The organism is Variovorax sp. GW458-11-26-14-LB1 (genome assembly GCF_059423965.1).
Genome location: NZ_JBWKYW010000005.1, coordinates 1 through 111057, shown reverse-complemented (window position 1 = coordinate 111057; position 111057 = coordinate 1). Strand labels below are relative to the sequence as shown.

Genomic DNA, 111057 nt, shown 5'->3' with positions numbered 1-111057 from the left:
GGGTGCGCCCGAGGCGTCGGTCTCGGCATACAGGTTCTCGCCCTGGCTCTGCAGGCCGGTCGGGTTGACGAAGGTCGCGAGCTGCAGCTGGCCGACCTGCACGGTGTTGGTGCCGCCCGCCTGCACCACCGACACGATGCCGTCGCGGCCCACGGTGATGCTGGTGGCGTTGGCCGGGATGGTGATGGCCGGCTGCACCGGGAAGCCGCTGGCCGTGACCAGCTGGCCGTCGCGGTCGGTCTGGAACGAGCCGTCGCGCGTGTACGAGGTGGTGCCGTCGGGCATCAGCACCTGGAAGAAGCCGCTGCCGCTGATGGCCACGTCGGTCGGCTTGTCGGTCTTGGTGAGGTTGCCCTGCGAGTGGATGCGCTCGGTGGCCACCACGTGCACGCCGGTGCCCACCTGCAGGCCCGAAGGCAGGCGCGTCTGGTCGGAGCTCTGGCCGCCGACCTGGCGCAGGTTCTGGTAGACCAGGTCTTCGAACACGGCGCGGCTGCGCTTGAAGCCGGTGGTGCCGACGTTGGCCAGGTTGTTGGAGACCACGTCGAGCTGCGTCTGTTGCGCGTCCAGGCCGGTCTTGGCGATGTAGAGGGAGCGGATCATTGAAAAGAGTTCCTGGAAGAGGGTCAGCCGTAGGCCAGCAGCTTGTTGGCGGTCTGCGCGTTGATGTCGGCGGTCTGCAGCGACTTCATCTGCATCTCGAAGCTGCGCGCGTTGGCGATCATGGCCACCATGGCATCGACCGGCTGCACGTTGCTGCCCTCGATGGCGCCGGAGATGAGCGTGACGGCCTCGTCGGCCTCGGCCGGCGGCAGGTCGGCGCGCATACGAAACAGGCCGTCGTCGCCGCGCACGAGGTCGGTCACGGGCGGGTTGACGAGCTTGAGCCGGCCCACCTCGGCGATGCCGGTGAGCGTGGTCGAGGCCGCGTCGCGCGAGCCCACGAGGCCGTTGGACGCGATGCTCACGGCCGAACCCGGCGGCACGGTGAGCGCGCCGTTGTCGCCCACCACGGGGCGCCCGCCCATCGTCGTGAGCTGGCCGTCGGCGCCGATCTGCAGGTTGCCGACGCGCGTGTAGGCCTCGCTGCCGTCGGCCGCCTGCACCACCAGCCAGCCCTGGCCGCCCACGGCCACGTCGAGCGCGCGGCCAGTCTGCGTGAGCGGGCCGTGGGTGAAGTCGGCGCCGGGCGTGGTGGCGGCCACGAAGGCGCGCGTGGGAGCTTCCTCGCCGACCACGGGCACGGCGCGGAAGGTCGCGATCTGCGCACGGAAACCCGGCGTCGAGACGTTCGCCATGTTGTTGGCGACCACGGCCTGCTGCTCCATGGCCTGCTTGGCGCCGCTCATGGCGACATACAGCATTCGATCCACGCAATGCTCCCGATCAGCGGATGTTCATGAGCGTCTGCATGACCTGGTCCTGCGTCTTCACGGTCTGCGCATTGGCCTGGTAGTTGCGCTGCGCGACGATGAGGTTCACCAGCTCGGAGGTCAGGCCGACGTTGGATGACTCCAGCGCGCCCGAGGCCAGCGAACCGGCCTTGGTGCCTTCGCCCGGCGTGCCGGTGAGCGCGTTGCCCGAGGCCTGCGTCTCGGCCCACACGTTGTTGCCCTTGGGCTCCAGGCCGTTCGGGTTGGCGAACGACGACAGCACGACCTGGCCCAGCAGGCGCGTCTGCTCGTTGGAGAACTTGCCGGTGATGGTGCCGTCGGGGTTGATCGAGAACGCGGTGAGCTCGCCCGACTTGTAGCCGTCCTGGCCCAGCTTGCTCATGCCGTTGGCGCTGCCGAACTGCGTGGTGCCCGTGAGGTCGACCGAGGCGGTGAGCGGCGAGGCGCCGTTGGTGAAGGTGAGCGGCCCGATGTTGAACGCGCCCGAGGCCGGTGCGGTCATGACGCCCTTGGCATCGAAGGTCACGTTGGACAGCGCGGCGCCGCCGTTCAGCGGTGCGCCGTCGGAGGTGCCGTACACGCTCCAGGTGTTGGCCGCCGCCTTCACGAAGTACACGGCCACGTCATGCGGGTTGCCCAGCGAGTCGTAGATGGGGCCGATGGCGTTCGGATAGTTGTAGGTCGCGGCGTCGGTGGGGTTGAACGGCGTCTTGGCGGGCACCGTGCTGCGCGCGTCGAGGTTGAACTGCGCGTCGATGTTGGCCGTGGGCTTGGGCGGCATCATGCCGCCCTGCACCTGGATCGGGCCCGGCGTGCCGCCGCTGATACCGCCGCTGGCGTTGGCGCCGTAGCCGGTGAGCTGCAGGCCCTGCGCGTTGACGATGTAGCCGTCCTTGTCGCGCGTGAACTGGCCGTTGCGCGAGTAGAAGACCTCGCCGCTGGGGCTGGCCAGGCGAAAGAAGCCGTCGCCGTTGAGGATGGCCACGTCCAGCGGGCGCGTGCTCGACTGCGTCACGCCCTGCGTGAAGTTCTGCGTCACGCCCGACACCGAGGCGCCCAGGCCCACGCGCGAGCCGGCGTACACGTCCTGGAAGGTGGCGGCGGCCGACTTGTAGCCCACCGTGCCCGAGTTGGCGATGTTGTTGCCGATGACGTCGAGGTTGGCCGCGGCCACGCCGAGTCCGCTGATGCCTTGGGAGAAACTCATGAGGGGGTCCTTGTTCGGTGCGAGGAAGAAGAGTGCGAAGGGCGCGGCCCGCACGGGCCATGCCGAAGACGAAGACGAAAGCTCAGAGGAACAGGCGCACGTCGCCCAGCCCGATGCTGGCGCCCGAGGCCAGCTCCAGCGTGACGCCGCCGGCGCCCTGCTTCACGGCGGCCACCTGCGAGAAGGTGAGCGCGGTGGCCTTCACCGTCGTGCCGTTGTTGCTGGCATCGACCGTGAAGCGGTAGGCGCCCGGCGGCACGGCCACGCCCAGGTCGTCCTTGCCGTCCCAGGTGACGGCGTTGACGCCTTCCTTCATGGCGCCCGCGTCGAGCGTGCGGATCACCTTGCCGGTGCTGTCGACGATCTTGATCTCGACATCGGCGGCGGTGCCCGGCAGCTGCACGGCGAAGGCCTGCGTGGCGGGGTCCTTGCCGTCTTCGGGCTTCTTGGTGGTGAGCACGTCGCCGGGCGACAGCACGTTGTAGCCGATGAGCGAGGTGGCCTGCAGCAGCTGGTTGGCGCCGGTCTGGTTGACCAGGCCCGAGAGCGTGGCGTTGAGCTTCTCGATGCCGCTCACGGTGCTCATCTGCGCGAGCTGCGAAGTGAGCTCGGCGTTCTGCATCGGGTTGAGCGGGTCCTGGTTGTTCAGCTGCGTGACCAGCAGCTTGAGAAAGCGCTGCTCGCTGTCGGCACTGGAGACGTTGTTGTTGCTGTTCGCCGCCGTGGGCGCGTTCAGCCCGCTGATGGACGAGGTGTCGGAGAGGGCCATGGGGTCGGTGTTCTTCCTGCGGGAGGCGCGTGTGCGTGCGGGGGTTACTGGCCGATGGTCAGCGTCTTGACCATCAGCGTCTTGGCGGTGTTGAGCACCTCGACGTTGGCCTGGTAGCTGCGCGAGGCCGAGATCATGTTGGTCATCTCCTCGACCACGTTGACGTTGGGCATCGCCACGTAGCCTTCGGCGTTGGCGTGCGGGCTCTTGGGGTCGAACACCAGCTTGGCGGGCGACGGGTCTTCGATGACACCCGCCACCTTGACGCCGCCGATGTCGCGCCGCCCCGATGCCGCCACCTCGAACACCACCTGCTTGGCGCGGTAGGGCTGGCCGTCGGGGCCGGCCACGCTCTCGGCGTTGGCGAGGTTGCTCGCGGTCACGTTCATGCGCTGCGATTGCGCGGTCATGGCGGAGCCCGCCACGTCGAAGATGTTCATGGCTGTACCGCCGACAGGAGCGACTTGATCTTGGCGTTGATGAGGGTCAGGTTCGACTCGTAGCGCAGCGCGTTGTCGGCGAAGGCCACGCGCTCGACGTCCATCTCGACCGTGTTGCCGTCGAGGCTGGACTGGTGCGGCACGCGGTACAGCAGGTCGTCGCCGGTCGTGGCCTGTGCCTGGCCCGCGAGATGGCGCGACGAGGTGGTGGCCATCGACACCAACGAGGCGGCGCGGCCGCGCTCGACGGCGTCGCTCAGGCGCGCGCCGAAGTCGAAGTCGCGCGCCTTGTAGTTCGGCGTGTCGGCATGGGCGATGTTGGCCGCGAGCACCTCCTGGCGCTGGGCCCGGAGATGGAGCGCTTCGCGGTGGAAGCGAAACGCCGCATCCAGCTTGTCGATCATCTTTGTTCCATCTGTTGAGGCGTCGCCAGTGCACGGGGCGCAGCGACCGATGGAAAGCAAGTCTATGCATGCGGCGCGTTGGCAATCGCCCGAACAAAGGGGGGTTTCGCCTGCTGCTCGCACCTTCGCCGGCGGGGCGAATTCATAAGAATCCAGGGGCGCCGGTTGCGGCTTTCATGCATCGGCGTCCTCATTTTTCTGGCCCTCTTCTTTCGCTTTCGATGACCCTCTCGCCGCTTTGCCAACGCCTGCTGCGCACCGCCTGCGCGGTGGGGCTGTCGTGCGCGATGTCGACCGGTGCGATCGCAGGCGACACGGCTGCGAAGGCCGTCGAGACCTACCTCCAGGTGCAGAGCGCCGGCCTGCCGGGCCAGGTGACGGTCAGCCTCGAAGGACGCGGCACCGAGGCCCTGCCCCCGTGCGAAGCGCCTGAGGTGTTCCTGCCGCCGGGCGTCACGCCGTGGGGCCGCCTCTCGGTGGGCGTGCGTTGCCATGCCGAACGGCCGTGGACGCGCTTCGTGCAGGCGCGTGTCGCGGTGGAAGGCCGCTACCTGGTGGCGGCGCGCGCCATCGACGCGGGCCGCGCGCTGGGCGCCGGCGACGTGGTCGAGCGCACCGGCGACCTCACGCGGCTGCCGCGCTCGGCGGTCACCAGCGCGGCCGAACTGGTCGGCGTGGTGAGCGCCAACCGCGTCGCGCCCGGCGCCCCGATCCGCAAGGAGCTGCTGCGCGGCGTCGCCGTGATCCAGCAGGGCCAGGCCGTGAAGGTGGTGGCGCAGGGGCCGGGCTTTGTCGTCAGCACCGAAGCCAAGGCCCTGAGCGGCGCCGCGGTGGGCGCGGTGGTGCAGGCCAGGACGCTGGACGGCCGGGTGATTCGCGGCGTGGCCGACGAGGAAGGACAGGTCCGGCTGGTGCAGTAGCGGCCGCCGCGTTGGCGCAGGCTTCACTTCATGCACGCCCTTCCTAAAGTTCTTGCACCGGCTGCCGATATACGGGTCAGCCCCTGAGGAATCACCTTGAAAATCGATCCCACCGCCCCTTCGGCCACGCCCCTGCACCGCACGCCCGCACCGGGCGCGCCGGCTCCGTCGACGCCCGCCGAGGCCGTGCAACGCCCGAAGGAAGCGCCCCCCGTCTCCGCGCTCGTCCATGCGATGCCCGCCGCCGTGGGCGGCAGCGATTTCGACGCCGCGCGCGTGGCCGCGATCCGCGAGGACATCCGCGCCGGCCGCTACGAGATCCGCCCCGAGCGCATCGCCGACGGCCTGCTGGCCAGCGTGCGCGAGCTGCTCGCACCGAAGGGCCAGGCATGAGCACCTTGCTGGCGCACCTGCGCGCGGAAGCGGGCTGCATCGGGGAGTTTCTCGTGGCGCTGGACCAGGAGGCGCAGGCCATGTCCGCCAGCGACTTCGACGCGCTGAACGCCATCGCCGGCCACAAGACCGCGCTGCTGGACCGCATGGCAGAGCTCGACCAACAGCGCGAATCGCTGCAGGCGGCGCTGGGCTTCGCGCCCGGCCGCGCGGGTGCGGACGCCGCCGCGGCAGCGGGCGGTGCGCCGACGCGCCAGGCCTGGAACGAACTGCTCGCGCTCGCCGAAGACGCGCGCAACCGCAACCTGCACAACGGCACGCTCGTGTACGCGCACCTCGACTTCACGCAGCAGGCGCTGCACTTCCTGCAGGCCCGCGCCCAACCCTTCTACGGCCCCGACGGCGTGCGCAAGACGCAGGCCGGCGCGGGCACCCGGCTGGCCGCCGGCTGAAACAGCAGCCGTGAACGCGTCCGCACGTTTCGCCCCTCGACGCACCGCGATCCTGCGGGTGCTGATGCTGTGGCTCGCGTGCGCCGGCGCCCATGCCTTCGAACTGGCGCCCGCCGTGCGCCCGGACGACGCCATCAACCTGGGCCAGCTGCACCCGGTGCGCGCGGCCGTCGGCGAGACGGCGCGCATCGCCTACTCGGGCGCGGCCATGGCCATTGCCATGTCGGCCGCCTACGTGCCGACGTACCGGCCGGGCGAACAGGCGATCGGCCTGGCCTTCGGCAGCTACCGGGGCTATTCGGCCGCAGCGCTGGGCTTCAAGCGCAGCTCGGACGACGGCGACATGGCCTGGGGCATGGGCATGTCCAGCACGGGCCGGGACTGGGGCTTCAACGCGGGCATCGGCTGGAAGCTGCCGCGCAGCACGGCCGCCGCCCGCCCCTGAGCCCACGCCATCGCCCCGGGACGCCCTTCACCACCTTCGCATGGATGCCACCGACATGAAGACCTCTCCTGCCACGCCAACGCCCCGCCACGAGAAGGTCGCACGCCGGGGAGCCCGCGCGTGATGGCCGCGCAGCAGGGCGCGCGCCGCATCGCGATGGTGGGCTGCGACGAAGCGCAGCAGGCCGGCTGGGGCAACCGCCTGCGCCTGATGGGCTGCGATCCCGTGTGCTTCGACGACAGCACGGACTTCCTGCTGGCCATCACCCAGGGCCTGCAGTTCGGCCTGCTGCTGGTGGTGCTGAAGGACGAAGGCGCCTGGCCGATCCTCACGGCGATGTGCCGCGCGCTGCGCATTCCCATCTTCCTGGTGGCGCGCGCCTCGCAGCGCGACCTGCTGGTCGACGTGCTGTCGGCCGCGGGCGGCGAAACGCAGGGCGCGAGCATCGACTTCGCGGTGCTGCCCGTCGACGAGTTCGAGGTGGAGCTGCGCGTGCGCGAATCGCTGCGGCGCAACCGCACGCTGCTGCAGCCGCACGCCACGGCCGCGTGCTTCGGCGACTACCAGTTCCTGGGCGAGCGCCGCGTGGTGGTGTGCCACGGCACCGAGGTACGCCTGAAGCCACGCGAGTTCGAACTGGCGCTGCTGCTGTTTCGCAACGCCGGCCGGCTGCTGGAGCGCGACTGGCTGCTGGCCTCGCTGTGGGTGGATGCGCGCATCGAACGCACGAGCCGCACGCTGGACTGCTGCGTCGCCAGCATCCGCCGCAAGCTGTCGCTGCACAAGGGCGGCGAGTTCGTGCTGGTCTCGGTGTATGGGCGCGGCTACGAGCTGCGGCACATGGCGCCGGCCGCGCGGCGCGCGTCGGACGTCGACGAGGCGCCGCTGATCGACACCGCGGACTTCCCGGACACCTCGAACGAGCCCGTGTGGCTCGGCGAAAGCGCGCGAGCCTGAGCATGCGCCCGCGCGACAAGAAAACCGTGACGACCTCCGGCCTCGAGGAACCACCCCGAAGGGCGGGTGCCGAAGCGTCCTCTACCAACGCCAGAAGACCGTCGCCGCCAGTATCCGCGCCTTAGCTGAAGACAGGCTGAAGCCCCGCATAAAACCCTTCTGCTTCCGCACTCAGCCGCCAGTCAGTGAACGCACGTTCAATGGCGGGCACATCGTGAGGGGGAGATTCATTGCAGGACACCATGAGACTACTCGCAGAGGCATCGCTGATTCTTGCCCTGGCCATCGTCCTCGGCGGGTTGGTGCTCGGGCTGCTGGCGGGCCCACAGGATTCCGACGACTAGTGGGATGTCCGGGGTCGTGAAGGGTTAGCAGGTCAGTTCGCCCGGAAATAGATCCGCACGTCCGTGCAGATCGACATGCGCCATGTGTGTCGAGGTACCTCTTCCGCCCCACTGCGGGAGGGCATGACTCCGGCCGATTGCGACGTCGCACACATGCCAAATCGCCTCAAAAAGCGCATCATCGTCACTGACGAACCCATGGTGCGGACTGTTCGCGAGGCAGAGCATGACTTGGTTCAAGAAGCTTTTCTGGATCGGCGCGGGACTCGCCGTGGGAGGCGGGTTTGCCCTGTTCGTGCTGGACGAATTGAAGACGTCCCGGCTGCAATCGGCCCTGTGGCGCGACTTGGCCGAGGGCGCCCGTTTCAGCGTCGAAGACGGCGCCAGCGATGCCATCCGCTTTCCTCGGACCGGGCCCTACGACGAGCGGCTGGGCTACCACCAGCTGCCGGGCTACGTCGAACGCCTGGCGCCGCAGGGCTATGTCGTCACCCGCCAGGCCCGCATGTCGCCGCGGCTGCTCGAACTGCAGGACTACGGGCTCTTCGCGCCCTACCGTGAAAAAAACCAGGCCGGCCTGACCGTGCGCGACTGCCGGGACACGGCGCTGCTGCACACCCGCGTGCCCCAGCGCGCCTACGAGCGCTTCGAGGAGGTGCCGCCGCTGCTGGTGAGCGCCCTACTCTTCGTCGAAGACCGCCACCTGCTGGACGCGCAGCCGCTGCAGCGCAACCCCGCGATCGATCCGGAACGCTTCGCCAAGGCGACGCTCGAGCAGGCGCTGCGCGCGGTCGGCCTGGGCCAGACGGCGACGGGCGGCAGCACGCTGGCCACCCAGCTCGAGAAGTACCGCCATTCGCCGCAAGGCCGCACCGGGTCGGTCGGCGACAAGCTGCGCCAGATGGCGTCAGCCTCGCTGCGCGCCTACCAGGACGGCGACGACACGCAGGCGCGGCGCCGCCAGATCGTCGTCGACTACCTCGACACCGTGCCGCTGGCCGCGCGCCCGGGCATGGGCGAGGTGCACGGGCTGGGCGACGGCCTGTGGGTCTGGTACGGGCGCGACTTCGGTGAAATCAACCGCCTGCTCGCCGACCAAGCGGAAGAGGCGGCGGCGCCCTCGGACGAGGCGCTGCGGCAGCAGGCCGAGGCCTTCAAGCAGGCGCTGTCGCTGATGATCGCGCAGCGCCGTCCGTCGCAGCACCTGCTCGGCGACGGCGCCGGCCTGACGCGGCTGACCGACAGCTACCTGCGGCTGATGGCCGAGGCCGGCCTGATCTCGCCCACGCTGCGCGACGCGGCGCTGCCGCTGTCCTTGCACCTGCAGCCACCTTTGCCGCCGACGCCCCGGCCCGACTTCGTGCAGCGCAAGGCCGCGACCGCGCTGCGCACCCACATCGGCACGCTGCTCGACGTGCCACGGGCTTACGACCTGGAGCGCCTGGACCTCGAGGCCGAAACCAGCCTGGACGGCGAAGCGCAGGCGCTGGTGGCGCGCGTGCTGGCCGGCCTGCGCACGCCCGCCGCGACGAAGGCCGCGGGGCTGGTCGGCTCCCACATGCTCGACCCGGGCGCCGACCCCAGCCCGCTGATCTACAGCTTCACGCTGTTCGAGCGCAGCGCCGGGACCAACCTGCTGCGCATCCAGGCCGACAACATCGACCAGCCGTTCGACGTGAACCAGGGCGCGCGGCTGGACCTGGGCTCGACCGCCAAGCTGCGCACCCTGGTGAGCTACCTGGAGCTCGTGGCCGAGCTGCACGCGGGCTGGGTCGACCTGAGCCCGGCCCAGCTGTCGGCGCTGGCGCCGAACCCGCGCGACCCGCTGGGTATGTGGGCACGGCAGTACCTCCTGCGCGCCAAGGATCGGCGTCTTGCGCCGATGCTGGAGGCGGCGATGGAGCGCAAGTACTCGGCGAACCCGGGCGAGGCCTTCTTCACCGGCGGCGGCCTGCACCAGTTCGAGAACTTCGAGCGCTCGCGCAACAGCAGCTCGATGACGGTGCGCGAAGGCTTCAAGCATTCGGTCAACCTGGTGTTCATCCGCCTGATGCGCGACCTGGTGCGCCACCGCATGTTCGGTGGCGCGTCGGGCGCCGAGCGCCTGCTGAAGGACCCTGCCGACCCGGGCCGGCGCGAGCTGCTCGCGCGCTTTGCCGACCGCGAAGGCTCGGCCTTCCTCACCCGCTTCCATCGCAAGTACCAGCACCTGCCGGCCGCGGACGCCGAAGCGCTGCTGCTGCGCGGCCTGAGGCCATCGGCACCGCGCCTGGCGAGCGTGCTCTTCACCATCGAGCCCGAGGCCGACGACGCACGGCTCGACGCGCTCCTGGTGCAGCGGCTGGGCCGCGGCGCCGATTCGCCGCGCGCACTGGGGGCGCTGCGCCGCACCTACGCCGGCCTGTCGCTGGCCGATCGCGGGTATGTCGCGCGCGTGCATCCGCTGGAGCTTTGGCTGGTCGGCTACCTGCGGCGCCACCCCGGCGCCTCGCTGACCGAGGTGCTGGACGCGAGCGTGCGCGAACGCCAGGAGGTCTACGCCTGGCTCTTCAAGACGCGCCACAAGAGCGCGCAGGACAGGCGCCTGCGCGAGCTGATCGAGCTCGACGCCTTTGCACAGATCCATCGCTCATGGCAGCGCGTGGGTTACCCCTTCGCGTCGCTGACGCCGTCTTACGCCAGCGCGATCGGCGCGTCGGGCGACCGGCCGGCCGCCCTGGCGGAGCTGATGGGCATCCTCGCGAACGACGGCGTGCGGCTGCCCACGCAACGGGTCGGCGCCTTGCACTTCGCGCGCGACACGCCCTACGAGACACGGCTGGAGCCTCGCCATGCGAGCGCACAGCAGGTGCTGCCCGCCGAGGTGGCCGCCACGGTACGCCGTGCCTTGGTCGAGGTGGTGAACGACGGCACCGCGCGGCGGCTGAAGGGCGCGCTGGTGGACGAGAGCGGCCGCGCCCTCGAGATCGGCGGCAAGACCGGCACCGGCGACCACCGCTACGAACAGACCGGCCGCGGCGGACGGGTGATTTCGCAGCGCAAGATCGACCGCTCGGCCACCTTCGTGTTCATGATCGGCGACCGCTACTTCGGCACGATCCTGGCCTACGTGCACGAGCCCCATGCCGCGCGCCACCGGTTCACGAGCGCGCTGCCGACGCAGCTGCTGAAGTCGCTGGGGCCGCAGTTGCTGCCCGTGCTGCAACGCAGGGGGTGCGGGGAGCCGCAGCGGGCGCCATGAGGCGACATGGGCGGCCCAAAGACAAAGCCCCTGTAGCAGGGCTGCTACAGGGGCTTGAATCTGGAGGAGAGGGAGTCTGCCTTTGCGACGTCCCAAGCAGTCCTAAGTCGACCGATTTTCATGCTCCTTCATTGGGGAAACGCCTCAACAGCATTCCTGACCGATCCTTTCCGATCCGCTTCAATCCTAAAATCTATGGTAGAAAGGATGGTAGGTCAATATCTAAGGATGCAGGACTGTCATGGCGCGCAAGGCAAAGGAATTATCAGCACTCCAAGTGGGTCGATTGACCTCCCCAGGCAACCACGCCGTTGGTGGTGTGTCCGGTCTTTACCTGTACGTCAATGACGCAGGTGCTCGCTCATGGGTGCTTCGCACCATGGTCGGCACCAAGCGCCGGCACATGGGGCTCGGCGGCTTTCCCGATGTCCCTCTTGCTCGAGCCAGAGAAAAGGCAAGAGCAGCTCGCGACGAGATCGATCAAGGTATTGATCCCATTGCGCAACGTAAAGCGGCGGCCAGCCTACTGCGCGCCCAGCAAGCGACCGAAAAAACGTTCCAACAAGCGGCCGAAGGGTTCCTGGAGGCGCATGGGGACACCTGGAAGAACCCTAAGCACCGCACTCAATGGGCCAGCACCCTGAAAACCTACGCCTATCCAGTCATGGGCAACCTGCTCGTTCGTGACGTAGGCCAAGAGCATGTCCTCGCGGCGCTGGAGCCCATCTGGAAAACCAAGAACGAAACCGCATCACGATTACGAGGCCGAATCGAGAACGTGCTCGACTGGGCCACTGTCCGCAAATACCGTACAGGAGAGAACCCGGCACGATGGAAAGGTCACCTGGACATGTTGCTGCCGGCGCCCGGGAAAATCCAGAAGGTCGAGCATCACCGCGCGCTGCCAATCGATGCCACTACGGCTTTCATGGCCGACCTGCGGCAGCGAGAAGGAACTGCGGCCAGAGCGTTGGAATTCACCGTGCTGTGCGCAGCACGCAGCGGCGAAGCGCGCGGCGCGGTCTGGCCGGAGTTCGACCTAGACGCTGGGGTCTGGACCATCCCGCCAGAGCGAATGAAGGCAACCAAGGAGCATCGCGTTCCGTTGTCCGAATCAGCGCTTCGGATCCTTCGTGCCCAGCCCCATCTCAAAGACAACGAACTGGTCTTCCCTTCTGCTCGAGGCAAGCAGCTTTCCGACATGTCGATGACCGCCGTCATGCGACGCATGGAAGTGGATGCCGTACCCCATGGGTTTCGCTCCACATTTCGCGATTGGGCCAGGGAGCGCACGAACTACCCACGAGATTTGGCCGAACAGGCGCTCGCCCACGCTCTGGACAACAAGGTCGAGGCCGCCTACCGGCGCGGAGATGCGCTGGAGAAACGGCGCGTGATGATGCAGGAGTGGGATGACTTCTGCAGCGACGTGAGGCGCGGGGCAGAAAGATCAGCCAGCTGACACAGGCGGTCCGTGTCACGGTCGGGGCCGATACATTTAGGACAAGGGCGTGTTCAGCGCACTGCCCGCGCTAACGGATTTAGCCAACACCGAAATTCTTAAGAAGGTTGCGCGTGCAGATGATCGACATCCAGCTTCCACCCGATGACCTGATCGATATGTGGGATTTCACCCGGCTCATCGCCAAATCCATCTGTCCCAGTCTGCGAGAAGCTGAAGGCCACGCCTGGCTTCAGAAAAAACTTGAGAAGCTGCCTGGCTCGGATTTCGAAACTGCCTCTGAGATGACGGCAGATGAAAGAGCTTCGCTGCTTCGCCTGTTGCCCGAACTTCCCTCGCACGCAGGCATGTCCAAGAACGATCGCCAAGTGTTCATGGATGCCTATCTGAGGCATCCCGATCGTCTCCCCTGGAGCCCGGTGTTCGTGACCGAAGAAGAAGTCACCGCCAATAGCTTCAAGATTCTCCAGATTCAGGAAAAACATCTTCTCGAGCTTCAACAAGAAATCGCGTCCGGCAAAATCACAGCGCTCGACCAGCACCACGTCACCGAAACCCGTGCAGGAAAGAACATCCTCATCCGTCGCGAAGATGCGTTGAACTACCTCAAGGCACATCGGTTTCGCACGGTTGATGATCCGGGCTCTCGCTCCATCCACTCGGTGTCGAAACCGAAAGCCTCGGCTGCAAGAACGGCAACATCATCCAAAGCACTTGAAGCCGATCACCAAAGTGATTCGGTGAAAGCAGACTCGACCAACGCCCCCGAAGGGACGACAGCACTCGCTGACCTCGCTGCTCCCGTAACGACGCCAATCTCGGCATCCCCGCGGCCAAAAATGAAGCCGCCATCCTCCCAACAGGACGGCAAGCTTCACCGATTACCGAGGGAAAGCACAGAAATTTCGGTTGCCCCCACGCAGCACAGCACTGCCACAGTGATCTTGCGCCGGCGCCAAGTCGAGGCCCGAACCTCGTTGTCGCGCTCGGCCATCTACGACCGGCTCGACGCAAACTCCCCGCGCTATGACCCCACCTTTCCCAAGCAGGTAAAGCTCGGCAGTTCCAGCGTTGGCTGGCTGGAAAGCGAAATTGAAAACTGGCTCGCAGCGAGGACACACGTGTCGCGCCAATGACCAGACGGTGACCAACCCGAGGTAGCCCCTTGATCGACATGACAGGTAACTCTGTCGAACAATATCTGTCCGATTACGGACTGCGGGAACGCGACTTCACCGTCCAAGAACAGCCCCTCCACCACGGGCCTCATCCAAGCAAGCCAAGTCTGTCCTTTATGAACAATGCAAGACCTTCGTTTTCGCGCTTCTTCATCTAGCCCCGCCAGCACTCGGCCTCTCCGGCACTTGCTGCCATCTTTGACGCTTATTGACTCATGCTGCCAGAAGCCGAATATCCAATCACCAGCCTTCCCCCACTTATTCACGATGCCGTTCACGCCATCGCAGAAGAAGCCCAAGCTCCGATACCGCTTGTTGCTGCGGCAGCACTAAGCGCCGTATCCCTTGTGTGCCAAGATTTGATCGATGTAGATCTATATCCAGGCCGCAGCGTTCCATGCAGCCTGTTCTTCTTGACCGTTGCCGAATCGGGGGAAAGGAAAAGTGGTGTTTCGCGTCGCTTTACAAAATCCATTCACTCCTTTCAAAGCAAATCGATCGAAAAGCATAACGATTTAATCGCAAGATATTCGGCAGAACTTGATATACACAAGGCAATAGAAAAAATCTTAATCAAAGAGGCCGCAACTCGAGCAAGAGCCTCAAGGCCAACAGACGATTTAGTCAATGAACTCGAACAACTGAAGAAAAACGCTCCGATACCACCCAAATACGCAAAGCTTCTTTACGAAAATGCCACCCCCGAATCGCTGCGCGAGAATTTAGCCAACAGCTGGAACTCTGCTGGAATTATTTCGGATGAAGCTGAAATTGTCTTCAACTCCCGAACTTTCAGCAATCTCCAAGATTACAACAAACTATGGGATGGAGATGCCCTCACTGTTGACAGAAAAGGTACTGGCACGCAGATCATCGAAGATGCCAGACTGACAATTTCATTAATGACCCAGCGATCTACATTGCAAAACTTTCTTGGCAAAAGAGGGGCAAATTCCCGAGGAAACGGATTCTTGGCGCGAGTTCTTTTTTCTGCCCCCCAATCCAAAGGACCCAAATGGGATATACCCGTATATCAATCCCATGCACCCCACTCTTTCAACAATAGAATTGCATCGTTATTTGAAACTTGCACGGTGCGAAGAAGCACCAAATCGAAGAGATCAAATGTTGAGGTTTCGACAGAAGCGGGTCAAATCCGCGCACTGGTATCCGACGCCATGGCAAAGCATTCTCAATTTGGACATGCATTTTTTGGCGCACAAGATGTAACGGCAAAGCTTCGGGAAAATATGACTCGACTTGCGGCGTTACTGACCTATTTTCCAGATGGAAAAACAGAGATCAGCGCAACAGCCATGGAGCATGCCGGAAGAATCTGCCATTGGCATCTAAACCAATTCATTGCCTTTTTCCCGCCGCACTCCAGCATCGATAGTGCAGTTGCCGATGCATCCTTGCTAACGGGCTATCTGGCAAAAATGGGGCCAGCCCCTTGGAAGAAAAATGATGTTCTTCACAATGGGGGACTTCGGCCAGTCAGCCGCTTGGATGCGGCCATCAAAGTCTTGCTAGACAGCCAACAGTTAGAGCTCATCGAGATCGATGGTGCCTCGCACCTGAGGCCTTGCAATCCATTCGGGAAAATCTGATCCTCTGTGGGTGCGACCGTGCGATTCCATGCGAATCGCATGCGATTCGCATAGTTGCACTAAAGTAAAAATGATTATTCGAGTCTTGCTGCCGAGCGAGGGCTTGACCGCATCGTGGGCAACTTAGGCTATTAGCCCTCCCTGCCTGAGCTCCAGCAGCATGTCCAGCCGGGCCACCAGCGCCTGCAAAGAGCGCACACCAACAGATGGCGCCTCACACACCAGTGGCTGTCATTGCAAACAACCGCGCCTCCGGCTTCATGAATGGCTTGACCTGCCGCGGCTTCACAACTGAGACCACAATCGTGTGATCGTGCAGGAAAAGCGCCTAGGTGCCAGGCCTTCGTGGTATGTGCCCGTGTCTTTCATGCACATATGACATTGGCCTTGCCGTTTGGCAGATGAAAACCCCGCCATTGCAGTCCGCGAAGCCGCTCACGTTATTGAGAAACACCTTGCAGCGGTACACCAGCACAGGGCAGACGACGCCCAAGACATCGTTCGAGCTGCGGCGTCGAATCCGTTCGAGCACCCAGTCTAATTGCCGTCTATTCGACCCAAGGAAAAGATCGGAGCCCACCGAAGGCGCGCCATTCAGCGCGATATCGGAAAGAGGCGAAACTCCCTTGAAAAAAATACTGCAGCCACCTCATCCTTTGCGAAAGATGGCAAGTGCATCGCGTCCTGTGTCGCGGCTGGAGCGTTCCTCTATAGCCCTGCTACGGCATAACTTTGTACCACCCTCAACGCCAGAAAACGCAGACGGTCAATCGCATGAGCGACCTCTTTCGCAATCGAAATCACGATGCCTCTGAACCTTGAATATTGGAAAAGGATGAGATTGATAGAGACAGCCAAGATACCAGCATAGTCAACGAGGAAGCCTCTCCTCTTTCCTCCTTCCAAAAGGAAAGATAAAGACAGATGCCTACAGCATCTGTCGACTTCTCCCATGTACAGAGCCTTGATGTTCCATTGAGTGCATCTGGCACTCACGGGGGATCAGCGCTATTAAAGAAACTGATCTCCATGAAGAAATCATCTCCATCCCAAAAGCCGACGCTCAGTCGGCCTCTTTTCGACAATCCGATTTATGAAGGCCTCCTCCTCAATGAGGCTGCCTTCATGGGCGAAGATGGCGTGATCGTCATCACTGAGGCGTTTGACTCTGTCCGCCCTTTGATTGACCAATACGTGCTGGATATTTGCTCCAGTACGGCCGTCGCTTGGCAGTTGCAGGAAGGAAAAACGGGACGCCCCGTCCTGAAAAACTTGTGCTTGTCCCGGTATTCGGGCTTGCTGCAGGCGTTCATGGAGCGCGTGTACCTCGATCATCGCGATTCTGGGTTCACTCCGAGCCTTTGCAGCACCATTCTTTACGAGGCGATGGATGCGCTTCACTTTCAATCGACGCACTCCCCGAACCTGCAAGCGATGTCGAGCCACCCGTGGATGCGCAACTGGGAGTTGGAGAACTGGCTGATTTCGACAGTACGCAGCAAGGCCGAGGGCCGAGGCTTCAAGCGAAGTGAATACGAGAAGAAACGGAGCTGCGATCGAAATTACGAAACTGGTCGCGCATTTCTGGAGGCTGTGTTCAAGAAGTACTCCCGGGTGGAGGTAGCGCGGTTGGACTTGAAGTATCAAAAGCCTTTCAAGGCGGAATTGACGCTCTCACAGGTGCGCGAGGACTTCCGGCGCCTCTGGAATGGTCGGCGCAAGAACCGACGATTCAAGGACCTAGTGGGCTACATGTGGAGCCTGGAGTACACGGACTTGGAGCGCTTTCACTATCACCTCATCTTGCTTTTCGATGGATCGCAAGTAAAGGACCCGTACTACCGCGGCCTGAAGGTGGGGCAGCGCTGGGTGGAGCGTGCCACGAAGGGGCGCGGTGACGTCCACTATTGCCGTGAAAGCGACTACCGTTACCCATACTTGGGGAGAATCGACGCGATTGACGTGGAGAAGCGCGAGTGCCTGCTCAGGCGGGGCGTGGAGTATCTGACCAAGTGCGATCAGTTACTGCTGATCGATTTGGAGCGCGTGCAGACCTTCGGCACATCGGCGTTTCCGCAGAAGACCTCAAATGCGGGCAAGCCGCGCAAACCGATGGGGTTGCGTACGCCTCGCAGGAGCAACAAGCCCGTCAAGGCCAGGAAAAACCACGTTTTGTTTGACACCGCGGGACTCTGGCCCCAATAGCCCAGTCTGGTGGGGCCTCGCCAATCACCATGTGATTGGTCTGTCGCGCGCAGTATTCGCCGTCATTTCGCTGTGCGTGGCCGACCGCTTGGCGTTCGTCCCATGGAAGATCAAGGCATCCGTCCGGCCAAGTCATCTGGGGGTGGACTGAGCCGGGAACACCGGGAACGCGCAGCAGCCACACCATGTGCTGCGAAGTCATCACTCGCCGCCTGCCTCAGGCCGGATCGCCGGCAGTGCAGGCAGGCGGCCCATCGCGTCACGCAAATGGACAACAGGGCACGCTGTAAAGCTCCGGCCTCTTCGAGCCAAGAAGCAGAACCTCGCTCATCCAAAGTTAAAGTTCCCTGGATTTATTCCATGATTCAATTATTATTGAATTATGGAAGAAAAAAATGTCATCCAAGCCCTGGCGGCTCTGGCCCAACCTGTGCGGCTGCAGGTCTTTCGGGCGCTTGTCGTTGCCGGTCCTGCTGGACTCACGCCAGGCGTACTGGCGGAGCAGCTTGGCGTGCCATCGACCAGTCTCTCGTTCCATCTCAAGGAGCTGACGCACGCCAACCTGGTCAGTCAGGAGCGCGACGGCCGAAACCTGATCTATCGCGCGGTGTTCGAGCAGATGAATGCGCTGCTCGGCTACCTCACGGAGAACTGCTGTCAGGGCGAGGCTTGCCTCGTCGACGGCGCCACTGCCTGCGACTGCTGAAGGAGAAACCCATGAAGCGCTTCCACGTCCACCTGCACGTCGACGACCTCGCCAAGAGCATCGACTTCTATTCCAACCTGTTCGCATCGCCGCCAGCACGCGTCGAGGCCGACTATGCGAAATGGATGCTCGACGATCCGCGCGTCAACTTCGCGATCTCCACGGTCGGGCATGGCAAGGGCATCGACCATCTCGGCATTCAGGCTGACGATGACGCGGAACTGGCCGAGCTGAAGGCGCGCGGCCAAGCCGCCGACCGCACCCTGCTCGACGAGGGTGAGACCGTGTGCTGCTACGCGCGCAGCGAAAAGCACTGGGTCACCGATCCGCAGGGGATCGCATGGGAGCATTTCCAGACCTTGGACGGCGCCGTGCCGGTCTATGGCCAATCCAAGTCCACAGCCAAGGCCGAGTCCGCTTGCTGCGCGCCTGGTGCGGCCCGGGGCATCCCGGTCAACGTGTCGGTCAGAGCCACGGGCGCCTGCTGCTGAGGGCTGCGCCATGCCCAAAGCACTTTCCGATTCGCTGGTCAGATCGCTGTTTGTCCGTGCAGAGGCCGCGTCTCTCGCGCCGGTGCAGTCCCTTCTTCGGGATGCCGGCCTTCCCGAAACCGATCTTCGAGAAGAGCACATGGAGGCCTTCTTCGTGAGCCGCGCGGGAGACGAAGGGATTCTTGCCTGTGTCGGTCTGGAACGGTTCGGCGACACCGCCTTGCTTCGCTCTCTTGCAGTTCGCGCTGATGCGCGCGGCCATGGCGTGGGCGATCAGGCCCTGAAGACCATGGAAGCCTTCGCCGCGTCGAAGGGGGTGAATCACCTCTGCATCCTCACCACCACGGCAGAACCTTTCTTCGCAGCCAGAGGCTTCGAGCGATGCGACCGCACGGCGCTGCCGGCTTCCGTGCAGGCCAGCAGCGAATTCAAGAGCCTGTGCCCAGCCTCGGCCGTGTGCATGTTCAAAGAGATCAACCCCACTTCCTCTACCGAGAAACATCGTCATGGCTGACAAGACCTACAACGTGCTGTTCATCTGCACTGGAAACTCTGCACGCTCCATCCTGGCCGAGGGCCTGCTGAACCACCTGGGCGAAGGGCGATTCAAGGCCTACTCGGCCGGCAGCCATCCCACGGGCAAGGTCAACGCCTATGCGTTGCTCACGCTGGAAAAGATGCACCTCCCGACCACTGGATATCGCAGCAAGAACTGGGACGAGTTCGCGAAGTCGGATGCACCGGCGATGGATTTCGTTCTGACCGTTTGCGACAAGGCTGCGGGCGAGGTGTGCCCGGTGTGGCCGGGTCAACCGATGACGGCGCACTGGGGCGTTGCCGACCCCGCGGCCTTTGAGGTGTCGGACGAAGCCACCGAGCGTCAGTTCATGGACACGGCTCTCACGCTGAAGCGCCGGATCGAGTTGATGCTGGCTTTGCCTCTGGCTCGGCTCGACTCGATGGCCATCCAGCGCGAGATCCGCGACATCGGCAAGGTTCAAAAGGCCACGCAATGACGCTCAACGTACTCATCCTCTGCACCCACAACTCGGCCCGCAGCGTGCTGGCCGAAGGCATGCTCAACCACTGGGCCCAGAAGCTCGGCAAGGACGTGAAAGCGTACAGCGCCGGCAGCGCACCCAGCGGAAGAATCAACCCGTTCGCCATTGAGGTGCTGCAGGCTGCCGGCGTGAACACCGAAGGTTTTCGCAGCAAGAGCTGGGACGAGTTCGTCACGCCGGTTATGCATGTGGTCATCACGGTCTGTGACAGCGCGGCGCAGGAGGCCTGCCCCTACTGGCCCGGCACGCGCGTCAAGATTCATTGGGGCTATCCAGACCCGTCCAACACCGAAGGGGGCGATGCCGCCAAGCGCCAGGCCTTCGAGCTGACGCGCCAGGCGATCTCCTATCGCATGCTGCAACTGCTCGCACTGGACAACCCGGAAGCGATGAGCGACGCCGAGCTGCAAGAGCGGCTGAAGCGCATCTCGGCGAACTGACACCATGAGCGCAGTCATCGAAAGCCCGCGCACCAGCGCGGCCCCCATGAGCGTGTTCGAGCGCTACCTGACGGTGTGGGTGTTCCTTTGCATCGTCGTCGGCATTGCGCTGGGGCAACTGTTCCCGGCGGCATTCCAGGCGGTGGGCCGCCTCGAGGTCGCCAAGGTCAACATCCCCGTGGGCGTGCTGATCTGGGTAATGATCATCCCGATGCTGCTGCGGGTCGACTTCGCGGCCCTCGCGCAGGTAAAAAACCACTGGCGCGGCATCGGTGTGACGCTGTTCATCAACTGGGCCGTGAAGCCGTTCTCCATGGCCTTCCTCGCCTGGTTCTTTGTGCGCCAGGTGTTCGCCGGCTCGCTGCCGGTCGACCAGCTCGACAGCTACGTGGCCGGCCTGATCCTTCTGGCCGCCGCGCCCTGCACGGCGATGGTCTTCGTCTGGAGCCGCCTGACTGGCGGAGACCCGGTCTTCACGCTGTCGCAGGTCGCATTGAACGACGCCATCATGGTGTTCGCCTTCGCCCCCATCGTCGGCCTGTTGCTGGGCCTGTCGGCGATCACGGTGCCGTGGGACACGCTCATCACGTCGGTGGCGCTCTACATCGTACTGCCGGTGATCTTCGCGCAGGTGCTGCGCAAGCAACTGTTGAAGGCCGGGGCGGCTGCGTTCGAGCGCGCCATGCATCGCATCGGCCCGTGGTCGATTGCCGCGCTCCTGCTGACGCTCGTGCTCCTGTTCGCGTTCCAGGGCGAGGCCATCATCAAACAGCCGCTGGTGATCGCCATGCTCGCGGTGCCGATCCTGATCCAGGTGGTGCTGAACTCCGGCCTGGCCTACTGGCTCAATCGAAAGCTCGGCGAGAAGCACAGCATCGCTTGCCCGTCGGCGTTGATCGGTGCGTCCAACTTTTTCGAGCTGGCGGTGGCCGCTGCCATCAGCCTGTTCGGCTTCCACTCGGGTGCAGCGCTGGCCACCGTGGTCGGCGTGCTGATCGAGGTGCCGATCATGTTGGCAGTGGTGAAGGTGGTGAATTCGTCGCGAGGCTGGTATGAGTCGTGAGCTGCCGAACGTCGACCCCGAACTTTTCGAGAAACCCGATGTGGATCTGCTGCTATCGGCACGGCGCTCCACGCATGCACCGCGCATCCTGTTGCTGTACGGCTCCGCTCGCGAGCGCTCTTACAGCCGATTGCTCACGGAAGAAGCGGCGCGGCTGCTTCGGGCACTGGGTGCGGAGACGCGGGTTTTCGACCCGCGCGGATTGCCGCTCCCGGACGCCGAACCCGACGACCACCCCAAGGTGCAGGAACTGCGCGACCTCGCGCAATGGGCCGAGGGCATGGTGTGGACGTCGCCCGAACGCCACGGCGCCATGACCGGCATCATGAAGGCGCAGATCGACTGGATACCGCTGGCCGTCGGTTCGGTGCGGCCCACGCAAGGCAAGACACTCGCGGTGATGGAAGTGTCGGGCGGCTCGCAGTCCTTCAACGCGGTGAACCAGTTGCGCGTGCTGGGCCGCTGGATGCGCATGCTCACCATTCCCAACCAGTCGTCGGTGGCCAAGGCCTTCCTCGAGTTCGACGACGAAGGCCGCATGAAGCCCTCGCCCTACTACGAGCGCGTGGTCGACGTGATGGAAGAGCTGGTGAAGTTCACGCTGCTCACGCGCGACTGTGCGGCCTACCTGGTCGATCGCTACAGCGAGCGGCGCGAGAGTGCGGAGACCCTCTCAAAGCGGGTCAACCTGCGCAGCATCTGAGCGAGGCGAAGCCAGGGTGCAAAGCAAGACCACGACGACGGTGATGCTGGGCGTGGCCCAGACTTTGTCGTGGGCCTCGTCGTACTACCTTCCGGCTGTCTTGGCCGGCGCCATCAGCAAGGACATCGGCGTCAGCACGTCTACGGTTTTCGGCGCCTTCTCGGTGGCGCTGCTTGTCGCGGCTGGCATCGGGCCTGTCGCAGGCCGACGCATCGACCGCATGGGCGGGCGCTCGGTGCTCATCGCCAGCAACCTAGTGTTTGCCGCAGGGCTGGCTGCACTGAGCCAGGCCACGCATGCCAGCCATGTGTTCGCTGCCTGGGCGCTGATGGGGCTGGCCATGGGCAGTGGCCTCTACGAAGCGGCGTTTGCCACCGTGGTGCGGCTGCACGGCCAAGAGGCGCGACGAGCCATTACCGGCATCACACTGTTCGCGGGTTTTGCTAGCACTGTGGGGTGGCCGTTGTCGGCCTATCTGGAAAGCACCGTCGGGTGGCGAGGCGCGTGTCTCACATGGGCGGCATTGCATCTGGTGATTGGTCTGCCACTCAACGCGCTGCTCCCACGAGCTTCTCATGCCCTCCCCGCACCGAAGTCCACCACCGCCGCGCAGGATGTAGGTGCCGGTCCTTCGTCAGCACACCAGCGTCGCGCCGCTATCCTGATGGCGTATGTCTTCGCCGTGACTTGGTTCATCAGCACAGCGATGGCGGCGCATTTGCCGGAGCTTCTGTTGGCCAGCGGTGCCACACTGGCCGCAGCCGTGGGCATTGCTTCCCTGGTCGGTCCCGCACAAGTGGCCGGTCGGGTGATCGAGTTCACCTTTCTCAAGCGTGCGCACCCGTTGCTTTCGGCACGCTTGGCCACGCTGGCGCATCCGCTGGGTGCACTGTGCCTCGGCTTGTTCGGTACGTCGGCTGCCGCCGCCTTCGCGGTGCTGCATGGCTTGGGCAATGGCATTCTGACCATCGCAATCGGAACTCTTCCGCTCCTGATCTTCGGTGCCAAGGGCTACGGACAACGCCAAGGATTCCTCATGGTGCCAGCACGCATCGTTCAGGCCGGGGCACCGTTTCTTTTCGGCATCGCGGTGGAGCGATGGGGCGACGGGGCACTGTGGTTCTCCGCTCTACTTGGTCTGTCCGCTTGTCTTGCGCTGGTGATCATGACTGCCGATATACAAAGGCCCGCTCTCGCGCCCGAATCTAGCTGAAACCAACTTCCCGAAATCGGAGTGTCCCGTTCATGGCACTGCTATCAGAACCAGCTCGGATTCGCCACTCGCCTATTTGCGATGACGCGTCAGCCCTGCGAGCGCCACCGCGCAAAAGGCCGCCCCTGCATAGAACCTGACGGATGCTCCGAGTCGGTCCCACAACAGGCCGGCGATCATGCTAGCGGCCAGCATGGCAAGGCCGCTGACCAGGCGAAGAATCCGAAGGCGGTGCCGCGTAGGTCCGCAGGCGCAGTGTCCGCGCCATGGCGGCCTGCAGGCTATTCCTGCAGCGCAGCAATCAGCGGGCAACACACACTGCCGCGGCTTGTGCTGCAGTCGTCAACCAAGGTCGCCAAGGCTGACTCGATGCGATGTAAGTCCATCAGCTTGGTGCGCACGTCGGCAAGTCTTTGCTCTCCGAGTTGGCGAGCGTCACCGCAATGGGTGCCATCTTCCAGTGCCAGCAATCCGGCCACCTCGTCGAGGCTGAAACCCAGGCACTGCGCAGACTTCACGAATCGAACTCTCGCCACATCTTTCTGGCCGTATCGACGGATGCTGCCGCAAGGCCGGGCGGGCTGCGGCAGCAGCCCCTTGCGTTGATAGAACCGGATGGTCTCCACGTTGACCCCCGCGGCCTGCGCGAATACGCCGATGCTGAACTGGTCCATGGCGCTTGACTCCGTACTTGACTACGGAAGTATTGTGGGCTTTTCGAAAGACATGGAGACAGTCAATGGAATGGATCGCACGGTTTGCCGACAAAGCCGGAGCCCTGGGCAGCATCGTCTCGGCCGCAGCGTGTCCAGCATGCTTTCCGGCCTTAGCGAGTCTTGGCGCTGCGGCGGGCCTTGGCATCTTCAGTGGCTACGAAGGCCTGTTTCTCACCACGCTGCTGCCACTGTTTGCAGGCATTGCACTGGTCGCCAATGCCGTCGGCTGGTATCGCCATCGGCAGTGGTATCGCGGCTTGGTGGGCATGATCGGCCCAGTGATTGTGCTCGTGGCCATGCTGCTTTTCTTCGGCCGGTGGCGGACTGCAGAATTGCTGTATGCCGGGTTGGCCTTGATGGTCGGCGTGTCGCTGTGGGACCTTCTTTCGCCAGCGCACAAGCGATGCAGTGGAGATGGTTGTGAGAGTGGGAGAGTGCGCCAATGACGCAAGGACAAGGCAAGCACGGCGCAGTCGTTTTCGACTCCGTGCTGACATGCCCCCACTGCGGCCACGCAAAGCGCGAGGCAATGCCTGTGGATGCCTGCCAGTTTTTCTACGAATGCGAGAACTGCACGATCTTGCTGCGCCCGAAATCCGGCGACTGCTGCGTGTTCTGCTCCTTCGGCTCGGTGAAGTGCCCGCCGGTCCAGGCGCAACAACAATGCTGCAGTTCGTAGCCTAGCGGCGCGCTCGTCGCGACCCTTGCCCGGATCGCGGCACCGGCACCGAAGTCCTCTGCGCCCGGAAGACGCAGATGTCTTCCGGGCGCGCGCGGGCACTACGACGGCACATTCTTGCACGCCCTCAACTGGGCTTCATGGCGGGCTCGGCGCTGGCGGTTTTCGCCCGGCGTGGTCAGCGCTCGTGGGCCATGGTCCAGCGGCAGCACGAGTGGCGGTGGCGGACAGTTCGGCGAACCCTTGCCGGCCAGGGTGTCAGCTCGGCGTTCAGCGGCCGCGACCCGTGCGGCCTTGCGCCCTTGCTCGATGACCTGGAAATCCGGCCCTGCCAGAGCGGGCAAGACAACGCCCAAGGTCAGGGACCCGATGAGAGTGACGAGTAGTTTTTTCATGATGAACTCCTGGAATTGATGGACGGGAACAAGCGCGAGCTGTAGTGCTCGCTGTCGCCGATCAATCCAGCCAACGGCAGTACAGGATGCGCACCGGCAACCGGGCATGCCGATCTCCAGGGTCGAAATAATCCGTATCCGGCACCGGCGCGACATGAACCGGCCAGGCTGCTGCTTCGTGTGCTCGGCACTCGCCGCCGACCTCATGCGGCAATGGCGCCGGGGCGCTGTAGCACAGCGCGCAGGGCATGGCATCCATAGCCGCCGGCATTGACGTCTCGTCCATGGCTGCAAACGCGACCGGCTCCGTCGTAGCCGAAACGATCGAGTGCTCCGCCCATCCCTCCTCCTGCGACGCAGGCGTCGAGGCGAGCGCCGCCGTGCCGAACAAGGACAGGCACAGATACAGCAGCAGCGCGACACCGAGGAGTGTGCGTTGTTGCTGCACGCGTTCAGGTCGGTCCATGACCTCTTCTCCAGAACGCTCGGCGAGGTGCATGCCTATCACGCGCCTTGCGCGGCCGGCGCATCAGCAGGTACGCCGCGGGGATCACGAACATCGACAGCAACGGGGCCGTGATCATCCCGCCCACCATTGGCGCCGCGATACGCTGCATCACCTCGGAGCCGGTCCCCGTTCCCCACATGATTGGAAACAGGCCCGCCAGGATGACCGCCACGGTCATCGCCTTCGGGCGCACGCGCAGCACCGCGCCTTCGCGGATCGCGTCGAGCAGGTCAGCCGTGCTCGTCTTGCCCTCGTCGACCCGTTCATCCCAGGCGTGCTTCAGGTACAGCAGCATGATCACGCCGAACTCCGCGGACACACCGGCCAACGCGATGAACCCGACCGCTCCCGCGACGGACAGGTTGTAGCTCAGCAGGTAGAGCAGCCAGATACCACCGACCAGGGCGAACGGCAGCGCAGCCATGATCAGCAGCGCTTCGTCCATGCGCTTGAAGGTCAGGTACAGCAGCACGAAGATGATCAGTAGGGTGAACGGCACCACCACCTTCAGCTTCGCCGTGGCACGCTCCAGGAATTCGAACTGGCCGGACCATGACACCGCATAGCCCGGCGGCAGCTTCACCTCTTTCGCAACGACGCGCTGCATATCCTGTACCGCCGAGCGCAGGTCCCGCCCCCGAATGTCCACGTAGACCCAGCCGGACAGCCGTGCGTTCTCGCTGCGCAGCATCGGCGGCCCGTCGGTGACACGGATGTCCGCCACGTCCGAGAGCACCAACCGCGCACCGCGCTCGGTGACGATCGGCAGAGCCCGCAGTTGCTCCAGCGATTCACGGATCTCCCGCGGGTAGCGCACGTTGATCGGGAAGCGCTGCAGTCCCTCGACCGTCTCGCCGATGTTCTCGCCACCCACCGCCGAGGCGATGACCGATTGCACATCGGCGATGTTCATGCCGAACCGCGCAGCCTCGTCGCGCTTGATGTTCACGTCCACGTACCGGCCGCCGGTGAGCCGTTCGGCCAAGGCGCTCGACACACCCGGCACGTCCTTGAGCACGCGCTCGATCTCACCGGTGACGCGGTCGATGGTGGCAAGGTCTGTGCCCGCCACCTTCACGCCCACCGGGCTCTTGATCCCGGTGGCCAGCATGTCGATGCGATTGCGGATCGGTGGCACCCAGATGTTGGTCAACCCGGGCACCTTGACGATGCGGTCGAGCTCCTCGACCAGCTTGTCCTGCGTCATGCCGGCACGCCACTGGTCCTGCGGCTTGAACTGGATAGTGGTCTCGAACATTTCCATCGGCGCCGGATCGGTCGCTGACTCGGCGCGCCCGGCCTTGCCGTAGACGCTCGCAACTTCGGGAACCGTCTTGATCAGCCGGTCGGTCTGCTGCAGCAACTCGCCGGCCTTTCCCGCCGACAGGCCCGGCAGTGCCGATGGCATGTAGAGCAGATCACCCTCGTCTAGGCGCGGCATGAATTCGCCTCCGATGTGCTGCAACGGCCAGAGACTCAACACCAGCACGACCACGGCGCCCGACAGCGTCAGTTTGGGCCAGCGCAGCACCGCATTGAGCAAAGGTTGATAGACCGCGATGAGGAGCCGGTTCAACGGGTTGGTCTTTTCGTCAGGAATCTTGCCGCGGATCAGGTAGCCCATCAGCACTGGAATCAATGTCACCGAGAGGCCGGCTGCGGCGGCCATCGCGTAGGTCTTGGTGAAGGCCAGCGGCGAGAACATGCGGCCTTCCTGGGCCTCCAGCGTGAAAACCGGGATGAACGACAGCGTGATGATGAGCAGCGAGAAGAACAGCGCAGGCCCAACTTCTGCGGCCGAGTCCGCGATCACGCGCCAGTGGTTTTCCCCGCACAGCGTCTGGTCCGGGTGATCGTGCCTCCACTTCTCGATGTGCTTGTGGGCGTTCTCGATCATCACCACCGCGGCATCCACCATCGCGCCGATGGCGATGGCAATGCCACCGAGCGACATGATGTTGGCATTGACGCCCTGGTAGCGCATCACGATGAAGGCCACCAGGATGCCGATCGGCAACGAGACGATCGCGACGAATGCAGAACGCAGGTGGAACAGGAAGATGAAGCACACCACCGCGACGACGATGAATTCCTCGAGCAGCTTGAAGCCCAGATTGCGCACCGCTCGCTCGATCAGGTTGGACCGATCGTAGGTCGGCACGATTTCCACGCCTTTGGGCAGGCTGGCCTGCAGGGCCTGGAGCTTTTCCTTGACGGCGGTGATGGTCTCCAATGCGTTCTTGCCAGAGCGCATCACGATCACACCGCCAACCGCTTCGCCTTCGCCATCGAGCTCGCCGATACCTCGGCGCATTTCCGGTCCAACCTGGATGCGCGCGACGTCACCCAAGCGCACCGACACGCCCGCGTCGGTCGTCATCAGCGGAATCTTGCGGAAGTCCTCCAAGCCCTGGAGGTAGCCCGACGCGCGCACCATGTATTCCGCCTCACCCAACTCGAGCACCGAGCCACCGGTTTCCTGGTTGGCTTTCTGGATCGCCTCCACCGCCTTGGTGTGCGGGATCCGGTAGGCGGCGAGTTTCTCGGGATCGAGCACAACCTGGTACTGGCGCACCATTCCACCGATGGAAGCGACCTCGGCCACGTTGGGCACGGTCTTGAGTTCATATTTGAGGAACCAGTCCTGCAAGGCGCGCAACTGCGAGGCGTCCTGTGTACCGCCACGGTCGACCAGCGCGTACTGGTAGATCCACCCCACGCCGGTGGCGTCGGGGCCGAGCGAAGCCTTGGCAGCCGCCGGCAGGCGTGACTGCACCTGGTTCAGGTATTCCAGCACCCGCGAGCGCGCCCAGTAGAGATCGGTGCCGTCCTCGAACAGCACATAGACGAACGAGTCCCCGAAGAAGGAATAGCCGCGGACCGTCTTCGCACCCGGCACCGAGAGCATGGTGGTGGTCAGCGGGTAGGTGATCTGATTCTCGACAATGCGCGGCGCTTGGCCCGGATAGGTCGTTCGAATGATGACCTGGACGTCGGAGAGATCCGGTAGCGCGTCGAGCGGGGTACGCATCACCGAATACACGCCCCAGGCGCTGATCATCAGCGTCGCCAGCAGTACCAGGAAGCGGTTGGCGATGGACCACCGAATGAGTTTGGCGATCATGGCTTGCTTCCCGGGGTTGCGGGCGCAGCTGGGGTTGCGACTGGAGGGGCCTTGGGGTCCGCAGCGGCGTTTGCCGTAGAACCCACCGCCATGGGCGTCACCCGGGTGAGCTGCGGCAGATCGTCCGCGTCGATGAAGAACTCGAAGCTCGCGCGGTCGCCGGGCTTCAAGTTGCCCGGCGCGCCGCCGGGAGGCAGCTTGAACTCCATGGTCATTGCGCCCCACTTCATCGTCGGAATCGGCCCGTGCGAGAAGGTCATCGCGTCCTTGGTGATGCTTTCCACCTTGCCTTCGCCCACGTGCCTCGCGGTCCCGGCAGCAGGTGCGGAAGGGATGGGCGCGGCAGGCATTGTTGCGGCGGGCGCGGCGTTCAGGCGCGCCTCGACACCCTTGAGGCTGGCTTCTGAGTCGATCAGGAACTGAGAGGACACCACGACACGCTGGCCAGCCTGCAGCCCGCGCTTGATCTCGGTCTGGCCGCCGCTCTCCAGTCCGATCTCGACGTCGACCGGTCGGAACCGACCGTTGTCCTCCGCCAGCATGACCACCGAACGCTTGCCCGTCTGGATGACTGCCTCGGTCGGGATCAGCAACGCCTTGTCGGCACGCGTATCCGTGAAGTTCATCGAGACGAACATGCCAGGCACCAGCCTACCGGTCGGATTCGCCAGTTCCATGCGTGCCTTGAGGGTGCGCGTCGCCGGATTCACATCAGGAAGAATGGCTTGCACCCTTCCATCGAAGGTCTCGCCGGGCGCGGCAGGCGTTCTGGCCTGCACCCTGGCGCCCAATCGAACCAGCGGCGCCTGGCTCTCGGGGACTTCGGCGTTGGCCCAGACGGTGGCCAGGCCGTTGATGCGGAACAGCGTGGTGCCGGCGCTCACCGTCATGCCTTCGCGCGCGGCCAGTTCAGTGACGACACCGCCGATTGGCGCGGCCAGCGTGATGCGAGGCTGGGTGCGACCGCTGCGCGCGACCAGTTCGATCTGTCCTTCGTTCATGCCGACCTGGCGCATGCGTTGACGCGCGCCGTCGACCAGTGGGGCCAGATCGGTGCCACGCATGCGCTGTACCGACAAGAACTCTTCCTGGGCCGCAATCCATTCGGGCACATAGAGCTCGGCCAGGGCCTGGCCTTTTTTCACCTGATCTAGCGTGGCGCGCACGTTCAGGCGTTCGACGTAGCCGGTTGCCCGGGCCTGCACGATGACCTGGTCGCGCTCGTTGAAGGCGATGCTGCCGACCGTGGCCACCTGCGGCGACACGGTGCCCTCGGACACAAGAGCGGTCCGCACGCCCAGGTTCTGCTGGACCCGTGCACTCACCGTCACGCTGTTCTGGTCGCCGTCGCCGCCTGCGTAGACGGGCGACATCATCATGTCCATAAAGGGCGACTTGGCCGGCTTGTCGAACCTGTTCCCCGGCACCATGGGGTCGTGGTAGTAGAGGATCTTCTTGCCGTTGGCCGGATCGGTGTCGCCGGCCTTCAGACCTGCTGCGATGTGGCGCCGGGTGGCGTCCTCGCCGGTCTCGTTGGGGGAAGCTGGCGATGCCGTCGGGGCGCTCGCCGTGGGCATGGACGCCGCCGGGATCCCGTCGGCGGTGGGTGACGCGGCCATGCTCCTGCCGCGCTGCAACCCGAAGGTGTACGCACCAAGGGCGGCTGCGGCGAGGACCGCCGCGGCGATCAATCCAAGGAAAAAGGGTTGGGTTTTCATTGTTGAGGCTCCTTGACGTCCACGGTCGTTGTCGACGCACTGGCAGCGAGTGCTGGGTGGCCGGCCGGAATCAGGAATTCGAGCTGAGCCCATAGGCCTGCGGTTTCCATCTCGAGGCGCAGGCGTTCCATGCGCGTGTCGATCTCCATGCGTCGCGCCTCGAGCGCGGCGCTCAGCGTTCCTGCGCCGCCGCGGTAGGCGGCCAGTACTGCCTGCGTGCGTTCGGAGGCGAGCGGAATCAGCGAGCTGTCGTACAACGCCAGCCGCTTCCGGTTGCTCTGCCATTGCTGCAGCAGGGAGAGTGCTTCGGCGGTGCTTTCGCGGGTGGCCTCTTCCCGCTGGGCCTGCATCTGCTCGGCTGTCGCCAGCTTGGCCGCAAGCTCCCGGTCCTGGCGATTCTTCTGGTCGAGCTGCAGCGGAATCGACACGTTGAGCGACACCATGTTCGAGTAGGCCGGGCCACGCTGGCTGTACATCAGCTCGACGGTCCAATCGGAGCGCTTGTTGCTCTGCGCGATGTCGGCCTCCGCGCGCGCCACGGCTTCCTGCCGTGCCATCAACGCGATCTGGGGATGCTCACCGATGTGAGCCTCCAGATTGCGGGCGTCCAGGCGAACGGAGCCCAGATCCGGGAGCACTGTTGAGGGCTGGGGTGTGCCCGGCCCAACCCAGCGCGCCAGGCGCGTTTGAGCCGTGGCGATCTGGCGCTCCTGCGCAAGGATTCGGTCGTCCAGTTGCGCCAATGCGGAGCGCGCAGTGAACACATCGGCCTGCGTGCCACGACCGCCACGGTAGGCGGCGTTGGCGCCCTCGATCTGCAGGTTCAGCTCGGCACGTTGCGTTTGCAGCAGGTCCCGCATCCGACCCTGGTAGTAGCGATCGAGCCAGGCAGTTGCGGTGTCGCGCCGCAGGTTGGCCAAGGCCACGGCGCGACCCGCTTCTGCGACCTCGACTTCACGGTCAAAGCGAGCCGCGCGGGCCTGGCGCTTGTCGGAGCGGGTGAACTCCTGCATCACCCCGATCGAGCGCATCGTCATGAAATCGCGCGTGAGGCTGAAACGGTCGCTGCCGTTGACCGGCAGGTTGCTGATGCCGGCCTTCAGCACCGGGTCGGGCAGTTGCCCGGCGGCCACGGCCATCGCGCGCGCCGCGCTGGCGGCCGCGTCTTGCGCGACGATCTGGCGCGAGCGCTCTTCGGCAAGCCGCAGCGCCGAGTCGAGGGTGAGCACCTGTGGGGTCTGTTGCGCTTGGGCGCCGAGGCTGAGGGTGCCGGCACACAGCACCAACGCCACGGCCCAGTGACGGGGCCAGCGCCGTGCGTTCGGCCTGGCGGGGAAAGAAACGGTGAACATGAGATCTCCTGACGACGAACCCCGTGGGGCAGGTGTCGGGCCGCTGCGCCACGCACAGGTGAAGCCCGTGCGGACGGCAAGGCACGACAGGTGCACCGTCCCAGCTCGCGAGAGCCGTCGGCGCAGCGTCGATCAGTGGATCAGGTTCGGTAGACGCAGTGCAGGATGGCGTGCGGGGGCGATGCCGCAACCAGTGCACTCAAGGAAGCCGCCGCAGGGCGTGGAGGCTGTGTCGCCTCGGGCGCCCAAGGCGTCAGGAGAAGCGGCGCCAGCAGCGCGACGGGGATCGTCAGCGTGGATGCATGGTCGCTTTGTTGGCCGAATTTGCAGTGCTCGGCACACAGGTTGGCAGAACCTGTATCTGTCATGCCGACCATGTCTCCGCAGGGAGGCGACTGCGTGGCTGCGTCAACGCTTGCATTGACAACTGCGGTCGTTTCGCCGGCCATCTGCATCAAGGCAGCTGAGCCCATGTCCATCGCGCCCGACGAGAGCGCTGGGCAGGCATAGGCTGCGATCGACAGCTGCGCGAACAGCAGCACACCGATCAGTCCACGGGCGATCAGGTGCACCAGCCGACGTGTCATGACCCCATCCTTGGCAATGCCGACCAAAGCATATTCGTGACGCGGGGTGCGCGAACCTGCCTGGAAAGGGTTGCGATGGGAGCCATGGAAGGACGTGTGGAACGCTGTGTATGGAACCGGTGCGAGCGAGGTAGTTCCGCGAATTCTAGGCCTTGTCGCTCAAACCGAACCGCAAGTCGCGGCAAAAAGCGCGACTTGCGGTCTCGGGCGCTCCAGGGCTGTGCGCCAATCCATCAGCGGCTGGCGGTTGCCGCCGACCGCGAGCCCTGTCGCGTGATGCGTTCCACCAAGGCGCCGAACTCGGGGCCGTTGCGCAGGCGTGCGTACTCGGCGGCGGCCTGCCTGTAGGCGGGGTGAGACAGGTTGGCGCCTGCTTCACCGTTGGTGGCCGCAGCCAAGCCCGAACGAATCCAGGTCAACGTGTCGGCCTGAACCATTGCGCGGCTGTTGGCGCCGACGCTCGCGACAGCCCGCGGATTGCCTTCGGGGTAGCCTTGGTCTGGCGAGTTCTGCAGCCAGCTTCGCGTGTCCGAAGCCACGGCGGCGCGGCTGGTGCTGGAAGTCAGCGGTACGGGGCGGGGGTCACCCTCTGCATAGTTGCCAGCAAGCGCAGGGCCGGCGATCGCGCTGAGCAGCGCGGCCAGCGTCAGGGAGGTCTTGAGAGAGGTCTTCATGATTCGATCCTTTGGCAAAGAGTGGGCAATGTTCCCGGTCGAGGAGGCGCAATTGAAGGTGCGCTTGTCTCTTTCCGTGAATCCAACTCTAGGTCGCAGGTCGGCGAATTCCCGCACGCGAAGATTACAGTTGCGTCATCCAGCGCAGTCGTTGACGGGCATGGTGATCACACCTCTCGCGCACGGGTCTCAAAGCAGGTGTGAAATCTCGCTCAAGGGCTTCAACCCCGAACCGAAGCGGCCGATCGCTTCGCGGTGGTTGCCGAGTTCGCTGTAGGGCAGATACCGGATACCGAGTTCGGCGACACGCGAAAACGCCGGGCGGCGCAGCTGAAGCCGCACGTCGTCGCGTCGCGCATCGGGTGCTACCAGGAACATCGACACTCCGGCGCCCAACTCCGTGCCCAGTGCAAGGTCCAGCATTCGCACGATGCCCGAATAGATCGAGGTCGAGTGTTCCACCTCGAAGGCTGCGGCGATCTTGGAGCCGTCGGCTTCCACCCAGATCACGTCGATCAGACGCACCGAGTCCAGGCCGGGCTGAGCTCCCGAAGGCAACTGCGTCAGGCAGCCGTCGCCGAGTCGCCCTCCGGCATAGCTGCGGCCCTGGTCGTTGGATGCGATCCAGACGCCGTAGCCCAGCGACCTGCCCAGGTCGCGCAGCCATCCCTGGATTTCCGTGTGGGTCGCGTCGCTCTCGCGTTCGGCGGCCCAGCGCTTGTGTGCGGCGGCCGATTCCTCGCGCACTTTCTCGAGATCGGCCTCCCAGCCCCGGATGGCCGCTGTATCGTCGTCACGCGGCGGTGCCGTGTACCGCCCCGAGCCGATGTCGAAGAGCAGGCCGGCCAGGGCGCCCATGTCGTTGGACAACAGCCGGCGGTGCTGCGCATTCAGCCGCAGACAGCCTTCGCGCATCGAAAGATAGTGGTCCCACTTGCCAAGCTTGACGTTGCTGCCCGTGACGGCGTTGTAGCCCTTCACGATCGCCGTATTGAATGGCATCACGATCGTGGGATGGACGAAGTACAGAAGATTCGCCACGGCCGGCCCGAGGCCCTTGATCTGGTGCGCGTCGATCCGACGGATGGCTTCGACCACCTCCGCGGCGCTGTCACAGCAGTCGCAGGCATGCAGGAGTCGGGCGAAGGCACGCTGGTTAGCGGCGTTCTCATAGATGTCGGGAATGCGCAGCTTGGGCTTCCAGAGAAACGCGTGGTCAGCGCCCTTGAATATCTGGCGCTGCTCCGCCACCGAGCCCACGACCGTCTCAAGTGAGGATCCTCGAAACGCGCTGCCGAAAGTCCCTGCATCGATGTCCTTGACCACCTGGGCCAGGCCGCGGCGGATGGATCGGAAGTTTTTGAGCCTCTCATCCCACAGAAACCATGAGTTGTAGGTGCTCAACGAATCGGCTTTCCAGTGACCGATGAGAACTTCAAGACCGATAGTCATGGGAGAAAAAGGGCAATGCGCAGTCCGCGATAGCGCCGATTGAAACACGGTCCCTGCTGCAGCCGGTGTGCAATCTCGGCGCGCCGACCAGGTCGGCCGCGGATCAGCTTTCCGACACCGCCATGGAAAAGCTGATCTCAGTGACGCCCGATCGGGAGGTGGCGCGGGTCTGGCCTCCATGCATCCGCGCGATCGCGGCCACGATCGCCAGGCCCAGCCCGTGGTGCTCCGACGAGTCCGAGCGGGAACGCTCTGCCCGGAAGAAGCGCTTGAAAAGATTGGGTAGCACGTCGGCGGCGATCGGCTCGCCACGGTTGGCAACCTTGACCCAGACGCCGTCAGGCTGCGTGTCGATCACGACCGCGATGGTTGAGCCCGGCGTCGCATATCGGCTCGCGTTGCTCAGCAGGTTCGACAGCGCCCGACGCACCAGTCCGGTGTCGACACCAATGCGCGCATCCCCGCTGACATGCACCTTCAGCCCCACGTCCTCTAGCGTGGCCTCGTGAAAATCCAGTACCGTGCGCACCTGGTCGGCCAGGCTGACAGGCGCCGAGCGGCGAGCAACAGCGCCGCGGTCCGCGTGGGACAGGAAGAGCATGTCGATCACGATCGCGGAGACGCGCCTTGCCTCTTCCAGCGCCGACAGCAGCGCGTCGCGCAGTTCCTCGATCGACCTCGGCCGCGCCAGTTCGACCTCTACCATCCCGACTAGGTTGGCCAGCGGCGTGCGCAGTTCGTGCGCAACGTCCGCGTTGAACGACTCCAACTGCTGGTAGGCCTGTTCCGCCCGGTCGAGAACCGCGTTGAACTGAGCGACCCAGGGGGTAATTTCGGAGGCATACGGGGAGGGATCGATGCGCAGCCCCGGATGCGCGGGTCCCGTGGCGGCGGTCTGCTGAATCAGCTTCTTCAGGGGTTTCAGACCCCGGTGCACCAACAGCGCACCGGTCAGGGAGATCATCGCGGACCCCAGCACGACCGCACCGACCAGTGTCCAGGCCAACCGACGCAGAAGCCGGTTGTCCTCCTGGATGTCGATGCCCAGTTGCAGTTGCATGGCGGCATCACCCGGCTGCGCCTGGAGCTCCTCAGTCGGCTTCCAAAGCCAGCGTGCGGATGCCCGGGTCGGCCTGGTCGAGTAGATGGTCTCGTCGCCACGGCGCAGCACCAGGCTGATCTCGGCATGAGTGAGAAAGAAATCGTCCAGCTTGTGGCGCAAGCCGTCCGGCCCAGGATCGCCGCGCGACTCCTGGATCAGGTGCCGGATCAATTCGGACTGGCGTTCGAACTCGCTGGCCTGCTTGACCTGAAAGCTCCATGCCGTGACGGCGTAGATCGCCACACAGACGAGGCTCAGGCCGATCAATGCCTGCGCCGCAAACCAGCGAGACAGCGCGACCTGGATGGAGCCTGTGCCTTCGATATTGGAGGTTGCCTCGGCTTTCGCTGGCTTGACGACCGCAGGGGGGCTCGAGGCACCGGGCTCGCGGATGGCTTCGCCGGCGTTCACGATCCACTGCCCTGTCGGCTCTCAAGCACGTACCCCATGCCGCGCACCGTGTGCAGCAACTTCTCTTCGAAAGGATCGTCGATCTTGCTGCGCAGTCGCCGGATCGCCACTTCCACCAAGTTGGTGTCGCTATCGAAGCTCATGTCCCAGACCTGATCTGCCAGTTGCGTGCGTGACAGCACGTTGCCCTGGCGCCTCATGAGCAGCGTCAGCAGCGCGAACTCCTTGGCGGTCAGCTCCAGACGATGCCCGTTGCGCGTCGCCTTGCGCGCCACTACATCGAGGTTCAGGTCTTTGAGCGTGTAGTTGGACACCTCATGGAGTTTGCCGCGGCGCAGCAGCGCCTGGATCCGTGCAAGCAGTTCGGAGAACGCGAAGGGCTTGGCGAGGTAATCATCCGCACCGCTTTGAAGTCCGCGCACCCGATCGGCCACCTCGTCGCGAGCCGTCAACATCAGCACGGGCATTGACTTGGACTTGCGCAGGGCCTCCAGAACGGCGAAGCCATCGATGCCCGGCAGCATCACGTCCAGCACCAGCAGGTCGTACTCGCCGTCGAGGGCGAGGCTGCGACCTTCCAGGCCAGAACGCGCTAGGTCGACCACAAAGCCGCTCTCAGTCAGGCCCTTGACGAGGTAGTCGCCCAGTTTGTGTTCGTCTTCGATGACCAGGATTCGCATCGTCGAATGCTACGGCGCGGGGTCGTGTGCGTGGATTACTTCTTTGTAATCCAAGTGGCGGGTGACTGGCGGACTGGCTTCCTAGAGTTCATTACATGCCAGCCAGTTGACTGGCATCGCCGGCTCGGTGGTCGATGCCGACGCGTTCAGTGCAGCTCGCAAAGTCCGAGCCATTCGTTGAAGGAGACCTGTCATGAAGAACCGTCAATTCCTCTCATTCGCACTCGCTGCCGGCGTGGGCGCTGCCTTCGTCGCGCCGCTCGCGGCCTATGCGGAAGGCCCGTCGCACTTCGCCCCCAACGAAGCCGGCGTGGTCTATCACCCGGGCGAAGCCGGATCGGGAAAAACTGCAGCGCAGGTGTCCACTGAACTCGCGGATGCTCAGAAAACCCCTGCCGGGGCCAGCATGCTGCGCTGGGGATCGATGAGCACACCAAAGGTCGGGGCCTCCAAGTCGCGCGCCGAAGTGGTGGCCGAACTGGAAGCCGCGCAAAAGCAGCCCAATTGGGATGCAGCAGCAAGGTACGGAGCACCTCTGCTTGCGCCCAAGGCTGACGCGAGCAAGGGCCGCGCACAAGCACAACCCTGAGGGCTGCGTGTAGGACTGGATGTACGTACAGGCCATCTGACACACCGCTCGATCTAGAATTCGCCACATGCACCGGGTTCGCCTGTTCGTCCTTTGGATCATGATGTTTGCCGTACCCTTCCAGGGGTACGCTGCGGCTGCCATGGTCTTTTGCGGGCCTGGACACGCCGGTGCAATGACGGAAATGTCCGCTGAGCGGACCGGGATGCAAGACCACGCCCAACATCCGCATGCGGACGGGCGCGGCGACCATCACCACGAGGCGTCACAGGCGGTCAAACCGCCTGCGAAAGACAGCACTGCCAAGGCTGCAAGCGCGGAACCTGACGCGATGCACAAGTGCGGAACCTGCGGCGCGTGTCATGCAACAGCGCTGACCAGTACGTTGGAAGTGGCCGTCTTCCACGATCTTCCCCGCGCCGATCTGGCGGAGCCCGCCATCACGGTAGCCACGCTCGCGCCACGCGTTCTCGATAAGCCTCCTCGCTTCTGACGCGTTCGTGCGCCCGTGACCCGCGTCACGGGCGCACGAACGCTCATGCATCGCCTGCGTCATGCCCTTCGGGCGGCTCTGACGTACTCCGTTCATGAACTTGCGAGGACTCCATGTTCCATCTTTCGCCGGCCCGTTGGCTGGCCGCTTCTTCCGCCCTAGCAGCACTGGCCGCCGTGGCCCAGCCTGCGTCCACGCAGCCCCCCGCGCCAGCGCCTGCCAGCGCAGCCTCGACTGAGGCGCCGCCGCCAGTCCTGACCTACAAATCCGCACTCGACGGCTATCGCCCCTTTGCGGACGACAAAACCATCCCCTGGAAAGAAGCCAACGAGACGGTCTATCGCCGCGGTGGCTGGCAGGCCTACGCCAAAGAAGCATCGGGCACCGGCGCGGCAGAGGCCGAATCGCCCAAGAGCCCAGCCGCTGCACCTGCCGCACATCCAGGCCACTCGATGCCCATGCCTGCGAAGAAGGAGAAACCATGAAGCGCGCTTTGCGTTTGACGGCCGTCGCCGTTGCAGCCGCTTTCCTGGCGGGATGCGCCTCGGTCAGTATCGACGACGCCCTGAAGGAGACGAACTCCAGCGCGCAACAGTTCACCGGAGGCAAGCTCGAACTCAGCCGCACCCAGGAACAGCGTGATCGTCGCTCTGCACTGACGCAGGAACTGCTGGCCAAGCCGCTGTCGCAAGGCGACGCGGTGCAGCTCGCGCTGGCCAACAGCCCGTCCGTCCAGGCGCTGATCGCCCAAAGCTGGGGCGACATCGCCGCAGCGAACCAGAGCAGCCGACTGCCCAACCCTATTCTCTCTTTCGCGCGCACACGCCTGAACAGTGAGCTCGAGCTGGAGCGGCTGCTGTCCTTCGGTCTGGTAGACCTCATCCTGCTGCCGCAGCGTCTGTCGATCTCTAAGAGCCAGGCGAGCCAGGCCAAGGTTCAGCTGACCAGCACTGTGGTCGACCAAGTGACGCAAGTGAAGCAAGCGTGGGTCCGCGCCGTGGCTGCCCAGCAGTCGCTGGTGTACGCAGAGCAGGTCAACAAGTCGGCCCAAGCCAGTGCGGAACTCGCGCGACGCATGCAACAGATCGGGAATTTCTCCAAGCTCCAGCGTGCACGCCAGCAGGTTTTCTATGCCGATGCGACGACACAACTTGCTGCGGCGCAGCACGCAACGACCGCAGCGCGCGAGGAACTGATCCGAGCCTTGGGCCTGGACGATACCCAGGCCGCCAAGCTGACCCTGCCGCAGCGTCTGCCCGATCTGCCGAAAACGCCGCGCGAAGCGAAGGAAGTTGCCGCGACTGCGACCGAGCAACGCCTCGACGTTCAGCTTGCGCGCGCGCAACTGGACGTAGCCGGCAAGTCCCAAGGCATCAACCTGCTGTCGACGTTCATCGACGTCGAGGTGGGCGGCCGCCGCGACACCGTGTTCGACAACGCGGAGAACACGAAGAGCACCCGCCGAGGCTTCGAGCTCGACATGCGCCTGCCGCTGTTCGACTGGGGGTCAGCACAACGCGACATGCTGAATGCACAGTCGCTGGCCGCAGCGAACCGGTACGACGCCACGATTCGCGGCGCGGCGTCGCAACTGCGCGAGGGGTATTCGGCCTACCGCACTTCCTACGACATCGCGCGCCACTACCGCGACGAGATCGTTCCGCTGCGCCAGGCCATGGGCGAAGAAAACGTGCTTCGCTACAACGGCATGCTGATCAGCGTGTTCGAGTTGCTGGCCGAAGCACGCGACCAGATCGCAAGCGTGACCAACGCTATCAACGCCCAACAGCAGTTCTGGCTGGCCGACGCGGCACTGTCCGCCTCGGTGATGGGCAAACCCACCGCAGCGGGTGGCTCGATGGCCACCGGCGGCGGCGAAGCCTCCGCCGCTGCCGCGCACTGACCCCACAACGAATTGAACGACATGACCAGCAGACGCAACTTCATCACCGGCGCCGGTGCCATCACCGGGGCCGTCGCCGCGGCAAGCGTGAGCAAGGTGGCCATGGCCGCCTTGCCGGAGCCCGTGCTCCAGACCACGCCAAACACCATGCCCCCGCTCATCCCCTCGAGCGGACGTCCCTACAACCCCGTGGTCACCCTCAATGGCTGGACCCTGCCTTGGCGCATGAACAACGGCGTCAAGGAGTTTCACCTCGTGGCCGAACCCGTGGTGCGCGAAATGGCACCGGGCTTCAAGGCGAACCTCTGGGGCTACAACGGCCAGTCCCCCGGTCCGACCATCGAGGTCGTCGAAGGCGACCGGGTGCGGATCTTCGTGACCAACAAGCTGCCCGAACACACGAGCATCCACTGGCACGGCCAGCGCTTGCCCAACGGCATGGATGGCGTGGCCGGCCTGAACCAACCGCCGATCCGGCCGGGCAAGACCTTCGTCTACGAGTTCGTGGCACGCCGCCCCGGCACCTTCATGTACCACCCGCATGCGGACGAGATGACGCAGATGGCGATGGGAATGATGGGCTTCTGGGTGACGCACCCCAAGACCGAGCATCCGCTGATCGAGAAGGTCGATCGCGACTTCGTGTTCCTGCTCAATGCATACGACGTCGAGCCCGGCAGCGCCACGCCCAAGATCATGACGATGCTGGACTTCAATCTGTGGTCCTGGAACAGCCGAATCTTCCCGGGCATCGATTCGCTCAACGTGAAGCTCAACGACAAGGTGCGCATCCGTATCGGCAACCTGACGATGACGAACCACCCGATCCATCTGCACGGGCACGAGTTCCTCGTCACAGGCACCGATGGGGGCCCAACGCCCAAGTCTTCGCGCCAGTACGAGGTGACCACCGACGTGGCGGTGGGCCAGATGCGCCAGATCGAGTTCCTGGCCGACGAGGAAGGCGACTGGGCCTTCCACTGTCACAAGAGCCATCACACGATGAATGCCATGGGACACGACGTCCCCACGCTGATCGGCCTCGATCACAAGGACGTCGCCAAGCAGATCACCAACCTTGTGCCGGACTACATGGTCATGGGCGAGCGCGGGATGGCCGACATGGCCGAGATGGAGATGCCGATCCCCGACAACACCGCACGAATGATGACGGGCGAAGGCCCGTTCGGTTCGGTCGAGATGGGCGGCATGTTCAGCATGGTCAAAGTGCGCAAAAACCAGAAGGCGGGTGACTACTCGAATCCCGGTTGGTTCAAGCACCCGAAGGGCACCGTAGCCTACGAGCTGGACGGCCCGGCACCCGAGACTTCGCGGCAGCGCGGCGCCGGCGCGGCCGCGATGCCTGCGAAGAACATGCCCGCCAAGAACATCGAAGTCCAGATTCGCAAACCCGCCAGTGGTCACTCCGGCCACTGATCTTTTCGCCACTCCCTTCCAACCTCAACTTCTCAAAGGAAACACATGAAACACACCCTCCGCAATACCGCGCTCGCTGCCTTGGTGGCACTGGCCGCCGCAGGCGCTTCCGCATCGGGCACGCATGCCGGCGGTCATGGCCACGATGCCGATGAGGCGATCGGCAAGCCCGGCGTCGCTGCCAAAGCCACGCGCACCATCAACGTCGATATGACGGACAGCATGCGCTTCACGCCCGCCGACATCAGCGTCAAGCAAGGCGAGACCGTGCGCTTCGTGATCAAGAACTCGGGCCAGATCAAGCACGAACTCGTGCTCGGCACCGAGAAAGAGCTCAAGGAGCACTACGAAGCCATGAAGAAGAACCCCGAGATGGAGCACGCTGACCCGAACATGGTGACGCTGGCCGGTGGCAAGACCGGCGAGATCGTCTGGCAGTTCACCAAGGCTGGCAAGGTTGACTTCGGCTGCCTGCAGCCGGGCCACTACGACGCCGGGATGAAGGGCGCCGTGAAGGTGACCAAGGCCGGCAAGTAAGCGCGACGCTTCCGCTGCGGCCTTCCATCGGCCGCAGCGGGCCCCCCCCCCCCCCCCCCCCCCCGGGACTCCATATTCATTCATATCCAAGGAGATCCTCATGTCGAACATTCGCATCGCACTCGTGGCATTCGCTGCTGCATTCTCGTTTGCTGGCGCGGCAAGCGCGCAATCGTCCAAACCCGCGGCGGACATGCCCGGCATGGCGGACAAGGCATCGGCAGCCGGCGCCGCCGATGCGTCCGCAGCATCGGAACTCACCGACGGCGAGGTCCGCAAGGTGGACAAGGACAACAAGAAACTCACGATCAAGCACGGTCCGCTGAAGAACCTGGACATGCCCGGCATGACCATGGTGTTCGGCGTCAAGGACGACGCCATGCTCGACAAGGTTGAGACTGGCGCCAAGGTCCGCTTCCAGGCAGAGAAGATCGACGGAAAGATCGTCGTCACCAAGATCGAAGCGGCTCGCTGAGCGCATCAGGAAATCTGGCCGGCAGTGATCGCCAAAAGGGTGGAGAAAGACATGACGTACGCCAGTGCTTCGCAAGTCGTTCGGCAAATCCTTGAGGGGCCGGTTACCCGGCCGGCGTTGCTGCATTGGCGGCGTCGACAATTCTTCTCCGAGGCTGGTTTTGCCGGCTACTTCGGCGTCTTCAAGGACTTTTCCGAGGCGCGGGACTGGCTTCCTGACAATCCGGAATTCGACCATGCGGCCTTGGCGGCCGAGTATGTGAACGTCCGCACGAAGAAGGTCTTCGCTTACGACTATCCGGTAATGTGGTGGCTCGAGCGCGCGTTTCGCGACGGTGCCACCAAGGTGCTCGATATCGGCGGTTCAGTAGGCGTTCATTTCTACGCATACCAGCGCTATTTCGAGATGCCGCAGGCGTTGTCGTGGCACGTCGTCGAAGTGCCCGCGATCGCTGCCATCGGCCGGGAAATGGCCCGGGAGGCACACGCCGACGCGCTGAGCTTCACCCACACGGACGCCCTGGGGCAGGCGCTGGCAGGCAAGGACATCTGGCTCTCCGCTGGAGCCCTGCACTATCTGGACCATGCGCGTCCTGCCGATCTGCTGAAGCAGTGCGAGAGCCGTCCGCGGCACATCTTGCTGAACAAGCTCCCGCTCTATGACGGCGAAGACTACGTCACGGCGCAGAACATCGGGTCCGGCTGCTTTGCGCCGATGCATGTCTACAACCGCCAGCGATTGATCGACGAGGTCGAAGCGCTCGGCTACGCCTTGCGTGACGAGTGGCAGGTTCCCGAACGCTCGCTCTACCTGCCGGGGTTTCCCGAGCGTTGCATCCCGGCGCACAGCGGCCTTTATTTCCGCACGCTGAACGGTGCAAGTCAAAGCGTCGATGCGTCCTAGCCGGTCATGGGGCATCGGGCCGCACATTGTCCGCCGCCAATATCGAGAAGATGAAACATCACATCATCGGCACGGCGCATCCTGTCGCAAGCGGGATTCTTTGTGCGGCGATTTGCGTCGGGCTGACGGGCTGCGCCGATTTCTACAAGCAGCATCGCGACTTTCAGGATGGTTGGCGTACAGGCGAGATTGTCGAGATCGGCCGCGCGAGCGAGATTCAGCGAAGCGGTCGCACAGACTGCAGGAAGAAAGTCAGCCCCGACGAGCTTGCACTGCGCCGATTCGCAATCCTGGTCGATCGTTCCACGGGGCAGCGCCACGCGCACATCGTGATATTGGATCCTGCGACATCCGTCGAGTTGGGCGACATCGTTTCGACCAATGTCATCAAGTGCGGCACGCCCATTCGCGTCTTGTCGCCTGCACGAGCGCCGCGCGGGTGAGGCGGCCACCACGCGATCTCCAGCCATCTTTTGCAGCCAGCCCGCCCACAACTTGAACACCCCATGAAATTGTTCGCCCCCCTCTTGCTCGCCGCTCTCAGTGGGCTTGCCTCCGCCTCATCTTTCGCAGCCGACCCCATGCCCATGGCCGCGACCGAGAAAGCCCCCGTCAGGTCGCCCAAGGCAGACATCGCGAACGGCGAAGTCGTCTTCAACGGAAAGTCGTGCGCCGCGTGCCATAGCGCGGATGGCAACTCGGCCATTCCCGCCAATCCCAAGCTGGCGCAGCAGCATCCTGAATACCTGGTCAAGCAGCTTCAGGAGTTCAAGTCCGGCAAGCGCAAGAGCCCTGTCATGACTGGCATGGCGGCGATGCTTTCCGAGCAGGAAATGCGCGACGTCGCCTGGTTCCTCGGCTCCAAGCCCGTCAAGCCCGGGTTTGCGAAAGAGAAAGACCTGGTCACGCTGGGCGAGAAGATCTACCGGGGCGGCATTGGGGACCGCAGTGTGCCGGCCTGCGCGGCCTGCCACAGTCCCAACGGCGCCGGCATCCCGAGCCAGTACCCGCGGCTTGGCGGACAACACGCCGAATACACCGCCGCGCAGTTGGCATCGTTTCGCGATGGGACACGACTCAACAGCGTGCCGATGAGTGGCGTTGCAGCGAAGCTCAACAATCGCGAAATCAAGGCGGTGTCCGACTACATCGCAGGCCTGCGCTAAGCCTCGACCAGCGAGCTGCCTGAAATCATCGTGCAGCCAATCCAGCCCCCTCCCCTCACGCGCCTGCTGCCGCCAGGCGCGCGCAGCATCGGCTGGAAAGCCAAGTGGGGTGACGCATGTACGTGACAGGCCGATGGGTCTCCGTGAATGTGGTGAGCACCATGTTCATTGCCTGGATCTTGGGTGTGATCGCTTTCTTGGCCATCGTGTATTGGCAGCGCCGCAAACATCATAAGAACCGGCCGAACCACGACAGAAGTCGAAGAGCCTCTCGCTCGAGTGCATCCAGGAAGTCCCGGCGGCGCAAGCGATGAGGCTTCCGGCAAGTCGCAACCGTGACCGGGTTGTCGTCCGACAGACGCCCGTCCGGGTCTTCGGCACGCTGCAAACAGGTTCAGGGTTTCCGCACGGTCGGCATTCGCACCGTCGTTCGTATCGACGCCGCGCATCGTTAACCGATTGTTCGAGGTTTTTCATGCACACGCGATCCGACGGGTCGCGCAACTCGGGACGGTTGCATCGTCCCTCTTCGCCGGTCGCCAGCTGCCGGCCGCTACACAAAGGAGAAAGTCATGTCACATGAAACCAACTCTGCCTGTATCGAGGCGTGCAACGAGTGTGCCATCGCATGCAATCACTGTGCAATGGCCTGCTTGAAGGAAGACAACGTCAAGATGATGGCCCGATGCATCGCGCTGGATATGGATTGCGCGGCGATCTGCCAGCTGGCCGCCGCCGCGATCTCCCGTGACAGCGAGCACACAAAAGAAATTTGCGAACTGTGCGCCGACATCTGCGAAGCCTGCGCGGAGGAATGCGGCAAGCACAAGGCACCACATTGCCAGTCCTGCGCCGCAGCCTGTCGTGCCTGCGCGGTTGCCTGCCTTGAAATGGCACATTGAGTTTCAACCCACCAAGGAAAACCATGAACTCCCTGTATTTCAGGACCTTGGCGAGCGCCTCTGCGCTCGCGGCCTTTGCGCTGACCGCGGTGGCGCAAACTCAGCCCTCCACTCCACCTGCATCGGGGCCGATGGCCATGTCCCCAGCGCAGATGCAGAAAGGCAGCGGATCAGACGAGATGAAGAAATCCATGATGAGCGGCATGGAGGGCATGCAGAAGATGCAGATGTCAGGGGACACCGACAAGGATTTCGCGATGCTGATGAAGATGCATCACCAGCAGGCGCTCGAGATGGCCAAGCCCGAGATCGCACACGGAAAGTCGCCGGAGCTGAAAGCGATGGCACGCAAGATCATCAAGGACCAAACCAAGGAGATCGCGCAGCTGGATGCGTGGATGAAAAAGAATCCTTGAGCGGTAGATGATGGTGCGCTGCGCTGGGCCCGCTCCTATCAGCATCCGAGGCACTTTTCCGGTCCGTCCGGCGCAGATGACCGGCAGGCGCAAGCGCATCGTGCGCGCCTGAGCTCAAACAATGGGGATCACCATGTTCGCTCAACCCATCGACTACTTCCTGGCCGTCTGGTTCGTCTTGGCGGCCCTGTCCACCGCCTACGTCGCATGGGACCAGCTGCGGCACAACCCCGAGCCGGTCGTGATGAAGTGGGGGTTCATCCTCGTCACGCTCTACCTCGGCCCGCTGGGCTTGCTGCTCTACGTGATGGCGGACAAAGAGCCGGCCCCCGGCGAGCACGAAGAATTTGTCAAGCCGCTGTGGAAACAGGGCGTGGGCTCCACGATCCACTGCGTGGCGGGCGATGCAACGGGCATCATCTTGGCGGCGGTCGTAACCGCGGTGCTGGGGCTGCCGATGTGGATCGACCTGATCGTCGAGTACGTTGCCGGCTTTGCGTTCGGCCTGTTCATTTTCCAGTCCCTCTTCATGAAGAACATGATGGGCGGCACCTACTGGGAAAACGTCAAGAAGTCGTTCATGCCGGAATTCATCAGCATGAACGCGATGATGGCCGGTATGGCCCCTGTGATGGCGCTGCTCATGATGGGCCGCGACATGCGGGCGATGGATCCGACCGAACTCGTCTTCTGGGGCGTGATGTCGCTGGGCGTGGCCGCCGGGTTTGCGGTGGCGTATCCGGTGAATGTCTGGATGGTGTCCCGGAAGATGAAGCACGGGCTGATGACCGAGCGTCGGCCCGAGAAGAAGCCCCAGGCGCAAGCTGATGCGGCCATGGCACCCGGGCATGCCCCTGCGCATGCGCATGACTCCATGCCTGTCGCCGCCCCCGCAGCCCAACAGGCCGGCCTTGAACCGAGCGCCCAGCCCGCGCTGGACAAGCCGCGCGACAAATCGGGCCATGCGCAGGGAGGTCACGGCGGCCACAGTATGCGACCGAACGTGACGCGGCCGCAGCTGGCGGCCGTGACGATGACCACCACGCTCATGCTGCTGGCCGGCATGACGATGCCCGCGATGTTCGTGAACATGCGTCTGTCGAACCGGGACGTTGGTGGCGCCATCATGCCTCCGTCGATGATCATGGGCTGGGACACGCCCGGCCAGGCGATGCGCGACATGTCGGCCATACACCCACGCGAGATCGCCCACATCGCTGGTGCGCAGACCCGCGGCGACGTCGACCTTGCCCCCGCGCTGGACAACGACATCAAGGTCTTCAACCTCGAGACCAGTGTCATCCGGTGGAACATCCTGCCGGACGTGACCGTCGAGGGCTACGCATTCAACGCGACGATCCCAGGCCCAAGGATTCGCGTCACCGAAGGCGATCGGGTGCGCATCAAGGTGACGAATCGATTGCCCGAGAGCACCACTGTGCATTGGCACGGACTGATCCTGCCGAACGAGATGGATGGCCCGGCCAAGATCACGCAGCAGCCGATTCCGCCCGGTGGTTCCTACACCTACGAGTTCACGACCGAGCAGGCAGGCACGTTTTTCTATCACTCGCATGACCATGTGGACCGCCAGCAGGCCTTCGGTCTATATGGGGCCCTGATCATCGATCCGAAGAACGCCGAGCAGCCACCCAAGGCGGATCACGAGTATGTGATCCAGCTGCAGGAATGGCTCAAGCGCGAAGGCCTGACCTATCCGGCGATGCTGATGGAAGGCGGATTGCCGAACTACTTCACCATCAATGGCAAGGCATTTCCCGCCACCGACACGGTGAAGATGAAGGTCGGCGAGACCATCAAGCTCAGATTCGTGGGCAGCAACAACAACTTCGTGCACCCCATGCACGTCCACGGTGGCCCGTTCACCGTCGTTGCGAGGGACGGCTATGTGCTGCCTGAGTCGGCGCGGTTCCAGGCGGATACGGTAAACGTCGGCCCGGGTCAGCGCTACGACGTCGTCTGGAAGGCCCTGCGGCCCGGCAAGTGGCTGGTGCACTGCCACATCCCGCACCACACCACCAACAACAACGTCGAGCAGGACGGCGGCGGGGGCCTGATGATGGTGCTGGACGTGCAGGCCTGAATGCCGTTTTCCGACGTCTCCCGGAAATACCTCGACATATTCCTTGACCTTCACATGATGTCAACCCTGATACTGCAGGTCAATTTCAACGAAGGAGTCTCCATGCAAGAGTTCGAAATTCAATCGATGTCCTGCGGCGGTTGCGCCAGCCGGGTGGCCCAGGCGCTCAAGAACCTGGATGCACAGGCGAAGATCGAGGTGGACCTGCCGTCCAGGACGGTCCGGATCGAAACCACCGAGGACCGCGCGAGCATCGCAGCAGCTCTCGCAGAAGCGGGATACGCACCGAAGTAAGCACCCCTGCGGCCCTCGATCAGCCCCTGAGCGGCCCATCAACCCCGACCAACCGGCCCCTGCAGGGTGAGCGGCTGGTGGCGGCGCACGGCCTCCCTCAATTTCCCGTCGGAGAACGCGAATGAATGACATGCCCACGAGACAAGCAGGACACCATGAAGGCCACCACGGGCCGCACGCGCATGCCGCGGCTGGAACGTCGCACGGTGAGTCCGATGCGTCTTTGAAGGATCCGGTCTGCGGCATGAATGTGAGCGCGCAGTCGCCCCACGTCCTGCAGCATGAAGGCAAGACGGTCTACTTTTGCAGTGGCGGCTGCAAGGCCAAGTTCGAGGCCGACCCGGTCAAGTACGCGAAGCGCAGTGCGAAGCCGGTGGAACCACTCGTCCTTGCGGGTGGGAATGCGGGTGCGAGCCAGCACGCCCCCGCAGGCACGATCTACACCTGCCCCATGCACCCGGAGATCCGGCAGGACCACCCGGGCAACTGCCCCAAGTGCGGCATGACGCTGGAGCCTGAGATGCCGACCCTCGACGAGGGCGAAGATCCCGAGCTGAAAGACTTCAAGCGGCGCTTCTTCTGGACGCTGCCGCTGAGCGTTGTCGTCACCGTGCTCGCCATGGCCGGCCACCGCCTGCAGTGGTTCGAGATGGGCACGCAAAGCTGGATCGAGCTCGTGCTCAGCGTGCCGATCGTGCTGTGGGCCGGCTGGCCGTTCTTTGTGCGCGCGGTGCAGTCGGTGGCGAACCGCAGCCCGAACATGTGGACCCTGATCGGCCTGGGCACGGCCGCCGCCTTTGTCTACAGCGTCGTGGCCACGGTGGCGCCGGGCGTGTTCCCCGCGTCGTTTGTGTCGATGGGGCGCGTGTCGGTCTACTTCGAGGCGGCGGCGGTGATCATTTCGCTCACCCTGCTGGGCCAGATCCTCGAGCTCAAGGCGCGCTCGCAAACCTCCGCGGCGATCAAGTCGCTGCTGGGGCTCGCGCCCAAGACGGCGCGCCGGATCGGCGCCGACGGCACCGAGGAAGACGTGCCCATCGGCCATGTGCATGTCGGCGACAGGCTGCGCGTGCGCCCCGGGGAGAAGGTGCCGGTGGACGGCGTGGTGATCGAAGGCGGCAGCGCGGTCGACGAGTCGATGCTCACCGGCGAGCCGCTGCCCGTGACCAAGCGCGTGGGCGACAAGCTCATCGGAGCGACGCTGAACACCAACGGCGCCCTCGTCATGCAGTCGGAAAAGGTCGGCTCGCAGACCGTGCTCGCGAGCATCGTGCAGATGGTCGCGCAAGCCCAGCGCTCGCGCGCGCCGATGCAGCGGATGGCCGACCAGGTCGCCGGCTACTTCGTGATGACGGTGATCGCCATCGCGGTGCTGACCTTCTTCGCCTGGGGTTTCTTCGGGCCGCAGCCCAGCTGGGTCTACGGCCTCATCAATGCCGTGGCGGTGCTCATCATTGCCTGCCCCTGCGCGTTGGGCCTCGCGACGCCGATGTCGATCATGGTGGCCACCGGCAAGGCGGCCACGCAGGGCGTGCTGTTCCGCGATGCCGCGGCGATCGAGAACTTCCGCAAGGTCGACACGCTCATCGTCGACAAGACCGGCACCCTGACGGAAGGCCGGCCGCAGTTCGAGCGCGCGGTGCCTGCGCCGGGCTTCACCGCGGACGAGGTGCTGCGCCTTGCAGCCAGCCTGGACCAGGGCAGCGAACACCCGCTGGCCGACGCCATCGTGCGGGCGGCGCGCGAGCGCCAGCTGGCGCTGGACACGCCCGAGGGTTTCGAATCCAGCAGCGGCATCGGCGTGAGCGGCGCCGTGGCCGGCCGGAAGCTGGCGCTGGGCAACACGGCGCTCATGGAACAGCTGCGCGTGCGGGTCGATGCGCTCAAGCCGCAAGCCGAGGCCCTGCGGGCCGAGGGCGCGAGCGTCATGTTCCTGGCGGTGGACGGCCAGGCGGCCGGCCTGCTCGCGGTGTCGGACCCGATCAAGCCCACCACGCTGGAGGCGCTGGCCGCGCTCAAGGCTTCGGGCCTGCGCGTCATCATGGCCACGGGCGACGGGCTGACCACCGCCCGGGCCGTCGCCGCGAAGCTGAGCATCGACGAGGTGCACGGCGAAGTCAAGCCCGCCGACAAGCTCGCACTGGTCGACAAACTGCAGCGCGAAGGCCGCATCGTCGCGATGGCCGGCGACGGCATCAACGACGCCCCCGCGCTCGCCAAGGCCGACGTCGGCGTGGCGATGGGCACCGGCACCGATGTCGCGATGAACAGCGCCCAGGTGACGCTGGTCAAGGGCGACCTGCGCGGCATTGCACAGGCGCGCGTGATCTCCGAGCAGACCATCGCCAACATGAAGCAGAACCTGGGCTTCGCTTTCCTCTACAACGCGTTGGGCGTGCCGCTGGCCGCGGGCGTGCTGTTCCCGTTCACCGGCTGGCTGCTGTCGCCGATGATCGCCGCGCTGGCGATGAGCCTGAGCTCGGCGTCGGTGATCACCAATGCCTTGCGCTTGCGAGGAGCCAAGAGCGACGTCCACGCGTCCCACGTCGGCGAAAGATCGACCTAGGCGAGCAGCCCGGCGACTTCGCTGCGCGCGAAGGAGTTCCCATGAAGAGAAAAAAACCACTCGAGCTGCACTTGTTGGAGATCTACCAGGAGGCTCTGCGACAGCGAAACTGGGCGGTTGCCGAGCACCTGCTGTGCGCTATCGAGGCGTGCGCCCCTGCAGATGCGCCGATCAGCGAGACAGTGGCCAAGGCCTACGGTGTCTTGGCTGCCGAAGGGGAAAAACCCCGTTGCTGCGAGACGCGAACGAAGCGTCACTGAGGCTTGGCAGTCAAGCTTTGGCGCGGAGTTTGAGAAGATTGGCGAGGGCCTTCTGGTCTTCGGCCAACTGCATGCGCATGAGCTGAAGCACTCGCGAAGCGAGGCCGGACAGTGGCTGCCCGGGAGGCAGTACGAGCACCCCCGCGAAGGAAACTTCCAGAGACAAGGGACGGATGACCAGGCCGCGCTGGGCGTACTCCATGGCGGTGATCGGGTTGACAAAGCCAATACCCATACCGTTCAGGGCCATCTCGCACACGCTGGCCGCGTAAGGGGTCTCGACCAGCACGCTCAACGCGACGTTGCAGTCCGCCAGGGCCCGCTCCAGGCGCCGCCGGGACGCATCTTCCGGGTTGAGCGCGAGGAAGGGCTCTTCGGCGAGTTGATGCGGCTGGATGATCCTGGCGCGGGCCAGCCGGTGCTTGGCATGCATCACCACTACGCCTGGAAAGCGCGCGAATTCGGAGTGCTCCAGGCCCGTCGTCGGCATCTCGTCGGCCATCAGCCCGAAGTCGACCTGGCGCCCCAGCACGGCCTCGTGCACCTCCCGCGAACTGAGCACCTGCAGCGAAATCTGCGGGCGGGCGTCGGCGTCGCCGCGCTCGGCCACCAGCCGCGACAGCACCCGCGGCACGAAGCTCAGGCCAAAGGCCGGATACACCGCCATGCGCAGCGTGTTGACGCCGAAGCGCTTGAGGCTGCGCATGCGGTGCTCGATGCTGCTCAGCCCCACGAAGACGCGCTCAACCTCGACCAGCAAGGCTTGCGCTTCGGGCGTCGGATGCAGGCGCCCCCGCAGCCGGCGAAACAGGGGAAAGCCCGCGGCTTCCTCCAGCCTGCGAAGCGACTGGCTGATGGCCGGCTGCGTCACGCCCAGCAGCGCGGCCGCCTTGCTCGCGGAGCCCACGGACATCACGGAACGGAACACCTCGATCTCTCGGAGCAACATATAACAACCACTTATGGAGAAAGAATTTCGAGCGCGATCCGGATTATCTCCATCGTCCTAGAGTTGACGTCTTCAGCCACCTCCCGGAGAAGCAACATGAAACTTCAGACAGTTCTTGCAGTGACCGTCCTGGCTTGTGCTGGGTCCACATGGGCACACGATTTTTCCGGCGACATCGCCAAGTTTCAATCCATCGCTGCGACCAAGAAGCCCGACAGCCAACAGGCGCTTGCCGCGAGGCTCGCGCTGGAGCGCGCGCAGGGCGAGATGGAGCAGTCGGACGTGAAGATGGTGTTGCGCATCCGCTCGATGACCAACGCGGGCTTGCGCGCCATCGGCGAGCAACCGGCCTTTCTCACCAGCGAGTACAAGCGCCTGGAGGCGGCACTGGCCAACCCCAAGACCAATGACCCGGCCAAGATCGCCGCGGCCAAGGAAACCTTCGCTCGCCTGACGGTGGAGATGAAGGTCTATACCGATCTCGAAAACATGGCCGTCGACCAGATGAAGCAGGCACTGCAGCTCATCGAATCTGCACCCGCCAACTGATCGCAACCCCAACGAACAGCGCAGTCTTCTATCGTGAACTCTCCCATTCCCACCCTTGACACTGTCCCCCGGAGCGCGTTCGCCAGCCTGGTCCCACCAGTGTGGCGCGCTTCCACGATCGTCTTCGATTCGCTCGACGATTTCGTCAATCGCCGCACCCGCCTGCCGGATGGCTTCAGCTACGGCACGACGGGCACGCCGACGCAGCGCGCCCTCGAGACGCGCATCGCCGAGCTGGATGGCGCCGCTCACTGCGTCGTCTTCCCCTCCGGGCAGGCGGCCATCTGCAGTGCTCTGCTCGCACTGCTCAAGAAGGGCGACCACCTGCTGATGACCGACGCCGCCTACGGCCTGGCCAAATCCTTCGCCGTCGAACGGCTGCAGGCGCTGGGCATCGAGGTCGAGTTCTATGCGCCGCGCATCGGCGCGAGCATCGAGCGCCTCGTGCGCCCGAACACGCGGCTCATCTGGCTGGAGTCGCCCGGCACGGTGACGATGGAAGTCGAGGACGTGCCGGCGATCACCGCCGTGGCGCGTGCCCGTGGCGTGCTGACCGCCATCGACAACACCTGGGCCAGCCCGCTGGGCTTTGCCGCGCTGGCGCACGGCGTCGACCTGTGCATTCACGCATGTACCAAGTACATGGGAGGCCATTCCGACGTGCTGATGGGCAGTATCGCGACCAATGATGAAGGCCTGTACAGGTCCTTGCGCGGCCTTCAATCGCAGATGGGGTTGGCGGTGAGCCCGGAGGATTGCTTCCTGATCGCCCGGGGTCTCGACACGATGCAGGTGCGCATGGAGCGCCAGGCCACCAGCACGCAGTTGATTGCCGAACGACTCGCGGTGCATCCCCTGGTGAGTCGGATGCTCTTTCCGGCGCTGCCTGGCGCACCGGACCATGCCCTCTGGGCGCGCGATTTCAAGCAATCCGGCTGCGTGATGTCGCTGCAGCTCGTAGACAGCTCCTACGACGCTTACCGGGCACTGTTCTCAAAGCTGAAGCTCTTTTCCATCGGCGCGAGTTGGGGCGGCGTGCGCAGCATCGCGGCCTTTTATCCCGCGGAGGAGATCGCCAAGCGCAATTTCTGCGACGTCCAAGGGCCGGTCATCCGCTTGTCGATTGGCCTGGACGATCCCCAGGCGCTGCTCGACGAACTGCTGGGCGCCTTGAGCACCCATGAGACGAGTTTCAACCTCTGATTCCCGACACCTGGAGCCTGCGATGACCCTCAAGCCGACCTTTCACACAGCGTTGATCCGCCCCCTCCTCGCCGCAGCCGGACTCGCGCTATGCGCCAGTGTCGCCGCGCAAACCGCGCAACCGCAGGACGGCACGCTCAAGAAGATCAAGGACACCGGGGCGATCACGGTGGCCACGCGCGGCGCCTCCATCCCGTTCAACTACCTGGACGACAACAACAAGCAGGCCGGCTTTGCGTGGGAGATCTCGCAGCGTGTGGTCGAACAGGTGAAGAAGGACCTCAAGCTCGCCAAGCTCGAGGTCAAGACGTTGGAAGTCACGCCGCAGACGCGCATTCCGCTGGTGGCCAACCAGACCGTCGACCTGGAGTGCAGTTCCACCACGAACAACGTCGAGCGGCAGAACCAAGTGTCGTTTTCCAGCACCTTTTTCGTGGTGGGTGCGCGCCTGCTGGTGCGCAAGAACTCGGGCATCAAGCACTGGTCCGACCTCGTGGGCAAGAACGTGGTCGTGAGCGCGGGCACCACGGCCGAGCGCATGCTGCGGCAGCTCAACGAGAAGAACAAGTGGGGCATCAACATCATCCTGGCCAAGGACATCAACGAAAACTTCCTCACCGTCGAGACCGGGCGGGCCGTGGCGGCCGCGCAGGACGACATCATTCTCTTCAGCAACATCGCACGCGCACGCACTCCGGCCGACTGGGAAGTGGTCGGCGTTCCCCAGCAAAAGGAGGCCTACGGCTGCATGCTGCGCAAGGGCGACGTCGCCTTCAAGAAGCTCGTCGACGGCGTGATCACCGGGATGATGCGCTCCGGCGAATTCGTCTCGCTGTACGAGAAGTACTTCCTGAAGCCCATCGCGGTGAAGGGCAACGTGACGGTCAACTTCCCGATGTCGCCCGACATGCAGGAACTCATGCGTCATCCGAACGACCAGCCGCTGTGAATGCCTTGACGCCGCCTCAAGATCTCTACGAACGTCCTGAACGATGCACTACTCCTGGGATTGGTTGATCTTCTTCAAGCCCTCGGTCACGGGCGAGGGCCTGTACGGCCTGATGCTGCTGCGCGGGTTGCTGTGGACGGTTGTGCTGTCGTTGCTGGCTTGGACGCTGGCGCTGGGCCTCGGCCTGATCGCCGGCGTTGCACGGACCTTGCCCAACCGGGCCGCGCGCTACCTGTCCACGGTGTACATCCACTGTTTTCGCAACACGCCGCTGCTGGTGCAGCTGTTTCTCTGGTACTTCGTGGTGCCGGAACTGCTGCCGGTCGACTGGGGCAATGCGCTCAAGCAGATGAACCCGACGACGAACCAGTTCCTCACCGTGCTGGTGGCGCTCACCCTCTACACAGCTGCGAAGGCGGCCGAGCAGGTGCGCGCCGGCATCGAGTCAGTGCCACACAGCCAAAAGCAGGCGGCGATGGCACTCGGCCTGGGAACAGTGGCGGCCTATCGGCATGTGATTCTTCCGCAGGCCCTGCGTATCGTCATCCCGCCGATGACCTCGGACTTCTTGAATGTGTTCAAGAACTCGGCTGTGGCGCTCACCATTGGGCTGATGGAGCTGACGGGCCAAACGCGTCAGCTCAGTGAATTCAGCGCCCACCCGTTCGAAGCTTTCATTGCCGCGACGGTCATCTACATGGCGATCACCTACGGTGTGATCGTGCTAATGCGCCGCATCGAACATCGGGCGCGCGTGCCCGGGCTGCTGGGCGCTGCGTGATGGGCTACGACTTCGATTGGGTCGCCCTGCAGCGCGCCTGGCCCTACTTGCTGCAGGGCCTGCAGATGACCGCCTTGCTGGTGGCGGCCTCCATGGCCGCCGGCATCGGCCTGGGGACCCTGCTGGCGATCACGCGGATCTTCGCGCCGCGGCCGGTGGCGGCGCTCGTGGCGGGGTACGTGAACCTGTTCCGCTCGATCCCGCTGATCCTCACGATCCTGTGGATCTACTTCCTGATGCCGGTGGTGTTGCGCGCCGTGACCGGCGACCCGAACCTCGGCGTCGGGCCGATCTACGCCGCGCTCGTGGCCTTCGTGCTCGCGGAGTCCGCGTACTACTGCGAGATCATCCGCGCCGGCATCGGCAGCGTGCGCGCCGGCCAGATGCAGGCGGCGCAGTCGCTGGGGATGTCGCCGGGGCAGGCCATGCGACACGTGATCCTGCCGCAGGCCTTTCGCAACATGACGCCCTCGCTCATCAACCAGACCATCGCGCTGCTCAAGGACACCTCGCTGGTCTACGTGATCAGCCTGAACGACTTTCTCGGCGCCGCCAGCAAGGTGGGACAACGCGACGGGCGCGTGGTCGAGGTCTACATCCTGGTCGCCGTCGTTTACCTGGTCTTGTGTACGGCGGGTGCATGGTGGATCACTTGGCTGCAGCGGCGCAAGACCGCATCGACCGTCTGAATAAATGACGAACAAGCGAATGAAAACGATGATCGAAATTGACAACGTCTCCAAGTGGTACGGCAAGTTCGCGGTGCTCACCGACTGCAGCACGCGCATCGGCGAAGGCGAGGTGGTCGTGGTCTGCGGCCCCTCGGGCTCGGGCAAGTCGACGCTCATCAAGACGGTGAATGCGCTCGAGCCGGTCCAGCGCGGCAGCATCACGGTCAACGGCATCGCGGTGACCGATCCGAAGACCGATTTGCCCAAGCTGCGCAGTCGCGTCGGCATGGTGTTTCAGCACTTCGAACTGTTTCCGCATCTGAGCGTGACCGACAACCTCGCGCTGGCGCAGGTTCAGGTGCTCAGGCGCTCTCGTTCCGAGGCCGTCGAGCGCGGACTGCGCATGCTCGAACGCGTGGGCCTCGCGGCCCACAAGGACAAGTTCCCGGGCCAGCTTTCCGGTGGCCAGCAGCAGCGCGTCGCGATTGCGCGGGCACTGTCGATGGATCCGATCGTCATGCTCTTCGACGAGCCGACCTCTGCACTGGATCCCGAGATGGTGGGGGAAGTTCTCGACGTGATGGTGAAGTTGGCGCGCGAGGGCATGACGATGATGGTGGTCACCCACGAGATGGGCTTTGCCAGGCAGGTCAGTGACCGGGTGATCTTCATGGACCAGGGCCGCATCGTCGAAGATTGCCCGCGCGACGAATTCTTCGACCGGCCCGACAGTCGAACCCCGCGGGCTCAGGACTTTCTCTCCAAAATTTTGGTGCATTGATGCTGCGAAATCTCCAACCCTTTCCAGACGAATCCGACCACAACCCGAGGAACCCCATGAAACCGATCAAGACATTGATGCTCGCCAGCACTCTGGCATTCTCAGGTCTCGCCCTCGCGCACGGCGACGAGGACCACGGTGCACCGAGCGGACCTGTGCGCAAGGAGCAGAAAGACTGGGGCATCGCCGGCGACGCGAGTGCGGCCAAGCGAACGCTGGTATTTAAGATGACCGACAACATGCGCTTCACGCCCGACCGTATCCAGGTCAAGCAGGGCGAGACCGTGAAGATTTCCATTCGAAACGAGGGGCAGGTCATGCACGAGTTCGTCCTCGGAACGAAGACGGAACTCGACAACCACGCAGCCCTGATGATGAAGTTTCCGGGCATGGAGCATTCCGAGCCCTACATGGCGCATGTCGCACCCGGCAAGACCGGCGAGATCACCTGGACCTTCAACCGGGCAGGGGATTTCGATTTCGCGTGCCTCATCGCCGGTCACTACCAGGCCGGCATGGTGGGAAAGGTCAAGGTCGTCGCCGCTTCCGGGGTCTGACGCTTCCCCGGGATTCCCCAGGGCTGCTTCAAGCGCTTCCCTGACGCTTAATCGGTCGACTCAACCTGTGTTGACCAGACCCGGCTCGCATATGGGCCATTCAGAAATGGTCAGGCCGACGAGGGCGAGTTTCGTTTGAGAGTAGCGCAGCGACCGTCAAGGCCCAGTCGCGACAAGCAGAGCAATGCGCCTGCCGAGAAAACACTCCTTGGCGATCGCTACTCAGAGCGTCCGACTTCGACTATCTCTCGCCGGACGGAATGGTGCCTTCTCGCATCGCCTGGAGGGTCTCTTTGCGAACTTCATCGCGCGTCCTGCCAGGACCGCTCTTGGCGACAGGCCAAGGCGCGCCGTACCGACTCGCCCATGTCCAGAACGGATGCTTTTGAGCAGTCTCGAGTTCAACAGCAACGTCAGCTCGGGGTCTGGCCGGACCCGCATGCTCGGGATGGTAGACCACGCCAGCTTCAGTGGGTGCAAAGTGAGATGGCTCTGCATACGCCGCGGGCGCGAAAACAACTGCGCAGATGGCGATGGCGAGTGCTGGACCGCTAAGTTTTGACGACATGATGCTCTCCTTTGACCAAGTGAGTGCATGCCGGGCCAGAAAGCCGTGACGACCCGGATGCTCTCGGTAGGCCGTCGGTTGATCTCCCTGCCATCAGTCTAGAAATCCAATCCGTCAATGGCCGCTCGGGCGGATTACAAATGTTTAATCTACCGGCGCACCAGCGTCTGGAATGAGCGGGGCGGCTATATTGCGTCCCCATGCTCCCAGACGCTCGGATTCAGTTTTTCGCGCACTCCGCATCTCGCAGATTGGGTGTTCTGCTCACCATGCTCACCACCGCGTTCCTGGTGGGTTGCGCCGGGCTGCCCTCACCATCAGGCAATCGTCAGGCCTCCCACGCGATCGCCGAATACGCCGACACGACACTGGGCAAACTTGCACAGCGTCATGTCAGTAGTCCGACAGTGACTTCGGGCTTCCGGTTGCTTCCCGAGGCGGCTTTCGCCTTTGACGCACGTGTTGCGCTCGTGCGCAGTGCCGAGCGATCGCTCGATGTGCAGTACTACCTGATTCGTAGCGACGATGCTGGGCTGCAGTTCCTCAGAGAGCTTCGCGACGCTGCGGCGAGGGGCGTGCGCGTTCGGTTGCTCGTAGATGACCTCTACACGGGTGGCGAGGAGGAACTTTTTGCCACACTGGCGACGTTCCCGAACGTCGAGGTGCGCCATTTCAATCCGCTGCCTTCGCGCGCGGCGGCGCTTCCCATGCGGCTGGTGCTCTCTTTCTTCTCTTTGTTGCGAGTCAACCATCGCATGCACAACAAGCTGCTGGTGGCCGACAACAGTTTCGCGATTTCTGGCGGGCGCAATATCGGCAACGAATACTTCATGCGCGACACGTCGGCCAACTTCATCGACGTCGACTTGCTCTCATGCGGTCCGATCGTTCGGGAACTGTCCAAGTCCTTCGACGCGTTCTGGAACAGTGCGCAGGTCTGGTCTATCGGTGATCTCGCGCCACTTTCGCTTTCTGTCAGCGCTGCGCAACGCCGATTCGACGAAAGAACCCGCACTGCTGCGCCGGACATCGCCTTGCACCCCTACGACATCCTCGGCCACTCGCCTGTCGGCGAACAGTTGATAACCGGCAAACTCGATCTCCACCAGGCATCGGCACGCCTGTATTCCGACAGTCCCGAGAAGCTCTCGCTGGATCATGAAGCAGCGTACCGCGGCAGCGTCTCAGAGGGCGCGCTGAACGAGATTTCCTCCTCGCAAGCCAGCGTGAAAATCCTTTCCCCTTACTTCATTCCAGGCCCGCGGGGGATGGCGGTTCTGAAGAATTTCGTTGCCAGCGGCGGTCGCGCCGTGGTCATCACCAACTCACTCGGATCCACGGACGAACCGCTCACGTATGCCGGCTACGAGCGCTACCGGCCCGATCTATTGAAGATCGGCGTGACGGTCTACGAGATTGCCCCCGAAAGCCCTGTTCGACCCAAACGCTTCGGCGACTTCGGAAAATCACTCAGCCGCCTGCACGCCAAGGTCGCGCTAATGGACGACGAGCGAATTTTCGTTGGATCGATGAATCTCGACTACCGATCGGCCTCCATCAACACAGAACTTGGGCTTGTCGTCGAAAGTCCTGCAATGGTCAAGGAGTTCAACAGCCTACTCGCCGCAGAGCATATCGAGTTCGCATACCGCCTGCGCTCCTCCTCAGACGGGCGCACGCAGTGGCTGAGTCACGATGCGGATGGCGAGCATATCGTGCATGAGGATGTTCCTGGCGACTTCCTGTGGCTGCGAATCAAGAACTGGTTGCTGCTGCCGATTCTGGGAGAAGAGCTCTTGTAAGAACGTGACTTCGGCTTTAAGAGCTTCAACCCGAGAGGCGCGGAAGCTCAATGCGTCGTTTCAGAGCGCTGCGTCGGCGGCTAGCGCCGCGCCCGAGCGAAACCCGAACAGGCTGATGGCGGCGGCCACGGTCGGCTCGAAGAAGTTGGACGCACCGATCAACGCGAAGGGAAATGCGATGCTGTGTTTTCGCCGAGTCACGCGACCCGGCGTTGGGTACGCATGGGGCTATTTCTCGCCCTCCAGGAGATGAAATGACTTTTCCCCGAATCGCTCTCAACCTAGGTGTTGCAGGTCTCGTTACGGCGGGCACCCTTTTCATCGCCGCATCAGCCAATGCGGGCACAAGCTGGTCCATCGGTGTCAGCGTACCGACGTGGTGGTGTCCGCGCCCGCACCGGTGTACTACGAGCCCGCGCCCGTTTACTCGCGGCCGGCCCCGACCTACTACCAGCCTGCTCAGCCGGTCTACTCCGCCCCGGCGCCTGGCTACTACGAGCCAGGATCTCGTTGGGAGGAACGCCGTGCGCAGCGCTGGGAAGAGCGCCGCGCGGAACGCCGTGAATGGCGCCACCGGCAATGGGAGCGCGAGCAGTACCGCCGCTACTACGAAGATCGCGATTGATGTTGGCACGTCGATCTGGGCGACCTGCTGAGGAGTGCGTGGATCGCGCAGATCATCCGAACACAGCCACCACGCCTGCAGGAAAGCAGTGCTATCGAGTGGCAAGACGTTCCGCAATTTCGCGCGCGCCGAGGTCTCGCACTGAAGCAAGACTTTCGAGTTGCGCTGCCCGTGGACGTGCCTTGCCTTGTTCCCAGTGGTAGATCGTCTGTCCAGACACACCAACTAGTTGCCCATAGATCGCGGCAGATAGTCCCAGCTTTGCACGATGTGTCGCCAACCTGGTAGCGCTAAACCGGCGCTTCGTGGCCCCGGCTGCGTCGCTTTCCGAATCAGGAACTGTGGGAGCGCGCACTGCACCCTTCGAGATGCGGCGCAGCTCCTTTTCGAGCGCACTCACTTGACGACGTAGCTCGGCAATGGACGAACGATGTGCGACCGATGCTTTCTTGAGCGTTTCGATCTCGGTGCGCACTTCTTTACGAGCTACGCGGGAAATTTCGGCTTTGAGGATCGAGGCGATATTTGGCATGAACGCATTGTGCCGTTTTGAAATCGGACGGCGGTTTAGAAGAATCGGCTGCCTGGAGCGCTTTCTGAGCCGTCGCATCTTCCGCCCTAAGTCGATACGAGAATTTCTTGAAAAAAAAGAAATCACGACTGACAGTCTGGGGGCTCCTTCACGAATTCGTTTCGTGAAGGAGCGCCCAGACTTTCTTCAACCGATTTCTTTGCGATTGCGACCGCTTCGCCGATCAATCCCGTATACGTTCGTCAAGTTGGCTATGTGACTCTCAGTCTCCACAGCCCGCCGCACTTCTTCCAAGCGAGAGGGATCCGCTTGCTTGCGCGCCAGCATTGCACGGTCCACCTGGCTGAGGAATTCTTCGTCAAGCGCGATCACCTCTCTGGGAGCTTGCGCACTTGAGGCTCGCGCCTCATCGACTTGCCTCACGGGGTTCCTCTTTGAAGAAGATCGCCTCTACGCGCTTGGCCCGTACTCCATGGGCAGGGAAGCCCATGATGACGGCACGATCGCGCTGCTGACAGATGCCGCAATTCAGGCAGTCGATGTTGCCCAGGCCTGCTGGACACACGACGACCTGACGGCCTGCTGGCGTGCGCACTGGCTTGGCGGTGCCCTGCGGCAGAATGACGACGACAGGTGCGATCCCCAGGCTGGCATGGCTGTCGGCCTGAGCCAGCGTCTGTGCACTCAGGTTGACCGTGAAGCCAAGTTGATTCGCCTGCTGAATGGCTGCGCCGTTCGCCGGCGTGGGCGGATAGTGGGTGTATGTGAACCCGCACCGCCCTCTGTTCGCCATCGCGAGCCTGGTGAGCAACCTCGCGTCGATCACGCCCGGCGATGAAGGCGCTAGGTCCCCTGCCTGGTTGTGCCGCCACAGCGAATGGCGACGCAGCGTCGCGATCTCCAGCAGCAGTTCGTCGAAGGTACTACCTCGCGCACCAGCCGAGACGGCTCTCCAATGCAAAGCCAAGGGCCCGCTCTCGGCATAGCAGCCGTTGCGCCGCAATCGGCAGTTGGGCGGGCATGAGTTTTCGCTTGTCGTCGTGACCGCCATGGGCCCCGTCTTCGCATTGCGGCTAATGCGGGTGAAGTGATAGATGAATGATTCGGCAGCTGCAGTCGACGCAGCGCTCAGCGTCGAACCACCGCGTGAGATCGTGGTGAGCAAGGTGTTCTCCTTCAAGGATGCGTGCTGCGATCGCGAGCACGAGGCGCGCAGCCTTCCCCCTCCTCCTACGGGCACAGAAGGGGGCGCGGCGCGTGGGTGTGGATGGGCTCGAAGAGCCCGCGAAGACCTTCTCGGGTTTAGTCATCGAAGCGCTGCTTGAGCTTTCGCTGCACCTCAAGGGCGCAGTCGTGCCAGGCATGTCCGCTGACCATCGGTGTATTCAGTGCTTCGGGATTCGTCGCCGCCACGCGCTTGGCGTACTGCTCGAGCGCCTGCATGAAAAACACCTGGATGAGCGCGCCATGAGCGCTGAACTCCATCAGCTCGGTGACGAATTCAACGTTGGTCGACGGCATGCTCAATCACCTCGCACACCTCACATGTCGACTGCAGGATCTCAAAGCCCGCATCGGCCACAAGGCCCGGATCGAGCAGCATGATCAGGTCATCGGACATGCCTGAGCGCATCGAAATCCACACCTCCTCGTCCAGACCGTCTTCGCGAGCACGGGTCATGGCGGCACGACGCAGTGCTTCTTCATCGAAGACCGCAAGATCGACGTTGAACACCAACACCGTGCGAGGCCGCGAAGGCACGCTACTCATTTGCCCTCCTCCGCGTCGATGCGCGAGATCTCCGTCCCGAACGCCAGCGCCGGGTTGTCGGAGCTGGGCAGGCCGTTCTGGCGGATCCACCAGTCGGGCGGGCCATACGGCGCGGTCATCACACCAAGATAGCCGCCTTGCGAGGCATAGCCCACCACCTTGGCGCGGCCGATGCTGTTCATTCGGATGATCACGTCTTCGCCAATCGAAGGAACATCGAAGTCGGCCGACCACTTGAGCATGTCTTGCGCGAAGGGGTCGCGCGTATGGGGCGGCACTGTGGCGTGCCGCCGGAATCTGGTTTTCATGGATGTTTCTCTTGTGATAGCAACACCGTCGCGTTGCCAATTTGTCGGGCTTTCAGGCGGAAGATCAGTCCGTCGCTTTCGCGCGCGACTTCCCAGCCACGGCGCCCGAGGCTGCAGCGCAACACGTAGATCAATTCACCGTACGAGATGCGTAGACCCGGGCGGGCGATTGCTCGTTTGGCGGCGCGATTCGCATGGAACTCGCGCACCTTCTCGCGCCAAGGTCCCGCGTAGGGACCGGTCGGAGGATCGGCACGATCCAGAAAGGCCAATGGACAGTCGAAGTAACACGGGCCGCAGCTCTCGTCCATGCTCTTGACGGCCACCTGGCCATTTCTGCAGTCGATGAGGGTCAGACCGATCCAGATCCGTCCGACATGTTTCCCCGAGCGGGTCTGCGCCAGGAACCACAGTCGGTTGCCGATCGCGCGATGAGCGAGCACCGCGGCAAAAGTTCCCACGTTCTGCAGCTCGTCATGAACGGCTTGGTTCTTGGTAGCCCGGTAGACGATGTTCCCCATGTCAGTTGCTCCGAGTGGATGAGCCAAGCGTGGCAACGCATGCCCAAGGCGGGTGGAATGTGGGGACGAGCGCGACGGGCACGCCGATCCCCGCGAGAAAGATGTTGTGTGGCATGTGACTGATGAACAAAGCCCGCGCAAGGCGGGCTGTAGGGAGGGAAGAGAAATTCCGGGCATGGCCACAGCCAGTCCCAGGGCAAGTTGTCGCGTGCGCGCTCATCCACCGGCGCCTGGCACGGCACAATTGCACGCATGACGACGAAGGAGAGGCTGTCCGACGAGGAGCTAGGCGTACTGGCGAGCGAGTGGCGCAAGAAGGCGCTGCAGGGAGACCTCTACGCACGCGGCACCGCTCATGAGTTCGAGATAGAAATGCGCCGCCGCGCCGGCTCGCCATTCACGAACTACGACACCCTGGACCTGCGCCCTCTGGACCTGCGCCCTCTGGACCTGCGCCCTCTGGAACTGCGGACGGCAACGCAGCGTCGGTGGTGGCGGTTCTGGCGGGTCGGTTGACCGACGGGAGCTTTCAGGGCTCAGAGATCACGGTGCGACCGTCTCGCCTTGGTCGAGCGGTGCCTGATCGATCTCCACGCAGTGCCAGAACTCGCGCTCGGCCTCGATGAGCCGGGATATCTCGACTTCGTCCCGCTCGACGCGATAGATGCGTAGATCCTGCCCACAGATCAGGGCGACGACGTCGATGGCCTGGACACCGGCAACGGCCAGTTGATGCAGGACCTGAATCCGCACGTAGCCGGGAAGGCCTTCAGCCCACAAGGCTGCAGCATCCATCCCGACGCATCGGCACTCCAGGAGTTGGACGTCGGCAGCGCCGACAACCTCGCGGCCGGGGTGGGCGAACATCCAAGGATGCTGCGGGTGCCGCAACAAGGTGCTCGTGCGCTGCACCTTGCGGCCAGTGCGCAAGGTGTAGTGCGCCGCGACGATGGGATCGAGCAGACGATTCCAGTACGAAGCGCCATCGCTGAGCTGTGGACCGTGCTTCTGGTCGGGCTGCAACAGATCATGCCGCTCAGTCTTCTCCATCCAGAGCCGGACTGGCGTCTTGAAGGGATCACGGCTAACGGCTGCAGCGGCGTCGAGGTGTCCGAGGCCGGCTTCGCGCATGTTCGGCCAGCGCTCGGGCGTCGGCGGATGGGCGCTCTGAACCAGCTGCAGCGCAGGGCCGCGCCGCCGGACGCGCGCTGCCAGAGTGCGTTGCGTGGTCTCGGTGTTTGGATTCGTCATGAGTTCTCTCCATGCAAGGGTTGGAATCAATCCCCATCCAGCAAAAAGCCCCGCCCTGTCGATGGAGAGGCGGGGCTTTGGCAGAGGAATCGTGTGGAAAGTTCGGATGTAGGAGCCCGGGAGGTCGCAGATCCGACAACATCAGGCCGCGAGCTCCAGCGCATGCGCCAGCGCTCGCTGCTTCAGTGCAGCGCCCTGACCGAACCAGGCGCTGTCCAGGCGGTACTCGCGGTTGCGGGCACGGCGCTCGTGGTCGACGAACTCGGTCATTGCGCTGAGCAGGCCCCAGGTCGTGCCCCGAGCAGCAGCGAGCTCGGCGCCGCGCCCCCTGCCCTCGTACAGCTCTAGGACCTTGCGGGCCGCCCAGGCTCTCGGCATGGGTTGAGCGCCGGCGTCGGGCGTAGAGCGTTCGTCGGATTCGGTTGGCCCATAGAGCACCCGCTGGATGTAGGCCTCGACCTCCTTGCTCTTGACCTTGCGCTCGGACAAGACCTTCATGCGATGCATGAAGTCATCCCACTGCCCGATGGCAATGCCGAGTTGGCGCTTGACGGCATCAGCGTCGAAACTGGTGCTGTGCGGCACACGGATGACATTGCTGGTGCTGCCCAGTGCGACGGCCAGGGTGTTGTTGCACACGACCCGCACAGTCGTCGGCGTGACACTGGTGGCCAGCGTGCCGTCGCAGGAGGTGGCAAACAAGAGGTAGCCGTTGACGGTGTCGCTGCCCTTGAGCACCGCCTGCTTGCCGGTGCGCGCAAGCGCCCAGACCTTGCGACCGCCCTTGAGGACACCGGCCGTCTCCATCTCGTAGCCACCGATCTCGGTGAGGTCGCGATAGAACTCGAGGACCGCGCGAGGTTGCACGACCTGGTAGCGACTGCTGACGACCGACAGTGCGGCCCGTGTGTCGCTGCGGTAGAGCACCTTCTGCTCGGCGAAGAATTCCAGGGTCTGAAGGGGCTCGACGTCCGCTGCGCCCTTGGTCATGTAGCGCACGGGGGTCTCCTGGATGGTCCAGTTCATGCCGGCTTGTTGGGCCCAAACCTCCAGGGGCTGCTTGGGTGGAAGGTGGTGGCCCAGGCGATGCCAGGGGGTGTCGCCTGCAAAGGCCATTTGTTCGATGAGATGTGCCATTGGGGATGAGGAAGGAAATGAAGAAGAAAAGAAGAACCGGGACCGCGAGTGCTGCGTCAGTCCAGGTCCGGGTCTTCGGGGTCGTCGTAGAACGGGCCGTCGGCTGGGGACGGCCCTGTTGGCCGGAACGGTGACGACGCTGGTGCTGGGTCCGGGGGCGACCACGGCCCGTCAGACGCTCCTCGTCGACCGCTGAATGTGTGGCCGCAGGTGGTGCATCTGCAGTTGTTCAGGACCCGGTCATCGACGACGCGGCCGAAGATGGCGCCAACCTCGGTGCCCAGGGCGCCGCCGCCCAGGCCTCCGAGCACGACACCGATGACGGTGCCGAGCGTTCCGCCGGCCGGGCCAGCAGCCATGCCGATGGCGAAGCCGGCGCGCGCGCCGCGAAGCGCACCAGCGACGCCGCCGGCGGCACCGGCCAGGCCGCCGAGCGTGCCGCCTGTTCGCTGGGCGACGTCACGGGTTTCGATGCGGTCGGAGCCGCAGTTGGGGCATTGAAGGTAGGACAAGGTGAAAGTGCTCCTTTGAAAGCAGGTGGAAGAGAAGGAAAAACTGGGACACCGACGGCAAAAAAGCCCGGCCGACCGCGAGGTCGTACCGGGCTGTTGCGTGGATCTGGACGGGTTCGGAGAAGGAAGGGAAGAGACAGAGCTCAGCCGACGACGCGGCCTGCGAGCCGTGCCAAGCGCGTGTACTCGCTCAAGGGTTTGTTCGCCTTCCAGTACAGGTCGCGCTCGATGCCCAGCGCGCCGCCCATCAGCCGGATGGACTTCAACTCACGCAGGGACACAGGGCCCGGCTCCGGCGTGCCCATGCCGAGATCGCATAGGCCATAGGCCTGGTCTTCGTCATCGGGGTCCAACTCGGTGATGAGCCAGGTGGCGGCACCGCATGGGTTGAACCACTTGACCACAGGGAATGGATCGAAGTGACGGTTGTCGCGCGATGCTTGGCCGTTGGCGAGCAGCAGTTCGCGCAGTTCGGGGGTGATGAGTTCCATAGGCGTCTCCAAAATGCTGCCCAGACGGAGCCGGGGCATTGGGGGTTGGGAAGATTTGGGGAAAGGAAGGAGTGGTCGAGCCGCGTGGCGACTCGACCGGACGAGCGGCATATCGCCCGGCCTGGCCAGCCGGGCAGAGCAAGAAATGCCAGACGTAAAAAAGCCCCTTTCGGGGCGTTGCAGATTCAGAGTTCAGAAGCGCTGGCGATCGCTCATCGCCTGAAGAACGGGGCGGTGCGCGCCCGCTCCTCTCGTCTGAGATCTTCGCGCGCACGAACCAAAAAACGCAGCAGCGCCCGGAGTTCACCGACCAACTGCGAGTCGTCGTTCCGCTCCGCGCAGAGGATGGCTGGAGGGCGTGCAACGTCGCCGTCGAAGGCTACAACGCACTTGCTCAGCACAGCGACCTGTCCCAACTCACTCCAGGCAGCTTCGGCAGTCCTGGGATCCTGGATGAGGGCTTCCAGATGCTCGAAATGCACTGCAGCGTTGCTGCGCTCGATCAGGTCCTGACCCAGCTGAAGCTCCAGTTCCTCGATGTGATCGCACAGATCGAGCAGCTCTGCTCTAGCCATTCGGTACATGTCGAGGTACTTGCGCTGCAATGCCGATGAGGTTGGCGAAGCGCCCGGTGCCGCGGCCGGGGAGCGCCTTGTCGATCCCTTCGTGGCGACGGAATGCGCCTGCGGCATCGACCCAGCCCACTCCTGCACCACGGCAAACACCCGGGCCAGCTCGGGAGCACCCACCATCGGACAGTCCAGCACACGCAGGCCGTTGATGTACACGCCCGTGCCGCCGGTCATCACCGTGCGCAGGGCATGCCAGTGCCAACGCGCCGGCGCAGCGGTCAGTTCCTTCACGTGGATCCCTTTTTCGGTCAGTATTGCGCCCTCCTTCGCGCCGCCGAAGATGGTCGAGTCAATGAGCACCAGCACGTCCTCAGCCCTGAGCTCCCCACCATAGCTTTGCAGCGCACTGGTCAGCTTCTTGAGAGGGATGTCAGGTGCGAAATAAGTGCGAGAGAAACCCGCGTAGGGTGCCAGCTGCCGATCCAGCAGTTCTCGCAGCGAAAGGCCCTTCCCTGTGGAGGAGGCATGCCCTCTCGGAGCATCTTCTTCGGGCATCTTGCCTTGGGGCTGTTGCCTCTGAGCATCGAACCGCGCTCGCTCCTCCACGTTGGACAGGACGGCATACGCCGCATTGACCTCCTGCATCTGCTGCGTGGCCCACTGCAGCGTTTGCGCGTCGCTGCCTTGATATTTGTCCGGGTGGTACTGTGTCCGCCGGCCCTTGTAGGCGAGCTCAATCTCAGCGGCGCCGGCATTGCGGCGAACGCCGAGAACCTCGTAGGGGTCTTTCATGTCGGGTGTGCTCACTGATAGAGCGCCTGGCAGGCCCTGGACCCGTGCAGATCGAGCAAGATCGAGAGCTGAGACGTTGGCGGGTATTTGTACAACTGGACATCGTCTTGGAAGCGTTGGCCCAGCCACATCGCGTACTGCGCTTGGCTGGCGCCGGTCTGGACGCCGCCCAATTGCGCTTGGCCGTTGCGCAACGCGGCATCGGCGTTCGCCTCCCGGCCCAGTAGGGTGGCGACCTTGGCGCATTTGAAGACGGTGTAGACCTTGTCCTCGGTGCTGGAGAAGCAACCGGCCAGCAACGGCAGCGCCATGGCGGTGGACAGGCAGAGCAGCTTCTTGCGGTTCATCGCCATGCCTCCCCAGTCATTCGCGCAGGCAGGCGGCCGTGGCCTGGGTCATGCGCTGCCCCAGCCCCTCCACCCGCTGCCCCGCATGCATCTGCCGCAGATCCCGTTCGATCTTGCCGAAGATGCACTTGCAGATCGATTTCGAGACGCCGCCCTGGACGCACCCTTCCATGAACTCGACCTTCACCTCGTCACGACCACATCCCGCCAATGGAATCAGCAGGCTGAGGACGGCGAGTCGGGACGACAGACGCAGGAGCCTGGCACTCATGACATGAGCACCAGGCCGACGAACAGCGCGAGGATGCCGGCGCCTAGGATTTTTCCGAGCCCCGGGAAGAGCATGATGGGCCAGACAACCCCGGTGCCCAGGTTGTAGGCAAAGCTCTTGTAGGAGTTGTCTCCGAACAGCCATCCGTAGAGGGCGAACAACACCCCGATGGCAACGTAAATGCTGATGATCTTGGCTTTGGTGGACATGATGATGTGAAGACGGCCCTGATCCAAGCCGCTTGAGGCGAGCCAGGTCAAGGCACTGTCTGAGTTGGTAGGGATGGCAGGAATGAGGTGGGCCGACGCCGGCTCATCCCAGGTTGCACTGGAAGCCCTTCTTACCGTATGCCGGCAGGACTTGTGCAGCATTGCTCTTCGGGAAGGCGATCGTCTTGCTGTCGTAGCTGACCGCTGCATCGCCCTTGCGAAGGTCGTTCAGTAAGGCGATGAAGTTGTTCTCGCCCGCGCGGTTGTCAGCATCGAAGGGGCCTTCGAAGGCGTGCCCACCGACCTTGACGGTGAACTTTCTCACTTCCTGCGAGGAGGCTGTCGACACCAGGGTGACGCTAGAAGCGGCGTCGGCACTGCCCTCCTGTGTTGGACAGCCGATGTGCAGCCGCATGCCCTGGGCGTCGATGAAGTACTCGAGGTTGCCCTGGCCGAACCCTTGGCTCCATCGCCCCTCCGCGGCCGGTGCGGCCAGAGCCAGCATTGCAAACAGCGCCCCCAGCGCGAGATGCACTTTCCGAATGTGCGTACTAGTCATTTTTTCCCTGTGTTTGATGTGAATGTCTGCGCAGCTATCCCCCGCCGTGCAGCGCGTTCGGGGAACGTCGGCGCGGGCCTCGGCATCTGGTGGCCATAGCCACGACAGTGGGCGAAGTTGGTCATGTGATTTCTCCTTAGTTTTCGCTGGAAATGTCCTCAAGCAACGCTCATTCGGGCCTTACTCCCCCGCAGTCCGCCTCGCCAGGCGAAGCAGGCGCTCGCGTACTCCAGCTCAGGTAAGTCATATGTGTCTGGAGATTTTTGGAATCGCACCTATTCAGCATGAATCCTATCTTGAAAAGTCGCGTTACGACTATTCCTAAATGGACTTAACGATGAGGGCATGCCGGTTTCCCTCTATCACGCCGAATATGAAGCGCTGCGCACCTTGATGCGTAGCGTCAGGGAAAAGGCAGGGCTCACTCAGGCCCAGCTAGCTCAGGTTTTGGGCGTAGGACAGTCGTACGTCTCGAAACTCGAGCGCGGAGAAAATTTCGTGGACGTCCTGTTATTTGCACGTTGGTGTGCAGCCTGCGGGGTCAAAGCCGGGAAAGCGTTGGACAAGCTCATTTCCTCGTCGATCGACATCGTTTAGCTGCCATCAATGGCTCAGAACGTATCGTTCGCAGTGAAGGCATCGACTTAGTCGCCTGACAGCGCGGTACAAACCTTCGAGCTGTGAGACCAGGGACTCGGCACAGATGTCCATGCCTTTGAGGAGATCTACTCGATGGCAACAAGGCAGCGTTTGTCGACTTCGACGGCGCTGTTGCATGACCCGAATTCAGGGCGAGCCTCCCTTTGCCCCAGACGCAGTTATGCCATGCGCACAGTCACAGGCACTCCCAGACTGGCGAACCTTTGAGGATCGATGCCCATACCTGCATTTCGGTCACCTGCCTCTGGACGCCCCGTGCCATCACGCGCTCTCCCAGTCTCTTGAAGCACCTTATCTTGATCTCCACCAAGCTACGGCGGTGATAGCCGCTCCATTTCTTCCAGATTGAGCGACCCAGCTTGTATGTCGCCCTCAGGATCTCGCTTCCTGCCCGCGCCTCAGCTTTGCCAGGCCCGTAGCCTGGTGCAGGCACAGCCCAAACATGCACGTCAAGGTCAAGCAGAACTGGATCGCAGCATCGCAGAGCACAGCTGGCCGGCCTGAGCGCCCACTCGCAGGAGTCTGCCACTGAAGGTGTGCACCGGGCCAGACCATCAATGAACCCTGCGCTTGAGCGCCTCGTTGTACTCACTCCAGTTCGTCGTGCAGTACTTGGCCGCGGTGGGTTGCTCATCTGTCCCGCCTAACCACGATCGGGCGCCAGTCCTGCGGGGTTATGCAACAACGCTCCGCACAGTCCAAATCAGCGATTGACCTTCCAAGCGTGGCAAGCCGGATAAACGCAACGGGAGCTGCTTCAGCTCGGAAAAAACCAAATCGACTCCCGTCGCGAAAGGCAAGAAAGATGAAGGTCAAACGCGTAACCCCGATCACTGCGGCGATGAGCGTCGCGCTCGCGCTCGTGATCGCCGGCTGCAAGGAAACGGCACCGGCTGCCGCCCCCGCCAAGCCCCCCGACGTTCCGGTGGCCGAGGTGGTCGTCCGTCCGGTGACGCCATTCGTCGAGTTCACCGGCTCGCTCACTGCAGTCAAGCGGGTCGAACTGCGCCCGCGTGTCGCCGGCTACATCCAGGACGTGAGCGTGCCCGAGGGGCGCTTTGTCGAGAAGGGCCGAAATCTCTTCGTCATCGACCCCCGGGTGTTCCAGGCCACGCTGAATGCCGCGACGGCGCGCCTGCGCCAGGCCGAAGCGGCATCGATGCTTGCCCAGGCGGACCACGCGCGGGCCGAACAGCTGTTTGCCCAGAAGATCGTCGCGCGCGATCGCCTCGACACCGCCACCGCCGCGCTGCATGCGGGCAAGGCACAGGTCGATGCCGCGAAGGCGGCGCTGGATGCTGCCCAGCTCGACCTGAGTTTTGCGCGCGTCACAGCGCCGATCAGCGGCCGTGTGGGCCAGGCCCTCGTCACCGAAGGCAACTACGTCGCCAGCGGTGTGACGCCACTCACGACGATCGTCTCGATCGATCCGTTGCATGTCTATTTTGATGTCGATGAGCGCACGTACCTGCGTTCGCTCGCCGCAGGCCGGGCCACAGCGGCGCCACAGGGGGCGCAGGCGTCCAAGGTCATGGTGGCATTGCTCACCGACAAGACCTATTCGCGGCCCGGCCGTGTCGACTATCTCTCCAACGCCAGCGATCGCGGGACGGGCACGGTGCGCGTACGCGCCGTGGTCGCCAACCCCGACGGGCATCTGACGCCCGGGCTCTTTGCCAAGGTCAAGCTGGAAACCGGTGCGCCGCAAGCCCGGGTGCTGATCTCCGATCAATCGATCGGCACCGACCAAGGCAGCCGCTATGTGCTCGTTGTCGGCAAGGACGACAAGACCGAATACCGGCCCGTCGAACTGGGCCCGGTGGTAGACGGCTTGCGCGTAATCGAGCAGGGCCTGCAGCCGGGCGAGCGCATCGTCGTCAAGGGGCTGGTGCGACCGGGCATGCAGGTCACGCCGCAGCCGGCCGCGATCGACGGCACGCCCGCCGCGGCGCCCCCAGCCTCAGGAGCCGCGCAATGACGTTCCCGCGTTTCTTCATCGATCGCCCGATCTTCGCCATCGTCCTCTCGGTCCTGATGGTGATTGCCGGGGGCGTAGCCTTCTTCCAGTTGCCGCTCAGCGAGTACCCGGCGGTGACGCCGCCGACCGTGCAGGTGACGGCCTCCTACCCGGGTGCCAATCCCAAGGTGATCGCCGAAACAGTGGCCGCGCCGCTGGAGCAGGCGATCACCGGGGTCGAGGGCATGCTGTACATGTCCTCGCAATCGGCCACCGACGGCCGGATGATCCTGACCGTCACGTTCGCGCAGGGCACGAATGCCGACATGGCGCAGATCCAGGTGCAGAACCGGGTCTCGCGCGCGCTGCCGCGCCTGCCTGAAGAAGTGCAGCGCCAGGGCGTCGTCACGCAGAAGACCTCGCCGGACATCCTGATGGTGGTTCACCTGCTGTCGCCCGACAAGCGGTACGACCCGCTCTACATCTCGAACTACGCCTACCTCCAGGTGCGCGACGAGCTGTCGCGCATCGCGGGGGTGAGCGACGTGCTGGTCTGGGGAGCGGGCGAGTACAGCATGCGGCTGTGGCTCGATCCGAACCTGATCGCCGCGCGCGGGCTGACGGCCGGCGACGTAATCGCCGCGGTGCGCGAGCAGAACGTGCAAGTGGCCGCCGGCTCCGTCGGACAGGCACCCAACTCCAGCGCTGCCTTCCAGGTGACGGTGAACACACTGGGGCGGCTGACCGACGAGGCGCAGTTCGGCGACATCATCATCCGCACAGGCGCCGACGGCCAGGTGACGCGCCTGCGCGATGTGGCCCGCATCGAGATGGGAGCCGATGCCTACGCGCTGCGCAGCCTGCTCGACGGGGAGCCGGCCGTCGCGCTGCAGATCATCCAGAGCCCAGGCGCCAACGCGCTCGACGTCGCGCAGGCGGTGCGAACCACCATGCAGCGGCTCGAAGGCAACTTCCCCGCAGGGCTGAGCTCGCGCATCGCCTACGACCCGACGGTCTTTGTGCGTGCTTCGCTGGAGTCGGTGGCCACCACGCTGCTGGAGGCGATTCTTCTCGTGGTCATCGTGGTGGTGCTGTTCCTGCGCAACTGGCGGGCGTCGCTCATCCCCCTCATGGCCGTGCCGGTGTCGCTGATCGGCACCTTCGCCGTCATGCACCTTATGGGCTTCTCGCTCAACACGCTGTCGTTGTTCGGCCTGGTGCTGTCGATTGGCATCGTCGTCGACGACGCGATCGTGGTGGTCGAGAACGTCGAGCGCCATATCGAGAACGGCGAGGCACCCGCGCAGGCCGCGAGGCGCGCCATGGACGAGGTCACCGGCCCCATCATCGCGATCACGTCAGTGCTCGCCGCCGTGTTCATCCCGACCGCTTTCCTGAGCGGTCTGCAGGGTGAGTTCTATCGCCAGTTTGCGCTGACGATCGCCATCTCGACCATCTTGTCGGCGGTCAACTCGCTCACGCTCAGCCCGGCGCTCGCCGCGCTCCTGCTGCGCCCACGCACGCATGGGGTCGTGCATGACCCGCGCAGCCTGCGGGGCCGTGCCGGTCGATTGTTCGAGACGCTCGGCCGGCCGTTCCAGCGCGCACCGCACGCCTACGGTAACACGGTGCGCAAGGTCGTGCGCGTCAGCGGCGTGGCGCTCCTGCTCTACGGCGGGCTGCTCGCGCTGACCTACTTCGGCTTCAAGGTCGTCCCGCCGGGCTTCGTGCCGATGCAGGACAAGTACTACCTCGTGGCGATCGCCCAGCTACCCAACTCGGCCTCGCTGGACCGCACCGACGCCGTTGCCAAGCAGATGTCGAAGATCGCGCTGGCCGAACCCGGTGTCGAAAGTGTCGTGGCGTTCCCGGGGCTGTCGATCAACGGCTTCGTCAACGTGCCGAACGCGGCGGTCATGTTCGTCATGCTCGACCCGTTCAAGGACCGCACGACGCCCGACCTCACCGCGACCGCGATCGCGGGGCGGCTGCAGGCGAAATTCGCCGGCATTCCCGACGGCTACCTCGGTGTGTTCCCGCCGCCGCCGGTGCCGGGTCTGGGAGCCACGGGCGGCTTCAAGATGCAGGTGGAAGACCGCAGCGGCGCCGGGCTCGATGCCTTGGTCCGGCAGACGCAAATTCTGATGACCAAGGCCTCCGAGTCGGGACAGGTGGTCGGCCTCATGACCAGCCTGGACGTCAATGCCCCGCAGCTCGACGTTGCCATCGATCGCACCCAGGCCAAGGCGCAAGGAGTTCGCCTGGCGGATGTGTTCGAGTCGCTCCAGGTCTACCTGGGCTCGCTCTATGTGAACGACTTCAACCGCTTCGGCCGCACCTACAAGGTGACAGCCCAGGCCGATGCGGACCACCGCATGCAGGCCGAAGCCATCGGCCGCCTGCAGGTGCGCAACGCGGCTGGGGACATGCTGCCCTTGTCCTCGTTCGTCACCGTCACGCCGAGCTCTGGCCCGGACCGCGTGATCCGCTACAACGGCTACCCGTCGGCCGACATCTCGGGTGGCGCGATGGCCGGTGTCAGCTCGGGGCAGGCAGTGGCGGTCATGGAGCGCCTGGCGAAGGAAGTGCTGCCTGAAGGCATGAGCTTCGAATGGACCGACCTCACCTACCAGCAGAAGCTGGCCGGGGATTCGGCGCTGTTCATCTTTCCGCTGTGCGTGCTCCTGGCCTATCTGATCCTCGCCGCCCAATACAACAGCTGGCTGTTGCCCCTGGCGGTTCTGATGATCGTGCCGATGTGTCTGCTGAGCGCAATCATCGGTGTCTGGCTGGTGGGCGGCGACAACAACGTCTTCGTCCAGATCGGGCTCATCGTGCTCGTCGGCCTGGCGGCGAAGAACGCCATCCTCATCGTCGAGTTCGCGCGCAGCCTCGAGGCCGAAGGACTGAGCGCGCTGGATGCGGTCGTCGAGGCGTGCCGATTGCGGTTGCGGCCCATCCTGATGACCTCGCTGGCCTTCATCGCAGGTGTCGTTCCGCTGGTTCTGGCCAGCGGCGCCGGGGCCGAGATGCGGCACGCCATGGGGATCGCGGTCTTCGCGGGCATGCTCGGCGTGACGCTGTTCGGCCTGTTCCTGACGCCGGTTTTTTATGTGGTGATGCGCGGCCTGGCGGCCCGCTTCGAGCGGCCCGGGTCCGGCATCCGAGCGCGCATGGAAGGGAGCCCGTCATGAGAACGCTTCGTCAAGCCGCTCTGCTTCCCCTGAGCGCACTCCTGCTGCTGGCCGGCTGTGCGGCGGTGGGGCCCGACTACGCAGCGCCTTCACAGCGTGCGTCGCAACTGCCCGCCAGCTTCGGTGAGCCGGCCAAGGGCCTGGTCCCGGGGGCCGTCGAGGTGGCGTGGTGGCGCACCTTCGACGACCCGGCGCTGACCGCCTTGATCCAGCAGGCACTCTCGGCGAACCATGACGTCGGCATCGCCGCCGCGCGGCTCGAAGAGGCGAACGCGGGGCTGCGCGAAAGCCGCCAGGACTTCCTGCCGCGCGGTGGTCCCTCGTTCAGCTACGAGAACCGCCGCCGGGCGGAAGTCGAACGGTTGCCCGGCCAACCGCGCCAGGCCGAAACCTACCGCGGTGTGGTCGACGCTTCGTGGGAAATCGATCTCTTCGGCCGCGTGCGTCGCTCGGTGGAGGCGGCGCAGGCACAGGCCGGCTCCCGCGAGGCACTGCTGCGCGGTGTGCAGGCGGGCGTTGCTGCGGCGGTGGCCGCCACCTGGTTCGAATTGCGCGGCATCGAGAGCGAACTCGCAGTCGTCACCGACATCCGCCGAAGCCAGCGCGACAGCCTAGGCCTGGTCGAAGCGCTCGTGGGCGCCGGTTCTGCCAGCGAGTTCGACCGGCTCCGCGCCGAAGCGCTGTTGCGCCATGTCGAGGTGGCCGTGCCCGAACTGGAACGCCGCCGCGCGGCCTCTGTCAATGCACTGGCCATCCTCTTGGGCGAAACGCCGCAGACGTTCAAGCCACCCGCCGCCACGCCGGCGCCTGAAACGCTGGCCGTTCGAGAGATCGCCGTGGGCGACCCCGCCGCGCTGCTCTCGCGGCGCGCCGACATTGCAGCGGCCGAACGAAACCTCGCCGCGGCGACCGCCCGCATCGGGGTGGAAACGGCCGCGCTCTACCCCGAGGTCCAGGTGCAAGGCTCGATCGGCTTTGTTGCGGGCAGCCTCGATGCGATGAGCGGCGCGGGCGCGCTGTCCGGTGTGCTCGGCCCGAGCATCCGCTGGTCTGTGCTCGACACCGGGCGCGTGCGCGCACGGATCGCCGCCAGCGAGGCACGCACGCAAGAGGCCCTGATCGCCTATGACCAGACCGTGTTGCGTGCCCTGCAGGAAACCGACGACGCCTTCAAGTCCTATGGCGCCGCGGGAGCCACGCTGGGGCTGCGTCTGCAGGAGTCCGCGGCGAATCGCGAGGCGGCTCGTCTGGCCCGGGTGCGGTTTGCGGCAGGTGAAGGCCTCTACCTGGATGTGCTCGAAGCCGAACGGTCCGACTTCACCAGCCGGCGCGCGCTCGCCGTCGCACGCACCCACCAGCGGCTGGCCGTGGTCAGCATCTACAAGGCGCTCGGCGGTGGCTGGGAAGTCTGTGCGCAGGCCGACCACGGCTGCGGCGGGGCCGATGGAACGTCGAACCCGCGCGTCATGAATCAAATCGCACAAAAGCCTTGACCTTCACACGATGTCAATCTTTAACCTTGGCATCAACACACACATCCAAGGGGTAGTTCCATGGCTTCCGTTGCCCTCCCAAGAGGCGTTCCTCCCTCCCGCTCCCAGGCCGCCCGCCTGAGCCTGCCCGTCGAAGGCATGACGTGCGCCTCGTGCGTCGGCCGCGTCGAACGCGCGCTGAAGGCGGTCCCCGGCGTGCAGACGGCCGCGGTCAACCTGGCCACCGAGCGCGCCGACATCAGCTTCACCGGCGTGGCCGATGCGCAGGCGGCCGTGCGAGCCATCGAAGGCGCCGGCTACACCGTGCGCGAAGAGACCACCGAGCTCGCCATCGAGGACATGACCTGCGCGTCGTGCGTGGGCCGGGTCGAGAAGGCGCTCGCACAGATCCCGGGCGTGCTCCAGGCCAGCGTCAACCTGGCGACCGAGCGCGCGCGGGTACGCCACCTGGCCGGGGTCGTCACCACGGCCGACCTCGAAGCGGCGGTCGCGCAGGCGGGCTACAAGTCCCGCCGCCTGTCTGCCGAAACGGCGAATGCGGACGACCAGGACAACGCGCGTCGCGAGCACGAGGCGCAGGGGCTGCGGCGCGCCTTGCTCGTTGCCGCCACGCTCACCTTGCCCGTCTTCGTGCTCGAAATGGGCTCGCACCTGATTCCCGCCATGCACCATTGGGCGATGGGCGTCCTGGGCCAGCAGACGAACTGGTACGTGCAGTTCGTGCTCGCCACTCTGGTGCTGTTCGGTCCGGGTCTGCGCTTCTTCCGCAAGGGCGTGCCGGCGTTGCTGCGCGGCGCCCCCGACATGAACTCGCTGGTGTCGGTCGGCACGGCGGCGGCCTACGGCTATTCGGTGGTCGCGACCTTCGCGCCCCACGTGCTGCCGCCCGGCACCGCCAACGTCTACTTCGAAGCCGCCGTGGTCATCGTGACCCTGATCCTGCTCGGGCGCGTGCTGGAGGCGCGCGCCAAGGGGCGCACCTCGCAGGCGATCAAGCGGCTGGTCGGGTTGCAGGCCAAGACCGCGCGCGTCGTGCGCAACGGCGCGACCGTCGAGATTGCGCTCGACCAGGTGACCACCGGCGACGTGGTGCTGGTTCGTCCCGGCGAGAAGATTGCGGTCGATGGCGAAGTGGTCGAAGGCGCCTCCTACGTCGACGAAAGCATGATCACCGGCGAGCCGGTGCCCGTGTCGAAGGGCGTGGGCGCCGAAGTCGTCGGCGGCACGATCAACAAGACCGGTGCCTTCAGCTTCCGCGTCACCAAGGTCGGCACGAACACGGTGCTCGCGCAGATCATTCGCCTGGTCGAGGAAGCGCAGGGCTCCAAGCTGCCGATCCAGGCGCTGGTCGACAAGGTGACGATGTGGTTCGTCCCGGCGGTGATGGCCGCGGCCGCGCTGACCTTCATTGTCTGGCTGGTCTTCGGCCCGGAACCGGCGCTGACCTTCGCGCTCGTCAATGCGGTCGCGGTGCTCATCATTGCCTGCCCGTGCGCCATGGGGCTGGCCACGCCGACCTCGATCATGGTCGGCACGGGCCGCGCGGCCGAGCTCGGCGTGCTCTTTCGCAAGGGCGAAGCCTTGCAGGCGTTGCGCGATGTGAGCGTGATCGCGCTCGACAAGACCGGCACGCTGACCAAGGGACGCCCCGAGCTGACCGACCTCGTGCCCGCCGAAGGCTTCGCCTACGAAGAAGTGCTGGCGCTCGTGGCCGCGGTCGAGACCCGCTCCGAACACCCGATCGCCGAAGCCATCGTTGCCGCCGCCGAGCAGCGCGGCATCGCGCTCGACCCCGTCGAAGACTTCGACGCCACGCCGGGCTTCGGCGTGTCGGCCCGGGTCTCGGGCCGCACCATCGCCGTCGGCGCCGACCGCTTCATGACGCAGCTCGGCCTGGACGTGTCGAGCTTCCTGCCCGCCGCCCAGCGCCTGGGTGCGCAAGGCAAGAGCCCGCTCTATGCCGCGATCGACGGCCGCCTGGCAGCAATCATCGCGGTCGCGGACCCGATCAAGGAAACGACGCCCGCGGCGATCAAGGCGCTGCACGCGCTCGGCCTCAAGGTCGCGATGATCACCGGCGACAACGCGGCCACGGCCGCGGCAATCGCCCGGCAGCTCGGCATCGATGAAGTCGCCGCCGAGGTCTTGCCCGATGGCAAGGTCGCGGCACTGAAGAAGTTCCGGGCCCACGGCGCGCGGGTCGCCTTCGTGGGTGACGGCATCAACGACGCACCGGCACTCGCCGAAGCCGACGTGGGCCTGGCCATCGGCACCGGCACCGATGTGGCGATCGAGGCGGCCGACGTGGTGCTGATGTCGGGCGACCTGCGCGGCGTGCCGAATGCCATCGCGCTCAGCCAGGCGACGATCCGCAACATCAAGCAGAACCTGTTCTGGGCCTTCGCCTACAACGCCGTGCTGATCCCGGTCGCGGCCGGTGCGCTCTACCCGGTGAACGGCATGCTGCTGTCGCCGATCTTCGCCGCGGCGGCGATGGCGCTGTCCAGTGTGTTCGTGCTCGGCAACGCGCTGCGGCTCAAGCGCTTTCGCGCACCCATGGCGGTCGACGCCCGCGCCGAGACGGCGCACAGCGCAGCGGCATCGCCCCGGCCGCGCCTGGCGAACGACTGAGGAGGCGGCCATGACCACCCGCGCAATCCATCCCCCCGTCGTCGTCTACACGACACCGACCTGCCCCGACTGCCGGATGCTGAAGGCCTGGCTGGAGCGGGAGGGGATCGCGTTCGAAGAACGCGATCTCACCGACCCGAAGATCATGATGGAAGCCAAGGCACGCACCGGCGTGCGTGTCGCACCGATCACCCTGGTGGGCGAGCAGGTCTTCTACGGCACGTTCCCGTCGCAGAAGCCGGGCTTGATCGAGGCGCTCGGCCTGCCCCGTCCCGATCGGGAGGGCGCGCCATGACGAAGCAGGTCGCGCTGCGCCAGGCCGGACGCACCATCGCGGTGGCCGAGGGCGTCACCATCCTCGACGCGGCGCTCGCCGAGGGCATCGCCTATCCGCATGGCTGCCGCTCCGGTCGCTGCGGGTCGTGCAAGTCGCGCCTCGTCAGCGGCTCGGTCGAGCTTCTCGAGCACAGCCGCTTCGCGCTGTCGCAGGAGGAGAAGGCGCAGGGCTTGATCCTCGCTTGCCGCGCGATCCCGACCACCGATGCGAGCGTCGCCTGGATCGGCGGCGACGAGGAAGCGCCGTCCCATCCGCACCGCCATCCGCACCGCCGTCTGAACTGCCGCGTGACGGCGATCGAGAACGCGACCCACGACATCAAGCATGTGCAACTCGCCATTGAAGGGGCCGATCCGCTGGCCTTTGCAGCGGGCCAGTACGCCCGGCTCACGTTCCCGGGTGCCCCCACCCGCGACTATTCGATGGCCAGCCGGCCGGGCGAGCCAACGCTTGAATTCCACATCCGCCGGGTGCCCGGTGGTGCCGCGACCCGGCGCATCCACGCGCTGTTGAAGCCCGGCGATCCGGTGTGGGTCGAAGGGCCGTTCGGGTCGTCCTACCTGCGCGACAAGCACGCCGGACCGATCCTGTGCATTGCCGGCGGCTCGGGCCTGGCGCCGATCAAGGGGATCGTCGAGGCGGCCCTTGCGGGTGGCATGAAGCAGCCGATCCATGTGTATGTCGGCGCACGCAGCGATCGCGATCTGTATCTCGTCGAGCACTTCGAGGCCCTGGCCCGACGGCACGCCAACTTGCGCTTCACGCCCGTCGTCTCCAGCGCGCCGATGGCAGCGCGTTGGCGCACGGGCATGGTGACCGAGGCCGTCGCCCAGGACCTGCACGACCTCGACGGCTGGAAAGCCTATGTCGCCGGGCCGCCACCGATGGTCGAAGCGGCCATGCAGCTCGGCACGGCACGCGGGCTGCGGTCCGAGGACCTGCATGCTGATGTGTTCTTCACGCCAGAAGAAGCATCGGCACACCACTGAGCCCCCGGTTCGTCGGGCGGCATTCGATCAATCCCTTGTGAGGAAGAAATGATGAACATCGGCCAAGCAGCCACGTTCTCCGGCGTCTCGGCGAAGATGATTCGCTACTACGAGCAGATCGGCCTGATCCCGAAAGCCAGCCGCTCCGACGCAGGCTATCGAAACTACAGCGCGGCGGACGCGCACAGCCTGCGCTTCATCCGCCGCGCACGCGACCTCGGTTTTTCTGTCGAACAGATCTCGGAGCTGCTGGTCTTGTGGCACGACCGCGACCGCGCAAGCGCCGATGTCAAAGCGATGGCGCTCACGCATGTCGCCGGCTTGAACGAAAAGATCGCTGAACTGCAGGCGATGGCGCAAACGCTCGGGCATCTGGCCGACCACTGCCACGGCAACGACCGTCCGGACTGCCCGATCCTGGCGGATCTGGCCGAGCCTACCGCCGCTACGGTGGTGAAGCAACGCGCACAAGCACCCCATCGCGCGCCGCGGTTCGGGGTCGACACGCCTGCCTCGTCACGCCATCGCGCGGCCACGGTGACTCCTTCTTGAGCGCGGACGCACTCGCTTCTTGGGGCGCTCCCGCGTGCGACAAGAAATTCACCGAAAAGCGTTGACCTTGCCACGCTGTCAAAACCCACAGTAGCCACTCACAGCAACCAACCAGGAAATCCAGATGCTCCGTTTCTACATTCCCAACATGACCTGCGGCGGCTGCGCCAAGTCCGTCACCGCAGCGCTACGCAGCGTTGATCCGCAAGCCCGCATCGAAACCGACCCGCCCTCGCGTCAAGTCCGCGTCGAGAGCGCCCTGGACGAGAGCGCCTTTCTCACGGTGCTTCGTGAGGCCGGTTACCCGGACAAGCAGTGACCGACTGACCAAGGAGAAAGGCGCCTGAACATCAAGCATCTTCTGGCGATCGGCGCGACGGTGACTTCCCACGATTCACGTTGACAGCCTCGACCTGCCCAGGGTGCACCGCAGCGCTTTCGGCCGGATGAGATGCCCCGACTTGGTCAAAATCAGTGCCGTACACGCATGCAATGACTGCGAAAATCCGATATGCAGCGGCTGCTGTCGTTCATTCCCTGCCGCGCGATCCCAGCACCCTGTTTCGAACCGGCCATTCGTCAACGACAGCTTTATGGGTAGGCGCCCACCAGTAAGACTAGCCGTTGCGACTAGTCTCAGCCAAATTGCAACCGAAGCCGGGGTTAACGGGCTATGCCGAGAGCTCCGAGACCATTGGCCCGTCTGCCCCGATGGCCTGGAAGCGATAGAACTTCGCTGCGGAGCCGAGGTGCCGGAACTTGTGCCGGGCGAGCTGCAGCAGCTTCTCATCGCACGTTGAGATGACGAATTGACGCTCCCCTTCCGACGAACTCTGTAGACCAAGAATCAGGTCGAGCAGGGCATAGGTGTTGAGGTCGTCGAAGTGGGTGACCGGGTCGTCCATCATGATGGATGAGAACCCCGACCAAGTCTGCGAGCTGCACGCTGTGAGGAACAAGCCCAAGATGAGCGTCTGCACCTGCGATTGGCTGAAGTAGTCCGCTGGTCGGAGCCGTTCGTCCTTGCGTTGGACGTTAATGCTGATGGTTTTATCCTTGCTCGTAAGTTCAATCCCATCGAATCCGTAGACGGGGCGGAGTCGTTGCTGGATGACGGCGGTCCGAGGCCCGTACTCTTCGATGAAATGTTCGGTGGCGAAGGACTGCTGCGCGCCGAGGAGCTTCGTGACTTCGGTGAAATACTCAACCCACGGTTGGACGCTTTGAGCGCGGGCCGTCGCCTCTTGAACTCGTTGCTCGTAGTCCTGCATGCGTTGACGGATGCTCTGGAACGCTGCGGACGTCGCTGCTGTGTCGACGGCCACCTCAAGTTCGGCGACTCGGTCCCGTAGGGCTAGCGCCGAAACTTCGCGCGTTGTCGATACATCCATCCATTGCCGCAGCTCCTCCTGCGTCACCGAAGTGGAGAACTTCGCAGCAGCAAGTTCCGAAAAGATGGACTGCACCTGGGTCTGATGCGAAGTCCAGGCTTGGCTTGCCTGCTGATGGGAAGTGCGAGCGGCTGCGGTTGTGGCCTTCGCGGCGGCGTACACAGCCCTCTGATGCGTCACCAGCCCCTCACCACCAATCGCCGCTGCGTTCGTTGAGGATCGCTGGGCTTCGGCTGCGTCCCTTGCGCTCGTCAACTCCTGCAAGGAACTCACAAGGGTCACCGAGCCTCGATTGGCCTCTGTCACCAATTCACTCAAGCGGTTTCTCGCTGCGGTTAGCGCCTCATCGGTTGTCTGATGCAGTTCCTGGACTGCCTGGAGTCCCGCTTGCGCGTCGGCGACTGCAGTCTCCACAGAGGCCAGGTATTGCCGCGCAGTACCAACGGCCGCAGCAGCCAGCAACTCACCCTCATGAACTTGGTCGCTCAGGCTCTGCAGTTGGGCAACCGTCCCGTCTGTCAACGAGAGTCCCACCGAGTTCAGCGATGCTGCGTAGGTAGCGTGTTGCTGCTCGAAGAGAACACGCTGGGCTTGGGCTTGTCCGAGACTCTGCTTGCCCTGCCTCTCCTGCTCGAAGAGCGCCGACTCCTGGGCGACGAGCGTCTGATGAGTGCGGCGTTCTTGCGCCACCGCTTCACTTAGCTGGAGCACACGGCCGCCTTGCTCCATGCGTTGGTCGATGGCCGAGAGCAAGGCTTCAGTGGTTCCATGGTTATGGCCACACAGCTGACAGCTCGGACCATCCACATGCCCGCGGAGCTCGGCGATGAGCACCTTCAGCCTAGAGTCGCTGCTCTTAGCATTCTCAAGCTCGCGCTCTGCGTGTGCCAACCGGAGCTCTTGGGCTTGCACGGCAAGATGGCTCTCGCCCAACTGCCTCCGCAAAGTTTCCACTGACGACAGGAGCTGAGCTTCACTATCCCGAACCTCCGCGTACATCGGGGCGGCTTGCTCCCAAAGTGCAGCGACCTCCTTCACCGCTTGAACGCGCACACGCATGCCAGATGCCGACTTGAGCGCGGCTTCAGAAGTCTGGACCGTCAAGGCCGCTTGACGTTGTGTCGCTTGAGCTTGCTCGAGAACAGCACGCTGTTGCGTCGCCTGCGGAGCGAGCGCGCTTAGACCGCCCGAGAGCTGATTGGCTTCCTCGTTCAACCGTGCGTACTCAGGTTGCACGGAAACCGCCCAGGTGAGCCATTCCTGACGGTTCTGGGCCGCGCCCTCCTGAGACTTGAGTTCTGCGAGTTGCGTCGAGAGGCTGTTGAGGTGATCCAGCGCAGTCGTTTCCGCTGCTTGCGCCTGCTGAAGGCCCGTCTGGCGTCCGGTCAGCTGGATTTGTAGAGGTTCGAGCTGCTGATGAAGTGACGTGAGCGTGGCGACTAGGTCGACAGCGCGAGTCAAAGTGTTCCGCCAAGCAACCGATTGAGCCGCCGCCGCGTCAAGCACGGCCCTGACGCCCCTCGTGTCGCGAAGGCCAACTCCGGCAAGTTCGAAGCCAGCAGACGAAATCGCCTGCCCCAACGCGGCGAAGTGAGCGTCCAGCACCTCAGGCGACGTGTCTGCCGCTGCCAATCCTTGCAGCCGTTCAAGCTCGGCGCGCTCCTCCTCAATGGCGCCCTTAGAAGCTTTGACTACAGCCGCAGCGTCTGCGTGCTCTTGAGTGGCTAGCTTGAGCACGTCCTCGGCCTTCTTGAGACCACGTGCGTAGTCTTCGAACGCGAGCATCTTCGTAACGAGCCCGTGTGATAGCTCGCTCTTCGACGCTACGTCTCGGGTCAGCTCTTGGTCCTCTTGGCTGAACAGGTGCGTCGCGCGGAAGAGGTCGACTATGCTATTCACGTGGTCGGCATCCGGCGCCGCTCCGCCGGTCATGAAGCTCAGAACGTCCTTGCGCTGGAGGGATTTTCCGTCCACCGTGGCGTGATTGGGGTTCGCAAGATTGCGCGTGATGACGTGCTCTTTGCCGTCTCGCGCAAGCGTCAATGCGACCTCGGTTGAGTCGTCCTCACAATCAAGATGCTTCGCAAGCTGAGCCAGACTGGAGCTCGCCTTCTTCAGTCTGCCTATACCGCCGGTGACGGCGAAGTCGATGGCATCGAAGAACGACGTTTTTCCGAATCCGTTGGGGCCATATAGAACCGTCACCGCGGAGCCGAGTTCGAACTCCTTCTTCTTGCGATACGCGCGGAAGTTCTGAATCGAAATCGACTTCAGCGTGGCTTGGATGCGGTCCTCTTTGGACACGGCTGACGATGGTGCCGAAGCCGTTGTCTCCAGAGAGTGAGGAGAACCGTAGTTGTTCGCCAAGCAGGCCGCAAGGATTGTTGCCGCGCTGCTCTTCTGCGGAAGGACGAGTGCAGTGGCGAGCTCCGCCTTGAGGTTGCGCTGACGCAGCAGCGTCTGAGCCGTCGGTGGCCGTACCTGCACCCCGGGGGTGATAGGGGCCAGAGGAAGGAACGGGAGCCTAGCCAGACTCGCGTCCATGGTGCCGTCTAAGCGGACCGCGTACTTCCTGCAGAAGTACACGTCGACTTCCACTTGGGAGCAGAACTCGGGGGATACCTCAACGCCTTCTGGGATGCAGTAAACGAACGCGAGGTCCTTCGCTGACCACTGTGCGCGGTGCTTCAGGTAGTGCTTCTTGAAGGCCTCGTAGAGCGGTCGGTAGTCCTCTTGGTCTCCGACCGCAAAGGCCGTCACTGCATGCGGGCGCTGCATGAGAACGACCGGTAGTCGCTCCTCACTGAGCACTTCCTCTGTGAATGTCACTCCTTCGAGCAGCCCGCTTAAAGTTGCCTGGATGTCGGTCAGCAGTTCCAACGTTTCAGGAGAGCTTTGCATCGAGTGCCTCCTTCAACGCAGCTTCGTTGGCCGCGCTGCGATACGCGTCCATCACGTCTCTGTAGCCTAGGCGCACGATGGCGCTCGTCGGTTCCGTGAACTTCGACTCCGGCGAGGGCTCATCAGGGACCTGGTCGTAGATGCGCTGGAATCGCGCATCCCACGACGTATTCTCTTCATCTCGACTCACCAGAAGGAGACGCCCCGTATGGTGTGGCAGGCGCGCGAGAACATGTTTGTCGCAGTCCTCGTGGCTCGGCCCTCGAATTGCGATGACATCGATGCTGGACTCGCCCGTCAGGACGGTTGCGTGCGCGCCCTGTCCGTGGAAGGTCGAAGAGTACTGAGCCACGTCAAAAATCGAGAAGGTGTGCAGGACATGCTTGAGGGCCAGCCCTTCACCCGCATCCCAATCATCGGGGCTTCGTTTCTTCGGCTTTTTGTCCTCGGCTCGGGCCGTAGCGATTCGGACCGTTGCGTCGAGGCCCTTGTCTTGAAGGTTTCGAAGCTCATCGACAGTCTTCACGTGGGCGCCACGGGCAACCGCCCTAAGCGCGGCGTGTTCGTGGGTGGAAGCCAGCGACATTGATGGGTCGTCGAGCTCGTCGTTCACCCACTTAACTACCGCGGGAACGGTGCCTCCCGGCGTACGAGGCCGAAACTTGCCATCCAGCGGGTGCACCATCGCCTCGCGCAAGGGGAACCGATGTCCGGCAGACCCGATTGGAAGCGACGACGGATGCGTGACGAGGAACGAATGAATACAAGCGCCACTTTCCCTGAACAGGGCGTCGCGCAAGTTCTCGAGCGGAGCCCCGGGACGCCCCTGTGGTCCGCCATTGCAATAGGTCGGCATGCAGTCGGGCACCGAGAAGCGGCTTGGCATGACGATGACGGCTGACTGCCCGAAGCGATTTGCCCGTCCTGGTTCAGCCTTCCCGGCGACGTTCGCCATCACCAGACAAGTCTCATCCCGATTCACTTGCGGATAGTTGTCCTGCTCAAAGAATGCGGGCACCTGACCCATGAATGAAGCGTGGGAGGGGGCGGCGTTGCACTGTGCGACGAACAGCCACGTGAGCGGAATCTGCGCCCCTTCCGGCCCGGCGACCTCAGTCAGCCCCTCGAACAACCACTCCCAAACACGCTTCTCCTCGGCCTTCGCAATCCAGTCGAAGCAGAGAAGCGTGGCGAATCGATACCAGGCAGCGACGTTGGAGTACCGACCTTTGAACACGTAGATGGAGCGCCCTCGGTACATCGACATGTACGTGACGTCCAACTCAATTCGGGCCGGCGACAGTTTCGGCTGCACCCAACTGCGCACCTCGCCCGAGGGAAGCTTTGCCCATGTGACGGAGCAGTTCACCCAGTGGTCGTCGGTAATAAGGTCCAGCCCATTGTTCACCGCATCATGGGTGGTGTTGGGGCGCTGTACCAATTCGACGAACTGGGCTCGTGTCAGACCGTCAACGCCGCCAACAACGACCGTTTCGGCAGGCCAAGCGTCGGCTTGCATAGTTTGCGTGACGCGGTCCACTCCTTCCAGCCCCGGCAGCATGCACTCTGGGAACACTGTGAAGTGCGTCTTTCCGACCCCCTGTGGAGCCTTCAACGACAAAGCCAGGGTGGCGTCGATACACTCAAGAGCCCGCGCCTTGGACTGTTCAGTCCAGGTAAAGGGCTCCTCGTGGATGAAGTCCACCTCAATGTCCACGAACGGCTGTGCGACCACCAAGGCCACCTCGCCGCGTGGAAAATGGACGCCGAGGGCGCCTAGGTCGATTTCAACAACTGCAACCATCCGTACTCCTGCCGCTCTCTCGGATGATTCTGACACAGTTGGTAACGGAAACTCGTCCTGGAGAATGCTCCCTCCCGCAAGTTGCGGGAGGGAGCATGGGACGTCAGTGTGGTCATCGCTGCCGAAGAAGTCAGTCTAGTTTTAGAGGGGTTATGAAAGCCTACGAAGAGCCGGCATCACTCCCGTGGAGTCGTCCGTCCGCGTTGTGCAATCAATTCTTCCAGCCAACGGCTTCGCCGCCAGTTGAGCGCGCATGTTGAATGTCTGCTGTTCGGCATTGACGACGGTCTACCGAATGACCGCATATCGAACCTGGGCATCTGAGACCCCCGGGTAAATGCAAACGACTACAGCCAGTCTGAAGTGGATGTATCGGCGCCGGTGGCGCGCTGCTTCGCAATAGGAAACAGAGGCAAGACCGCCCCCTCAGGAGTCGAAGGCGATGCCTTTCAAGCTCAAACCAACCGTGATTCGAATTGGTAGGAACGATGGTGTAAGAAATAAAAAAACGCCCCGAAAGGCGCTTGTTTATTGACTTACTGGAGGAGAGGGAGGGATTCGAACCCTCGGTACTATCGCTAGTACGCCTGATTTCGAGTCAGGTACATTCGACCACTCTGCCACCTCTCCGGTGCTGTCGAGCCTCAGATTATAGCCAGAAAAATCTGACTTTTGACGCCCTGCGCTTCAACCGCGCAAAACTTCGAGGCCGCCGAGGTACGGACGCAACGCCGCCGGCACGTTGATCGAGCCGTCTTCGTTCTGGTGGTTTTCCAGCACGGCGACCAGCGCGCGGCCCACGGCCAGGCCGGAGCCGTTGAGGGTGTGCACCAGCTCGTTCTTGCCCTGGGCGTTCTTGAAACGAGCCTGCAGGCGGCGCGCCTGGAAGGCTTCGCAGTTCGACACCGAGCTGATCTCGCGGTACGTGTTCTGCGCGGGCAGCCACACCTCGAGGTCATAGGTCTTGGTGGAACCGAAACCCATGTCGCCGGTGCACAGCAGCACCACGCGGTACGGCAGCTCCAGCGCCTGCAGCACGGCTTCGGCGTGACCGGTCATCTGCTCCAGCGCGTCGTAGCTCTTCTCGGGGTGCACGATCTGCACCATCTCGACCTTGTCGAACTGGTGCTGGCGGATCATGCCGCGCGTGTCGCGCCCGGCGCTGCCGGCTTCCGAGCGGAAGCACGGCGTGTGGGCCGTGAGCTTGATGGGCAGCTGCGCCTCGGGCACGACCTCGTCGCGCACGAAGTTGGTCAGCGGCACTTCGCTGGTCGGAATGAGGTACAGCGCCGAATGGTCGGGCGCGGGCTCACCGTCCTGGCCGCCCTTCTTCGCGGCGAACAGGTCGCCTTCGAACTTGGGCAGCTGGCCGGTGCCGCTGAGCGTGGCCGCATTGACCACGTAGGGCACGTAGCACTCGGTGTAGCCATGCTGTTCGGTCTGCAGGTCGACCATGAACTGGGCCAACGCGCGGTGCAGGCGGGCGATCGGGCCCTTCATGACGGTGAAGCGCGAGCCCGAGAGCTTGGCGCCCATCTCGAAGTCGAGCCCCAGCGGTGCGCCGAGGTCGACGTGGTCCTTGGGCGCGAAGGCCAGCGGCGTGGCGTTGGCGCCGGCGCCGCCCTTCGGGGCCCAGCGGCGCATCTCGACGTTGCCGGCTTCGTCTTCACCGAGCGGCACGCTGGCGTGCGGCAGGTTGGGCACGGCGAGCAGCAGTGCGTGCAGCTCGGGCTGGATTTCTTCGAGGCGCTTGGACTGCGATTCCTGCTCGGCCTTGAGCGCGTTGACCTCGGCCATGAGCGCGTCGACCGACTCGCCCTTGGCCTTGAGCGGGCCGATCTGCTTGTTCAGCGTGTTGCGGCGCGCCTGGATTTCCTCGGTGCGGGTCTGCAGCGTCTTGCGCTCGGCCTCGAGCGCGGTGAACGCCGAGACGTCGAGGTAGGGCTGGTTCTTCTTGCGTTTTTCGAGGCCGGCCACAGCGGAGGCCAGGTCTTTGCGGAGCAGGGTGATGTCAAGCATGGGGAGATTTTAGGTGGGCGCCCGGCCCGCGCCCGCCCTCCCCGCTCGCACGCCTCAGACCACTCAGGCGACCGTGGCCGGATCGACGTTCGCCCCGCAGATGATCAGGCACACCTTCTCGCCCTCGCGCGGCACGTAGGCGCCGGTCTGCAGCGCGGCCAGCGGCAGCGCGGCGGCCGGTTCCACGGCGAGCTTCAGTTCCTTCCAGAGCCACTGCTGGGCGGCGCGGATGGCGTCGTCGGACAGCAGCAGCGCGTCGCGCACCTGCTGCTGCGTGATCTCCCAGGCGATGGCGCCGATGCGGCGCGCGCCGAGCGAATCGGCCGCGATGCCGCCGACGTCCACGTCGACCGGCTCGCCGGCCTCGCGGGCGCGGAACAGCGTCGGGGCTTTTTCGGGCTCGAGCGCCACCACGCGGGCGCGCTGCTCGAACCAGCCGGCGAGGCCGCCGATCAGGCCGCCGCCGCCCACGCTCACCAGCACGGCGTCGGGCAGGCCGCCCTGCGCCTCGATCTCGCGGCCGAGCGTGCCGGCGCCGGCCACCACTTCGGGTTGGTCGTAGGCGTGGGTGAGCAAGGCGCCCGTTTCCTTCTGGCGCGCCAGGCAGGCGGCCAGCGCGTCGGGGTACAGCTCGCCGACCACGACCACTTCGGCGCCCAGCGCCCGCAGGCGCGCGCGCTTGGCTTCGGGCGACACGCCCGGCAGGAACACCTGGCAGGGCACGCCCAGCGCCTTGGCGGCCGCGGCCGTGGCAATGCCGGCGTTGCCGCCCGAGGCGACGATCACACCCGCGGCGGGGATGTCGTTGGCCAGCAGGCGGTTCATCATGCCGCGGGCCTTGAAGCTGCCGCTGACCTGCATGTGCTCCAGCTTGAGCCAGATTTCGGCGCCCGGCGCGGCCACGCCCAGGGCGGCGGCCGGCAGCTTCCACAGCGGCGTTTCACGCAGGAAATGGCCGGCGCGTTCGCCCAGCCTGCGGGAGGCGCTCTCGATGTCGGAGCGCCAATCGGTGTTTGTCATGATGTTCAGGAGATGTGCCCAGGGGGCGGGATGTCGTCGAGCTTGAGGCCCTTGGGAAGCGGGAACTTGATGGTTTCCTCGATGCCGTCCATCTTGCGCACCGACACGGCGCCGAAGGCGCGCACGCGCTCGATCACCTCGTGCACCAGCACCTCGGGCGCCGAGGCGCCGGCGGTGAGGCCGATGCGCGACTTGCCCTCGAACCATTCGGGTTTGAGCTCGTCGGCCGAATCGACCATGTAGCTCTCGGTGCCCAGGCGCTGCGCCAGCTCGCGCAGGCGGTTGCTGTTGGAGCTGGTGGGGCTGCCGACCACGATCACGAGGTCGACCTGCGGGCTCATGATCTTCACCGCGTCCTGGCGGTTCTGGGTGGCGTAGCAGATGTCCTGCTGCTTGGGCTCGCGCACGTTCGGGAAGCGCGCGCGCACGGCGGCGGCGATCTCGGCGGCGTCGTCCACGCTGAGCGTGGTCTGCGTGACCACGGCAAGCTTCTCGGTCTGCAGGGGCGACGCATTGGCCACGTCGGCCACGTCTTCCACGAGGTGGATGCCGCTGGACAGCTGCCCCATCGTGCCTTCGACCTCGGGGTGGCCCTTGTGGCCGATCATGATGAATTCGTAGCCCTCTTTCGCGAGCTTGGCCACCTCGACGTGCACCTTGGTCACGAGCGGGCAGGTGGCGTCGAAGATCGAGAAGCCGCGGTCGCGCGCCTCCTGCTCCACGGCCTTGCTCACGCCGTGTGCGCTGAACACCAGCGTGGAGCCGGGCGGCACGTCGGAGAGCTCCTCGATGAAGATCGCGCCCTTGGCCTTGAGCTCGTTCACCACGTAGGTGTTGTGCACGATCTCGTGGCGCACGTAGATCGGCGCGCCGAACTTGGCGAGGGCGCGCTCGACGATCTCGATGGCGCGGTCCACGCCGGCGCAGAAGCCGCGCGGCTCGGCCAACAGGACTTCTTCGATGTTCGGGTTCATAGCACGCCGATCAGCTTCACTTCGAAGGTGACCGGTTGCCCCGCGAGCGGGTGGTTGAAATCGAAGCGCACGCCGGTCTCGTTCGACTCGACGACCGCGCCCGCGTAGCTGCCCGAGCCGTCGGGCGTGGGGAACTGCACCACGTCGCCGACGGCGTACTGCTCGTCGGGGTCGCCCATCTGGGCCAGCAGCTTGCGCGCCACCCATTGCTGCATGTCGGGGTTGCGTTCGCCGAAGGCCTCGCCGGCGGGCAGCTCGAAAGTGGCGTGCGCGCCCTCTTCCATGCCCATCAGGCGCTGCTCCATGGCCGGCGAGAGCTCGCCGGTGCCCAGCGACAGCGTGGCGGGCTTGTCGGCGAAGGTGTTGATGATGTCGCCCGCCGGACCGGCCAGCCGGTAGTGCAGGGTCAGGAAGGAGCCGGAAGTCACAACTTGGGACATGGGTGCAGCGAAGGTGGGCAAAGACGAGGGAGGTGTCCCGATAAACTGGCCCTCATTTTAAGGATCGGGGCAACACCTCGCCCCGGCCCAGGTTTCAGCAGGGTTTCATGGCATTCAAGGATCTCCCTCTCGACGCCCGGCCGCGCGAAAAGCTCATCGCACGGGGCGCCGCCGCGCTGGCCGACGCCGAGCTGCTGGCGCTGCTGCTGCGCACCGGCGTGGCCGGCAAGAACGTGCTCCAGCTGGCCCAGCAACTGCTCGAGCGCTTCGGCGGGCTGTCGGGGCTGCTGCACACGGCGCCCGATGACCTCAAGGCAGTCAAGGGCATGGGCGGCAGCGCCAAGCGCTCCGAACTCACGGCGGTGCTCGAACTGGCGCGCCGCGCCATGGGCGAGCGCCTGAAGGAGCGCACGGTGTTCGACTCGCCCGAGGCGGTCAAGCAGTACCTGCAGATGCACATCGGCTCGCGCCCGCACGAGGTGTTCGCGGTGTTGTTCCTCGACGTGCAGCACCGCCTGCTCACGCTCGAGGAGCTGTTTCGCGGCACGCTCACGCAGACCAGCGTCTACCCGCGCGAGGTCGTCACCCGCGCCCTGCACCACCAGGCCGCGGCCGTGGTGCTGGCCCACAACCACCCCAGCGGCAGCATCGAGCCCTCGCGCGCCGACGAATCGCTCACGCAGACGCTGCGCGCCGCGCTGGCGCTGGTCGACGTGCGTGTGCTCGACCACGTGATCGTGAGCCCGGGCCAGAGCTTCTCGATGGCGGAACGGGGGCTGCTCTGATGGCGTCGTCTTCTTCGCGTCCCCCGGCCCTGAAGAACCTGGCCGACCTCAAGCAGGTGCAACGCGTGCTCGCCGAAACCCGCGAGCGCGAGGCCGCCGAGGCTGCCGCGCGCGCCGCGGCCGAGCGCAAGCGTGCCGCCGAGAAAGACCTGTTCACGCGCGCCATCGGTGCCACCGAACCGCTGCGCCGCAAGGCCGCCGTGGCGCTCGCGCCCGAGCCGCCCGCGCCCATTCCGTTTCAGCACCAGCTCGACGAGCAGCGCGTGCTGCGCGAGTCGCTCTCCGACGAGTTCGACGTGACCACGCTGCTCGACGTCGACGACGCCATGAGCTTTCGCCGCCCCGGCATCGGCACCGACATCACGGCACGGCTGCGCAAGGGCGACTGGGCGATCCAGGGGCAGGTCGACCTGCACGGCCTGCGCAGCGACGAGGCGCGCGAGGCGCTGGGTGGCTTCATCCGCAACGCCCACAAGCAGGGGCTGCGCTGCGTGCGTGTGGTGCACGGCAAGGGCCTGGGCTCGCCCGGCAAGCAGCCGGTGCTCAAGACCAAGACGCAGCGCTGGCTGATCCAGAAGAACGAGGTGATCGCCTTCGTGCAGGCCAAGCCGGCCGAAGGTGGGGCCGGGGCGCTGGTGGTGCTGCTGGCGCCCGTGCGGCGCTGACACGGCGCCGCACTGGCCCTACCCTTACTTGCTCAGATCGACCTTGTAGACCGAGCGGCCCTTGCCGCTGCCGTCATCCGCGGTCAGCAGCGAGATGTTCGCGAGCCCCGCATCGGTCGCAGCACTCAGTTGCCCCTGCCCCGACGTGATCGTCACGTTGCCCGCCGTCGTCACCTTGGTGAAGCGCCAGCTGCGCGCCGCGCCGTCGGCCGCGCGCGTGATCGTCTTCTTCGCCTTGATGTAGGCGATCAGCACGTCGCGGTTGGCATCGGGCGAGGCGTAGATCGTCGCGCGCCCGTCCAGCGCCGGGATGAAGCTCGCGCCGCTGGTCGCGCGGTAGTTGTTCGTGGCAATCACGAACTCCTTCGCCGGGTCGATGGGCGCGCCCAGGTACATGAGGTTCTTGATGCGGCTGCCCACGGCCTGCGTCACGTCGATCTCGTACTGCATGTCGGGCGTGGTGAACATGTCGAAGTTGTAGCCCGGGAAGGTGCTGATCAGCGGCTGGTCGGTCGTGAGCGCCGGGTCGATCCTGTTGAAGCGCTTGGCCGCGGCTTCGAGCCAGCCCTTGATCTCGGCACCCGTCACCTTCACCGCGTACACCGTGTTCGGGTACAGGTACAGGTCGGCCGCGCTGAAGATCGCCAGGTTGCCCACGGCCACGTCGGTGTAGTCGCGCCCGCCTTCGAAGCCCGACTTGAAGGGTGCGCTCACCGACAGCACCGGCAGGCCCGCGTACTGCGGCAGGCTGGCCTGGATGTAGGTCTTCACATAGTCGGCCTGGGCCTGGTTCACGATCTGGATCGCGCCCGGGTCGCCCACGTCGGCGAAGAAGGTGTTCATGCGGAAGTCGGTGCTACCGATCGGCGTCTTCACGTAGTCGATCGCGGCCTGGTGCTGGGTGTCGACCAGCGGCGCCACGCTCGGGTCGGCATCGACGTACACGGCCTTGCCCGCGCCGTCCTTGCCGGTTTGCGTGGAGCGTGCCTCGACCAGCGTCTTGGTCTTGTCCACGCCCCAGGCCTTGCCGTCCCACACGAGCTCTAGCTTCACGAGGCCCAGTGCCTTGCCCCACGAACTGGGCATCACGGCCGGCACGCCGTTGACGGTGCCGGCGGCGTTGTCCACGCCGGGCTGCGTGTAGCCGGGTTTGGCGCCGCGGTCGGGGAACAGGCCGTGCTGGTGGCCCATCATCAGCACGTCGATGCCGGGCACCTTCGACAGGTACAGGCCCGGGCTTTCCATCGTCGGCGAGTACGGGGAGGCGTCGAGGCCGCCGTGCTGCAGCGCCACGACGATGTCGGCGCCCTTCTCGCGCAGCTCGGGCACGTAGCGCTTGGCGGCCTCGACCGCGCCTTCGGTGCGCAGCTTGCCTTCAAGAAAGCGCTTGTCCCAGTTCATGATGCCGGGCGTGGTGAAGCCGATCACGCCGACCTTCACCGGCACCGTCACGCTCTTGCCATCCGGCGCGGTGGCCGTGAACTGCTTGGTGACGATGGTGTAGGGCGCCACGAGCGGCTTGCCGCTCTTGAGGCTGTGCACGTTGGCCACCACCATCGGAAAGCTCGGGCCCGCGCACTTCTTGCTGCCGTCCACGCCCTCGACATCGAGGCCGCCGCCGAGCACCTGGTTGAGGAAGTCCAGGCCGTAGTTGAACTCGTGGTTGCCCAGCGTGCCGGCATCGAAGCCGGTGGCGTTCATCACCTTGTACATCGACAGCGGCTGCGTGCACGGGATGCGGCTGACCAGCGCTTCGTAGTCGGCCAGTGCGGTGCCCTGGATGGTGTCGCCGTTGTCGAACAACATCGTGTTCGCGAACTCCTTGCGCGCGGCGTTGATGAGCGTGGCGGTGCGCTCGTAGCCGTACGACTTGTCTTCGGCGAGCTTGAAGTAGTCGTAGCTGCGCACGTTGAAGTGCAGGTCGGTCGTTTCGAGCAGCGCGACCGTGGTGCGCGTGCCGGCGGCCACGGGTGCCGGGGCGGGTGCGGGCGCCGGGGGCGGAACGATCGGGGGGAACGTGGTGCCGCCTCCGTTGCCACCGCCACAGGCGGTGAGCACAGCGGCCAGGACGGCGGCACAGGTGGACATGGGGGCGAGGCGCGCCAGCGACGCGGCCACTGCGTTGTTCATCGAGAGGTCTCCCTGCGGATATGAGGAAGACCAGTCTCCGAAAGCCGGGTGACAGACCGGTGAATCCGGGCCTGCCGTGCAGCGCCGTTGCGACAGCCGTTACGCTAGATGATTCTTTAGTGGTACCGCCGCATCCGCCACCGCCTCGGGCGCGGGGCTGCGGCCCGCTTCGAGCAGCTTGCGGCTCATCATGTGATCGACCGGCGCGTTCACCGATTCGACGCACACGAGCTGGCCGTCGACGTAGTGGAACAGCGAAAACGCCTCGGGCTTCGGCCCCGCGCGGCGCACGCTCACCAGGCCCGGCGTGCCTTCGGCCGGCATGAGACCCGCCATCTGCAGGCGCAGGCCGCCCTGGTCGGACCAGAACCACGCGACCGCGTCGTGATCGCGCGCGGCGCCGGTCAGCGTGGCCACGGCCGTGCGCGCCTGGTCGTTCGCGTTCTGCACCGATTCGAGCCGCAGCGCGCGGCCTGCGCGGCGGTCGGGGAAGCGCGTGCAATCGCCCACCGCGAGCACGTCGGCCGCGCTGGTCTGCATGTGGCCGTCGACCACGATGCCGTCGGCGCACTCGAGGCCCGCGGCCTGCGCGAGCGCGGTCTCGGGCACCGCGCCGATGCCCAGCAGCAGCAGGTCGATCGGCTGCTTCACGCCGTTGACTTCGACCGACACGAGCCGGTCGCCCGCGACCTCGAAGGCGCCGGTCTGCGCACCCAGCACGATGTCGATGCCGGCCGCGCGGTGCGTGGCCAGCACGTGCGCCGACAGCTCGGGCGACACGGCGCGGCCCAAAAGGCGCGGCGCGCATTCGATCACCTGCACGCGCTTGCCCAGTGCCTGTGCGGTGGCTGCCACTTCGAGGCCGATGAAGCCGCCGCCCAGCACCGTGACCTGCTGCGCATCCGCCAGCTGCGTGCGCAGGCGCTGCGCCTCGTCGGCGGCGCGCAGGCTCGCGACGTTTTCGAGGCCGGCCTGCAGGCCGGGCATCTGCCGCGCGCGCGTGCCGGTGGCCAGCACCAGGCGCTCCCACGGCAGCACCGCGCCCGAGCGCAGCGTGACGGTGTGCGCCTCGCGGTCGATGGCCACGGCCGCGTCGCCCAGGTGCAGCGTGATGCCCGCTTCGCGGTACCAGTCGGCGGCCTTGTGCGGCTGCGTGGTTTCGTCGGCGCTCTTGAGGAAGGCCTTCGACAGCGGCGGACGGTGGTACGGCTCGCAGGCCTCCTCGCAGACCAGGTGCACGCGCGCGCCCTGCCCGGCTTCCGCCAGGCCCGCGCAGAGCTGGGCCGCGGCGTGGCCGCCGCCGATGATGACGATGGAATTCATGGAGAACAGTCTTTCGGGAATCGTTGTCGGGGTCACTCGCCGCGGTTGCGCATCCAGTCGGCGGTTTTAAAGAAGGAGTCGCGCAGGCGTGCGCGCAGGTCTTCGGGCACGCCGGTCTCGCCCATCGCCTGGTCCATGCAGGCCAGCCACTGGTCGCGCTCCTTGATGCCGATGGTGTGACCGCCGATGGCCTGCGGCAGGTGCCGCGCACGCAGCATGGGGTGGCCGAAGCGGTCGGTGTAGTGGGCGGGCCCGCCGAGCCAGCCGCACAGGAACCAGAACAGGCGCTGGCGCGCGTTGTCCAGGTCGGTGCCGTGCACGGCGCGCAGTTGCGCGTAGGCCGGCTCGAGGTCCATCAGGTCGTAGAAGCGCTCGACCAGCGCCTCCACCTTGGGCTCGCCGCCGATCCACTCGAAGGGCGTGCCGGCGGGCGGTTTGTCTTGAATCTGCATGGGCGGGAGTATCCCCTCGGGGCGCTCTAGAGTTGGATCAGATCGGGAATGCCTACATCGGTGCTCACGTCGGCCGTGTAGTCCACGCCGTCGACGGCAAAGCCGAACAGGCGCAGGAACTCGGTCTTGTAGCCCGCGAAATCGGTCAGCTCGTTGAGGTTCTCGCCAGTGACCTGCGGCCAGAGCTCCTGCACGCGGGCCTGCACCTGCGGCGCCAGTTCCTTGTAGTCGGCGCGCAGGCGGCCTTCGTCGTCCAGGTGCGGCGTGGCGCCGTACAGGCTGTCGGCGTACAGGCCGTGCACCTGCTCGATGCAGCCCTCGTGCGTGCCTTCGGCCTTCATCACCTTGAACAGCAGCGACAGGTACAGCGGCATCATCGGAATGGCCGAGCTGGCCTGCGTGACCACCGCCTTCAGCACCGACACGCGCGCGTCGCCGCCCTTGGCGGCCAGCTGCGCGCGGATGTCCAGCACCTTCTCGTCCAGATCCTTCTTGGCGGCACCGATGGAGCCGTTCCAGTAGATGTCGTGCGTGATCTGCTCGCCCAGGTAGGTGAAGGCCGTGGTCTTGGCGCCGTCGGCCAGCACGCCGGCCTGCTGCAGCGCGTCGATCCACATCTGCCAGTCTTCGCCGCCCATGACGGCGACGGTGTTGTCGATCTCGTCCTGCGTGGCGGGCTCGAGCACCGATTCCTTCACGGTCCCGCTGTCGGTGTCCAGGCCGCGCAGCGTCACGGCCTTGCCGATGGGCTTGAGCACGGAGTTGAAGACCTGGCCCGTCTTCGGGTGGGTGCGGCGCGGCGCGGCCAGGCTGTAGACCACGAGGTCGACCTGGCCGAGGTCGGCGCGGATGGTCTCGATGGCCTGCTGCTTCACCGCGTCGGAAAAGCCGTCGCCGTTAATCGTCTTGGCGTAGCGTCCCTCGGCCGTGGCGGCGCGGTGGAAGGCGGCGGTGTTGTACCAGCCGGGCGAGCCGGGCTTGGTCGCGCTGCCCGCGCGTTCGAAGCACACGCCCAGCGTGTCGGCGCCGCAGCCGAAGGCCGCGGTGATGCGCGCGGCCAGGCCGTAGCCGGTGGACGCGCCGATCACCAGCACGCGCTTGGCGCCGCCCGCGATGGGGGGCCTGGCTTTGACGTACGCGATCTGTTGCCGGACATTGGCTTCGCAGCCCACGGGGTGGGTGGTGACGCAGATGAAGCCGCGCACGCGGGGTTGGATGATCATGAAAAGCTCGCTCGGTAAGACATTCGGGGGACGGCGGCGGGGCACGTCGCGGCGTCGCGAATTTAACCCAGCCGGCAACAGGCCGATTCATCAGCCCCATATGCATATGTCGATTGACGATTTAATAATCTTGGGTTTTATTGATATGGTTCCGGCCTGAATTTCACTCTGGAGAGAGGACGATCCCCACCATGCGCCACACCCTGCTTGCCGCGGCCCTTGCCGCTTCCGCCCTGCTGACCGGCGTTGCCGCCCATGCGGACCAGCTCGCCGACATCAAGAAAAAGGGCGAACTCGTGGTCGGCGTGCTCGGCACCGACGAGCCCGCCACCTTCATCGATCCGAAGACGCGCCAGATCGTCGGCTACGAGGTCGACCTGGTGAACGCCATTGCGAAGAAGATCGGCGTGAAGCCGGTGCTCAAGCAGATCGCCGTGGCCGCGCGCATTCCCGAGCTGCAACAGGGCCACGTGGACCTGGTGGCCGCCGGCCTCACGCACAACAAGGAGCGCGAGGCGCAGATCGACTTCTCGCTCACCACCTTCGTGACCGGCCAGAAGGCCATCGTGAAGAAGACCAGCGGCATCACCGACGTGCCGCAGCTCGGCGGCAAGAAGGTGCTGACCATCCGCGGCGGCACGCAGGAGCCCAACATCCGCAAGGCCGTGCCCACCGCCGAGGTCGTGACCTTCGACACCAGCCAGCAGGCCTTCCAGGCACTGCAGCAAGGCAAGGGCGTGGGCTACGTGGACGACGAGGCCGCGCTGCTGCGCAGCTACGCCAAGCTGGGCCCGCAGAAGGCGCAGTACGTGGTGCTCAAGCAGAACCTGAGCACCGAGTCGCTGGCCATCGGCATCAAGAAGGGCGAGAGCGGCCTGAAGACCGTGGTGGACGACACGCTGCGCGAGCTCGAGAAGTCGGGCGAGGCGCAGAAGATCTTCCTGAAGTGGTACGGCCCGAACACGGCCTCCGGCTTCCAGACGCGCGACTTCAAGCTCGAAACCGACAAGATCGACTGAGCCCGCGCGCTCGGCACACCAGGGGCGGGCCGCCATGCGACCCGCCCTTCGCTTTTGAGCGGCACGGCGCGCATGCGTACCATGTGCGCCCCGGCGCCTTTCGCCGTGCCTCCCGTTTCCCATGCCCCTGTTCGACTATTCGCTGCTGCTGACCGGCCAGTACCACGACATGCTGGTCGCGGGCCTGTGGCTGTCGCTGCAGCTGCTCGCGGTCTCGTTCGTCTTTGCGCTGCCGCTGGCGCTGGTGGTGGCGCTGCTGCGGCTCTCGCCGCTGGCGCCGCTGCGCTGGCTCGGTTTTGCGTACGTGGAATCGATTCGCAACATCCCGCTGCTGGCCCACATGCTGTTCTGGTATTTCGGCGCGCCCGAGCTGCTGCCCGAAGGCCTGAAGACCTGGCTCTATGAAGGCCACATCGAGGCCTACAGCGCTATCGTGGCGCTGTCGCTGTACACGGCGGCCTTCATGGCGGAGGACATCCGCAGCGGCATCCGCTCGATCCCGGCCGTGCAATTCGAGGCCGGCCGCGCGCTGGGTTTCAGCTTCCTGGCCACGATGCGCCGCGTGGTGCTGCCGCAGGCGCTGCGCGTGACCGTGCCGCCGCTCATCTCGCAGACGCTGAGCCTGTGGAAGAACACCTCGATCGCCACCGTGATCGGCGTGGCCGAGCTGATGTACCAGGCCGGGCAGGTCGAGAGCGCGACCTTCCGCAGCTTCGAGTCGTTCGCGTTCGCGAGCGCGGCGTACCTGACGGTGTCGCTCGCCATCACCGGGCTCGCCACCTGGTACCACCACCGCTTCCCGGTGCGGACCATCTGAAGGCGGCGCGCTGATGCTCGAAATCATCCACGACTACTGGGTCTACTTCCTCATCGGCCAGTACCCGAACGGCCCGCTCGGCGGGCTGGTGCTCACGCTGCTGCTGGCCTCGTGCGGGCTGGTGCTCGCGCTGCCGCTGGGCATCGTGCTCGGCCTGGCGCGCGTGAGCCCGTGGCGCTGCGTGCGCTGGCCGGTCACGGCGCTGGTGTTCGTGGTGCGCGGCCTGCCGCTGTTGATGGTGATCTTCTGGGCCTACTTCTTCCTGCCCAGCGTGACGGGCGTGAAGACCGACCAGTTCACCACCATGCTGATCGCGCTGGTGATCTTCGATGCCGCCTACCTCGCCGAGATCGTGCGTGCCGGCATCCAGGGCCTGCCGCGCGGGCAGATGGAAACCGCGCGCGCGCTCGGCCTGAGCTACTTCGGCGCGATGCGCCTCGTGGTGCTGCCGCAGGCGCTGCGCAGCATGCTGCCCTCGCTGGTGAACCAGTTCGTGTCGACCATCAAGGAGACCTCGCTGGGCTACATCATCGGGCTGGCCGAGGTGTCGTTCATTGCCACGCAGATCAACACGCAGGTGTTCACCAAGCCGGCGCAGATCTACCTGATCCTGGGCCTGACCTACTTCATCCTGTGCTTCGGCCTCTCGCGCTTCGCCTACTGGCTGGAGCGCCGGCTCGCGCGCCGCGGCCTTCCCGCCGCGCCCCTCAAGGTGCCCGCATGATCGAACTCGAAAAAGTCAACAAGTGGTACGGCAGCTACCACGCGCTGGTCGACGTGACCGAAACCATCCACAAGGGCGAGGTGGTCGTGGTGTGCGGGCCCTCGGGCTCGGGCAAGTCGACGCTGATCCGCACCTTCAACCGGCTGGAGCCGATCCAGTCGGGCCGCATCACGCTCGACGGACAGGACATCCACGCGCCGGGCCTGGACGTGAACGCGTTCCGCTCGCGCATCGGCTTCGTGTTCCAGCAGTTCAACCTGTTCCCGCACCTGAGCGTGCTGCAGAACTGCACCATGGCGCCGATGCAGCTGCACGGCCTGTCGCGCAAGGAGGCCGACGCGCGCGCGATGGCGCTGCTGGAGCGCGTGGGCCTCGCCAACAAGGCCAATGCCTGGCCCGGCGAGCTGTCGGGCGGCCAGCAGCAGCGCGTGGCCATTGCGCGTGCGCTCGCCATGAAGCCGCCGCTGATGCTGTTCGACGAACCCACCAGCGCACTCGACCCCGAGATGGTCGGCGAGGTGCTGCTGGTGATGCGCGACCTCACGCGCGACGGCATGACCATGGTGTGCGTCACGCACGAGATGGGCTTCGCGCGCGAGGTGGCCGACCGCGTGCTCTTCATGGACCAGGGCCAGGTGCTCGAACGCGCCACGCCCGACGATTTCTTCAACCGCCCGCAGCACCCGCGTGCGCAGCAGTTCCTGTCCGACATCCGTTCGCCTTTTTCGAGAGACGCATGACCGACTCCTCCCTCCCCCTCATCGACGTCGCCCCGCTGGTGGCCGGCGCGCCCGAACGCGAACGCGTGGCGGCGCAGATCGGCGACGCCTGCCGTGCGCACGGCTTTTTCTACGTCACGGGCCACGGCGTCGATGCCGCATTGATCCAGCGGCTCGAAGACCTGAGCCACCGCTTCTTCGACCTCCCCGAAGAAACCAAGATGCAATGGCGCATGGCCCTCGGCGGCCGGGCCTGGCGCGGCTTCTTCCCGCGCGGCGGCGAGCTGACCTCGGGCCGCCCCGACTGGAAGGAAGGCCTGTACTTGGGCACCGAGCTGCCCGCCGACCACCCGCTGGTGCAGGCGAAGACGCCGGTGCATGGGCCGAACCTCTTTCCCGACGTGCCGGACTTTCGCGAAACCATCCTCGCGTACATGGACGCCGTCACGCAGCTGGGCCATCGGCTCATGGAAGGCATCGCACTGAGCCTCGGCCTGCCCGCTTCCTATTTCGCCGAACGCTACACGGCCGACCCGCTGATCCTGTTCCGCCTCTTCAACTACCCGACGCAGGCCGTGCCCGAGGGGCTGGACGTGCAATGGGGCGTGGGCGAGCACACCGACTACGGCCTGCTCACGATCCTGCACCAGGACACCGTGGGCGGCCTCGCGGTCCACACGCCGGGCGGCTGGATCGATGCGCCGCCGGTGCCCGGCGCCTTCGTCTGCAACATCGGCGACATGCTCGACCGCATGACCGGCGGGCTCTACAAGTCGACCCCGCACCGCGTGAAGCGCAACACCTCGGGCCGCGACCGGTTGTCGTTCCCGCTGTTCTTCGACCCGAACTTCGAGGCCCGTGTGCAGCGCATCGAGGGCCTGGCCGGCGCCGACGCGCTCGACGACAGCGCCGAGCGCTGGGACCGCGCCAACGTGCACGCCTTCAGCGGCCGCTACGGCGACTACCTGCTGGCCAAGGTGTCGAAGGTGTTCCCGCAGCTGCGGGACGAAGTGCTCTGAACTGAACCCGGGCCCTGACCGCGTCAGGGAAACCAGCGCGGCACGTGCGGCATTGCGTCGTGCAGCGAATCGAGCACATGGAAGGCCTGCGCGACGATCGCCTCGGGCGGGTGCTTGAGGTCGGGCACCACCACCACGCGCATGCCGGCGGCGAGCGCGGCCTTGGCGCCGTTCTCGCTGTCCTCGAAGGCGACGCACGCCGCAGGGTCCACGCCCAGGCGCTCGGCCGCGAGCCGGTACAGCGCCGGGTCGGGCTTGGCGCGCGCCACCTCGTCGCCGCCCGCGAAGGCCTCGAAGTGGTGAAGCACGTCGAGGCTGCCCAGGCAGGCCGCGATCTGCCCGCGCGTGGACGACGAAGCCACCGCGCAGCGCGTGCCGCGACCGCGCAAGGCGGTGAGCAGCTCGGCCGCGCCGGGCTTGATGGGAAAGAGCGGCCGGGCGTCGCCGTCGGCGCGTTCCAGCTGCAGCGCGGCGGTCACCTGCGTCGCCGCATGCTGGTAGGCGGCGGGGCCGCCGAGCAGCGCCGCGAGGATCTGCTTGGACTCGCTCATGGCCAGCCCCACGCATTGCAGGTACTGGGCGTGCGAAAGCTCGACATCGAGCGTGCGGGCCGCGGCGATCCAGGCGGCCATGATGGGGCGCTCCGAATCGATCAGCAGCCCATCCATGTCAAAAATGGCGGCGGTGAACATCGAGGCGAATCCTAAGCGAGCGCGCACCGGTCCCGTGGCGGCCATGAAAAAAGGGGCCATCGGCCCCTTCATTCGAGAAACGCTGCCGGTCAGTCCCGCGCCAGCGCCCGATTCAGCCCCAGCGCCGCCAGCGTGCCGAGCGCGCCCGACAGCAGGTAGATGCTCACGAAGGCCAGGCCGAAGTGCGCCGACAGGCCCAGGGCGACCAGCGGGGCAAAGGCCGCGCCGATGAGCCAGGCCAGGTCGGCCGTGAGGGCCGCGCCGACGTAGCGGTACTTGGGCGCGAAGTTGGAGGTCACGGCGCCGGCCGCCTGGCCGTACGACAGGCCCAGCAGCGCAAAGCCCAGCACGATGAAGATGTCCTGGCCGATGCGTCCGCCGTCGAGCAGCGTGGGCGCGAAGCCGCTGAACACGGCGATCATCGCGGCCAGGCCGCCGAGCGTGAAGCGACGGCCGATGCGGTCGGCGATCAGGCCCGAGGCCACGATGCCGATGGCGCCGAACACCGCGCCGACCATCTGCACGATCAGGAATTCGGTGATCGACTGGTCGGAGTACAGCGAGATCCACGACAGCGGGAACACCGTGATCAGGTGGAACAGCGCGTAGCTGGCCAGCGCGGCGAACGCGCCGATCAGCAGGTTGGCGCCCTGCGAACGGGTCAGCTCGACCACGCTGGTGGGCTGCAGCTCGCGCTCTTCGAGCAGGCGCGCGTACTCGTCGGTGGCCACCAGGCGCAGGCGCGCGAACAGCGCCACGACGTTGATGGCGAAGGCCACGTAGAAGGTGTAGCGCCAGCCCCAGTCGAGGAAGTCGGCCAGCGGCAAGCTCGAATACAGGTACGCGAACAGCGCGCTGGCCAGGAAGAAGCCCAGCGGTGCGCCCAGCTGGCCCAGCATGGCGTACCAGCCGCGCTTGTTGGGCGGTGCGTTCAGCGCCAGCAGCGACGGCAGGCCGTCCCACGAGCCGCCCAATGCCAGGCCCTGGGCAAAGCGGAAGATCGACAGCAGCACGATGGCCGTGAAGCCGATGCTCGCGTAGCCCGGCAGGAAGGCGATGCCGGCGGTCGAGGTGCCCAGCAGGAACAGCGCGATGGTCAGTTTCGTCTCGCGCCCGAAGCGCCGCTGAATCGCCATCGAGATCACGGTGCCGAACGGACGCGCGATGAAGGCGAACGAGAAGATCACGAAGGCCCAGAGCACGCCTTCCAGGCGCTGCTCGAACGGGAAGAACACCGCCGGGAACACCAGCACCGAGGCGATGCCGTAGACGAAGAAGTCGAAATACTCGGAGGCGCGGCCGATGACCACGCCGACCGCGATCTCGCCCGGGGCGATGTGCGAATGGTCGGCGTCTGCGGCGCGGGCGCCGCCTTCGGTCGGGTGCGACACAGGCTGGGCGCCTGGTGGACTGATGCTGGACGTCGTCATCTTGCTAGCTGGCTGGCTGTAATTCGGGTGTCATGCCGGGGCACGACACAGGGGAAATTCTGGACACCCTGTAGCGTCTCACCGAATTGCGTTTACCGCCATAGGACAAAACGTCCAATAGGCGGAATCCCTTGGGCGGCGTAGATTGCAGGGTCATTTTTGCGCGGCCTTCGCACTTTCCTCTCCCGGCATGCACATCCTCAAGACCCTTCGCCGAGCGCTTCTGCTGCTTTCCGCCATTTTCCTGGCGGGCTGCAACACGGTGCTGTTGAACCCCTCCGGCGACATCGCCAACCAGCAGGGACGCCTGATCGTCGTCTCCACGGTGCTGATGCTGATCATCATCATTCCGGTGATCGCCCTGACCATCTTCTTTGCCTGGCGCTATCGCCAGTCGAACAAGGAGGCCACCTACAGCCCCGACTGGGACCACTCCACGCAGCTCGAGCTGGCGATCTGGGCCGCGCCGCTGCTGATCATCATCGCGCTGGGCGCGATCACCTGGATCAGCACCCACACGCTGGACCCGTACCGCCCGCTGAGCCGCCTGGACGCGCAGCGCCCGATTCCCGCCGAAACCAAGCCGCTGGTGGTCGAGGTGGTGGCGCTGGACTGGAAGTGGCTCTTCATCTACCCCGAGCAGGGCATCGCCACGGTGAACGAGCTGGCCGCCCCGGTGGACCGCCCGATCAGCTTCAAGATCACGGCCTCGTCGGTCATGAACTCCTTCTTCATCCCCGCGCTGGCCGGCCAGATCTATGCCATGCCGGGCATGGAGACCAAGCTGCACGCGGTGATCAACAAGCCGGGTGAGTTCGACGGCTTCTCCGCCAACTACAGCGGCGCGGGCTTCTCGGGCATGCGCTTCAAGTTCCACGGCCTGAGCCATGACGGCTTCGACCAGTGGGTGGCCAAGGTCAAGACCGGCAAAGAGGGCGAACTGACCCGCGAGCAGTACAAGAAGCTCGAAGTGCCGAGCGAGCGCGAGCCCGTGCGCCACTACGCCGCGGTCGACCCGGCCCTGTACGACGCCATCCTGAACCTGTGCGTCGACCGCAACAAGATGTGCATGAAGGAAATGATGGCCATCGACGCCGACGGCGGCCTGGGCAAGCCCGGCGCCTTCAACGTCGCCACCAAGCAGGCCTGGCAGGCCGACTCCCTCGACACGCCCAAGCGCAAGTACGTCACCGCGATGTGCACCACCGAAGACTAAGATGTTGCAGAACCTAGACCTGACGAAGCTCGTCTTCGGCCGCCTCTCCTGGGAGGCGATTCCCCTTCACGAGCCCATCCTGCTCGTGACCTTCGCGGCCGTGATCCTGGGCGGCCTGGCGCTGCTGGGCGCCGTGACCTACTTCAAGCTGTGGGGCACCTTGTGGCGCGACTGGATCACCAGCATCGACCACAAGAAGATCGGCATCATGTACATCATCCTGGGCCTGGTGATGCTGCTGCGCGGCTTCGCCGACGCGCTGATGATGCGGGCCCAGCAGGCCGTCGCCTTCGGCGACAACGCGGGCTTTTTGCCGCCGCACCACTACGACCAGATCTTCACCGCCCACGGCGTGATCATGATCTTCTTCGTGGCGATGCCGCTGGTCACGGGCCTCATGAACTTCGTGGTGCCGCTGCAGATCGGCGCGCGCGACGTGGCCTTCCCGTTCCTGAACAACTTCAGCTTCTGGATGACCACCTTCGGCGCCGGCCTCGTGATGGCGTCGCTCTTCGTCGGCGAGTTCGCCAAGACCGGCTGGCTGGCGTACCCGCCGCTGTCGGGCATCCTGTTCAGTCCTGACGTGGGGGTCGATTACTACATCTGGTCCTTGCAGATCGCGGGGGTGGGCACACTGCTCTCGGGCGTGAACCTGCTGGCCACCATCGTGAAGATGCGCGCGCCCGGCATGACCATGATGAAGATGCCCGTCTTCACCTGGACCGCCCTGTGCACCAACGTGCTGATCGTGGCCGCCTTCCCGGTGCTCACGGCCGTGCTGGCCCTGCTGTCGCTGGACCGTTATGTCGGCACCAACTTCTTCACGAACGACATGGGTGGCAACGCCATGATGTACGTGAACCTGATCTGGATCTGGGGCCACCCCGAGGTGTACATCCTGATCCTGCCGGCCTTCGGCATCTTCTCGGAAGTGGTCTCCACCTTCTCGGGCAAGCGCCTGTTCGGCTACGCCTCGATGGTGTACGCCACGGTCGTGATCACGATCCTGTCCTACCTCGTGTGGCTGCACCACTTCTTCACCATGGGCTCCGGCGCCAGCGTGAACTCGTTCTTCGGCATCACGACGATGATCATCTCGATCCCCACGGGCGCGAAGATCTTCAACTGGCTCTTCACCATGTACCGCGGCCGCATCCGTTTCGAGCTGCCCATGATGTGGACCATCGGCTTCATGATCACCTTCGTGATCGGCGGCATGACCGGCGTGCTGCTGGCCGTGCCCCCGGCCGACTTCGTGCTGCACAACAGCCTGTTCCTGATCGCCCACTTCCACAACGTGATCATCGGCGGCGTGCTGTTCGGCATGCTGGCGGGCATCACCTACTGGTTCCCGAAGGCCTTCGGCTACAAGCTGGACCCGTTCTGGGGCAAGTGCTCGTTCTGGTTCTGGATCGTCGGCTTCTGGATGGCCTTCATGCCGCTGTACATCCTGGGCCTGATGGGCGTCACCCGCCGCATGAGCCACTTCCAGGACATGTCGCTGCAGATCTGGTTCCAGGTCGCCGCCTTCGGCGCGGTGCTGATCGCGCTGGGCATCGCCTCGTTCCTGATCCAGCTGGTGGTGAGCTTCATTCGCCGCGAGTCGCTGCGCGACACCACGGGCGACCCGTGGAACGGCCGCACGCTGGAGTGGTCGACCTCGTCGCCGCCGCCAGCCTACAACTTCGCGTTCACGCCGCGCGTGCATGACAACGACGCCTGGACCGACATGAAGGCCCGCGGCTACCAGCGTCCGCTGGACGGCTTCAGCCCCGTGCACATGCCCAAGAACACGGCCGCCGGCTTCGTCATCGCGGCACTGAGCGCGGTGTGCGGCTTTGCCCTGATCTGGCAGATGTGGCTCGTGGCCGGCATCGGCTTCGTGGCCATGATGGTCGCGATCATCGCCCACACCTTCAACTACAAGCGCGACTACTACATCCCCGCGGAAGAAGTCGTTCGCACCGAAGAAGCACGCACGCGCCTGCTGGCCACCGCCCATGTCTGATACCACCGCCCTCCCCTCCCGGAACGCGAACGCACCGGCGTTCGACCTGTTCCACGTCCGCAACGAGGACCACCACCCCGAGAACGGCACGCTGCTGGGCTTCTGGCTCTACCTGATGAGCGACTGCCTCATCTTCGCCTGCCTGTTCGCGGTGTACGGCGTGCTGGGCCGCAGCTACGCGGCCGGCCCCTCGGGCGCCGACCTGTTCGACCTGCCGCTGGTGGCGATGAACACCTCGCTGCTGCTGCTGTCGTCGATCACCTACGGCTTCGCGATGCTCGAGATGCAGCGCAAGCGCATGGGCGGCGTGCTGCTGTGGCTGGGCATCACGGGCCTCCTGGGCCTGGGCTTCATCGGCCTGGAGCTGTACGAGTTCGCGCACCTGCTGCACGAAGGCGCCGGCCCGCAGCGCAGCGCCTTCCTGTCGTCGTTCTTCGCACTGGTGGGCACGCACGGCCTGCACGTGAGCTTCGGCATCATCTGGCTGGTCGTACTGATGGTCCAGCTGCCCAAGCACGGCTTCACCGCCGCCAACCGCCGCCGCCTGATGTGCCTGTCGATGTTCTGGCACTTCCTGGACGTCGTGTGGATCGGCGTCTTCACCTTTGTCTACCTCATGGGATCGATGGCATGAGCGCCCCCGCACACACCGCCACCGCCGCACACGGCCACGGCGCACACGACAGCCACGGCCACGGCGACCACCACGACGACGGCCCCGTCAGCCACAGCACCTTCAAGGGCTACATGACCGGCTTCGTGCTGGCCGTGATCCTGACCGCGATCCCGTTCTGGCTCGTGATGGGCAAGGTGATCGCCAACCCGAGCACCACCGCCCTCGTCATCCTCGGCTTCGCCGTGGTGCAGATCGTGGTCCACATGGTGTACTTCCTGCACATGGACGCCAAGTCCGAAGGCGGCTGGAACATGCTGGCGCTGATCTTCACGCTGGTGCTCGTGGTCATCACGCTGGCCGGCTCGCTGTGGGTCATGTATCACATGAACACCAACATGATGCCGGCCATGGTCCACGACATGAAGAACATGCCCTGATGGCCCCGGCCGCCCGCCCGCGCTCCGTTGTCACGCGTGCGGCGCTGGCGGTCTGCGCCCTCCTGGCCTTTGCCGGCTTTCTTGCGCTCGGCACCTGGCAGGTCGAGCGCAGGGCCTGGAAGCTCGATCTCATCGCCCGCGTCGACCAGCGCGTGCACGCCCCGGCCGCCGACGCGCCGGCGCGATCCGAATGGCCCACGGTCAACGCGGCCAACGACGAATACACCCACGTGCGCCTTCGCGGCACGTTCCTCCATGACAAGGAAGCGCTGGTGCAGGCCAGCACCCGGCTCGGTGCCGGCTTCTGGGTGCTGACCCCGCTGCGCACCGCCGACGGCAGCGTCGTGCTCGTCAACCGCGGCTTTGTGCCGCCTGAGGCGCGCGAGCGCGCGGCGCGCACCGCCCCCGAGCCCCAGGGCGACACCACCGTGGCCGGCCTGCTGCGCCTGACCGAACCCAAGGGCGGCTTCCTGCGCACGAACGACCCCGCTGCCGACCGCTGGTTCTCGCGCGACGTGCAGGCCATTGCCGCCGCGCGCGGCCTGGCCGACGTGGCGCCCTACTTCGTCGACGCCGAGGCCGGCGCTGCGCCCGCACAGGCCGCGCCCACGTGGCCGGCGGGCGGCCTCACCGTCATCGCCTTCCCCAACAGCCACCTCGTCTACGCCCTCACCTGGTACGGGCTGGCGCTGATGGTGCTCGGCGCCTATGGGTTCGTGTGGCGCGACGACCGGCGCCGACGGGCATCGCAAGACGGTAGCGGCGAAAATGCTCCGCATGCCGACGCCGCACGCCCCGACCCCGCCGATGCCCGCCGCGACTGACAAGCTGGTCGCGGTGGCCGGCGAGCTGCACGCCCCGCGCGCGGGCGTCGCGAGCCTGGACAACGCCATCGGCCACCAGAACATGCAGCAGCTGATCCAGCTGCGCTGGTTCGCCGTGGTCGGGCAGGTGGCCACCATCCTCGTGGTGCACTACGGCTTCGGCATCCGCCTGCCGCTGAACCACATGCTGCAGGTGCTCACCTGCCTGGCGCTGTTCAACATGGTGAGCCTGCTGCGCCTGCGCATCCATGGCCGCGTGACCAACGAAGAGCTGTTCGTTGCGCTGCTGGTCGACGTGGCCACGCTCACGGCCCAGCTGTACCTCAGCGGCGGCGCGACCAACCCCTTCGTCTTTCTGTACCTGCTGCAGGTGATCCTGGGCGCGGTGCTGCTCAAGGCCTGGTCGACCTGGACCATCGTGGTCATCACCGGCCTGTGCTTCGCGGGCCTGGCGCTGTTCTCGCGCCCGCTGCCCTTGCCGCTGGACCACGACCGCGGCCTGTGGAGCCCCTACGTGCAGGGCATGCTGGTGTGCTTCGCGCTCAACGCGGCGCTGCTGGTGGTCTTCATCACCCGCATCAGCCGCAACCTGCGCGTGCGCGACGCGCGGCTGGCGGACCTGCGCCAGCGCGCCTCCGAAGAAGAACACATCGTGCGCATGGGCCTGCTGGCCTCGGGCGCGGCGCACGAGCTGGGCACGCCGCTGGCCACGCTGGCCGTGATCCTGGGCGACTGGCGCCGGCTGCCGCACTTCAGCTCCGACCCCGAGCTGCTGCAGGAAGTGGCCGAGATGGAAGTGCAGATCCAGCGCTGCAAGAGCATCGTCAGCGGCATCCTGCTGTCGGCCGGCGAGACGCGCGGCGAGTCGTCCGAAGAGACCACCGTGCGCACCTTCCTGGACGACCTGGTCGAAGAATGGCGCACCACGCGCCCGGTCGAGGAGTTCGACTACGAGAACCTGTTCGGGCAGGACCTGCCCATGGTGTCCGATTCGGCCATCAAGCAGATGGTGTGCAACGTGCTCGACAACGCGCTCGAGGCCTCGCCGCACTGGCTGCGCCTGGAAGCCACGCACGACGCCGACGCGCTCACCATCACCGTCACCGACGCGGGCCCCGGCTTCATGCCGGCCATCCTCGCGGAGTTCGGCAAGCCCTACCAGTCGAGCAAGGGCCGACCCGGCGGCGGGCTCGGCCTGTTCCTGGTCGTGAACGTGGCGCGCACCCTGGGCGGACGCGTCGCCGTGCGCAACCGCCCCGAGGGCGGCGCCATCGTGACCATCACGCTGCCGCTGGCGGCCATCGTGCTCGAAGAGGACGACGAAGCAGCCGCCCCCCTCGCGGACAC

General features: G+C 64.9%; 112 protein-coding genes, 1 tRNA gene and 4 pseudogenes (1 of these 117 only partly in view). 67 read left to right on the top strand and 50 right to left on the bottom strand.

Translation table 11 applies throughout. From position 1 onward, the window contains the following. From flgG to flgB, 6 genes are all read right to left on the bottom strand, one after another. Window positions 1–603: the 5' portion of a flagellar basal-body rod protein FlgG gene (gene flgG, locus AC07YS_RS05570; RefSeq protein WP_062469245.1), read on the bottom strand. Its footprint begins 180 nt before the window's first position; the window shows 603 of its 783 coding nt (coding positions 1–603); its start codon is at window positions 601–603; the stop codon falls past the left edge of the window. Between the two features lie 23 nt (window positions 604–626). Beyond that, complete coding sequence (locus tag AC07YS_RS05565; protein WP_159274365.1) at window positions 627–1373, bottom strand: flagellar basal body rod protein FlgF; 747 nt, start codon at window positions 1371–1373, stop codon at window positions 627–629. Window positions 1374–1386: 13 nt separating this feature from the next. Further along, window positions 1387–2601 (bottom strand): flagellar hook protein FlgE, encoded by a 1215-nt coding sequence (flgE, locus tag AC07YS_RS05560; protein WP_495267347.1) that lies wholly within the window; start codon window positions 2599–2601, stop codon window positions 1387–1389. An 82-nt stretch (window positions 2602–2683) separates the two neighbouring features. Beyond that, window positions 2684–3370 (bottom strand): flagellar hook assembly protein FlgD, encoded by a 687-nt coding sequence (locus AC07YS_RS05555; RefSeq protein ID WP_070061527.1) that lies wholly within the window; start codon window positions 3368–3370, stop codon window positions 2684–2686. Between the two features lie 44 nt (window positions 3371–3414). Beyond that, the gene (gene flgC / locus AC07YS_RS05550) at window positions 3415–3810 is read right to left on the bottom strand and encodes a flagellar basal body rod protein FlgC (RefSeq protein WP_062469232.1); all 396 of its coding nucleotides are present in this window, start codon (window positions 3808–3810) and stop codon (window positions 3415–3417) included. Then, entirely contained in the window at window positions 3807–4214 is a 408-nt protein-coding gene (gene flgB, locus AC07YS_RS05545; RefSeq protein WP_495267348.1) for a flagellar basal body rod protein FlgB, read from the bottom strand. The genes flgC and flgB overlap by 4 nt, the downstream gene beginning before the upstream one ends. Window positions 4215–4435: 221 nt before the next feature. Here flgB and flgA point away from each other — a divergent pair, with 221 nt between their 5' ends. The 18 genes from flgA (at window position 4436) to AC07YS_RS05455 (ending at window position 23098) form a co-directional block, all read left to right on the top strand. Beyond that, on the top strand, window positions 4436–5134 hold the full coding sequence (gene flgA, locus AC07YS_RS05540) for a flagellar basal body P-ring formation chaperone FlgA (RefSeq protein WP_495267349.1): 699 nt from the start codon (window positions 4436–4438) through the stop codon (window positions 5132–5134). 96 nt (window positions 5135–5230) lie between these two features. Then, window positions 5231–5527 (top strand): flagellar biosynthesis anti-sigma factor FlgM, encoded by a 297-nt coding sequence (gene flgM, locus AC07YS_RS05535; protein ID WP_495267350.1) that lies wholly within the window; start codon window positions 5231–5233, stop codon window positions 5525–5527. Next, window positions 5524–5979 (top strand): flagella synthesis protein FlgN, encoded by a 456-nt coding sequence (locus AC07YS_RS05530; protein ID WP_495267351.1) that lies wholly within the window; start codon window positions 5524–5526, stop codon window positions 5977–5979. Before flgM ends, AC07YS_RS05530 begins: the two co-directional genes overlap by 4 nt. A 10-nt stretch (window positions 5980–5989) precedes the next feature. Beyond that, complete coding sequence (locus AC07YS_RS05525; RefSeq protein ID WP_495267352.1) at window positions 5990–6424, top strand: YadA-like family protein; 435 nt, start codon at window positions 5990–5992, stop codon at window positions 6422–6424. 123 nt (window positions 6425–6547) lie between these two features. Continuing rightward, complete coding sequence (locus tag AC07YS_RS05520) at window positions 6548–7381, top strand: response regulator transcription factor (protein WP_390350035.1); 834 nt, start codon at window positions 6548–6550, stop codon at window positions 7379–7381. Window positions 7382–7951: 570 nt separating this feature from the next. Beyond that, entirely contained in the window at window positions 7952–10966 is a 3015-nt protein-coding gene (locus AC07YS_RS05515) for a transglycosylase domain-containing protein (RefSeq protein ID WP_495267353.1), read from the top strand. A 241-nt stretch (window positions 10967–11207) separates the two neighbouring features. Next, the gene (locus AC07YS_RS05510; RefSeq protein ID WP_495267354.1) at window positions 11208–12428 is read left to right on the top strand and encodes a tyrosine-type recombinase/integrase; all 1221 of its coding nucleotides are present in this window, start codon (window positions 11208–11210) and stop codon (window positions 12426–12428) included. A gap of 119 nt (window positions 12429–12547) precedes the next feature. Continuing rightward, window positions 12548–13564: a helix-turn-helix transcriptional regulator gene (locus AC07YS_RS05505; RefSeq protein ID WP_495267428.1), complete on the top strand. Its 1017-nt coding sequence runs from the start codon at window positions 12548–12550 to the stop codon at window positions 13562–13564. A 257-nt stretch (window positions 13565–13821) separates the two neighbouring features. Further along, window positions 13822–15216 carry a YfjI family protein gene (locus AC07YS_RS05500; protein WP_495267355.1) on the top strand — a complete coding sequence of 465 codons (1395 nt, stop codon included), beginning with the start codon at window positions 13822–13824 and terminating at the stop codon, window positions 15214–15216. 1029 nt (window positions 15217–16245) lie between these two features. Then, window positions 16246–17421: a YagK/YfjJ domain-containing protein gene (locus AC07YS_RS05495; RefSeq protein ID WP_495267356.1), complete on the top strand. Its 1176-nt coding sequence runs from the start codon at window positions 16246–16248 to the stop codon at window positions 17419–17421. Between the two features lie 382 nt (window positions 17422–17803). Continuing rightward, on the top strand, window positions 17804–18127 hold the full coding sequence (locus AC07YS_RS05490; protein WP_495267357.1) for an ArsR/SmtB family transcription factor: 324 nt from the start codon (window positions 17804–17806) through the stop codon (window positions 18125–18127). 11 nt (window positions 18128–18138) lie between these two features. Continuing rightward, window positions 18139–18618 (top strand): ArsI/CadI family heavy metal resistance metalloenzyme, encoded by a 480-nt coding sequence (locus AC07YS_RS05485; RefSeq protein ID WP_495267358.1) that lies wholly within the window; start codon window positions 18139–18141, stop codon window positions 18616–18618. Window positions 18619–18628: 10 nt separating this feature from the next. Next, complete coding sequence (arsN2, locus tag AC07YS_RS05480) at window positions 18629–19132, top strand: arsenic resistance N-acetyltransferase ArsN2 (protein WP_495267359.1); 504 nt, start codon at window positions 18629–18631, stop codon at window positions 19130–19132. Next, window positions 19125–19634, top strand: a complete 510-nt coding sequence (locus AC07YS_RS05475; RefSeq protein ID WP_495263947.1) for an arsenate reductase ArsC — start codon at window positions 19125–19127, stop codon at window positions 19632–19634. Before arsN2 ends, AC07YS_RS05475 begins: the two co-directional genes overlap by 8 nt. Next, a complete protein-coding gene (locus AC07YS_RS05470; RefSeq protein WP_495267360.1) occupies window positions 19631–20119 on the top strand; it encodes an arsenate reductase ArsC in 489 nt (162 codons plus the stop codon). Before AC07YS_RS05475 ends, AC07YS_RS05470 begins: the two co-directional genes overlap by 4 nt. Window positions 20120–20123: 4 nt before the next feature. Beyond that, the gene (gene arsB / locus AC07YS_RS05465) at window positions 20124–21182 is read left to right on the top strand and encodes an ACR3 family arsenite efflux transporter (protein ID WP_495267361.1); all 1059 of its coding nucleotides are present in this window, start codon (window positions 20124–20126) and stop codon (window positions 21180–21182) included. Further along, entirely contained in the window at window positions 21172–21885 is a 714-nt protein-coding gene (arsH, locus tag AC07YS_RS05460) for an arsenical resistance protein ArsH (RefSeq protein ID WP_495267362.1), read from the top strand. Before arsB ends, arsH begins: the two co-directional genes overlap by 11 nt. 43 nt (window positions 21886–21928) lie before the next feature. Continuing rightward, complete coding sequence (locus AC07YS_RS05455; RefSeq protein WP_495267429.1) at window positions 21929–23098, top strand: MFS transporter; 1170 nt, start codon at window positions 21929–21931, stop codon at window positions 23096–23098. Window positions 23099–23170: 72 nt separating this feature from the next. Here AC07YS_RS05455 and AC07YS_RS05450 read toward each other — a convergent pair. Both AC07YS_RS05450 and merR read right to left on the bottom strand, forming a co-directional pair. Beyond that, window positions 23171–23361, bottom strand: a pseudogene (locus tag AC07YS_RS05450) (MFS transporter); the annotation flags it as partial. An 18-nt stretch (window positions 23362–23379) separates the two neighbouring features. Continuing rightward, a complete protein-coding gene (gene merR / locus AC07YS_RS05445) occupies window positions 23380–23772 on the bottom strand; it encodes a mercury resistance transcriptional regulator MerR (protein WP_495267363.1) in 393 nt (130 codons plus the stop codon). A gap of 65 nt (window positions 23773–23837) precedes the next feature. On the opposite strand from merR, the gene merC reads away from it, so the two are divergent. Both merC and AC07YS_RS05435 read left to right on the top strand, forming a co-directional pair. Next, the gene (merC, locus tag AC07YS_RS05440) at window positions 23838–24260 is read left to right on the top strand and encodes an organomercurial transporter MerC (protein ID WP_495267364.1); all 423 of its coding nucleotides are present in this window, start codon (window positions 23838–23840) and stop codon (window positions 24258–24260) included. Further along, window positions 24257–24493, top strand: a complete 237-nt coding sequence (locus AC07YS_RS05435) for a GDCCVxC domain-containing (seleno)protein (protein ID WP_495267365.1) — start codon at window positions 24257–24259, stop codon at window positions 24491–24493. Before merC ends, AC07YS_RS05435 begins: the two co-directional genes overlap by 4 nt. Window positions 24494–24594: 101 nt before the next feature. Here the strand turns inward: AC07YS_RS05435 and AC07YS_RS05430 are convergent, their stop codons facing one another. From AC07YS_RS05430 to AC07YS_RS05385, 10 genes are all read right to left on the bottom strand, one after another. Next, window positions 24595–24888 (bottom strand): hypothetical protein, encoded by a 294-nt coding sequence (locus tag AC07YS_RS05430; protein WP_495267366.1) that lies wholly within the window; start codon window positions 24886–24888, stop codon window positions 24595–24597. A gap of 61 nt (window positions 24889–24949) precedes the next feature. Then, on the bottom strand, window positions 24950–25354 hold the full coding sequence (locus tag AC07YS_RS05425) for a hypothetical protein (protein WP_495267367.1): 405 nt from the start codon (window positions 25352–25354) through the stop codon (window positions 24950–24952). Then, window positions 25341–28520 carry an efflux RND transporter permease subunit gene (locus AC07YS_RS05420; protein WP_495267368.1) on the bottom strand — a complete coding sequence of 1060 codons (3180 nt, stop codon included), beginning with the start codon at window positions 28518–28520 and terminating at the stop codon, window positions 25341–25343. Before AC07YS_RS05420 ends, AC07YS_RS05425 begins: the two co-directional genes overlap by 14 nt. Beyond that, on the bottom strand, window positions 28517–30238 hold the full coding sequence (locus tag AC07YS_RS05415) for an efflux RND transporter periplasmic adaptor subunit (protein WP_495267369.1): 1722 nt from the start codon (window positions 30236–30238) through the stop codon (window positions 28517–28519). The genes AC07YS_RS05420 and AC07YS_RS05415 overlap by 4 nt, the downstream gene beginning before the upstream one ends. Then, on the bottom strand, window positions 30235–31590 hold the full coding sequence (locus AC07YS_RS05410; protein WP_495267370.1) for a TolC family protein: 1356 nt from the start codon (window positions 31588–31590) through the stop codon (window positions 30235–30237). The genes AC07YS_RS05415 and AC07YS_RS05410 overlap by 4 nt, the downstream gene beginning before the upstream one ends. Before the next feature lie 140 nt (window positions 31591–31730). After that, window positions 31731–32177 (bottom strand): hypothetical protein, encoded by a 447-nt coding sequence (locus AC07YS_RS05405; RefSeq protein WP_495267371.1) that lies wholly within the window; start codon window positions 32175–32177, stop codon window positions 31731–31733. Window positions 32178–32410: 233 nt separating this feature from the next. Continuing rightward, entirely contained in the window at window positions 32411–32851 is a 441-nt protein-coding gene (locus AC07YS_RS05400) for a hypothetical protein (protein WP_495263934.1), read from the bottom strand. A 189-nt stretch (window positions 32852–33040) separates the two neighbouring features. Beyond that, a complete protein-coding gene (locus tag AC07YS_RS05395; RefSeq protein WP_495267372.1) occupies window positions 33041–34303 on the bottom strand; it encodes a type II restriction enzyme NmeDI-related protein in 1263 nt (420 codons plus the stop codon). A 103-nt stretch (window positions 34304–34406) separates the two neighbouring features. Further along, window positions 34407–35816 (bottom strand): heavy metal sensor histidine kinase, encoded by a 1410-nt coding sequence (locus tag AC07YS_RS05390; RefSeq protein ID WP_495267373.1) that lies wholly within the window; start codon window positions 35814–35816, stop codon window positions 34407–34409. Next, window positions 35813–36496 carry a heavy metal response regulator transcription factor gene (locus AC07YS_RS05385; protein ID WP_495267374.1) on the bottom strand — a complete coding sequence of 228 codons (684 nt, stop codon included), beginning with the start codon at window positions 36494–36496 and terminating at the stop codon, window positions 35813–35815. Before AC07YS_RS05385 ends, AC07YS_RS05390 begins: the two co-directional genes overlap by 4 nt. A 193-nt stretch (window positions 36497–36689) precedes the next feature. Between AC07YS_RS05385 and AC07YS_RS05380 the strand changes: the two genes are divergently transcribed. The 16 genes from AC07YS_RS05380 (at window position 36690) to AC07YS_RS05305 (ending at window position 50541) form a co-directional block, all read left to right on the top strand. Continuing rightward, window positions 36690–37085: a hypothetical protein gene (locus AC07YS_RS05380; RefSeq protein WP_495267375.1), complete on the top strand. Its 396-nt coding sequence runs from the start codon at window positions 36690–36692 to the stop codon at window positions 37083–37085. 67 nt (window positions 37086–37152) lie between these two features. After that, entirely contained in the window at window positions 37153–37578 is a 426-nt protein-coding gene (locus AC07YS_RS05375) for a hypothetical protein (protein ID WP_495267376.1), read from the top strand. Between the two features lie 113 nt (window positions 37579–37691). Continuing rightward, window positions 37692–38063: a hypothetical protein gene (locus AC07YS_RS05370; protein ID WP_495267377.1), complete on the top strand. Its 372-nt coding sequence runs from the start codon at window positions 37692–37694 to the stop codon at window positions 38061–38063. Then, a complete protein-coding gene (locus tag AC07YS_RS05365; protein WP_495267378.1) occupies window positions 38060–39481 on the top strand; it encodes a TolC family protein in 1422 nt (473 codons plus the stop codon). The genes AC07YS_RS05370 and AC07YS_RS05365 overlap by 4 nt, the downstream gene beginning before the upstream one ends. Window positions 39482–39502: 21 nt before the next feature. Next, window positions 39503–40918, top strand: coding sequence for a multicopper oxidase family protein (locus AC07YS_RS05360; RefSeq protein ID WP_495267379.1), 1416 nt, complete (start codon window positions 39503–39505; stop codon window positions 40916–40918). A gap of 45 nt (window positions 40919–40963) precedes the next feature. Further along, window positions 40964–41455 (top strand): cupredoxin domain-containing protein, encoded by a 492-nt coding sequence (locus AC07YS_RS05355; protein ID WP_495267380.1) that lies wholly within the window; start codon window positions 40964–40966, stop codon window positions 41453–41455. 100 nt (window positions 41456–41555) lie between these two features. Continuing rightward, window positions 41556–41930 carry a copper-binding protein gene (locus AC07YS_RS05350; RefSeq protein ID WP_495267381.1) on the top strand — a complete coding sequence of 125 codons (375 nt, stop codon included), beginning with the start codon at window positions 41556–41558 and terminating at the stop codon, window positions 41928–41930. 51 nt (window positions 41931–41981) lie between these two features. Further along, window positions 41982–42833 (top strand): methyltransferase, TIGR04325 family, encoded by an 852-nt coding sequence (locus AC07YS_RS05345; protein WP_495267382.1) that lies wholly within the window; start codon window positions 41982–41984, stop codon window positions 42831–42833. 26 nt (window positions 42834–42859) lie between these two features. Continuing rightward, entirely contained in the window at window positions 42860–43276 is a 417-nt protein-coding gene (locus AC07YS_RS05340; RefSeq protein WP_495267383.1) for a hypothetical protein, read from the top strand. A 63-nt stretch (window positions 43277–43339) separates the two neighbouring features. Continuing rightward, the gene (locus AC07YS_RS05335; protein WP_495267384.1) at window positions 43340–43999 is read left to right on the top strand and encodes a c-type cytochrome; all 660 of its coding nucleotides are present in this window, start codon (window positions 43340–43342) and stop codon (window positions 43997–43999) included. A gap of 572 nt (window positions 44000–44571) precedes the next feature. After that, window positions 44572–44901, top strand: a complete 330-nt coding sequence (locus tag AC07YS_RS05330; protein ID WP_495267385.1) for a four-helix bundle copper-binding protein — start codon at window positions 44572–44574, stop codon at window positions 44899–44901. 23 nt (window positions 44902–44924) lie between these two features. Next, window positions 44925–45317 carry a DUF305 domain-containing protein gene (locus AC07YS_RS05325; RefSeq protein WP_495267386.1) on the top strand — a complete coding sequence of 131 codons (393 nt, stop codon included), beginning with the start codon at window positions 44925–44927 and terminating at the stop codon, window positions 45315–45317. Window positions 45318–45450: 133 nt separating this feature from the next. Continuing rightward, the gene (locus AC07YS_RS05320; RefSeq protein WP_495267387.1) at window positions 45451–47421 is read left to right on the top strand and encodes a multicopper oxidase domain-containing protein; all 1971 of its coding nucleotides are present in this window, start codon (window positions 45451–45453) and stop codon (window positions 47419–47421) included. 102 nt (window positions 47422–47523) lie between these two features. Beyond that, window positions 47524–47715 (top strand): heavy-metal-associated domain-containing protein, encoded by a 192-nt coding sequence (locus AC07YS_RS05315; protein ID WP_495267388.1) that lies wholly within the window; start codon window positions 47524–47526, stop codon window positions 47713–47715. Window positions 47716–47845: 130 nt separating this feature from the next. After that, window positions 47846–50281, top strand: a complete 2436-nt coding sequence (locus AC07YS_RS05310; RefSeq protein ID WP_495267389.1) for a heavy metal translocating P-type ATPase — start codon at window positions 47846–47848, stop codon at window positions 50279–50281. A gap of 41 nt (window positions 50282–50322) precedes the next feature. Continuing rightward, window positions 50323–50541: a hypothetical protein gene (locus AC07YS_RS05305; protein ID WP_495267390.1), complete on the top strand. Its 219-nt coding sequence runs from the start codon at window positions 50323–50325 to the stop codon at window positions 50539–50541. A 10-nt stretch (window positions 50542–50551) separates the two neighbouring features. Here AC07YS_RS05305 and AC07YS_RS05300 read toward each other — a convergent pair whose 3' ends face one another. Continuing rightward, a complete protein-coding gene (locus tag AC07YS_RS05300; protein ID WP_495267391.1) occupies window positions 50552–51490 on the bottom strand; it encodes a LysR substrate-binding domain-containing protein in 939 nt (312 codons plus the stop codon). A gap of 63 nt (window positions 51491–51553) precedes the next feature. On the opposite strand from AC07YS_RS05300, the gene AC07YS_RS05295 reads away from it, so the two are divergent. The 8 genes from AC07YS_RS05295 (at window position 51554) to AC07YS_RS05260 (ending at window position 59351) form a co-directional block, all read left to right on the top strand. Then, window positions 51554–52039: a hypothetical protein gene (locus AC07YS_RS05295; protein WP_495267392.1), complete on the top strand. Its 486-nt coding sequence runs from the start codon at window positions 51554–51556 to the stop codon at window positions 52037–52039. Window positions 52040–52072: 33 nt separating this feature from the next. Continuing rightward, on the top strand, window positions 52073–53242 hold the full coding sequence (locus AC07YS_RS05290; protein WP_495267393.1) for a trans-sulfuration enzyme family protein: 1170 nt from the start codon (window positions 52073–52075) through the stop codon (window positions 53240–53242). Window positions 53243–53264: 22 nt separating this feature from the next. Next, on the top strand, window positions 53265–54191 hold the full coding sequence (locus tag AC07YS_RS05285; protein ID WP_495267394.1) for a transporter substrate-binding domain-containing protein: 927 nt from the start codon (window positions 53265–53267) through the stop codon (window positions 54189–54191). 43 nt (window positions 54192–54234) lie between these two features. Next, window positions 54235–54972 carry an amino acid ABC transporter permease gene (locus AC07YS_RS05280; protein WP_495267395.1) on the top strand — a complete coding sequence of 246 codons (738 nt, stop codon included), beginning with the start codon at window positions 54235–54237 and terminating at the stop codon, window positions 54970–54972. Next, on the top strand, window positions 54972–55661 hold the full coding sequence (locus tag AC07YS_RS05275; RefSeq protein WP_495267396.1) for an amino acid ABC transporter permease: 690 nt from the start codon (window positions 54972–54974) through the stop codon (window positions 55659–55661). The genes AC07YS_RS05280 and AC07YS_RS05275 overlap by 1 nt, the downstream gene beginning before the upstream one ends. A gap of 28 nt (window positions 55662–55689) precedes the next feature. Next, the gene (locus AC07YS_RS05270; protein WP_495267430.1) at window positions 55690–56424 is read left to right on the top strand and encodes an amino acid ABC transporter ATP-binding protein; all 735 of its coding nucleotides are present in this window, start codon (window positions 55690–55692) and stop codon (window positions 56422–56424) included. 56 nt (window positions 56425–56480) lie between these two features. Then, on the top strand, window positions 56481–56981 hold the full coding sequence (locus AC07YS_RS05265) for a cupredoxin domain-containing protein (protein WP_495267397.1): 501 nt from the start codon (window positions 56481–56483) through the stop codon (window positions 56979–56981). A gap of 837 nt (window positions 56982–57818) precedes the next feature. Next, window positions 57819–59351 (top strand): phospholipase D family protein, encoded by a 1533-nt coding sequence (locus AC07YS_RS05260; protein ID WP_495267398.1) that lies wholly within the window; start codon window positions 57819–57821, stop codon window positions 59349–59351. A gap of 78 nt (window positions 59352–59429) precedes the next feature. On the opposite strand, the pseudogene AC07YS_RS05255 reads toward AC07YS_RS05260, so the two are convergent. The 7 genes and pseudogenes from AC07YS_RS05255 to AC07YS_RS05225 all read right to left on the bottom strand — a co-directional run. After that, window positions 59430–59540, bottom strand: a pseudogene (locus AC07YS_RS05255) (arsenical-resistance protein); the annotation flags it as partial. A gap of 527 nt (window positions 59541–60067) precedes the next feature. After that, complete coding sequence (locus AC07YS_RS05250; RefSeq protein ID WP_495267399.1) at window positions 60068–60508, bottom strand: helix-turn-helix domain-containing protein; 441 nt, start codon at window positions 60506–60508, stop codon at window positions 60068–60070. 406 nt (window positions 60509–60914) lie between these two features. Then, window positions 60915–61673, bottom strand: coding sequence for a DUF7227 family protein (locus tag AC07YS_RS05245; RefSeq protein ID WP_495267400.1), 759 nt, complete (start codon window positions 61671–61673; stop codon window positions 60915–60917). Between the two features lie 137 nt (window positions 61674–61810). Continuing rightward, the gene (locus AC07YS_RS05240) at window positions 61811–62029 is read right to left on the bottom strand and encodes a hypothetical protein (RefSeq protein ID WP_495267401.1); all 219 of its coding nucleotides are present in this window, start codon (window positions 62027–62029) and stop codon (window positions 61811–61813) included. Then, window positions 62010–62279, bottom strand: a complete 270-nt coding sequence (locus AC07YS_RS05235) for a hypothetical protein (RefSeq protein ID WP_495267402.1) — start codon at window positions 62277–62279, stop codon at window positions 62010–62012. Before AC07YS_RS05235 ends, AC07YS_RS05240 begins: the two co-directional genes overlap by 20 nt. Beyond that, the gene (locus AC07YS_RS05230; protein WP_057597492.1) at window positions 62276–62587 is read right to left on the bottom strand and encodes a hypothetical protein; all 312 of its coding nucleotides are present in this window, start codon (window positions 62585–62587) and stop codon (window positions 62276–62278) included. The genes AC07YS_RS05235 and AC07YS_RS05230 overlap by 4 nt, the downstream gene beginning before the upstream one ends. After that, window positions 62584–63108 (bottom strand): hypothetical protein, encoded by a 525-nt coding sequence (locus AC07YS_RS05225; protein WP_495267403.1) that lies wholly within the window; start codon window positions 63106–63108, stop codon window positions 62584–62586. The genes AC07YS_RS05230 and AC07YS_RS05225 overlap by 4 nt, the downstream gene beginning before the upstream one ends. A gap of 252 nt (window positions 63109–63360) precedes the next feature. On the opposite strand from AC07YS_RS05225, the gene AC07YS_RS05220 reads away from it, so the two are divergent. Further along, window positions 63361–63624, top strand: a complete 264-nt coding sequence (locus tag AC07YS_RS05220) for a hypothetical protein (protein WP_495267404.1) — start codon at window positions 63361–63363, stop codon at window positions 63622–63624. Between the two features lie 27 nt (window positions 63625–63651). Here AC07YS_RS05220 and AC07YS_RS05215 read toward each other — a convergent pair whose 3' ends face one another. The 9 genes from AC07YS_RS05215 to AC07YS_RS05175 form a co-directional block, all read right to left on the bottom strand. Continuing rightward, complete coding sequence (locus AC07YS_RS05215) at window positions 63652–64359, bottom strand: YqaJ viral recombinase family nuclease (protein ID WP_495267405.1); 708 nt, start codon at window positions 64357–64359, stop codon at window positions 63652–63654. Window positions 64360–64500: 141 nt separating this feature from the next. Further along, window positions 64501–65496, bottom strand: a complete 996-nt coding sequence (locus AC07YS_RS05210) for a DUF932 domain-containing protein (RefSeq protein WP_495267406.1) — start codon at window positions 65494–65496, stop codon at window positions 64501–64503. Window positions 65497–65552: 56 nt separating this feature from the next. Next, complete coding sequence (locus tag AC07YS_RS05205) at window positions 65553–66008, bottom strand: hypothetical protein (protein ID WP_495267407.1); 456 nt, start codon at window positions 66006–66008, stop codon at window positions 65553–65555. Window positions 66009–66151: 143 nt separating this feature from the next. Further along, window positions 66152–66499, bottom strand: coding sequence for a DUF2958 domain-containing protein (locus AC07YS_RS05200; RefSeq protein ID WP_495267408.1), 348 nt, complete (start codon window positions 66497–66499; stop codon window positions 66152–66154). A gap of 212 nt (window positions 66500–66711) precedes the next feature. Next, window positions 66712–67863, bottom strand: coding sequence for a J domain-containing protein (locus AC07YS_RS05195; protein ID WP_495267409.1), 1152 nt, complete (start codon window positions 67861–67863; stop codon window positions 66712–66714). 11 nt (window positions 67864–67874) lie between these two features. Next, window positions 67875–68210 (bottom strand): hypothetical protein, encoded by a 336-nt coding sequence (locus tag AC07YS_RS05190; protein WP_495267410.1) that lies wholly within the window; start codon window positions 68208–68210, stop codon window positions 67875–67877. 16 nt (window positions 68211–68226) lie between these two features. Further along, a complete protein-coding gene (locus tag AC07YS_RS05185) occupies window positions 68227–68481 on the bottom strand; it encodes a hypothetical protein (protein ID WP_495267411.1) in 255 nt (84 codons plus the stop codon). Further along, entirely contained in the window at window positions 68478–68741 is a 264-nt protein-coding gene (locus tag AC07YS_RS05180) for a hypothetical protein (protein ID WP_495267412.1), read from the bottom strand. Before AC07YS_RS05180 ends, AC07YS_RS05185 begins: the two co-directional genes overlap by 4 nt. A 52-nt stretch (window positions 68742–68793) precedes the next feature. Beyond that, window positions 68794–69225 (bottom strand): YfjT/YkfB family phage-associated protein, encoded by a 432-nt coding sequence (locus tag AC07YS_RS05175; RefSeq protein ID WP_495273674.1) that lies wholly within the window; start codon window positions 69223–69225, stop codon window positions 68794–68796. Window positions 69226–69594: 369 nt separating this feature from the next. Between AC07YS_RS05175 and AC07YS_RS05170 the strand changes: the two genes are divergently transcribed. Further along, window positions 69595–69846, top strand: a complete 252-nt coding sequence (locus tag AC07YS_RS05170; protein ID WP_495267414.1) for a helix-turn-helix domain-containing protein — start codon at window positions 69595–69597, stop codon at window positions 69844–69846. A gap of 221 nt (window positions 69847–70067) precedes the next feature. Here the strand turns inward: AC07YS_RS05170 and AC07YS_RS05165 are convergent. Then, window positions 70068–70306, bottom strand: a pseudogene (locus tag AC07YS_RS05165) (IS5/IS1182 family transposase); the annotation flags it as partial. After that, the gene (locus AC07YS_RS05160; RefSeq protein ID WP_495267431.1) at window positions 70282–70464 is read right to left on the bottom strand and encodes a transposase; all 183 of its coding nucleotides are present in this window, start codon (window positions 70462–70464) and stop codon (window positions 70282–70284) included. The gene AC07YS_RS05160 and the pseudogene AC07YS_RS05165, both read right to left, overlap by 25 nt. 250 nt (window positions 70465–70714) lie before the next feature. Between AC07YS_RS05160 and AC07YS_RS05155 the strand changes: the two genes are divergently transcribed. The 8 genes and pseudogenes from AC07YS_RS05155 to AC07YS_RS05120 all read left to right on the top strand — a co-directional run bounded on the left by AC07YS_RS05155 (window position 70715) and on the right by AC07YS_RS05120 (window position 81381). Beyond that, complete coding sequence (locus AC07YS_RS05155; protein WP_495267415.1) at window positions 70715–71887, top strand: efflux RND transporter periplasmic adaptor subunit; 1173 nt, start codon at window positions 70715–70717, stop codon at window positions 71885–71887. Further along, a complete protein-coding gene (locus AC07YS_RS05150; RefSeq protein ID WP_495267416.1) occupies window positions 71884–75060 on the top strand; it encodes an efflux RND transporter permease subunit in 3177 nt (1058 codons plus the stop codon). The genes AC07YS_RS05155 and AC07YS_RS05150 overlap by 4 nt, the downstream gene beginning before the upstream one ends. Then, on the top strand, window positions 75057–76553 hold the full coding sequence (locus tag AC07YS_RS05145) for an efflux transporter outer membrane subunit (protein WP_495267417.1): 1497 nt from the start codon (window positions 75057–75059) through the stop codon (window positions 76551–76553). Before AC07YS_RS05150 ends, AC07YS_RS05145 begins: the two co-directional genes overlap by 4 nt. Before the next feature lie 60 nt (window positions 76554–76613). After that, window positions 76614–79184, top strand: coding sequence for a heavy metal translocating P-type ATPase (locus AC07YS_RS05140; RefSeq protein WP_495267418.1), 2571 nt, complete (start codon window positions 76614–76616; stop codon window positions 79182–79184). A gap of 10 nt (window positions 79185–79194) precedes the next feature. Further along, on the top strand, window positions 79195–79479 hold the full coding sequence (locus AC07YS_RS05135; RefSeq protein WP_495267419.1) for a glutaredoxin family protein: 285 nt from the start codon (window positions 79195–79197) through the stop codon (window positions 79477–79479). Further along, entirely contained in the window at window positions 79476–80510 is a 1035-nt protein-coding gene (locus AC07YS_RS05130) for a 2Fe-2S iron-sulfur cluster-binding protein (protein ID WP_495267420.1), read from the top strand. The genes AC07YS_RS05135 and AC07YS_RS05130 overlap by 4 nt, the downstream gene beginning before the upstream one ends. Before the next feature lie 51 nt (window positions 80511–80561). Then, window positions 80562–80942 (top strand): annotated as a pseudogene (gene cueR, locus AC07YS_RS05125) (Cu(I)-responsive transcriptional regulator); the annotation flags it as partial. 244 nt (window positions 80943–81186) lie between these two features. Next, window positions 81187–81381: a heavy-metal-associated domain-containing protein gene (locus AC07YS_RS05120; protein ID WP_495267421.1), complete on the top strand. Its 195-nt coding sequence runs from the start codon at window positions 81187–81189 to the stop codon at window positions 81379–81381. 352 nt (window positions 81382–81733) lie between these two features. Here the strand turns inward: AC07YS_RS05120 and AC07YS_RS05115 are convergent, their stop codons facing one another. The 7 genes from AC07YS_RS05115 to AC07YS_RS05085 all read right to left on the bottom strand — a co-directional run bounded on the left by AC07YS_RS05115 (window position 81734) and on the right by AC07YS_RS05085 (window position 91611). Beyond that, window positions 81734–85354, bottom strand: coding sequence for an AAA family ATPase (locus AC07YS_RS05115; protein ID WP_495267422.1), 3621 nt, complete (start codon window positions 85352–85354; stop codon window positions 81734–81736). Beyond that, window positions 85338–87158 (bottom strand): hypothetical protein, encoded by a 1821-nt coding sequence (locus AC07YS_RS05110; RefSeq protein ID WP_495267423.1) that lies wholly within the window; start codon window positions 87156–87158, stop codon window positions 85338–85340. The genes AC07YS_RS05115 and AC07YS_RS05110 overlap by 17 nt, the downstream gene beginning before the upstream one ends. A 540-nt stretch (window positions 87159–87698) precedes the next feature. Beyond that, window positions 87699–87788: transfer RNA gene (locus AC07YS_RS05105), tRNA-Ser, on the bottom strand. Between the two features lie 57 nt (window positions 87789–87845). Beyond that, on the bottom strand, window positions 87846–89177 hold the full coding sequence (serS, locus tag AC07YS_RS05100; protein ID WP_495267424.1) for a serine--tRNA ligase: 1332 nt from the start codon (window positions 89175–89177) through the stop codon (window positions 87846–87848). Window positions 89178–89240: 63 nt separating this feature from the next. Continuing rightward, entirely contained in the window at window positions 89241–90197 is a 957-nt protein-coding gene (locus AC07YS_RS05095) for a threonine/serine dehydratase (RefSeq protein WP_495267425.1), read from the bottom strand. Window positions 90198–90202: 5 nt separating this feature from the next. Further along, on the bottom strand, window positions 90203–91171 hold the full coding sequence (gene ispH, locus AC07YS_RS05090) for a 4-hydroxy-3-methylbut-2-enyl diphosphate reductase (RefSeq protein ID WP_095743996.1): 969 nt from the start codon (window positions 91169–91171) through the stop codon (window positions 90203–90205). Further along, entirely contained in the window at window positions 91168–91611 is a 444-nt protein-coding gene (locus AC07YS_RS05085) for an FKBP-type peptidyl-prolyl cis-trans isomerase (RefSeq protein ID WP_062469447.1), read from the bottom strand. Before AC07YS_RS05085 ends, ispH begins: the two co-directional genes overlap by 4 nt. A 107-nt stretch (window positions 91612–91718) precedes the next feature. Here AC07YS_RS05085 and radC point away from each other — a divergent pair, with 107 nt between their 5' ends. Further along, window positions 91719–92396: a RadC family protein gene (radC, locus tag AC07YS_RS05080; RefSeq protein ID WP_062469128.1), complete on the top strand. Its 678-nt coding sequence runs from the start codon at window positions 91719–91721 to the stop codon at window positions 92394–92396. Continuing rightward, window positions 92396–93061, top strand: a complete 666-nt coding sequence (locus AC07YS_RS05075; RefSeq protein ID WP_070061513.1) for a Smr/MutS family protein — start codon at window positions 92396–92398, stop codon at window positions 93059–93061. The genes radC and AC07YS_RS05075 overlap by 1 nt, the downstream gene beginning before the upstream one ends. A 24-nt stretch (window positions 93062–93085) precedes the next feature. On the opposite strand, the gene AC07YS_RS05070 is transcribed toward AC07YS_RS05075, so the two are convergent. The 4 genes from AC07YS_RS05070 to fabV form a co-directional block, all read right to left on the bottom strand. Then, window positions 93086–95149: a bifunctional 2',3'-cyclic-nucleotide 2'-phosphodiesterase/3'-nucleotidase gene (locus AC07YS_RS05070; protein ID WP_495273675.1), complete on the bottom strand. Its 2064-nt coding sequence runs from the start codon at window positions 95147–95149 to the stop codon at window positions 93086–93088. A gap of 141 nt (window positions 95150–95290) precedes the next feature. Further along, window positions 95291–96514 (bottom strand): NAD(P)/FAD-dependent oxidoreductase, encoded by a 1224-nt coding sequence (locus tag AC07YS_RS05065; RefSeq protein WP_495270177.1) that lies wholly within the window; start codon window positions 96512–96514, stop codon window positions 95291–95293. A gap of 32 nt (window positions 96515–96546) precedes the next feature. Further along, a complete protein-coding gene (locus AC07YS_RS05060; protein ID WP_056578450.1) occupies window positions 96547–96966 on the bottom strand; it encodes a group II truncated hemoglobin in 420 nt (139 codons plus the stop codon). Window positions 96967–96992: 26 nt separating this feature from the next. Beyond that, window positions 96993–98189, bottom strand: coding sequence for an enoyl-ACP reductase FabV (fabV, locus tag AC07YS_RS05055; protein WP_495270178.1), 1197 nt, complete (start codon window positions 98187–98189; stop codon window positions 96993–96995). A 191-nt stretch (window positions 98190–98380) separates the two neighbouring features. Here fabV and AC07YS_RS05050 point away from each other — a divergent pair, with 191 nt between their 5' ends. The 5 genes from AC07YS_RS05050 to AC07YS_RS05030 all read left to right on the top strand — a co-directional run bounded on the left by AC07YS_RS05050 (window position 98381) and on the right by AC07YS_RS05030 (window position 102487). After that, window positions 98381–99208 (top strand): ABC transporter substrate-binding protein, encoded by an 828-nt coding sequence (locus AC07YS_RS05050; protein ID WP_159274898.1) that lies wholly within the window; start codon window positions 98381–98383, stop codon window positions 99206–99208. Between the two features lie 121 nt (window positions 99209–99329). Next, the gene (locus AC07YS_RS05045; protein WP_495270179.1) at window positions 99330–100025 is read left to right on the top strand and encodes an amino acid ABC transporter permease; all 696 of its coding nucleotides are present in this window, start codon (window positions 99330–99332) and stop codon (window positions 100023–100025) included. Between the two features lie 13 nt (window positions 100026–100038). Next, entirely contained in the window at window positions 100039–100749 is a 711-nt protein-coding gene (locus AC07YS_RS05040) for an amino acid ABC transporter permease (RefSeq protein WP_070061508.1), read from the top strand. Beyond that, the gene (locus AC07YS_RS05035) at window positions 100746–101489 is read left to right on the top strand and encodes an amino acid ABC transporter ATP-binding protein (protein ID WP_099792091.1); all 744 of its coding nucleotides are present in this window, start codon (window positions 100746–100748) and stop codon (window positions 101487–101489) included. The genes AC07YS_RS05040 and AC07YS_RS05035 overlap by 4 nt, the downstream gene beginning before the upstream one ends. Continuing rightward, window positions 101486–102487 (top strand): isopenicillin N synthase family dioxygenase, encoded by a 1002-nt coding sequence (locus AC07YS_RS05030; protein ID WP_495270180.1) that lies wholly within the window; start codon window positions 101486–101488, stop codon window positions 102485–102487. The genes AC07YS_RS05035 and AC07YS_RS05030 overlap by 4 nt, the downstream gene beginning before the upstream one ends. A gap of 23 nt (window positions 102488–102510) precedes the next feature. Here the strand turns inward: AC07YS_RS05030 and AC07YS_RS05025 are convergent, their stop codons facing one another. Together AC07YS_RS05025 and AC07YS_RS05020 are read right to left on the bottom strand one after the other, a co-directional pair. Continuing rightward, a complete protein-coding gene (locus tag AC07YS_RS05025; RefSeq protein WP_495270181.1) occupies window positions 102511–103179 on the bottom strand; it encodes an HAD family hydrolase in 669 nt (222 codons plus the stop codon). An 89-nt stretch (window positions 103180–103268) separates the two neighbouring features. Continuing rightward, window positions 103269–104609 (bottom strand): MFS transporter, encoded by a 1341-nt coding sequence (locus AC07YS_RS05020; RefSeq protein WP_095743978.1) that lies wholly within the window; start codon window positions 104607–104609, stop codon window positions 103269–103271. A gap of 190 nt (window positions 104610–104799) precedes the next feature. Between AC07YS_RS05020 and cyoA the strand changes: the two genes are divergently transcribed. The 6 genes from cyoA to AC07YS_RS04990 form a co-directional block, all read left to right on the top strand. Then, window positions 104800–105825 (top strand): ubiquinol oxidase subunit II, encoded by a 1026-nt coding sequence (cyoA, locus tag AC07YS_RS05015; RefSeq protein WP_062469097.1) that lies wholly within the window; start codon window positions 104800–104802, stop codon window positions 105823–105825. Window position 105826: 1 nt separating this feature from the next. Further along, a complete protein-coding gene (cyoB, locus tag AC07YS_RS05010; protein ID WP_495270182.1) occupies window positions 105827–107833 on the top strand; it encodes a cytochrome o ubiquinol oxidase subunit I in 2007 nt (668 codons plus the stop codon). After that, window positions 107826–108467: a cytochrome o ubiquinol oxidase subunit III gene (gene cyoC / locus AC07YS_RS05005; protein WP_062469091.1), complete on the top strand. Its 642-nt coding sequence runs from the start codon at window positions 107826–107828 to the stop codon at window positions 108465–108467. The genes cyoB and cyoC overlap by 8 nt, the downstream gene beginning before the upstream one ends. After that, entirely contained in the window at window positions 108464–108886 is a 423-nt protein-coding gene (gene cyoD, locus AC07YS_RS05000) for a cytochrome o ubiquinol oxidase subunit IV (RefSeq protein WP_062469089.1), read from the top strand. Before cyoC ends, cyoD begins: the two co-directional genes overlap by 4 nt. Then, a complete protein-coding gene (locus tag AC07YS_RS04995; protein WP_495270183.1) occupies window positions 108886–109710 on the top strand; it encodes an SURF1 family protein in 825 nt (274 codons plus the stop codon). Before cyoD ends, AC07YS_RS04995 begins: the two co-directional genes overlap by 1 nt. Continuing rightward, the coding region (locus AC07YS_RS04990) for an ATP-binding protein (RefSeq protein WP_495275706.1) at window positions 109694–111057 on the top strand (1364 nt) is incomplete at its 3' end. The genes AC07YS_RS04995 and AC07YS_RS04990, both read left to right, overlap by 17 nt.

Excerpts from the sequence above, each read along its gene's own strand:
- AC07YS_RS05215 (WP_495267405.1), bottom strand. The coding sequence starts at position 64,359 with ATGACGAATCCAAACACCGAGACCACGCAACGCACTCTGGCAGCGCGC.
- AC07YS_RS05320 (WP_495267387.1), top strand. The coding sequence starts at position 45,451 with ATGTTCGCTCAACCCATCGACTACTTCCTGGCCGTCTGGTTCGTCTTG.
- fabV (WP_495270178.1), bottom strand. The coding sequence starts at position 98,189 with ATGATCATCCAACCCCGCGTGCGCGGCTTCATCTGCGTCACCACCCAC.
- AC07YS_RS05360 (WP_495267379.1), top strand. The coding sequence starts at position 39,503 with ATGACCAGCAGACGCAACTTCATCACCGGCGCCGGTGCCATCACCGGG.
- AC07YS_RS05170 (WP_495267414.1), top strand. The coding sequence starts at position 69,595 with ATGCCGGTTTCCCTCTATCACGCCGAATATGAAGCGCTGCGCACCTTG.
- AC07YS_RS05345 (WP_495267382.1), top strand. The coding sequence starts at position 41,982 with ATGACGTACGCCAGTGCTTCGCAAGTCGTTCGGCAAATCCTTGAGGGG.
- flgE (WP_495267347.1), bottom strand. The coding sequence starts at position 2,601 with ATGAGTTTCTCCCAAGGCATCAGCGGACTCGGCGTGGCCGCGGCCAAC.
- AC07YS_RS05265 (WP_495267397.1), top strand. The coding sequence starts at position 56,481 with ATGAAACCGATCAAGACATTGATGCTCGCCAGCACTCTGGCATTCTCA.
- AC07YS_RS05555 (WP_070061527.1), bottom strand. The coding sequence starts at position 3,370 with ATGGCCCTCTCCGACACCTCGTCCATCAGCGGGCTGAACGCGCCCACG.
- cyoC (WP_062469091.1), top strand. The coding sequence starts at position 107,826 with ATGTCTGATACCACCGCCCTCCCCTCCCGGAACGCGAACGCACCGGCG.
- AC07YS_RS05220 (WP_495267404.1), top strand. The coding sequence starts at position 63,361 with ATGACGACGAAGGAGAGGCTGTCCGACGAGGAGCTAGGCGTACTGGCG.
- AC07YS_RS05415 (WP_495267369.1), bottom strand. The coding sequence starts at position 30,238 with ATGAAAACCCAACCCTTTTTCCTTGGATTGATCGCCGCGGCGGTCCTC.
- AC07YS_RS05230 (WP_057597492.1), bottom strand. The coding sequence starts at position 62,587 with ATGAAAACCAGATTCCGGCGGCACGCCACAGTGCCGCCCCATACGCGC.
- AC07YS_RS05270 (WP_495267430.1), top strand. The coding sequence starts at position 55,690 with ATGATCGAAATTGACAACGTCTCCAAGTGGTACGGCAAGTTCGCGGTG.
- AC07YS_RS05470 (WP_495267360.1), top strand. The coding sequence starts at position 19,631 with ATGACGCTCAACGTACTCATCCTCTGCACCCACAACTCGGCCCGCAGC.
- AC07YS_RS05490 (WP_495267357.1), top strand. The coding sequence starts at position 17,804 with ATGGAAGAAAAAAATGTCATCCAAGCCCTGGCGGCTCTGGCCCAACCT.
- AC07YS_RS05140 (WP_495267418.1), top strand. The coding sequence starts at position 76,614 with ATGGCTTCCGTTGCCCTCCCAAGAGGCGTTCCTCCCTCCCGCTCCCAG.
- flgB (WP_495267348.1), bottom strand. The coding sequence starts at position 4,214 with ATGATCGACAAGCTGGATGCGGCGTTTCGCTTCCACCGCGAAGCGCTC.
- AC07YS_RS05310 (WP_495267389.1), top strand. The coding sequence starts at position 47,846 with ATGCCCACGAGACAAGCAGGACACCATGAAGGCCACCACGGGCCGCAC.
- merC (WP_495267364.1), top strand. The coding sequence starts at position 23,838 with ATGGAATGGATCGCACGGTTTGCCGACAAAGCCGGAGCCCTGGGCAGC.
- AC07YS_RS05355 (WP_495267380.1), top strand. The coding sequence starts at position 40,964 with ATGAAACACACCCTCCGCAATACCGCGCTCGCTGCCTTGGTGGCACTG.
- arsH (WP_495267362.1), top strand. The coding sequence starts at position 21,172 with ATGAGTCGTGAGCTGCCGAACGTCGACCCCGAACTTTTCGAGAAACCC.
- AC07YS_RS05195 (WP_495267409.1), bottom strand. The coding sequence starts at position 67,863 with ATGAAAGACCCCTACGAGGTTCTCGGCGTTCGCCGCAATGCCGGCGCC.
- AC07YS_RS05050 (WP_159274898.1), top strand. The coding sequence starts at position 98,381 with ATGCGCCACACCCTGCTTGCCGCGGCCCTTGCCGCTTCCGCCCTGCTG.
- cyoD (WP_062469089.1), top strand. The coding sequence starts at position 108,464 with ATGAGCGCCCCCGCACACACCGCCACCGCCGCACACGGCCACGGCGCA.
- AC07YS_RS05260 (WP_495267398.1), top strand. The coding sequence starts at position 57,819 with ATGCTCACCACCGCGTTCCTGGTGGGTTGCGCCGGGCTGCCCTCACCA.
- AC07YS_RS05030 (WP_495270180.1), top strand. The coding sequence starts at position 101,486 with ATGACCGACTCCTCCCTCCCCCTCATCGACGTCGCCCCGCTGGTGGCC.
- serS (WP_495267424.1), bottom strand. The coding sequence starts at position 89,177 with ATGCTTGACATCACCCTGCTCCGCAAAGACCTGGCCTCCGCTGTGGCC.
- AC07YS_RS05190 (WP_495267410.1), bottom strand. The coding sequence starts at position 68,210 with ATGAACCGCAAGAAGCTGCTCTGCCTGTCCACCGCCATGGCGCTGCCG.
- AC07YS_RS05315 (WP_495267388.1), top strand. The coding sequence starts at position 47,524 with ATGCAAGAGTTCGAAATTCAATCGATGTCCTGCGGCGGTTGCGCCAGC.
- AC07YS_RS05020 (WP_095743978.1), bottom strand. The coding sequence starts at position 104,609 with ATGACGACGTCCAGCATCAGTCCACCAGGCGCCCAGCCTGTGTCGCAC.
- AC07YS_RS05250 (WP_495267399.1), bottom strand. The coding sequence starts at position 60,508 with ATGCCAAATATCGCCTCGATCCTCAAAGCCGAAATTTCCCGCGTAGCT.
- AC07YS_RS05395 (WP_495267372.1), bottom strand. The coding sequence starts at position 34,303 with ATGACTATCGGTCTTGAAGTTCTCATCGGTCACTGGAAAGCCGATTCG.
- AC07YS_RS05400 (WP_495263934.1), bottom strand. The coding sequence starts at position 32,851 with ATGAAGACCTCTCTCAAGACCTCCCTGACGCTGGCCGCGCTGCTCAGC.
- AC07YS_RS05065 (WP_495270177.1), bottom strand. The coding sequence starts at position 96,514 with ATGAATTCCATCGTCATCATCGGCGGCGGCCACGCCGCGGCCCAGCTC.
- AC07YS_RS05520 (WP_390350035.1), top strand. The coding sequence starts at position 6,548 with ATGGCCGCGCAGCAGGGCGCGCGCCGCATCGCGATGGTGGGCTGCGAC.
- AC07YS_RS05235 (WP_495267402.1), bottom strand. The coding sequence starts at position 62,279 with ATGAGTAGCGTGCCTTCGCGGCCTCGCACGGTGTTGGTGTTCAACGTC.
- AC07YS_RS05145 (WP_495267417.1), top strand. The coding sequence starts at position 75,057 with ATGAGAACGCTTCGTCAAGCCGCTCTGCTTCCCCTGAGCGCACTCCTG.
- AC07YS_RS05515 (WP_495267353.1), top strand. The coding sequence starts at position 7,952 with ATGACTTGGTTCAAGAAGCTTTTCTGGATCGGCGCGGGACTCGCCGTG.
- AC07YS_RS05425 (WP_495267367.1), bottom strand. The coding sequence starts at position 25,354 with ATGGACCGACCTGAACGCGTGCAGCAACAACGCACACTCCTCGGTGTC.
- AC07YS_RS05240 (WP_495267401.1), bottom strand. The coding sequence starts at position 62,029 with ATGCCGTCGACCAACGTTGAATTCGTCACCGAGCTGATGGAGTTCAGC.
- AC07YS_RS05510 (WP_495267354.1), top strand. The coding sequence starts at position 11,208 with ATGGCGCGCAAGGCAAAGGAATTATCAGCACTCCAAGTGGGTCGATTG.
- AC07YS_RS05185 (WP_495267411.1), bottom strand. The coding sequence starts at position 68,481 with ATGAGTGCCAGGCTCCTGCGTCTGTCGTCCCGACTCGCCGTCCTCAGC.
- AC07YS_RS05045 (WP_495270179.1), top strand. The coding sequence starts at position 99,330 with ATGCCCCTGTTCGACTATTCGCTGCTGCTGACCGGCCAGTACCACGAC.
- AC07YS_RS05160 (WP_495267431.1), bottom strand. The coding sequence starts at position 70,464 with ATGGTCTGGCCCGGTGCACACCTTCAGTGGCAGACTCCTGCGAGTGGG.
- AC07YS_RS05085 (WP_062469447.1), bottom strand. The coding sequence starts at position 91,611 with ATGTCCCAAGTTGTGACTTCCGGCTCCTTCCTGACCCTGCACTACCGG.
- AC07YS_RS05380 (WP_495267375.1), top strand. The coding sequence starts at position 36,690 with ATGAAGAACCGTCAATTCCTCTCATTCGCACTCGCTGCCGGCGTGGGC.
- AC07YS_RS05130 (WP_495267420.1), top strand. The coding sequence starts at position 79,476 with ATGACGAAGCAGGTCGCGCTGCGCCAGGCCGGACGCACCATCGCGGTG.
- AC07YS_RS04995 (WP_495270183.1), top strand. The coding sequence starts at position 108,886 with ATGGCCCCGGCCGCCCGCCCGCGCTCCGTTGTCACGCGTGCGGCGCTG.
- AC07YS_RS05420 (WP_495267368.1), bottom strand. The coding sequence starts at position 28,520 with ATGATCGCCAAACTCATTCGGTGGTCCATCGCCAACCGCTTCCTGGTA.
- AC07YS_RS05365 (WP_495267378.1), top strand. The coding sequence starts at position 38,060 with ATGAAGCGCGCTTTGCGTTTGACGGCCGTCGCCGTTGCAGCCGCTTTC.
- AC07YS_RS05375 (WP_495267376.1), top strand. The coding sequence starts at position 37,153 with ATGCACCGGGTTCGCCTGTTCGTCCTTTGGATCATGATGTTTGCCGTA.
- AC07YS_RS05350 (WP_495267381.1), top strand. The coding sequence starts at position 41,556 with ATGTCGAACATTCGCATCGCACTCGTGGCATTCGCTGCTGCATTCTCG.
- AC07YS_RS05095 (WP_495267425.1), bottom strand. The coding sequence starts at position 90,197 with ATGACAAACACCGATTGGCGCTCCGACATCGAGAGCGCCTCCCGCAGG.
- AC07YS_RS05385 (WP_495267374.1), bottom strand. The coding sequence starts at position 36,496 with ATGCGAATCCTGGTCATCGAAGACGAACACAAACTGGGCGACTACCTC.
- AC07YS_RS05305 (WP_495267390.1), top strand. The coding sequence starts at position 50,323 with ATGAAGAGAAAAAAACCACTCGAGCTGCACTTGTTGGAGATCTACCAG.
- AC07YS_RS05280 (WP_495267395.1), top strand. The coding sequence starts at position 54,235 with ATGCACTACTCCTGGGATTGGTTGATCTTCTTCAAGCCCTCGGTCACG.
- AC07YS_RS05335 (WP_495267384.1), top strand. The coding sequence starts at position 43,340 with ATGAAATTGTTCGCCCCCCTCTTGCTCGCCGCTCTCAGTGGGCTTGCC.
- AC07YS_RS05370 (WP_495267377.1), top strand. The coding sequence starts at position 37,692 with ATGTTCCATCTTTCGCCGGCCCGTTGGCTGGCCGCTTCTTCCGCCCTA.
- AC07YS_RS05070 (WP_495273675.1), bottom strand. The coding sequence starts at position 95,149 with ATGTCCACCTGTGCCGCCGTCCTGGCCGCTGTGCTCACCGCCTGTGGC.
- AC07YS_RS05110 (WP_495267423.1), bottom strand. The coding sequence starts at position 87,158 with ATGGTTGCAGTTGTTGAAATCGACCTAGGCGCCCTCGGCGTCCATTTT.
- AC07YS_RS05485 (WP_495267358.1), top strand. The coding sequence starts at position 18,139 with ATGAAGCGCTTCCACGTCCACCTGCACGTCGACGACCTCGCCAAGAGC.
- AC07YS_RS05200 (WP_495267408.1), bottom strand. The coding sequence starts at position 66,499 with ATGGAACTCATCACCCCCGAACTGCGCGAACTGCTGCTCGCCAACGGC.
- arsB (WP_495267361.1), top strand. The coding sequence starts at position 20,124 with ATGAGCGCAGTCATCGAAAGCCCGCGCACCAGCGCGGCCCCCATGAGC.
- AC07YS_RS05500 (WP_495267355.1), top strand. The coding sequence starts at position 13,822 with ATGCTGCCAGAAGCCGAATATCCAATCACCAGCCTTCCCCCACTTATT.
- AC07YS_RS05225 (WP_495267403.1), bottom strand. The coding sequence starts at position 63,108 with ATGGGGAACATCGTCTACCGGGCTACCAAGAACCAAGCCGTTCATGAC.
- AC07YS_RS05150 (WP_495267416.1), top strand. The coding sequence starts at position 71,884 with ATGACGTTCCCGCGTTTCTTCATCGATCGCCCGATCTTCGCCATCGTC.
- flgC (WP_062469232.1), bottom strand. The coding sequence starts at position 3,810 with ATGAACATCTTCGACGTGGCGGGCTCCGCCATGACCGCGCAATCGCAG.
- AC07YS_RS05135 (WP_495267419.1), top strand. The coding sequence starts at position 79,195 with ATGACCACCCGCGCAATCCATCCCCCCGTCGTCGTCTACACGACACCG.
- flgA (WP_495267349.1), top strand. The coding sequence starts at position 4,436 with ATGACCCTCTCGCCGCTTTGCCAACGCCTGCTGCGCACCGCCTGCGCG.
- AC07YS_RS05075 (WP_070061513.1), top strand. The coding sequence starts at position 92,396 with ATGGCGTCGTCTTCTTCGCGTCCCCCGGCCCTGAAGAACCTGGCCGAC.
- AC07YS_RS05300 (WP_495267391.1), bottom strand. The coding sequence starts at position 51,490 with ATGTTGCTCCGAGAGATCGAGGTGTTCCGTTCCGTGATGTCCGTGGGC.
- arsN2 (WP_495267359.1), top strand. The coding sequence starts at position 18,629 with ATGCCCAAAGCACTTTCCGATTCGCTGGTCAGATCGCTGTTTGTCCGT.
- AC07YS_RS05405 (WP_495267371.1), bottom strand. The coding sequence starts at position 32,177 with ATGACACGTCGGCTGGTGCACCTGATCGCCCGTGGACTGATCGGTGTG.
- AC07YS_RS05120 (WP_495267421.1), top strand. The coding sequence starts at position 81,187 with ATGCTCCGTTTCTACATTCCCAACATGACCTGCGGCGGCTGCGCCAAG.
- AC07YS_RS05035 (WP_099792091.1), top strand. The coding sequence starts at position 100,746 with ATGATCGAACTCGAAAAAGTCAACAAGTGGTACGGCAGCTACCACGCG.
- merR (WP_495267363.1), bottom strand. The coding sequence starts at position 23,772 with ATGGACCAGTTCAGCATCGGCGTATTCGCGCAGGCCGCGGGGGTCAAC.
- AC07YS_RS05455 (WP_495267429.1), top strand. The coding sequence starts at position 21,929 with ATGCTGGGCGTGGCCCAGACTTTGTCGTGGGCCTCGTCGTACTACCTT.
- AC07YS_RS05505 (WP_495267428.1), top strand. The coding sequence starts at position 12,548 with ATGATCGACATCCAGCTTCCACCCGATGACCTGATCGATATGTGGGAT.
- AC07YS_RS05155 (WP_495267415.1), top strand. The coding sequence starts at position 70,715 with ATGAAGGTCAAACGCGTAACCCCGATCACTGCGGCGATGAGCGTCGCG.
- AC07YS_RS05330 (WP_495267385.1), top strand. The coding sequence starts at position 44,572 with ATGTCACATGAAACCAACTCTGCCTGTATCGAGGCGTGCAACGAGTGT.
- cyoA (WP_062469097.1), top strand. The coding sequence starts at position 104,800 with ATGCACATCCTCAAGACCCTTCGCCGAGCGCTTCTGCTGCTTTCCGCC.
- AC07YS_RS05495 (WP_495267356.1), top strand. The coding sequence starts at position 16,246 with ATGAAGAAATCATCTCCATCCCAAAAGCCGACGCTCAGTCGGCCTCTT.
- AC07YS_RS05530 (WP_495267351.1), top strand. The coding sequence starts at position 5,524 with ATGAGCACCTTGCTGGCGCACCTGCGCGCGGAAGCGGGCTGCATCGGG.
- AC07YS_RS05040 (WP_070061508.1), top strand. The coding sequence starts at position 100,039 with ATGCTCGAAATCATCCACGACTACTGGGTCTACTTCCTCATCGGCCAG.
- radC (WP_062469128.1), top strand. The coding sequence starts at position 91,719 with ATGGCATTCAAGGATCTCCCTCTCGACGCCCGGCCGCGCGAAAAGCTC.
- AC07YS_RS05430 (WP_495267366.1), bottom strand. The coding sequence starts at position 24,888 with ATGAAAAAACTACTCGTCACTCTCATCGGGTCCCTGACCTTGGGCGTT.
- ispH (WP_095743996.1), bottom strand. The coding sequence starts at position 91,171 with ATGAACCCGAACATCGAAGAAGTCCTGTTGGCCGAGCCGCGCGGCTTC.
- AC07YS_RS05410 (WP_495267370.1), bottom strand. The coding sequence starts at position 31,590 with ATGTTCACCGTTTCTTTCCCCGCCAGGCCGAACGCACGGCGCTGGCCC.
- AC07YS_RS05115 (WP_495267422.1), bottom strand. The coding sequence starts at position 85,354 with ATGCAAAGCTCTCCTGAAACGTTGGAACTGCTGACCGACATCCAGGCA.
- AC07YS_RS05435 (WP_495267365.1), top strand. The coding sequence starts at position 24,257 with ATGACGCAAGGACAAGGCAAGCACGGCGCAGTCGTTTTCGACTCCGTG.
- AC07YS_RS05275 (WP_495267396.1), top strand. The coding sequence starts at position 54,972 with ATGGGCTACGACTTCGATTGGGTCGCCCTGCAGCGCGCCTGGCCCTAC.
- AC07YS_RS05210 (WP_495267406.1), bottom strand. The coding sequence starts at position 65,496 with ATGGCACATCTCATCGAACAAATGGCCTTTGCAGGCGACACCCCCTGG.
- AC07YS_RS05325 (WP_495267386.1), top strand. The coding sequence starts at position 44,925 with ATGAACTCCCTGTATTTCAGGACCTTGGCGAGCGCCTCTGCGCTCGCG.
- AC07YS_RS05060 (WP_056578450.1), bottom strand. The coding sequence starts at position 96,966 with ATGCAGATTCAAGACAAACCGCCCGCCGGCACGCCCTTCGAGTGGATC.
- AC07YS_RS05475 (WP_495263947.1), top strand. The coding sequence starts at position 19,125 with ATGGCTGACAAGACCTACAACGTGCTGTTCATCTGCACTGGAAACTCT.
- AC07YS_RS05025 (WP_495270181.1), bottom strand. The coding sequence starts at position 103,179 with ATGTTCACCGCCGCCATTTTTGACATGGATGGGCTGCTGATCGATTCG.
- AC07YS_RS05285 (WP_495267394.1), top strand. The coding sequence starts at position 53,265 with ATGACCCTCAAGCCGACCTTTCACACAGCGTTGATCCGCCCCCTCCTC.
- cyoB (WP_495270182.1), top strand. The coding sequence starts at position 105,827 with ATGTTGCAGAACCTAGACCTGACGAAGCTCGTCTTCGGCCGCCTCTCC.